Here is a 115,343-nt window from a genome sequence, read left to right on the forward strand (position 1 = left end):
GCGCCTTCGCCACCTACAACACCAAGCAGGAAGGCTCACGCACCCAGGTCGGCGCGCTAATCGTGGCCGTGGTGCTCATCGGGCTCGGCTTCATCGCGCCCGACACCGAGCTGATGGCCACCACGCCGTTCTGGCTGATCGGCTGGGCGCTCGCCGCCGGCCTCTGCGCGGTGGTGCTGCGCCGCAGCGCAGCCGGACACGCTTAGAGCGCCTTCCACTCCAGCCCGCTGCCCACGGCCTGCTCGATCGAGTCCAGGCCGTGGGCTTTGATCTGCGCGGCGATCCCGCGGTGGATGCCGCGGATCCAGCCCAACCCGCCGTAGATGAACGGGGTGTAGCCCTGCAGCAGGCTCGCGCCCGCGGTGATGCGCTCCCACGCCTGCTCGGGCGTGGAGATGCCGCCGACGCTGACGAGCACCAGCTTGTCGCCGACTCGCTCGTGGAGGCGCTTGAGCACCTCAAGCGAGCGGTTCTCCAACGGGGCTCCGCTGATGCCGCCCGCGCCCATCTTCTCCACCTTGGAGGCGGGTGTTTTCAGCCCGGAGCGGGAAATGGTCGTGTTGGTGGCCACAATGCCGGCCAATTCCAGCTCGACGGCGAGGTCAGCCACGGCGTCGATGTCTTCGTCGGAAAGATCCGGCGCGATCTTCACCAGCACCGGGGTGGTGGTGGATTTCTTCACCACTTCCAGGATCGGGCGGAGTTCCTCCACCGCCTGCAGGTCGCGCAGGCCCGGCGTGTTGGGGGAGGAGACATTGACCACCAGGTAGTCCGCAAGCTGACCCAGAAGCGTCGAGGTGGCGCGGTAATCCGCCACGGCGTCCTCGGAGGTCTTGTTCTTACCGATGTTGATGCCCACCACGTCGCGGGAGCGCCGCGCGCGGAGGTTGTCGGCGACCACGAGCGCGCCCTTGTTGTTGAAACCCATCCGGTTCAAAATCGCCTTGTCCTCCGGCAGGCGGAACAGCCGCGGCGTGGGGTTGCCCGGCTGGGACTTCGGGGTCACGGTGCCCATCTCAGCGTAGCCGAAGCCGATCGCGCCCCAGGAGTCGATCGCCTCGGCGTTCTTGTCAAAGCCGGCCGCCAGCCCCAGCGGGGCGGGGAAGTCCACGCCGAAAACGGTTTGGCGCAGCACCGGGTCGTGCACGCGCACGGCCTTTTCCATCACGCGGTTGACCGGGGTGGCCAGGTGCAGCGTCTGCAGCGCGCCGCTGATGATGCCGTGGATGCGCTCCGGCGGCAGCAGGAACATGAGCTTGAGTGCGCGGTCGTAGAGCGTCATGGGTTTTTCTCCTAGTTGCTCTCGGTTTGGTCGGCGGGGGAGACGATCTGGATGCCGTCGCCGGATGCGGAGGCGGCGACCACGGTGCCGTCGTCAAGCGTAATGATGCTCTGGGCATCTGCGACGGTGGCGAAGTGCTTGCGCTTCACCGGAATGCCCTGGGAGATGTCGTAGCCGGTGGCGGTGTTGCTGGCCAGCGAGCTGACCCAGGCGAGGCGCTGCGCGGGGTCCCACGCGGCATCCCAGGGTCCTTCCGGCACCGGCGCGGACTGCTGGAGGCGGATGATGCCGTCGGTGGTGTAGACGTGGAGCTGGTTGCCGGTGGAATCCGCAGCCAGCACCAGGCCGTGCTCGCCGCCGCGCACCTTGCCCACTCCCAGGCCGACGCGCAGGGTGCCGCCTTGGCGCGAGCCGTTCCAGTCGATGTCCTGGATGGTGGTGTCGAAGCGGTTGGTTCGCACCACGGAGTCGCGCTGGCCGTCCACCTGCACCGCTTGGAGCTGATCGGTCTCGCGTGCGACGTCGATGGTGTCTTTGAGCTCGCCGCCGTCGAAGACCCAGATCTTGCGCTCAGTGTCGCTGCCTGCGAGCACCTCGCCTGTCGACGCCACCGTGGCCACCGTGACCGGCTTATCCGTGGCGATAGTCTCCTCCCGGTCTCCGAAGAGCTTGATCTCGCCTGCGCAGGCGAGCGCGAAGGTGCCGGCGTTGGCGGAAGCCTCGCCGCAGGATTGGTCCAGCTCGTGGCGGGCGGCCTTGCCCTGCTGAATCTCCTCGAGGGTGCCGATAGTCAGCGCGCTTGAAGTGCGAACGCCGATGCGGCCGTTCGTTTCGTCCACATCGCTCACCGGCTCGAAGTCGACCAGGTCGCCCGCCGGGTCCGACGACTGCGGGGACTGCACCGGCTCAGCGCTGCCCATGTTCGCAGCTGCCTCTCCGCCGGCTTCCTCGATCTTGGCAGAGGGAGACGCGCCGCAGGCGCTCAACGCCAGGGCAGCCGCGACTGCACCGGAAACTGCGACAAAGCGGAGGCGGGAACTGGGGGCAAACAAACGAGCATTCACAAGGTCAAAGCCTAGCAACGCGCCCGTCGCGCACCGCGATGGCTAAGTAGGCGGGGTAGTGTCTTTCGCCATGACTGATCCCGCCACCACAATGTCCTGGGTCCAGGTGATCGTCCTGTCCATTGTCCAGGGCCTCACCGAGTTTCTGCCCGTGTCTTCCTCGGGCCACCTGCGCATCGTCTCCCAACTATTTTGGGGCGAAGACGCCGGCGCCAGCTTCACCGCTGTGATCCAGCTGGGAACGGAGCTTGCCGTGCTGGTCTTCTTTGCCAAAGACATCTGGCGCATCCTCACCGCCTGGTTCGCCGGCCTCGCGGACAAATCCAAGCGGAACTTCGACTACCGCATGGGCTGGATGGTCATCGCCGGCACCATCCCGGTCGGTCTTGCAGGCGTTTTACTCAAAGACCTCATCCGCGAGAACTTCCGCAACCTCTGGATCACCGCCACAGTGCTGATCCTGTTCTCACTGGTGTTCATCCTGGCCGAGCGCCGCGGCAAAAAGACCCGCGGCTTCGAGGAACTGACTATGAAGGACGCGGTTGTGATGGGCCTGTGGCAGTGCCTGGCGCTCATCCCGGGTGTGTCGCGCTCCGGCGGCACCATCTCCGGCGGCCTGTTCCTCAATCTGGACCGCGAAGTGGCCACCCGTTTCTCCTTCCTGCTGGCCATCCCGGCAGTGCTTGCCTCCGGGCTGTTTTCCCTGCCGGACGCCTTCGACCCCCAGGCAGGCCAGGCGGCAAGCGGGCTGCAGCTGCTCGTCGGCTCCGGCATCGGGTTTGTGGTCGGCTACATCTCCATTGCCTGGCTGCTGAAGTTCGTGTCCAACCACTCGTTCGCGTGGTTCGCCGCCTACCGCATTCCGCTGGGCCTTCTCGTGATGGCGCTGCTCGGCACTGGCGTGATGGCCGCCTAGTTGTAGGGTTGTCCGCATGCATGCATGGCCCGACCCGTCCGTACCCGCAGTCGCTGGCACCCCGGTGCCGCTGAAGCTCTTCGACACCGCCGATCAGCGCGTCAAGGAAGTAGACACCACCCCGGATGCGAACGGGGAGGTGGGGATGTACGTCTGCGGCATCACCCCGTACGACTCCACCCACCTCGGCCACGCCGCGACCTACCTCACCTTCGACCTGGCGCAGCGCCAGCTGCTCGCCAACGGCCACAAGGTCCACTACGTGCAGAACATCACCGACGTGGACGACCCGCTGTTCGAGCGCGCAGAGCGCGACGGCGTGGACTGGCGCGAACTCGGCACCAGCCAGATCAACTTGTTCCGCAGCGACATGGAGATCCTGTCCGTGATCCCGCCGCGCGACTACATCGGCGCGATGGAGTCAGTCGACGAGGTGATCGCAATGGTGCAGCAGCTTCTCGACGCCGGCGCCGCCTACGAGCTCGACCAGGGCGACATCTACGCCTCCATCGACGCCACCGAGCAGTTCGGCTACGAGTCCAACTTGGACCGCGCCACAATGGAGGAGTACTTCGCGGAACGTGGCGGCGACCCGGACCGCGAAGGCAAGCGCGACCCGCTGGACGCGCTGGTGTGGCGCGGCCACCGCGAGGGCGAGCCCGCCTGGGACTCGCCGTTCGGCCCGGGCCGGCCGGGCTGGCACGTCGAGTGCTCCGCGATTGCCACCAACCGCCTGGGCAGCCACTTCGCCATCCAGGGCGGCGGATCTGACCTGGCATTTCCGCACCACGAGTTCTCCGCCGCGCACGCGGAGGCCGCGCTGAAGGTCGAGCGCATGGCCGGGCACTACGTCCACGCCGGCATGATCGCCCTCGACGGTGTGAAGATGTCCAAGTCCCTGGGCAACCTCGTGTTCGTGCACAAGCTCTCGGAGGCAGGCCACGACCCGTCGGCGATCCGCCTGGCTGTCTTTGCGGGCCACTACCGCGAGGACCGGGACTTCTCCGACGCGATCCTGGCCGAGGCCGAGGAGCGCCTTACGCGTTGGCGCGAGCAGCTCGCCGGCGAGGTTTCTGAGGCGGAGGCGACGGAAGTCGTCGATAAGCTTCGCGCGATTCTTGCGGACGATCTGAACACCCCGGAGGCACTTTCGCTTCTCGACGGCGCAGCCGGCGACTGCAACCAGATCATCGCCACCGCCCTCGACGGGCTGCTCGGGGTGCGCATTTAGCGCGCCTCACGCACAATGGGCCCATGAGCGCAGCTGCGGACAACTCGATTCGGGCCCAGTTTCAGCCCGAGGTAGACGAATTCATCGACGACCTGACCACCTTCGCCACCGGTTCCTACCTGCAGGACGAGGACAAGGACCTGTGGGAAGAGCCTTTCGACCCGGCGGTGCTGCCGGATTTGAAGAAGCGGCTTGAGATGTTCCTTGACGCCCTCGATCTGCTTGGCGACGACCCTGAGGGCGACGCGCTGGTGAAGGTCGTGGCGCCGTTCTACGAGAACCTCGAGGAGTTCAACGAAAAGCACGCCAACGCGGTGCTTGAACCGGAGGAGAAGGCCGACATCGAGACCTTGGTGTTCCGTGCGGCGGCCGCCACCGGCGCCACGGACGAGGCTCTCAACGAGCTTCCGGAACTTGAGTAGGCCGAAGGCCGTCCTCTGGGACATGGACGGCACCCTCATCGACACCGAACCGCTGTGGGGTAAGGCCACCTTCGAGCTCGGCGAGCTGCTGGGCCGCCCGCTCACCCCGGAGGTGCGCGCTAAAACTATCGGCGGCAGCTTCCCCAACACCTTGAGCGTGGTGGCCGAGTGGGCGGGCTACGAGCTTAAAGACGGCGACCTGGAGCGCTACCGCACCTGGATGTTCGACGGGTTAAGGGTCAAAAGGGGATGCGGACGGGATCTTGGAGGATTCCACTTATGAACCGTTCGTACACAGATCAGCAGCGTCGCAGAGCGATTGAGGTTTATAAGCGCACTCAGTCGGTGACGAAGACGACCCGGCAGCTGGGGTATCCGGGGAGATGGACGCTGTACAAATGGTTGCGTGAACCCACCACTCCAGGTAGACCGCGTAAGCAGGCGAAAACCTTGACGCGTTACCCGTTTGAGGTCAAGCTTCGTGCTGTCGAACTTTTCAACGCCGGCTGGAGCCCAGCTGACATCGCTCAAGAATGTGGGCTGAGGTCAAAAATGAGCGTCTATTCTTGGACACAACGCCATCGTGAAGAGGGACAATGGGGGCTGATGTCGAAAAAGGAACGAGAAGAACGTGCTCGCATCCCCACCCGAGCAGCCCTTGAAAAATCTTTGCCGGATGATCCATCTGAACTGAAAGAACAGATGGCCAAGCTGCTGGTCGAGAAAGCTGTATTGGAAAAGGAGCTGGAGCTTGTAAAAAAAGACGTCAGCGTCATCCCAGGTCAGCTCAGTAATAGACAAAAGACCGCAGTGGTTGACGCGCTACGCCCTGACTTCCCCTTGCCGATGCTGCTCGCCTCTATCGGCCTTGCACAATCGAGTTTTTACTACCACCTTCAACAACGCAGCCGGCCCGATAAGCACGAGCATATCCGTGACATACTCCATGCCATCGACGCGCAGTCGGACAACACGTACGGCTATCGACGCATGTGGTGGGAGTTGCGTCATCGTGGGATCATCATCAGCGAGAAGGTTGTTCGTCGCCTCATGCGCGAAGAAGGAATCGTGCCCCGCTTTCCGAAACGCAAGTGGAGGTACTCCAGCTATCAGGGAGAAATTTCACCAGCTCCGGACAACTTGGTGAACCGTAATTTTCACGCTGACAGCCCAAACAAGTTGTGGCTAACTGACATCAGTGTTTTTGCAGCTCACGATAGTCGCGTGTACCTCTCTGCCATAATCGACTGTTTTGACGGCAAGGTCGTCGCCGCGAAAACAAGCGTGCACCCCACTATGGAGTTGGCGCAGGAAACCCTGCTTGCTGCCATTGAAGCGGAGCAGCCAGAAGCAGATGGTTCCCTGGTGCTTCATTCTGACCGGGGTGCACATTACCGCGGTAGCACCTGGCGCAGTTTGACCGCTAAATACGGGATTGTCAGCTCAATGTCTAAAAAGGGTTGCAGCCCAGATAACGCAGCGTGTGAAGGATTTTTCGGCCGTATGAAAAATGAGATGTACTACGGCAAGGTTTGGCAAACCACCAAAGAGCTCGAAGAAGCCATCGCGCGATACATCGAGTTCTATAACAACCACCGGATCAAAACCAGTCTAGGCGGTGTGAGTATCACCGCCTACCGAAAACTTCATGTAGCGTGACCCGAAACTGTCCAACAAAATGTCCGCGTCCCCAAATGTGTGTCTGGCTCGGCGTGTCGCGGGGTTAGATGTGGCCTTTTTGGATGCCGATTGAGTGGGTGTAGTCGGTGTCGATAGCGTTGTCGTAGAGGGCTGGGCGTCCTGTTTCGTGGTCGGCTTGGTTCTCGGTTTGGGTCAGGGTGGATACTTTGGCGAGTTGGTCCTGGCCCCAGTTGGACTGCCTGGCGATCTCAACGGGGTCGTCAGGCAGTTCCGTTTGCAGGTACAGCCACCAATCCAGCATCCGGCGTTGGTGTTCACCGGATCTGCCGCGGTGGGTGCGGGCAAGCAGTTTCAACTGGGCGTTGATGCCGCCTTCCAGGCTGTTGGTGGTGGATTTGATCCGGCTGACATCGAGGACACCGTCAGGTGGGTCGAGATAGACAAATAACAGCTGGTTGCGCCATAGGTGGTTGAGGCTGTTGTAGGCCTTGCGGGTGCGTTCATGCGTCCATGACCAGGTGCGTTGCCGTGTCGCTGGGTCGGTTGTGAACGTTTTCTGGTTCATCCAGTCGCGGTAGATAGTGCCGTATTCGTGCAGTTGTGCACCCCACTCGGCTGCCTCGTCAAGAGCGGTGATCTTCGTGAGGTTGAGCGCGAGCTGGTAAATCGCTCGTCCTGCATCGGTGCGGGGGCGTGAGGTGGTGTGCCGACGCACCACGCGTTGGGCGTGAACGAGGCAGCGCTGCACTTTCGTTGCAGGCCAGCATGTCTTGATTGCGCTGGCAGCGCCTTGGCCGCCGTCGATGACAGCGATCAGGGGCGCGGGGATACGTTCGAGGAGCCTTTGGTAGTCGCGGGTGGTCTCACGTGTGCACCAGTGCCAAGCGATGACGTGATCCAAGGTGGCGGCAACAATCAAGCATCCGCCGGCGGTGTAGGTGCCGTCAAGAAAGACCTGGTCGTAGACCCGGCCTTCGTGCCCGATCGTGGGATCGGGGACATCAACTAGCCAGAAGTGTTCAAACCGGCGTTGCAGGGTACGCGGATGACACCCTGCTTCGGCGGCAGCGGTTTCCAAGCTCGCACCGGTTGTGAGGTGGGTGATAAATGCTGCGAAGGCTGCTGAGTTGGTGATATCGGGGCGCTGCTTGGTGGTGGAAGCGCCGCAGATTTTGCACCGCCACCGGGTGCGGTTGGCGGAGGTCTTACCGTTGCGTTTCATCTCGCCGCCGCAGTGGCAGCGTGGTCTGTTCTTTGGCATTGATCAATGCCAACACCAGCTCCTACCACACGCTGCTGTCACACCCGGTATTTCGCTGCCCCGGGGCGGATATATGCTCTAGGAGCATATACTTTCCGGATTACCCCTGATCAACCCAAACAAATCGACGAATCCGGACACACATTTTGTCGTTTAACCCGCGCTCGTGGCAAGAAAACCCGCGCGCGTGCTAAACTCAAAAGCAGAAAACATCCCGCCTCGCCGACCAACGGTAGGGGCGGATTTTTATTGCCAATCCTGACTAAATCTCCCAGGCTCACCCGACAAGGAGCATCACATGAGCGCAGATAATAACCTCAGCGCAGCGGACCTCGCCGCCGCGGCACAGGAGGACATCCACCAGGAAGTCGCAGCCCACAAGGAGTCCGAGGCCGAGCAGGCCGCGGCAGCCCTGGGGGACGCCGCAGAGGACACCGCCGCGGAGTCGGCGGAGGGCGTCGACACCGCACCGGAGGCTTCCGAGGCTGAGCAGCCAGAGAAGACCGCCGAAGAGGCCGCGATGGAAGCCTACAAGACCCGCCTGCGCGAGTTCATGCGCGCCCTGAAGAAGCTGCCGGGCGAGTGGTACATCATCCAGTGCTACTCCGGCTACGAGAACAAGGTGAAGACCAACCTCGAGATGCGCGCCCAGACCCTGGGCGTGGACGAGCAGATCCACGAGGTCGTCGTCCCGATCGAGGAAGTCACTGAGCTCAAGGACGGCAAGCGCAAGCAGGTCAAGCGCAAGCTGCTGCCGGGCTACGTCCTCGTCCGCATCGAGCTTGACGACGCCTCCTGGTCCGTCGTCCGCGACACCCCGGGTGTGACCTCCTTCGTGGGTAACGAAGGCAAGCCGACCCCGGTGAAGATCCGCGAGGTCGCGAAGTTCCTGCTGCCACCGGAGACCGCAACCGCTGCGGCGGAGGACCAGGGCCAGGACGCTGCCGACGTCGACGTCTCCGCGACCGGCGTGGCTGTCCCGCCGAAGCCGGCCTCCGAGACCGTCGAGGTGGACTACGAGGTGGGCGAGTCCGTCACCATCCTCTCCGGCCCGTTCGCATCCGTTGCCGCGACCATCTCCGAGATCGATACCGTCCAGAATCGCCTCAAGGCAATGGTCTCCATCTTCGGCCGTGAGACCCCGGTTGAGCTGGAATTTGATCAGGTCGCGAAGCTCGATTAATGTAACTCTGTCTGCTATTCAGTGGCGCGCCTTCGGCGTGCCCGGGTGGCAGTGGAACTATTCATCTCCGGTGGCTGGCTAAGAACCGGCATCCGGTCGGGGAGCGGTACGCCCGCTTCCTGATAACAGAAAGAGGTATAGCGATGGCCAAGAAGAAGAAGGTCCAGGCGCTCATCAAGCTGCAGATCCAGGCTGGTGCAGCAACCCCAGCTCCGCCGGTTGGTCCGGCACTGGGTGCTCACGGTGTGAACATCGTTGAGTTCACCAAGGCCTACAACGCTGCAACCGAGTCCCAGCGCGGCAACATCGTGCCGGTCGAGATCACGGTCTACGAGGACCGCTCCTTCGACTTCAAGCTGAAGACCCCGCCGGCTTCCAAGCTGCTGCTGAAGGCCGCTGGCCTGCAGAAGGGCTCCGGCGTCCCGCACACCGACAAGGTCGGTAAGGTCACCTGGGATCAGTGCAAGGAAATTGCAAAGACCAAGGAGCCGGACCTGAACGCGAACGACATCGAGGCTGGTGCGGCCATCATCGCCGGTACCGCTCGCTCGATGGGTATCGACGTCGAGGGTCGCCCGTCCGCTTAAGTGCGCCACCCCGGTGGGTTTGCTGCCGGGGTTTCATCGCGTGGCAGGGTCGCTTGCTGACCCACTAGACCACAACTCCAACACCTAAACCCAGATTGGAATTTTCATGAGCAAGGTTTCTAAGGCTTACCGCGAAGCGGCCGCTAAGGTCGATCGCGATAACAAATACACCCCGCTGCAGGCTGCGAAGCTGGCCAAGGCGACGTCCTCCAAGAACTACGACGCAACCATCGACGTTGCGATCCGCCTGGGCGTTGACCCGCGCAAGGCTGACCAGCTGGTCCGCGGCACCGTCGCACTGCCGAACGGCACCGGTAAGGACGTCCGCGTGGTCGTCTTCGCCGAGGGCCCGAACGCTACCGCTGCCGAGGAGGCAGGCGCAGACTTCGTTGGCTCCGCTGAGCTGATCGAGAAGATCCAGGGCGGCTGGACCGACTTCGACGCTGCGATCGCTACCCCGGACCAGATGGCTAAGGTTGGCCGCGTTGCTCGCGTGCTGGGCCCACGTGGTCTGATGCCGAACCCGAAGACCGGCACCGTCACCACCGACGTTGCTAAGGCTGTCTCCGAGATCAAGGGCGGCAAGATCTCCTTCCGTGTGGACAAGGCTTCCAACCTGCACGCCCTGATCGGTAAGGCTTCCTTCGACGAGAAGAAGCTGGCCGAGAACTACGGCGCCCTGATCGACGAGCTGCTGCGCATCAAGCCGTCCTCTTCGAAGGGTAAGTACATCAAGAAGGTCACCCTGTCCTCCACCAACGGCCCGGGTGTCCCGGTCGACGAGACCATCCAGAAGAACTACGCTGACGACGCTGAGGCTTAAGCCCTAGCTTGCTGACGTAGCTGCCCCGACCCCTAGAGGGTCGGGGCTTCTTTGCGTTCTGGGGAATGCTTAAGTTCTAGTGGTCGTTGCAACACTGATCTGAAGGGTTGGTGTTGGTGATGACGGTGTCACGGTGGGATCCACCGGTTGAGGAGATCACTCGGTTTCACCAGTTGGTGGTGGGTGATGGTTTGTCGGTGCGTGCGGCTGGGTTGGATCTGGGATGGTCGTTAGCTACGGCGTATCGGATTGCGCATCGTGATGGGTTACCACTGCGGAATAAGACGTTGTCGTCACAGGTGGTTGACGAGATTGTTGCGTTGTTTGCCCAGAATGTCGCGCCAATGGATATTGTGCGGCGGTTGGGTGTGAATCCTTCGTCGGTATACCGGGTGGGGATATCGATTGGTGCGCGGCCCCGTCCTGCTCCTGAGGGTCGGCGGGCTGTGGCTACGGCGCGGCGAGTGGAGTATTTGGAGCTTCGGGCCTGTGGGTTGGATCGTCGTTCTGCTGCAGCTGCGTGTGGGATGGGGTTACGTGGTGCGCTTGATGTTGATAAGGGGGTGATTAAAACACGTGGTCGGCGTGTGCCGTTTGTGCCCGATGGTCAGGCAGTTTATCGCTATAAACGGCTTATGCAGGTTCTTGCGTATGTTGATGGCCGGGTCAGTGTTCCGGTGGAGGTGCTGCCGCAGGCTGCGGTGGAGAAGGTGATTGACCGGCGGTACTTGTCGTTGGTGGAGCGGGAGCGCATCGCGGATCGGGTGAATCGGAATTTATCGGTTCGGGCGATTGCGCGTGAGCTTGGGCGTGATCCGGGGACGATTTCGCGCGAGATTAGTCGCAATAGTGGTGATGATGGCATTTATCGCCCGTTTGAGGCGCACCGGAAGTCAACGCTTCGGAGGTTTCGGCCGAAGGTGTCGAAGATTGCGGCGAATCCTCGGTTGAAACAGCAGGTGTGGCAGTGGTTGCGGATGGAGTTTTCCCCTGAGCAGGTGGCTGGCCGGTTGCGCAGGGAATTCCCTGGCGATGAGACTATGCATGTGAGTCATGAAACGATCTATCAAGAGCTGTACTGCCAGGCCAGAGGCGAGTTGAAGAAGGTGGTGGCCCATGCCCTTCGTACGGGGCGGACGCGGCGTAAACCGCGTGGTCAGCGTGTTGCGAGGAGTCGGTTTGTTGATCCGATGATCATGATTGCTGATCGTCCTGCTGTTGTTGAGGATCGGGCTGTGCCGGGGCATTGGGAGGGTGATCTGATTATCGGTGCAGGTGGAAGGTCTGCGATTGGGACGTTGGTGGAGCGGACGACGCGGTATGTGATGTTGCTGCATTTGCCGGATGGGCATGGTGCGGTGGCGGTGCGTGATGCGCTGGTGGAGGCGATTATGACGTTGCCGCAGCATCTTCGGGGGTCGTTGACCTGGGATCAGGGTTCAGAGATGGCTGGTCATAGGTCGTTTAGCATTGCGACGGATTGTCCGGTGTATTTCTGTGATCCGGGGTCGCCGTGGCAGCGGGGGACGAATGAGAACACTAATGGGTTGTTGCGTCAGTATTTTCCGAAAGGTGCGGATTTGAGTGTTTATGGGCGGGAGGAGTTGGAGCTTGTTGCTCATCGGTTGAATTGTCGGCCGCGTAAGACGTTGGGTTTTGCTACTCCTGCGGAGCGGATGGCGGAGCTGTTAGATTTAGCTGAAAGCTAGGAAATGTTGCAACGACCCCTAGAATCCGCCATGAGTTAGGCCCCGCTTCCTCATGACGGTTCATGACGGGGCGGGGCCTGACGTGTGGAAGTTATCGCAATGGTTATGGCCAGTTTCTGGCCTAGGCGGCCTTCTTGTTCTGCTTCGAGATGCTCCAGAACATGAAGACCAGCAACGCTATGGTTACCCACATGGCGTAGCGGTTGACCTGCTCCACGATGGAGATCACCTGCTCACCGTAGGTCACGCCCAGGTAGGCGAAGAACGTGTTGGTGACCAGCACACCGAAGGCATTGAGGCCCAGCACCGTCCAGAAACCCATTCGCCGGATGCCGGCCAGCAGGTTGGCGATCACGATCGTGGGGACGAAGGGGATATAGGAGAGCACGATCGCCGCGCCCAGCACGCCGGGGCGGGCGTGTTCCAGCCGCGCTGTCCAGCGCTTCAGCCTGGGGGAGTGGGCCACCGACATGCGCAGGTATTCGAGGCCCCACTTGTTGCCGACCAGCCACCACAGCGGAACGGTCTTCAACGCACCGACCAGGGTCATCAGAACGACAGCGACAGCCGAGAATCCGCCGGTGGTGGACTCTGCCCCGCCAACGATCGAGGAGGTGTAGCCACCCACCATGAGCGCGTAGGGGACGGGATTGTTGAGCAGCCACACACGCAGCGGGATCATCGCGAAGCCGAAGATAGTGGCGGCGACCAGGTAGGCCCAGATCCACTTGTCCAGCCGGTCGGGCTGGGAGATGAAGGCCGGGATCTGTTCCTCTTGGTTCCCGGGCTTCTCTGTCTGCTTGGGGCCCGTTGCGCTATCCGAGCGTGCGTCGTGGTCGTCGGGCTGATTGGGATCTGGGTTCACGTTCATCGTTGGTTATGTTAGGCCACCGGCGGCGCTTGTGGTGCCTTGCATAGCCGATGCGCCCGTCCTCGATGGGGGCCGACCTGGTGAAACCTGACAGGGAATTCGCTGGCCCGCGGCACGTCGGGGATCGGGAGCTCATCAAGCCACCCCCGAAAAGGAAAACCATTGCCAATTAAACTGACTTTCCGCTATTTTTAACCGAGCGTCACGACTTGAAAATGGCTGTCATTATCATTCCTGGTTGCTGAGTGTTCTGTCCAGCGGCCAGACGTGTTCGCAAGAACAAATCCCCGTTATAGCCGTCAGGAGAACTATGTCTCGCTTGGTTGCGCCTGCTCGCTCGCATGCGTCGCTGTCCACCACCTCACGTATCCAGCTCAGCGCACTGGCCTGCCCCTCGTTGCGTACCGTCACTCGTGCGGCCCTCCGGCTCGGCCTGGCGCTGCTTCTCGCCATTGCTGCGCCTCTGGCCGCGGCAGGCTTGAACCCGGACACTCTCGGGAAGGCTGCCGCGCAGGGAGCCATCGATCACGGACACGTCGACGCCTTCAATGTCACCGCAGAGGGAGGCAAGCTTCGCCTCGACCTCAAGGAGGACGTCACCGGCCAGCACGTCCGTCGCTCGCCGGAGTCCGTTGTGCTCAAGGTCAAGCAGCAGGCGTACACCGAGAAGGTGAAGTCGGTGAAGGGAGTCGGCGAGGCCGGCTACTACCTGCCCATTACCCAAGACCCCAACCTGCTCTGGCCGGGCTGGGATACCCAAGCCCTGGCAGGCACCCCGTTCTCGAGCGTGAATATCGTTTTCGAGCAGGTGAGCGGCCCCGGCAATGTGTACCTCTTCAGCACCTCCGGCTTTGGCGAGGTGCAGTCGTTACTGAACAACGGCTCCACCCGACTGACGAGCGGGGCTGCGATCCAACAGGCCCGGCCGGCACACACCCACGCGAACTGGGTGTTCTCCCAGCCGGGCACGTACAAGATGCGGGTCTACGCGCAGGGTAAGGACTCCAACGGCAACGTCAACAAGTCCAACACCGCCACCTACACCTGGTCGGTGGGGGATGGCTCGGCGCCGAAGGCGTCGAATAAGCCGAATGCCTCGGGCAAGGGGACCTCGAAGTCCACCTCCGGGGCGAACTCCGCCTCCACTGAGACCGGCAAGTCCGGCGCGTCCACCTCCGGGACGTCTGGTTCCAACGGTAGCGCTTCGGAATCCGGCACCCCGGGGGAAGCAGGAGAGTCTGGCACGTCTGGGGACTCGAGCTCTGATGAACTGCCAGCCCTGGCCGCAGACGGAGGCTCGGGCGGCGGCGCATCCGGTTCTGGTGAGCTCGCCAACACGGGCGTGGAGCCAAGCACCGCAGCGCTGATTGCACTCGGTGTAGGCCTCACCGTGTTCGGTGCAGGTTGGGTGCTGCTCAACCGAAGCGCACTGCAGGTCGCCAATGGCGGCGCTTCCGGACGGGGACGCGCCTCCCGCGATTCGTAGAAGTAGTCACTAAAGCCGCAAAAAGTAGCGAAGAAGGAATAGACGCTTTCATGGCTCAACCAGCCGATCACCGCACGGCCCACAAGGCGAGGGCGCAACAGGTCACGGGTGCAGTAGTTGTGGCAGGGGTCGTGGCCCTCGGCGCGAGCTCGTGCAGCAGCTCCGAGCAGGTAATGCCACCCACTGCCGCGCATTTCACGCAGGCATCGCATGCCGATGGCGGGCATCTCAAGCACCCGAACACGAACGAGGGCCACGCCAATACTGCTGGGACGCGCTCCGGCATGCAGCAGGATGCCGGCCTCAACGTGGTCACGACGACCCCCATTTTGGGCGACATCGTCAGCAACGTCCTTGGTTACGAAGGTCGGGTGACCTCCCTCATCCCGGCGGGCGCGGATCCGCACACTTTCGAGCCGACCCTGCGGGCGGTGCGCAACGTCGCGAACGCGGATGCCATTTTCACCAACGGCCTGCTGCTGGAACCGCAGGCCATCACGGAGATGGTCAATAACTCCTCCCCAGAAACGACGCCCGTCGTGCCAGTGGGGGAGGAGTTCGTCGCGAACAAGGGGCTCGCGCGCCGACTGGTGGAAAACCAGGCGCTGGACTCGGTATGGCTCGGGCTGCGCACCCGGAACGTGGAAAACGTCAAAGACCCGGTGCGATTCCATGTCACCGATGTCGAGGGGCCAGGCCGGGCCGCTGCGTTCATCACGGGAACCTTCGGCACTCCGGAAATCTTCTTCTCCAGCCACGACGGCCTCGACGATAAGGACGCCGCCGAGTTGCCAGCCGGTGCGCACACTCACATGAGCTGGGCATTCAGCGAGCCGGGGGTGTACAAGATCCACCTGCGCGCCGGTGCGGGTGCACAGCGGGTCGAGGACGTCCTTACCGTCGCCGTTGGTGTCCCAGCGACCAGCCCCGAGTTGGCCGGAAGCACCATCGTGGACCGCGGCCACCAGGATGTCACGCTGGATGGTGCGGCCAACGCGCTGCGCATCACCGGTGATGCGGGCAACCTCCCGCTGGACGAAGCCGTCATCGAGGTTCCCACCCGCGTGCTCAACAACGTGCCCGCCAACCGCGACTACCGATTCCTGGGTAAGCCAGACGAGGAAACCTACCTGCTGCCACAAGCCGTGCTGGGCAAGCACATTCACGGTGAACTCGATCCGCACATCTGGCACGACGCAGGGCTGATGAAGAACGTGGTCGAAGGTATCCGCGACCAGCTCATCCAGATCGACCCTGCCCACCAGCAGGCCTATACCGATAACGCGCGGGCCTACCTCGCGGAGCTGACCGACCTCGACCAGGACGTCCGCGGCGCTATCGCCACCATCCCGGCCAGCCAGCGCAAGCTGGTGACCGCCCACGATAGCTTCGGCTACCTCTCGCAGGCTTATGGACTGGACTCCGCCGGCTTCATCACCCCGAACCCCAACGTGGAGCCGAGCACCCGTCAGCTGGTTCGGCTGTCCCGCACTTTGGAGAACCACAAGGTTCCGGCGGTGTTCGTGGAACCTTCCTTGGCCGGCACCGCGCCCGACCTGATCCGCATCGCCGAAGGCCTGGACATTGACGTCTGCACCCTCAACGGCGACACTCTCGCGCCTGCCGAGAAAAGATACGTCGGCACGATGCGGGCCAACGCCCAGCAACTCACCGATTGCCTCGGTGGCGGTGGCGCTGAGGACAACGGGGATAATCAGGTGGCTTCCCCGCAGATTGAGATGACGGCCAACACCTTCGGCGACGAAGAGTCCGCGTTGAAGCAGACGGTGACCGACGACGAGGACGTCGCCGCGCCCGGGACCGCATCGACCGCTGAACGCGGCCACTACGACCTCGGCATTCAATGGACGCCCGAGGGCGAATTGGGCATGAAGCTGCGCGATGATTCCGCGGCGAAGCCGATCTGGCGCGACACCGAGGACGTCGTTTTTGATGTCTCGGACGCCTCCCAGCTAACACTCCCTGCCGACTCCGGCGATGCGTACTCCTTCACGGGGGCGAAGGCCGGAGACAAGGTATGGGTCCTCCCACAGACCGAGAGCCCTGACGCGCCGTGGCTGGGGTGGAACACCCAATCGCCGCAGCTCAATGAGCAATTCAAGGACGGCATGAACCTGCGACTTCTGGGCCACCAGGGCCCGGGTGACCTCTCGCTCTTCCTCCAAAACGGCACCTTCGAGGAACCACAGGTGCTGTGGTCCACCGCCGGCGAGGACGCTGGGAAGAGAGGTGGGAAGAACGAGATTTACGTCGATATGAATACGCACGTCCACGCGAACTGGGTATTCACCGAACCGGGCGTGCACAAGGTCGCGGTGGCTGCCACTGGCATCGATGTGGACGGTAAGGAACACTCCACTGTCCACGTGCTGAAGTTCGCGGTGGGCACCAACCCGGACGAGGCCCACGCTGCGAGCTGGGACGGGGAACTGCCGTCCGTGGAGGGGATGGGTGAGACCGAGGCGGACCAGGACGGTGATTCATCGACGGCACCGCTGATCATCGCGGCTGCGGTGGCAGTCGTCGTTGTTGTTGCGGGCGGATTCGGGATTGCCCGCAGCCGGAAGTCCAAGAAGGAGGCCGGCTGGTGATTGGCACGGGCACCCCCGCGCTGACCGCGCGGAATCTTTCGGTGGCGCTCGGCGGCCGCGAGATCTTTGCGGGCGTCGACCTCGACCTATACCCCGGCGAGCTGGTGGGACTGCTCGGCCCCAATGGTGCCGGTAAGACCACGTTGATGCGTGCTCTGATGGGGCTGATCCCTTCCCGCGGCACGGTGACCGCTGGTCGCTTCGGGTACGTCCCGCAGAACCACGACTTCGCCTGGAGCTATCCCATCAGCGTGCGCGAATGCGTGCTCTCAGGCCGATTGGGGCAGCGGAAACTCTGGCAACGCTGGTCGGCGGCGGACTATCAGGCCGCCAGCGAGGCCATCGAAGCCGTCAACCTGACTGATCTCGCTCTCCGCCCGATCGGCGAACTATCCGGCGGGCAAAAGCAACGCGTGCTCGTCGCCCGAGCCCTGTCCACACAGCCGGATGTGCTCTTCCTCGACGAGCCATTCACCGGCATGGACCTACCCCGCTCCGAGGAACTGATGGAGGTCATTCGTCGGCTCACGGACTCCGGCATGGCGGTGCTGATGGTGTCCCACAATTTGGCGGAAGCCCGGCAGTTTAGCGACCGATTGGTGCTCCTGCGGGCCGGGATCCGAGCAATGGGGACTCCGGAAGAGCTCAACCGCCCAGAACCGTGGATGGAAACCTTCGACATCGCACGGGATTCCACGCACCTTCGAGCAATTGGAATTGAGGTTCCGAACTGATGGGACACACCTTCCTGTCTCCGGCGGAGTTCATCGCGGATCTTGCGAACCCCGCCCTGAGCTTCCTGCCTAATGCCCTGATGATTGCCGTGCTGGGCGCGGTGATCTGTGGGGTGGTCGGCACTCACGTGACGCTGCGGGGGATGGCCTTCCTCGGCGACGCGGTGGCCCATGCCGTGTTCCCCGGCCTGGCGATCGCGTTTGCGCTGCAGGTCTCTGTCCTGCTCGGGGGTGCTGTGGCCGGCGTGGTGATTGCGCTGCTCATCGCGGTGTTTTCCCAGCGCAGGCGCGTGAAGGAAGACACGGTGATCGGTATCTTCTTCGCCGCCTCCTTCGCGCTGGGGTTGGTGATTATCGCCCAGATTGAGGGCTATACAGCCTCGCTGACGAGCTTCTTGTTTGGCTCCATCACCGGCGTTGCGCGCTCCGATATTTACATCGTGGTGCTGGGTGGCGCGGTGATCATGGCGGTGCTGTGGCTATTCCATTCGCGCCTGGTGGCGGTGTCCCTGGACCGGGAGACTGCCCGCGCAATGGGACTGAACGTTTTGGCTTTGGACATGTTGTTGTACGTGTGCGTGACGATGGCGGTGGTGATGAGCGTTCGGACGGTGGGCAACATCCTCGTCCTCGCGCTGTTGATTACCCCAGCTGCGACGGCGCGTTTGTTGACGGAAAGGGTGGTGACCATGATGTGGGTCTCCGCGTTGATCGGGGCCGTGGGAGCGGTGCTCGGCGTGTATATTTCTTGGGCCGCGGATGTGCCCACGGGGGCGACGATCGTGCTCGTCCTTACCGCAATGTTTATTTTCTCCTTCCTCGTCTCGCCCCGTCACGGTGTTTTCGGGCGCGGTCGCCGCGGTTCCGTGGCACAGCCTCGCACGTCGGCACAGTCCAGTACGACGGAACCGTCTCGTACGGCGGGACGTCGCGTCGTGGGGGCGGCGGCGTCGGTCATCGCGCTGTTCGGGGCGTTTGTGGTGATCCCGGCGTCCTCAGGCTCACTGCCGACGGCGGCAGCGCAGGAATCAGGCACCACCCCGGAGGCCGAAAAACCGCAGGATAGGCCTCAGCACAAGCCCGGCGATGCCAGCAATAATCCGACCGTCCCTAAGGACACGATCGATCCCCGCACGGGCAAAACCCACGTGTGCGCAGGCAAGAAGCTTCTGTACCAGGCCCACGTTGACGCGCTCTACGGCACGTATCGCGATGGCAAGCTGGCGGTGATGGTGGTTGATGGCATGGCCGTCGCTAATCCGGAGGATGTGTGTATCCGACTGGCACCAGACGCCGACAACGAAGGCAAGGAAGTGTCCCGCCTCGTGGTTCCGGAAGGCGAGCAGTTCTCCTTTTTGGGCAAGCCGGGGGATATTCTGTGGCACGCCCCGCAGCAGGTTGATACCTGGAACGGCTGGCGTCCGGTGTGGGCCGGAGCTGGTGCTTTTGATCCCCACCATGAGTACGAAGTCCCCCAGAACTTCGTGAATGACGAGGTGAAGTTCTCCCTGGTCGGTGCCGATAAGCCGGGCAATATGGAGATGTTCTTCTATAGCCACGGGCTCAACGAAACCGAGAACTATATCTCAACCAAGAACGGGCCCACGCACTTCACCTACGAGGTCGGAGCACACGGCCACTTCGGCTGGACTTTCAGCAAGGCCGGCCAGTACACCTTCACCTGGCAAGCCAGCACCGAGACCACCGACGGAAAGAAGCTGGTCTCGGAACCAACCCCAATCACCTGGCTCGTGGGGTCCGATAAGGAAGTCGGCCTGCCGGAAGGCACCACCAAGAACCTGAATCCCATCAAGAAGTCCGCAGAAGACCAGCGGGACGAGCTCTTCCCCGATGGCGCGGGCGGCGATGGGGAGCACGGCACGCCGGGCGACTCCGAGAACCCCGGCGGCACCAATCCTGGCGGTACTAACCCTGGCGCCGACACCCCCGGGGATGCCGGTGGCGACAACGGGGAGCAGAACCCTGGCGAGTCCGCTCCGGGCAACGGTGGAACCGTCGACCCGGATCACAAGCCGATCCCAGAATCCTCCGACCGAGTGAACATTGGCCACGGACACATGGACCTGGCGTTTAGCCATAAACCGGAGGCGGGCGACGTCCAAAAAAAGCTGGGACGCATTGCTGATCGACGGACAGAACCCGGCCAAGCTGGTCAACCGCCCATCGGGGACTTTTGAGTTCGTCATTGACTCCGATCGGGCAAAGATCAGCACCCCGAAGGTGCTGCGTTCCGCACTGGAGAACGGTGGCAAGGAATACGGCGACAAGCTGTGGCAGATCCCGCAGACCCAGCAGGAAGCACCGGATGTACCCTGGCTCGGATTCAATACGGAAGGGGCGAACTACAGGAAACTATCCAAGGACGGCGTGAAGGTCGGCCTGAAGGAGTTTGACGGCCCCGGCCGCATGGTCACCGCACGCGGCGGAATTGGTCAGTTCGATGTGCTGCTGGATTCCGCGAATCTCGGGAAGAAAATCACCTTCCGCAACCCGACTCACGATCACCAGGCATTCATGTTCTCCGCGCCGGGCCGGTACCGTGCGGTCTTCGAGTTCCAGGCGACGACGGCCTCGGGGGAGAAGGTGTCCAAGGAGTTGGAGGCCTACTTCCTGGTCGCCCCGAAGGAGATGTCCTCTGGCGGCAACGAGGGGAGTCCCGGCGACGGGCCTGGCGCGGGTTCCGGCGACGGTAACGGAGCTCCTGGCGCCGATGCGGGCGATATCGGCGGCGGTGGAACCACCGGCGGTGATTCCGGCGAGGGTACGGGCGACAGCAATAACAAGCTCGTCGGCATCCTCAATGAGACCACCGGCATCGTCGACTCTCTCGACACTGGAGTTGGTTATATTGGCGAGATCCTCGAGTCGGTTCGGGGCATTTTCGGCGCGTCTTCGACAGAATCCAGCCAGCCCGAAGCCCAGCCCGAAATCACGCCTGGCGATGCGCATGTCGGAGGCAAGGAAGAAGCAGGGGCTGCCACGGGTGCCACGAGCGCCGGGGCTGCTGGCGCTACTGGCGGCGGTCCGGCCCGCACTGCTGGTGGCGCCGTGACTGGGGGTTCGTCACCCAGTGCAGGTTCACACAGCTCCGGTGCCAGCGCCGGAACTAGCGGAGGCAGCGGGCTGTCCTCTTCTGGTGCAGCCCCGCTCGCGCTGGACGCGATTGACGCTGATGGCGGGGATTCCGTTGACGAGGGCGCCGAGGAAGAGCTCGACGGAGCAGAGTCGGAGGGTGCCACAGAGGACAGCGAGTACGCGGTCAATGCCCGCGAAGGTTCTGCTGACCGCGGTGCTGACAAGGACCAGAATGCTGAACCAGAGAGCAAGGCCATCCAGCTAGCCAATGCGCTGGGCCAGGGCGGCTGGATTGGCGGACTGATGTTCGGCATGGGCGGCATGGCGCTGCTCGGCGGGGCATTCTTCGCGTTCATCGCATGGCGCCTCATGCGCAGTAATGCAGCCATGGCAGCTAACGGCAGCGCTGCGGGCGAGGCCGACGCCGATTAACTCCTGAAGCGCGGAGCGCCTCGGGATGCAGCCTAGGCCGATTTGGTCTTTCGGCTGTTGGACGTTAAGCTGTCAGGCGAAGTTTTGATATGTTTCAAAGTTTCACCGAAGACCGTCGGTCACTTGGGAAAACGCTTTCCAGCATCGCTGAGATATTCAGCAAGCTCGTGTGGGCGCTCCCGGGTTGAAGGATCATCATCATGATGACGGCCCACGCAGGTAACACGAGACGTTTTGTATCGCGCCGCTAGCTTCACGCCAGCGAGCTGCGGTTCCAGAAGCGCCCCGTTGCCCCCTGCGGGTACGGGGCGCTTTGTCGTTGTGAAAGTGTTTCCTTCGTTTCGATCGCCGGTGCACGTACACACGTACACCAGAACATCAGGAAGGAGGCGAGAGTATGGCTAATCCAAAGAACACTGCAGCGCTGCAGGAGCTCAAGGCACGCTTCGAGGAAGCAGACGCCACCGTGCTGACCGAATACCGCGGTCTGTCCGTGGTTGAGACCACCGAGCTGCGTCGCGCGCTGGGTCAGGATGTCACCTACTCCGTCGCCAAGAACACCCTGCTCAAGCTGGCTGCTAAGGAAGCTGGCATTGAGATCGACGAATCCCTGCTGACTGGTCCTACCGCTGTTGCTTTCATCAAGGGCGAGGCTGTTGACGCAGCTAAGGCCATGAAGGCTTTCGGCAAGGATCACGAGGCTTTCGTCGTCAAGGGCGGGAACATGGACGGCGCTGCGCTGTCCGCTGAGCAGGTCATGGCTATCGCCGACCTGGACAACCGCGAGACCACCCTGGCCAAGCTGGCCGGTGCTCTCCAGGGTTCCTTGGCAAAGGCTGCTGGACTGTTCAACGCTCCTGCGTCCCAGGTTGCACGCCTCGCGGCTGCCCTGCAGGAGAAGAAGGACTAGTTCCGCCACGCTGGGCGCGAGGGCACGGTGTGCCACCGCGCTGGACCACAAGCCGGTCCATCACAGTAAAAACTTTTAAAAACACTTCGCCGCAGGGCCAATTGCCCAGGCGGCACAACACGAAAGGATGCCTATTATGGCTAAGTTCACCAACGAAGAGCTGCTGGATGCCTTCAAGGAGATGACCCTGATCGAGCTCTCTGAGTTCGTCAAGCTGTTCGAGGAGACCTTCGACGTCACCGCTGCTGCTCCGGTTGCTGCTGTTGCAGCTGCTGGTGGCGCTGAGGGCGGCGCTGCTGCTGAGGAGAAGGACGAGTTCGACGTCGTTCTCGAGGACGCAGGCGCTAAGAAGATCGGCGTCATTAAGGTCGTCCGCGAGGTCGTCGCTGGCCTGGGCCTGAAGGAGGCTAAGGAGCTCGTTGAGGCTGCTCCGAAGGCTCTGCTCGAGGGCGCTTCCAAGGAGGACGCTGAGGCAGCTAAGGCTAAGCTGGAAGAGGCAGGCGCAAAGGTCTCCCTCAAGTAATCCAGTTGCCGCGCACAGCGGCCACGTGATTCACCGCCCCGCAAGGTTCGCCTTGCCGGGGCGGTTTTTTGTTGCTGCGCAGAGCCACTTTTCAAAGAAAAACAGCGTGTCTGCGGGCTGTTGTAGCATGTTCAGCATGAACTCGAAGTCCCGTATCGTTGCTGTGTTTGTGCTCGGCCTGGCCAGCGCCATGATCGTGGCGGGCGTGCTCCTGCCACGGCTCTTCCCCGAGGAGCGGCCGGTGCCGCTGGGGCTGCAGCACACCACTTTCACCTTGGAAGACAAGGATGCGACCGTGGGGCCGGGTTATCTGGGCGTGGGGGAGGATGAGCCCATCCAGGCGCCGGTGGCCCGCCAGTTCAACATGCAACTGGGCCAGCCGGCGACGGAGGAGGAGGCGACGGTGCGCGTCGGCGTCTCCAACGCTCGCACCAACGTGGACGATGATCTGGAGTCCCTGCTGGATGCGCAGGTTTATAGCTACCGGCTGAACCGGACGAACGGTGAGGCGGTGGGGGAGGCCAAGGTCGCAGATTCCCCGGCGACCCCGCCGAAGTCTGTGGAGCTGGAGGGGTCCTGGGCGAAGTTCCCCGTGGATACCCAGCAGCAGAGCTACGAGTACTTCGACTGGACCGCCCGTCATGCCTACCCGGCGGAGTTCCGGGGCACTGAGCGTCGGGAAACCTCTAGCGGTGAGGAGAAGGAGATCTACCTCTTCCGTCAGGAGATTCCGGCGGAAAAGGTCAGCTCCCACTACAGCGGCATCCGCAACGCCATCGTCAAGGACGGCGACCGTGCGGAGCTGTATCACGGTGGCTGGCGCGAGCTGGCGGTGGAGCCGGAGTCCGGCATGATCGTGGGCATCGAGGAACACATCCAGGACGAATACCGCAACGCCGAGGGTGAGGCGGTGGAACCGCTGCTGACCTTTGAAGGCCGCACGACCGAAGCTAATGAGCGCCAGATGCTGGACCAGGCGGACGAGCTCGGCGGAAAGCGCTCCACGGAAAAGTGGGGCCGTGGGGTGTTCTGGGCCGGTGTGATCCTGCTGCTCGCCGCACTCGTGGTGGCGCTGCGCCGGGAACGGAAGCGCCGGGCTACAAGCGTGTAATTTTGCGCCCGTCGAAGCGGACAGATACTATCGGCCTGTTCGGTGTCCATGGGGGTGGACATTTGGGGGCATCTACTATATGGTAGTTCGTTGCGCTGGTTAAATTCTGAACCCTTGTGGGCAGGCGAGTTGAGAGATGATGATCTCACCAACAATCGGCCTTGGCAATGAGCTTCCCTCCAGCAGTCGCAGACTGCGGAAAAGCGGATTTGACAAGGTCCTTTAGGCATTCCTGCTTATCTGGCGTTCGGAATCACACCACCGATATAGACCACCACGAAAAATCGTACGCTCACGCAACCGTTTCCCAGCCTGGCTCCACCCAGGCGAGGAGAAACGCTTAGTGCTGGAAGGACCCATCTTGGCAGTCTCCCGCCAGACAAGTTCAGTGGCCGGAATCCCCGGAGCTTCGACTCGCTACTCTTTCGCGAAGATCGACGCCCCGATCGAGGTTCCAGGCCTTCTTGACCTCCAACGAGAGTCCTTCGCCTGGCTCGTCGGCGCCCCGGAGTGGCGCGCCCGCATGCAGGCCGAGGCTGGGGAGGGAGTCCGCGTCACGAGCGGACTGGAGGACATTCTCGAAGAGCTGTCCCCCATTGAGGATTATTCGGAAAACATGTCCCTCACGCTCTCGGAGCCACGCTTCGACGACATGAAGACCTCCATCGACGAGGCCAAGGAAAAGGACATCAACTACGCGGCACCGCTGTACGTGACCGCGGAGTTCACCAACGCCCAGTCCGGCGAAATTAAGTCCCAGACCGTCTTCATCGGCGATTTCCCGATGATGACCGACAAGGGCACCTTCATCATCAACGGCACCGAGCGTGTCGTCGTCTCCCAGCTGGTCCGCTCCCCGGGCGTGTACTTCGATGAGTCGATCGACACCTCCACCGAGCGCCCGCTGCACGGCGTGAAGGTCATCCCGTCCCGCGGTGCATGGCTGGAGTTCGACGTCGATAAGCGCGACACCGTCGGCGTCCGCATCGACCGTAAGCGCCGCCAGCCGGTGACCGTCCTGCTGAAGGCCCTCGGCCTGACCACCCAGGAGATCACCGACCGCTTCGGCTTCTCCGAGATCATGATGTCCACCCTCGAGAAGGATGGCGTCGAGAACACGGACGAGGCACTGCTGGAGATCTACCGCAAGCAGCGTCCAGGCGAGTCCCCGACCCGCGACTCCGCGCAGGCCCTGCTGGAGAACTCCTTCTTCCGCCCGAAGCGCTACGACCTGGCGAAGGTCGGCCGCTACAAGGTCAACCGCAAGCTCGGCCTCGGTGGCGACACCGACGGCACCATGACCCTGACCGAGGAAGACATCCTCACCACGATCGAGTACCTCGTCCGCCTGCACGCTGGCGAGCGCACCATGACCTCCCCGGAGGGCGTGGAGATCCCGATCGAGGTCGACGACATCGACCACTTCGGTAACCGCCGCCTGCGTACGGTCGGCGAGCTGATCCAGAACCAGGTCCGGGTTGGTCTGTCCCGCATGGAGCGCGTCGTCCGCGAGCGCATGACCACGCAGGACGCCGAGTCCATCACCCCGACCTCCCTGATCAACGTGCGTCCGGTCTCGGCAGCGATCCGCGAGTTCTTCGGTACCTCGCAGCTGTCCCAGTTCATGGACCAGAACAACTCCCTGTCCGGCCTGACCCACAAGCGCCGTCTGAACGCGCTGGGTCCGGGTGGTCTGTCCCGTGAGCGCGCTGGCCTCGAGGTCCGCGACGTTCACCCGTCTCACTACGGCCGCATGTGCCCGATTGAGACCCCAGAGGGCCCGAACATTGGTCTGATCGGTTCCCTGTCCTCCTACGCCCGCGTGAACCCGTTCGGCTTCATCGAGACGCCGTACCGCCGCGTCGTCGATGGTCAGATCACCGACGAGGTCGAGTACTTCACCGCGGATGAAGAGGACCGTCACGTCATCGCTCAGGCGAATACGCCGTTCGATGCGGACATGAAGTTCACTGAGGACCAGATTGAGGTCCGTCTGCGCGGCGGCGACGTGGAGGTCGTCCCGGCAAGCCAGGTGGATTACATGGACGTCTCCCCGCGCCAGATGGTCTCCGTCGCAACCGCGATGATTCCGTTCCTGGAGCACGACGACGCCAACCGTGCCCTCATGGGTGCGAACATGCAGCGTCAGGCTGTGCCACTGCTGCGCGCCGAGGCCCCGTACGTCGGTACCGGTATCGAGCAGCGCGCTGCGTACGACGCCGGTGACCTGATCATCGCCCCGAAGGCTGGTGTGGTGGAGTACGTCTCCGCTGACTACATCACCATCATGGACGATGAGGGCATCCGCGATACCTTCATGCTGCGCAAGTTCGAGCGCACCAACCAGGGCACCAGCTACAACCAGAAGCCACTGGTCAACCAGGGTGACCGCGTCGAGGCCGGCCAGGTCATCGCCGACGGTCCGGGCACCGATAACGGTGAGATGGCGCTGGGTAAGAACCTGCTCGTCGCCTTCATGCCGTGGGAGGGCCACAACTACGAGGATGCAATCATCCTCTCCCAGCGCATGGTTGAGGAAGACGTGCTGACCTCGATCCACATCGAGGAGTACGAGATCGATGCCCGCGACACCAAGCTGGGCCCGGAGGAGATCACCCGCGACATCCCGAACGTCGGCGAGGACGTCCTTGCTGACCTGGATGAGCGCGGTATCGTCCGCATCGGTGCGGACGTCCGCGACGGTGACATCCTCGTCGGTAAGGTCACCCCGAAGGGTGAGACGGAGCTGACCCCGGAGGAGCGCCTGCTGCGCGCCATCTTCGGTGAGAAGGCCCGCGAGGTTCGCGATACCTCCATGAAGGTTCCGCACGGTGAGACCGGCAAGGTCATCGGCGTGCGCGTCTTCTCCCGCGAGGACGACGACGACCTCGCCGCTGGTGTCAACGAGATGGTCCGCGTCTACGTCGCCCAGAAGCGCAAGATCCAGGACGGCGATAAGCTCGCCGGCCGCCACGGCAACAAGGGTGTCGTCGGCAAGATCCTGCCGCAGGAGGATATGCCGTTCCTGCCGGACGGTACCCCGGTGGACATCATCCTGAACACCCACGGTGTGCCGCGTCGTATGAACATTGGTCAGGTCCTGGAGGTGCACCTGGGCTGGCTGGCGAAGGCCGGTTGGCAGGTCGACACCAACTCCGACGACCCGAAGATCAAGGCCATGCTGGAGACGCTGCCGGAGGATCTCTACGACGTTCCGGCCGACTCCCTGACCTCCACCCCGGTGTTCGACGGTGCGTCCAACGCCGAGCTGTCCGGTCTGCTGCGCTCCTCGCGCCCGGACCGCGACGGTATCCGCCTGGTGGATGACTTCGGTAAGGCGCAGCTGATCGACGGCCGTACTGGTGAGCCATACGAGCACCCGATCTCCGTGGGCTACATGTACATGCTGAAGCTGCACCACCTGGTCGATGAGAAGATTCACGCCCGTTCCACCGGTCCTTACTCCATGATTACCCAGCAGCCGCTGGGTGGTAAGGCCCAGTTCGGTGGCCAGCGCTTCGGCGAGATGGAGGTGTGGGCAATGCAGGCATACGGTGCCGCCTACACCCTGCAGGAGCTTCTGACCATCAAGTCCGATGACGTGGTGGGCCGCGTGAAGGTCTACGAGGCGATCGTGAAGGGCGAGAACATCCCGGATCCGGGTATCCCAGAGTCCTTCAAGGTCCTCCTCAAGGAGCTGCAGTCCCTGTGCCTGAACGTTGAGGTTCTGGCTGCGGACGGCACCCCAATGGAGCTGTCCTCCGATGATGACGACGAGCTTGAGTCCGCAAACGCAGCGCTGGGTATTAACCTGCAGCGCGATGAGCGTCCAGACGCCGACATCGACGTCGGCTAACGCTCAAGGCTTCGCACACTTTCAGATTCTGACCTAGGTTCACCCACAATGGCCCTCCACATTCTTGGAGGGGAAAGGAAGTCCACGTGCTGGACGTCAACTTCTTCGACGAACTACGCATTGGCCTGGCCACGGCCGATGACATCCGTCGCTGGTCGCGCGGCGAGGTAAAGAAGCCCGAGACGATCAACTACCGCACCCTCAAGCCAGAGAAGGACGGTCTGTTCTGCGAGCGCATTTTCGGGCCGACCCGCGACTGGGAGTGCTCCTGCGGTAAGTACAAGCGTGTCCGCTACAAGGGCATCATCTGTGAGCGCTGTGGCGTCGAGGTGACCAAGTCCAAGGTTCGCCGTGAGCGCATGGGCCACATCGAGCTGGCCGCTCCGGTGACCCACATTTGGTACTTCAAGGGCGTTCCGTCCCGCCTCGGCTACCTGCTGGATCTGGCCCCGAAGGATCTCGAGAAGATCATCTACTTCGCAGCCAACATCATCACCTCTGTCGATGAGGATGCTCGTCACAGCGACCAGACGACCCTCGAGGCAGAGATGCTGCTCGAGAAGAAGGAGGTCGAGCAGGACCGCGACGCGGACCTGGCCGACCGTGCCAAGACTCTCGAGGAGGATCTCGCAGAGCTCGAGGCCGCCGGCGCGAAGGCCGACGCCAAGAAGAAGGTGCAGAACGCCGCTGACCGCGAGATGCGCCACATCCGTGAGCGCGCTGAGCGCGAGGTGGAGCGCCTCGACGAGATCTGGAACACCTTCGTCAAGCTCGCCCCGAAGCAGATGATCGCGGACGAGACGCTCTACGAGGAGCTGCTCGACCGCTACGAGGATTACTTCACCGGCGGCATGGGCGCGGAGGCTATCCAGACCCTGATCCGCAACTTCGACCTCGAGGCCGAGGCCGAGTCCCTGCGTGAGGTCATCCGCGACGGCAAGGGCCAGCGCAAGCTGCGCGCCCTGAAGCGCCTGAAGGTTGTCGCTGCGTTCCTGCGCTCCGGCAACGACCCGGCCGGCATGGTCCTGGACTGCATCCCGGTCATCCCGCCGGAGCTGCGTCCGATGGTTCAGCTGGACGGTGGCCGCTTCGCGACCTCCGACCTCAACGACCTGTACCGTCGCGTCATCAACCGCAACAACCGACTGAAGCGCATGCTGGATCTCGGTGCACCTGAGATCATCGTGAACAACGAGAAGCGCATGCTGCAGGAGTCCGTGGACGCGCTGTTCGACAACGGCCGTCGCGGCCGTCCGGTCACCGGCCCGGGCAACCGTCCGCTGAAGTCCCTCTCCGACCTGCTGAAGGGTAAGCAGGGCCGCTTCCGCCAGAACCTGCTGGGTAAGCGTGTGGACTACTCCGGCCGTTCGGTGATTATCGTTGGTCCGCAGCTGAAGCTGCACCAGTGTGGTCTGCCGAAGCTGATGGCCCTGGAACTGTTCAAGCCATTCGTGATGAAGCGCCTGGTGGAGAAGTCCTACGCGCAGAATATCAAGTCGGCGAAGCGCATGGTTGAGCGCCAGCGCCCAGAGGTCTGGGACGTTCTGGAAGAGGCCATCGCCGAGCACCCGGTGATGCTGAACCGTGCACCAACGCTGCACCGCCTGGGTATCCAGGCCTTCGAGCCCGTGCTGATTGAGGGTAAGGCTATTCAGCTGCACCCGCTGGCCTGTGAGGCCTTCAACGCGGACTTCGATGGTGACCAGATGGCAGTCCACCTGCCGCTGTCCGACGAGGCCCAGGCTGAGGCCCGCATCCTGATGCTGGCTTCCAACAACATCCTGTCCCCGGCCTCCGGTAAGCCGCTGGCTATGCCGCGTCTGGACATGGTCACCGGCCTGTACTACCTGACCCTGATCAAGGGCAAGGAGGAGTTCGGCGGCCAGGGTGCCTTCACTGAGGCCACCGAGCAGGGCCCGGCAACTGGCGTGTACACCTCCCTGGCGGAGGCCATCATGGCCTACGACCGTGGTGTGCTCGGCCTGCAGGCCCCGATCCACGTCCGCATCGACCACCTCCGCCCGCCGGCTGAGGTTGAGGCGGAGCAGTTCCCGGATGGTTGGCAGAAGGGCCAGACTTGGACCGCCGAGACCACCCTGGGCCGCGTGCAGTTCAACGAGCTGCTGCCGTGGAACTACCCGTACGTCGAAGGCGTGATGGACAAGAAGAACCAGGCCGTCGTCATTAACGACCTGGCAGCGAAGTACCCGATGATCACCGTCGCGCAGACGGTGGACAAGCTGAAGGACGCTGGCTTCTACTGGGCAACCCGCTCCGGTGTGACCATCACCATGCACGACGTGCTGGTCCTGCCGAATAAGCAGGAGATCCTCGACGAGTACGAGGCCAAGGCTCAGCGCATCGAGAAGAAGCTGGCCCGAGGCAAGATCAACGAGTCCGAGCGCTACCAGTCTCTGGTTGACCTGTGGAAGGAAGCAACGGACTTTGTCGGTGAGTCGGTGGAGAAGCTCTACCCGGATGACAACCCGATCCCGATGATCGTGAAGTCCGGTGCTGCCGGTAACATGCGCCAGATCTGGACCCTGGCCGGCATGAAGGGCATGGTCACGAACTCCCGCGGTGATTACATCACCCGTCCGGTGAAGACCTCCTTCCGTGAGGGCCTGTCCGTGCTCGAGTACTTCAACAACTCCCACGGTTCCCGTAAGGGCCTGGCGGATACGGCACTGCGTACCGCTGACTCCGGTTACCTCACCCGTCGTCTGGTGGACGTCGCGCAGGATGTCATCGTCCGCGAGGACGACTGTGGCACCAAGCAGGGCGTTGTCCTGGACGTCTGCACCCCGGTGCTGGACGCCAACGGCGAGAAGACCGGCGAGTTCGCTCGTGCGGACTTCGTCGAGACCTCCGTGCTGGGCCGCTTCCTGGCCGCCGACGCCATCGGCGCGAACGGCGAGGTTGTCTGCGAGGCCGGTACGGTCATCGGCGAGCTGGAGCTGGCAGAGCTGGTCAAGGCTGGCGTGGAGACCATCAAGGCTCGCTCCGTCATGACCTGTGGCACCGCCACCGGCGTGTGCTCCACCTGCTACGGCAAGTCCATGGCCACGGGTAAGAAGGTCGAGATCGGCGAGGCCGTCGGTATCGTTGCTGCCCAGTCCATTGGTGAGCCGGGTACCCAGCTGACGATGCGTACCTTCCACCTCGGTGGTGTTGGTGGCGATATTACGGGTGGTCTGCCGCGTGTTCAGGAGCTGTTCGAGGCTCGTGTTCCGAAGGCGAAGTCCCCGATCGCTTCCGTGGACGGCAAGATCAAGATCGAGGACGACGACGCGTTCTTCACCCTCACGATCATCCCGGACGATGGTTCCGAGGAGGTTGTGTACGAGAAGCTGTCGAAGCGTCAGGGCCTGGCAACGCTGGGCACCGGTGGCGTGGAGCGTCCGCTCCGCGACGGTGACCACGTGAAGATGGGCCAGCAGCTGCTGAAGGGCGCTGCGGATCCGCACGAGGTGCTCCGCGTGATGGGTCGCCGTGGTGTGCAGCAGCACCTGATCAACGAGGTGCAGAAGGTGTACCGCGATCAGGGTGTGGCTATCCACGACAAGCACATCGAGATCATCGTGCGCCAGATGCTGCGCCGCGTGACGGTCATCGACTCCGGCTCCACGGAGTACCTGCCGGGCTCCCTGGTGGATCACTCCGATGCGGTTGCTGCGTCGAAGGAGGCCGTGAAGACTGGTGGCCGCCCGGTCGAGGTTCGCGCCGAGATCATGGGTATCACCAAGGCTTCCCTGGCAACCGAGTCCTGGCTATCCGCCGCCTCCTTCCAGGAGACCACTCGCGTGCTGACGGACGCTGCGATCAACAAGCGTTCCGATAAGCTCATCGGTCTCAAGGAGAACGTGATCATCGGTAAGCTGATCCCGGCTGGTACGGGTATCGCCCGCTACCGCAACATCCAGGTCCAGCCGACCGAGGAGGCTCGTGCTGCGGCGTTCACGTTGCCGTCGACCTTCGGTGACGGTTTCTACGGTGACGAGGGCTACGGTGAGTTCACCGGCGCGTCCGTCCCGCTGGATGACCTCGGCCTGCACTAAGGCTTAGGGTTTCTAGGCTTGGGCCTAGAGGTTTAAGGCCTCAGGGTTTTTAGAACCCTGAGGCCTTTTGCTGTGCTTTGCGGAAGGGGAGAGCCGGAGGGGCGGGGTAGTGGGCGTCCGGCGGCTAGTTCAGGCGGCGGACGTGCACGGCGACAGAGCCAAAACTGTGGGACCCCGTGATGCGCAGTGTGGGAGCGTTCTCGGGGAGCCGCTCCGGTGGCACAGCCCCACGGGCGACCTTGAAGGTCGTCTCCCCGAAGAACCCTTCCGTGTCGATGCGCACGCGGATGCCCTCTGGAACAAGGATTTTGACATCCCCAAAAACGGCCCCCACGTCGATGGTGGTGTGATGCGAGGCCAAACGTGCCGAAAGCAGGTCGACAGTCACTGTTCCGGCGTGTGCTCGGACCTCCTGGTAGGCAGGGACGGTCCAGTGGTGGAGCCGGCGGTCAGAGAACAGAGCCTGCACCCTGTTGTTGGGTAGGTTCTCCCCGGTGACCAGCTGGTTGGTGAAGTAGGTGACCTCTTCCGGGGATCGTGCGGGTACCGCCGGACGGTTGAAATTAGTGAGCTTTTCCCAGAAGCTTTGCCCATTATTTTTGGGCGCAGGACGCTGCGTGGCAGGGCTCGGGCTCGTCGGGGCAGTAGGGGCCGACGGGTGGCCGTAGAGTGCCGCGCGCGGGTCGAGGAAAAGATCTGTCAGCGGCACGAGCAGCTCGCCTCGGGTCTGGGCGACGATGCACTGCTGCACTCGCTCATCGAACTCCGCGATGCTGATCTGGCCGCGGCCGAGTGCGTCGTGGAGGAGAGCTTGGGCGCGGTTGCGGTCGTTGTCATCGCAACGGAGGGCGTCGTCGTTCATGGCTAAGAGGATAGTGGAGCTTAGCGTCAGCAGTGTTGGGCAGACCAATACGTGGTCGATAACACAACCGGGCGAGGCCACAACCGGCACAACGAGACAGGAAAGAGCTCCCCTCCGCTTCACCCGCTAGACTCTGAGCCCATGGGAATCTTTTTTCGTGAGTCCAAGAAGGTCGGCCGCAACGGCCGCATCAACGTCTCCAGTGGCGGGGTGGGCGGCTCCTACAAGCTGGGGCCGGCCCGCATCACCCAGAAGGCCAATGGGCAGCAGATGATCCGCATCCAGACCGGCATCCCGGGCCTGAATTTCACCAAGACCTTCGGCAAGAAGCCCCGTTAGGCCACGTAGCGCCCGGCGTCATCGACGTTCCGGGCCCACTGCAGGTGTAGCTCGTGCCCGAGCCTTGCGACCTCGCCCTGTAGCTCCTCAAGGTGCTGCTCGATCACCGAGCCCGGCCACAGTGTGGTGCGCATCTGCAGTTCCACGCCGTACTGCTCCGCCGCGGCGGCGGCTACCCGTAGCGAATCCCACATTCGCTCCGCGGCCCGCGGCGCCAGCCCCGTGACCGCAGCGGCATGACGGGGGAGCGCTTTAACGTCCAGCCCGATCCAATCCGGTCGTGTTTCCTCCGTGGCCAGCAAGGCGCGTAGCCGCGCGGGCGCGTACCCGCTCGTGTGCAAGCCCACCGGGAAGCCGGCAACCTTCGTGGCCGCAAGCGCTGCGGCCAGCCCGGCCGCCGCCAGTGGCTCACCACCAGAGATCACCAAACCATCCAGCATCCCTCGGCGCCGCTCCATGAGCTCCAGGGCATCCGAGAAGAGCGGTCGCCCCTCGGCTCCGCGAGTCCCACCCGAGCCTTCGCCAGCCCCGCCCAAATCTGCAGCAGGCTCGCCTCCGCCCACCACCGGGAATTCCTGCAGCTGCGCATTGTGGCAGTACACGCAGCGCAGCGGGCAACCCTGGGTGAACACGGTCGCCGTCAGTTTTCCTGGCCAGTCAGTAGCAGAAAAGGGAATCAGCCCTGCCAAGGCCAAGCGGTTGGCGTCCTGAAAAGCGGCGGAACTACGCATGCGGTCGGGCTCCAACCGCGGACGGCGAGAACTCGCCAACCTGCATCGCCACAGCCTCACGGAAGTACTCCCGCTCGCTGAACTCGCCGCGCTTGCCGGTGTTGAAGCTGCTCGTCGGGCGGAAGTATCCCATCACACGCGTCCACACCTCGGTATCGGTGCCACAGCTGGGGCACTGTGGGTGCTCGCCGGACAGGTATCCGTGCTGCGGGCACACCGAGAACGTCGGGGTGACCGTCAGGTACGGCAGCTCGAAGCTCTCCAACGCCCGGCGTACCAAGGCCGCGCAGGCCTCCCCGGAGCTCATCGCGGCTCCCATGTAGAGGTGCAGCACGGTGCCGCCGGTGTACTTCTTCTGCAGTTCCTCCTGCTCGGCCAGTGCCTCGAAGGGGTCCGGGGTGTGCGCCACGGGCAGCTGCGAGGAATTGGTGTAGTACGGCTGCTCTGCGGTGCCTGCCTGCAGGATATCCGGGTAGCGTGCGCGGTCCTCGCGGGCGAAGCGGTAGGTCGCACCTTCAGCCGGGGTGGCTTCCAGGTTGTAGAGGTTGCCGGTAGCTTCCTGTGCTTCGAGGAGCCGCTCGTTGAGGTGGTCGAGTAGCCGGGCGACGAGCGCGTGGCCCTCGTGGTCGGTGATGTCGCGGGCCCCGCCGGTGAAGTTGCGAACCATCTCGTTGCAGCCGTTCACGCCGATGGTCGAGAAGTGGTTGTTCAGGCTGGGCAGCCAGCGGCTGGTGTAGGGGTAGAGTCCCCGTTCCATGTTCTCGGCGACGAACTGCCGTCGCCGCTCCAGCGTGTCGACCGCGAGGTCCACGAGTTCGTCGACTGCCGCGAAGAGTGCTGCTTCGTCGCCGCGGTGCAGGTAGCCGAGCCGCGCGCAGTTGATCGTGACGACGCCAATCGAGCCGGTCAGCTCGGAGGAGCCGAAAAGGCCATTGCCGCGCTTCATCAGTTCACGAAGGTCCAGCTGCAGGCGGCAGCACATGGAGCGAACCATGCCTGGGTCGAGGTCCGAGTTGAGGAAGTTCTGGAAGTACGGCAGCCCGTACTTGGCGGTCATGTCGAAGAGCAGTGCGGCGTTGGCGCTGTGCCAGTCGAGGTCCGGGGTTATGTTGTAGGTGGGAATGGGGAACGTGAACGGGCGGCCGTCGGCATCGCCGGCTCCCATGACTTCTAGGAAGGCGCGGTTGATCATGTCCATTTCCGTCTGCAGCTCGCCATAGGTGAAGTCCACGGGCTCACCCCCGATCAGTGGGGTCTGGTCGGCGAGGTCGGCGGGGCAAGTCCAGTCGAAGGTGAGGTTGGTGAAGGGGGTTTGGGTGCCCCACCGGGAGGGGACGTTGAGGTTATAGACGAACTCCTGCAGGCACTGCTTGACTTCATCGAAGCTGAGGTTGTCGAGCCGGACGAAGGGGGCCATGTAGGTATCGAAGCTGGAGAAGGCCTGGGCGCCGGCCCACTCGTTTTGTAGGGTGCCGAGGAAGTTCACGGCTTGGCCGCAGGCGCTGGAGAGGTGGCGGGGTGGGTGGGACGAGATCGCACCCGGGACTCCGCCGAAGCCTTCCTCGAGGAGTTGGCGCAGGGACCAGCCGGCGCAGTACCCGGTGAGGCTGTCGAGGTCGTGAATGTGGATGTCACCGCAGCGGTGCGCCGCGCCAGCCTCGGGGGCGAAAACCTCGTCCAGCCAGTAGTTCGCGGCGATCTTTCCGGAGGCGTTGAGGATGAGCCCACCGATTGAGTAGTCCTGGTTCGCGTTGGCGTTGATGCGCCAGTCCTGGCGGTGCAGGTATTCCTCGACCGTTCCGGTGGGGTCGACGGTGACTCGCTGCTGCTGGTTGTGCGTGCGGCATGTGCGGTGGGCTGAGGATCGAATGCTGGGGGCGGTCATGGTGGGTCCTCTCGTCGGGGGGGCGGTGGGGCGGGGCCGTGGCGGGTGGGTTGTCCCGCGCTCGTACCAAATAACATACGTGGAATTCCCGGCCTAGCAAGCAGCGAAAGCGCTAGATATGGAAGGTGACATATCTATAATGTCTACATATTGTGGTCCAGGGTTCGTGCTGTTCATTTGGTGTCCACGTGTAGTGAGGGCGTGATCTTAGCCTCATTGCGGTGTTGCGGTGGCCTTCCTGAGACTTGCGAGACTTCCCACCTGTCCGTGACGGGAAGGCGAGCTGGGGGTTAACTGAACATGGCCCTAAAGCCCCCTCTTCGGCTGCAATGTTGTCCGCCTGTGGTGCTAATCTCACGTGGTGGCAAATTGAGCCGGAGGGAGTAGAAGTGCACGTCCGAATTCGTCAGATCGCGGGTCTCGACGGGCTGCGAGGGGTCGCGGTGGCAGCCGTGGTGCTGTATCACTTTTTCGGCGACCTTCTGCCCGGTGGGTTCATGGGCGTGGACGTCTTCTTCGTGCTTTCCGGCTTCCTGATCACGTCGATTCTGCTGCGCGAAGTCGCCCTCACCCAGGGTGTGAGCTTCCGGGTTTTCTGGAAGAGACGTCTGCGGCGTATCGCCCCGTTGGCCCTGTTCGTCCTCATCATAACGACGGCGGTGGTGGGGACGATCGGCGGCGATCTTGCGGTGAAGCTGCGCACCCAGTTCTTCGGTACCGCGTTCTTCGTCAATAACTGGGTACAGATCGCGAACTCCGAGTCCTATTTCGCGAAGTCGGATATCCAGGTCACCGCACACTATTGGTCGCTGGCGATCGAGGAGCAGTACTACCTGATCTGGCCAATTCTGGTGTGGCTGGTGCTGCTCGCCGTTAAACGTAACGCAACCCGCTTCCGCCCGCGTATGGCGGTGTTGACGGCGGTGATGGCGGTCGCCTCGATGGTGGCGATGGCGTTGATCTTCGACCCGCAGCAGGATCCATCGCGGGTGTACTACGGCACGGATACCCACGCCTTTGGTCTGCTGATGGGCTCACTGGTTGCGCTCCTGCTGACCTCCCCGGTGCGGTCGCGGGTGGCGGATTCTCACCCCCGCCGCCTCAACTGGTTTAAGCATCAGCTGCTCGCGGACTGGATCCCCGCGCTCGCTTTTGTGGGGCTCGTGGCGATGATGATGACCGTGCACGCGGAAAGCGCATTCACCTACCGGGGCGGGTTGGTTATTGCCAGCCTGCTGACCTCCCTGGTGGTCATGGGTCTGGTGCGTGGCGATAATGCCATCGACGAATGGATGAACATTCGGGTGCTCCGTTGGCTGGGGCATCGCTCCTTCTCTATCTACCTGTGGCACTGGCCGATCGTGATGATCCTTCCAGTGCTGGCGCCCAAGGCGCCCGAGTGGTTGGTCGGCATCGTGGCTGTGGTGCTCACCGCCGTGATCTCGGAGTGGAGTTTCAATCACATCGAAACGCCGTTCCGCCGTCACGGTTACCGCGAGACGATCAAGGGCTGGTTTAGTGGTGGCGTGATGCGCAAACTGAGTGCCGGATTCGCCGTCGTCCTCGTGGGGGCGCTGACCGCCTGCGGGCTGGTCACCGCGCCCACCGAATCGAGCCTGGAATCGGATCTGAAGGAAAAGTCCGAGCGACTTCAAAAGGCCAATGAGGAAGCCGCGAAAACCACGCCGCCTGTCCCGAAGGATGGCAGCAAGATCCCGGTCGCAGAGCGCAAGATGCCTAGCGGGAACAAGATCAGCATGGTTGGCGACTCTGTGATGTTGGCGTCCTCCGAAGTCTTGCAGGAAAAGTTCCCAGGAGCGACCGTCGACGCAGCGCAGAGCAGGCACTACATCGCGGCCCTGCCGATCCTGCAGCAGATGGCGGATGCCGGGACGCTGCGCGAGTTCGTGGTGCTCGGCCTTGGCACCAATGGCCCCTCTGACGGTGCGGGGGACCCAGAGATGCTCAAGAAGATCCGGCAGACCGTGGGTAAGGATCGCGTCATCATATACGTGATGCCCTACGGGGACCGCGACTGGATGGCGCACGCCAACGAGGAGCTCATCGAAGAGGCGAACAAGGCTCCCAACGTGTACCTCGCCAACTGGTGCGAGGCTGCGAAGGAGAATGACGACTTCGTCGACGGCATTCACCCGGGGGCGAAGGGGGCGGAGCTCTACGCCGGTGCGGTGAAGGATGCGCTCAAGCAGTGGAAGGCTGGCAAGAAGGACATTCCGCAGAGCTGCAGCATGTAGCGCCCGGCGGGGGAGGGCGGCCTGAAGCTTAGGTGGCCCGTTCCGTCTGCCAACACCTGCAAATACCTGCGCCCGGAAGCACATCCGGGCGCATTTGGTTTTCGGTGGCCACTGCGGTAATCTGACCGGCGTAGATTGTATTGCTCCGATGGCGCGTACCGAAGGGTAAACGGCAGAGGGTGCTCAATACAGGGATCTTCGTGCCGAGTGCGCGGAGTGATACAAAACGGTAGTGGCCCCGGAAAGAGCCCCCATTTTTTGCTGTTCAAGGGTGTTTTTCCTCCCAGGTCAGCAAGTGGGTGTCCCACCAGGGGGTTCACGACATACCGAGGCTTCTGCAAGTTTAAAACCCAAAGAAGAAAGTCTATCTATGCCAACTATTCAGCAGCTGATCCGCAAGGGTCGCCACGATAAGCCGAGCAATGTTGCGACCGCCGGCCTGAAGGGCTCCCCGCAGCGTCGTGGCGTGTGCACCCGCGTGTACACCACCACCCCGAAGAAGCCGAACTCGGCTCTGCGTAAGGTCGCCCGTGTTCGCCTGACCTCCGGCATCGAGGTCTCCGCATACATCCCAGGTGAGGGCCACAACCTCCAGGAGCACTCCATGGTGCTCGTTCGCGGTGGTCGTGTGAGGGACCTCCCGGGTGTTCGCTACAAGATCGTCCGTGGCGCTCTGGATACCCAGGGTGTCAAGGATCGTAAGCAGGCACGTTCCCGCTACGGCGTTAAGAAGGAGAAGTAAGCCATGCCACGTAAAGGTCCAGTAGCACAGCGCCCACTCGTCAAGGACCCGGTGTACGGCGATGTCCTCGTCTCCCAGCTGGTCAACAAGATCCTGATCGACGGCAAGAAGTCCACCGCTGAGCGCATCGTCTACGGTGCCCTCGAGCAGTGCCGCGAGAAGACCGGCACCGACCCGGTCCTGACCCTGAAGAAGGCTCTCGACAACGTCAAGCCGGCCCTCGAGGTTCGCTCCCGCCGCGTCGGTGGCGCGACCTACCAGGTTCCGGTCGACGTCCGTCCGGGCCGTTCCACCACCCTGGCACTGCGTTGGCTCGTCACCTTCAGCCGCCAGCGTCGCGAGAACTCCATGATTGAGCGTCTCGCCAACGAGATCCTCGATGCCTCCAACGGCCTGGGCGCTTCCGTGAAGCGTCGCGAGGATATCCACAAGATGGCTGAGGCCAACCGCGCCTTCGCTCACTACCGCTGGTAGTCGCTTGACCGGCTGGCCGCGGTCGCTGCGGCTAGCCCAGGCGGGAGTAGTGGGGGAGGGAAAATTCCCCCTACTCCAGACGGCCATAAAAATGGCAAAATAGAACCTGAACAGACCAATGCGGCTCGCTAGGCCTTATGCGACCATCAACCTTAAGGTCCGGGCCGCTCGACAACGATTGAGCGGAGTTTTTAACCAGTGGCACTCGAAGCACTGACCGACCTGAAGAAGGTCCGCAACATCGGCATCATGGCCCACATCGATGCCGGTAAGACCACCACCACCGAACGCATCCTCTTCTACACCGGTATCAACCGTAAGGTGGGCGAGACCCACGACGGTGCATCCACCATGGACTGGATGGAGCAGGAGAAGGAGCGCGGCATCACGATTACGTCCGCCGCGACGACCTGCTTCTGGAACGACAACCAGATCAACCTGATCGATACCCCGGGCCACGTCGACTTCACCGTTGAGGTCGAGCGTTCCCTGCGTGTCCTGGACGGCGCTGTCGCTGTCTTCGACGCGAAGGAAGGCGTTGAGCCGCAGTCTGAGCAGGTCTGGCGCCAGGCTGATAAGTACGACGTCCCACGCCTCTGCTTCGTTAACAAGATGGACAAGCTGGGTGCGGACTTCTACCACACCGTGCAGACCATCATCGACCGCCTCGGCGCGAAGCCGCTGGTCATGGAGCTGCCGATCGGCGCTGAGGACGACTTCGAGGGTGTTGTCGACCTGCTGCAGATGAAGGCCCTGATGTGGCCAGGCGTCGTTGCCGCAGGCACCGAGCCGACCATCGAGGAGATCCCGGCCGACCTGCAGGAGAAGGCTGAGGAGTACCGCGAGAAGCTGATCGAGGCTGTCGCCGAGTCCGACGAGGAGCTCATGGAGCGCTACTTCGCCGGCGAGGAGATCACCGTTGACGAGATCAAGAAGCAGATCCGTCACCTCACCATCAACGGCGAGGCATACCCGGTCTTCTGTGGTACCGCCTACAAGAACAAGGGCATCCAGCCGATCCTGGACGCCATCATCGACTACCTGCCGAACCCGATGGACGTCGGCTCGATCAAGGGCTTCGACCCGAAGGATCGCGAGATTGAGCGCAACCGCAAGCCGTCCCGCGACGAGCCGTTCTCCGCTCTGGCGTTCAAGGTCGCTGTTCACCCGTTCTTCGGCAAGCTGACCTACGTCCGCGTCTACTCCGGTTCCGTGGAGACCGGTGACAAGATCATCAACTCCACCAAGAACAAGCCGGAGCGCGTCGGCAAGCTGTTCCAGATGCACTCCAACAAGGAGCAGCCGGTTGACCGCGCATCCGCCGGTCACATCTACGCCTTCATTGGCCTGAAGGACACCTCCACCGGTGACACCCTGTCCGACTCCGCTAACCCGGTCGTCCTCGAGGACATGGACTTCCCGGATCCGGTCATCGAGGTGGCCATCGAGCCGAAGACCAAGTCTGACCAGGAGAAGCTGGGTACCGCTATCCAGAAGCTGGCGGAGGAGGACCCGACCTTCACCGTGAAGCTGGACGAGGAGACCGGCCAGACCGTCATCGGCGGTATGGGCGAGCTGCACCTCGACGTCCTGGTTGACCGCATGAAGCGCGAGTTCAAGGTCGAGGCAAACGTTGGTGCTCCGCAGGTTGCTTACCGCGAGACCATCAAGAAGCCGGTCGAGAAGCTCGAGTACACGCACAAGAAGCAGACCGGTGGTTCTGGTCAGTTCGCTCGCGTCATCATCGCTCTGGAGCCGCTGGTTCCGGAGGAGGGCTCCGAGGAGACCTACGAGTTCATCGACGAGGTCACCGGTGGCCGTATTCCGAAGGAGTACATCCCGTCGGTCGACCAGGGTATCCAGGACGCCATGCAGTACGGCTACCTCGCTGGCTTCCCGCTGGTGAACATCAAGGCCACCCTGCTGGACGGTGCTTACCACGAGGTTGACTCCTCCGAGATGGCCTTCAAGCTGGCTGGTTCCATGGCTCTCAAGGAGGCCGTGGCGAAGGCTAAGCCGGTTCTGCTGGAGCCGATGATGGCCGTTGAGATCATCACCCCTGAGGAGTACATGGGTGAGGTCATCGGTGACGTCAACTCCCGCCGTGGCTCCGTGTCCTCCATGGAGGACCGCTCCGGCGCGAAGGTCGTTAAGGCCCGCGTCCCGCTGTCCCAGATGTTCGGCTACGTTGGCGACCTGCGTTCCAAGACCCAGGGCCGCGCCAACTACTCCATGATCTTCGACTCCTACGCTGAGGTTCCTCAGAACGTGGCTGAGGAGATCATCGCCGAGCGCACCGGCAAGTAGTTCCCGAGGCGGGTGGGCTAGCTGGTACCGCTAGCTAGCCTCCCGGCATCGAGGTTCTACACCTTCAAGCCCGCCTGGGTTGCGATCCACGCCAGTGGAACTGCAAGAAACCTGGGCAAACACCGACCCCGCACCTGCGGGGTGGGGTAGGGGCTTGCACGTCGCACCATCAAAGTTTTTAAAGTACTTCACATTTGAGTATGATGCGGTGTGCTGGCCGTTACCCACTTGGAGAGCCTTAAGGGTTCTTCAGGGTGGCTGAGATCAAGCGCCAGCGCGTCTGGTTGCTGATTTCAGGACAGTATGTAATCGGCATAATAAATTTCGGTTTGTCAGCTACCTGCCTTTAAGAGGTAAAATGGTGAACCGGAGAAGTAAATCAATGTGGCTGCGAGAGTCGTAGCCACCGAGAAGTCCAGGAGGACACTAAGTGGCGAAGGCAAAGTTCGAGCGCACAAAGCCGCACGTAAACATCGGTACCATCGGTCACGTTGACCACGGTAAGACCACCACGACTGCTGCGATCACCAAGGTTCTGCACGACACCTACCCAGAGCAGAACAAGGCCTTCGCCTACGACGCCATCGACAAGGCGCCGGAGGAGAAGGAGCGCGGCATCACGATTAACATTTCTCACGTCGAGTACGAGACTGAGAAGCGTCACTACGCACACGTCGATGCCCCGGGCCACGCTGACTACATCAAGAACATGATCACCGGTGCTGCTCAGATGGACGGCGCCATCCTGGTTGTTGCTGCAACCGATGGCCCGATGCCGCAGACCCGTGAGCACGTTCTGCTGGCTCGCCAGGTTGGCGTTCCGTACATCCTCGTTGCACTGAACAAGTGCGACATGGTTGACGATGAGGAGCTCCTCGAGCTCGTCGAGATGGAGGTCCGCGAGCTTCTGGCTGAGCAGGACTACGACGAGGAGGCTCCGGTCGTCCCGATCTCCGCACTGGGCGCCCTGGACGGCGATCAGAAGTGGGTCGACTCCATCCTCGAGCTCATGAAGGCTTGCGACGAGTCCATCCCGGACCCGGAGCGCGAGACCGACAAGCCGTTCCTGATGCCGGTTGAGGACATCTTCACCATTACCGGTCGCGGCACCGTCGTTACCGGCCGTGTTGAGCGTGGCGTCCTGAACCTGAACGACGAGGTCGAGATCCTGGGCATCCGCGAGAAGTCCACCAAGACCACCGTCACCTCCATCGAGATGTTCAACAAGCTGCTGGACACCGCAGAGGCTGGCGACAACGCTGCACTGCTGCTGCGTGGTCTGAAGCGTGAGGACGTCGAGCGAGGCCAGATCATCGCTAAGCCGGGCGCTTACACCCCGCACACCGAGTTCGAGGGCTCCGTCTACGTCCTGTCCAAGGACGAGGGCGGCCGTCACACCCCGTTCTTCGACAACTACCGTCCGCAGTTCTACTTCCGTACCACCGACGTCACCGGTGTCGTTACCCTGCCAGAGGGCACCGACATGGTCATGCCGGGCGACAACGTTGAGATGAGCGTCAAGCTGATCCAGCCGGTCGCAATGGACGAGGGCCTGCGCTTCGCTATCCGTGAGGGTGGCCGCACCGTTGGTGCTGGTCGTGTGACCAAGATCAACAAGTAATACTGCTTCTCTAAGCGGTCGGCTTGCCGCTAGCCCCTAGGGGCCGGCGGAAAGCTTTAACCCCCGGAGCTTCGCTTCACAGCGAGCTACCGGGGGTTTCTTGCGTCTAGAGGGAGATTGGGGAAAAGACCAGAGGCAAAGGACCAGGGGGCAGGAACCCAGGGGCAAGTGGTGAGGCCGAGGGGCTAAGGGACGGAGGGGCGATGGGTAGGGGATGGGGGACTGGGATGGGAAACGGGGACTGGGGACGGGGAAGCCCAGGGTGCGGCGGGTTACTTGCCGTTCTTGAAGCGCTTTGTGGCGCGGTTGAGGACGTCCTGGGCGGTCTTCTCGACCTTCTGCTTCACCTTGGGTGGGACCTTGGACTCGTAGAGGCCCTGGCCTTTCTCTTTGAGCCACTTGCCGCCCTTCTCGCCGCGCTCGACGAGGTAGTCCGCGGTTGAGACGACGGGGTCCGCGTAGCGCTCTGCGAACTGGATGGCCTGTTCTGTGGCCTTCGGGTCGATGAAGGAGGGGCGGTGCTCCTGGAGCTGTTCCCGCAGGGCTGCGCTGAACGCAGTTTTGCGCTCCCAGCGCTCGTCGAGCTTCTTGAGTTCCGCGATGAGGGCCGCGTTAGACCCGCCGTGGTCCGGGTGGTGTTCGCGGACGATGGCGCGGCGTGCCTTGACGTATTCCGGGTTCTTGCGGAAGCTCTGGTTGCCGCCGGTGTTGCGGGCCTGGTTGGCCATGGAAGCCTCTTCTCGATGGTTGTGTGCCCTTGTTGGGTGCTTTGGAGCCCTGGTGGCGTGCTGGCGCTACCGGGCTGGCTCTGACGCTGCCGTTTCTTCTCGGTCTGTGTACGCAATGCCTTTCAGGTTATCGCAGTTGGGAGCTCGTGTGGGTATAGAAAAGCCCACCCCCTCCGCCGGATGGTCCGGGGGAGGGGGTGGGCCGGGGTGTTAACTACCCGTTGTGCCTAGAGCGTTGCGCTCGGCGGGTGAGGGGCTGTTAAGCGTTGATGCCGTTTTAGGCGAACAGCTTGCGGGAAGCTGCGAATGCGCCAGCTGCAACCATTGCGACGACTGCGAGTGCAGCCAGGCCGCGTGCGGCAGCGTTGGAGCCGGTCTCGGCTGCGATACCACGGTCGGTAGCTGCGGCGTCTGCACCCTGAGCGCCCTCAGCCAGCTGACCGCCCTGTGCGATGACCTCGTCCTTGTTCTCGCCGAGCAGCTTGTCGGAAGCAGCCTTCTCCTCAGCGGTCGGGTCCTCGTTCTTGCGACCCTCGTCCGGGGTGTAGGTCTGGCCGTCCTTCATCAGGTGGTAGACGATGCCACCGATGATCAGGGCTGCCGGCAGAGCCAGCCAAGCGAGCTTCTTCTTGTCGAAGTCGGAGCTGCCCTGGTTATCCGGGGTGTCCGGCTTAGCGTCTGGGAAAGCCTCGTAGTAGGCGTTGCGGAGCTCGTCGGTGACCTCGGCGTTCCAGTCGTTCTTGTCCTTGACGTAGATCTCGCCGTTGTTGTGCAGGTACCAGGTGTTGCCCTCGGAGTCCTGCTTGGTAGCCGGTGCCGGGATGTCGGACTCGTCGACCTCGTTGTCGCCTTCGCCCTCGGCCGGGTTGTTGCCCTCGTCGCCCTCGGCTGGGGCCTCCGGGTCCTCGTTCTCAGCCTGCTGCTGCTCCCAGATCTCCTGAGCCTGCTCCTCGGTCAGGTTCGGGCCGGGCTCGCCAACGAAGCCCTCGACAGGCTTGTACTCGCCGTTAGCCTGCTTCTGGTACTTGACACCTTCAACGGTGAGCTCGGCAGGTGCAGGAATCTGAGCCTGTGCGACGGTTGCGCCACCGACGGCCAGGGCGCCTGCCATGACGGCGGCGGTCAGAGTGCGTGGAAAACGCTTCATGGTCTCTCCTTGAAAGAAATTGGTGTTGCGTAATGCCAAACATCGGGGGCGGCATCAACAGGGTCAACTATAAGCGCTTCCTTAACTCTCGCAACAAATTCTGCACACACAATGAGAAACGCCCTCAAAAAGGGGTGGAATTCTCAGCTTGTCATTACTCCGCTTCTTGGGGTGCTTGCTCCTCCGCGCCCTTGCCCACCGTTGTGGAGGTGCCCTGGAACTGCCAGCCCACCACCGCATTGCGGACCGCCGGGGCGAGCAGGTTCGCCGGCTGAATGCAGCTGATCGTCAGCAGTCGGCCCGGCATGGGGCCCTCGCCCCAAATCTCAGGGCTTTGTGAGAGCCCCTCCTTCTCCGGGTCGTGGAGGTCGGTGGCGGAGTATACGAGCCAGGTGTCGCCAGACGCCTGGGTGCGCAGGTAGAGCTTGTCGCCAATGCTGACCTTGTGCTTATCCTTCGCGCCGTCGTAGAGGTCGTTAAACACGGCTGGAACGCCCGCGCCCGTGTGGCCCGTAATGACCACGATGTCCTTGGCGTTGGTGCCGGGTAGGGAGTAGGGCTTGTCCTCCGAGGTGTAGGTGCAGGCCTTATCCATCGTGTCTGGATTGATCGCACCGTCCTTCACGCGGCACGGACCCTCCTCGAAGGTGGCGTGCATCTTCAATGCGGGTACGTACATCTCGATCACAGGGGAGGGGTCGATGGGAGGCGACTGCTCTGCGACTACTTCGTTATTCTCCAAGTCCTCCGGAGGGGAGAACTTGCCCGAGGGCCAGAGCGCAAACACGAGCACCAGGGCCAATGCGGCGGCGCCGAGTTTCAACCACAGTGGCTTCTTCTTGCCATCGCGCGAAGAGGTCTCCCGCCAGGCAGAGCCAAGCTGCGGTTCCGGCCGCCGGTGCTGAGCTCTCTCTTCATCCCGGCGGGCGCGGCGCTGCTGCACAGCGGTCATCTCCGGGCCAAGGGTGCGACCCTGCCGAGGGCCGCGGTGCTCATGGTCAGGGCTACTGGACGTCGCGGTGCGCCGACGAGGAGCCGAGCCTACGGGCTGGTCATCCCTGCGGTAACGAGGTTGCTCCCCGGCAGGGCGCGGGTGACGCGGGCGGCGAGCGCCCGGTTGCCCGTCAGCGGGAACTTGCGGCCGGCGGCGTTGGAGTTCGCCTTGCGGGCGGAGACGCTGAGGTTCGCCCTGCAGACGGGGACGCTGGGGTTCGCCCTGCGGACGTGGACGGCGCTGGCTCGGCGGAGTGGGGCGGCCCCCTTCTGATGCCTGGGGGCGGGGACGGCGCTGCGGTTGGCCCTGGCGTGAACGGGGAGTGCCGGCCTCTTCTTGGGAAAGCGGGCAGCGGCGCTGGGGCCCACCCTGCGAGCGGGGGCGTTGCTCACCTTCCGGGATGGGTCGACTGCCGCGTGGCTGCTGCGCGCGAGGGCGCGGGCGAGACCCGTGAGCGGTGCCGTGATCTGCGGAGCGAGGGTCGCGGGTTGATCGCTGCCCTGCCTTCCGCTCCGGCGCCGGTGTGTTCGCGCGCCGGTAAGTCGGCGGCTGCGGGCCACCCTCATCGGACGGCGCGGAACGTGGGGCAGGCAGAGGGGATCGCCGCGGGGCCGAGGGGCGCCGACGGGGATCCATAGAATCGCTCACTGTTTTGCCCTCCTTATATATAAGGTGTCAGCAACGATCACGCCTGAAACCTCTACGAGAAAACTATGTGGCGATTCTAATGCGTGTTGCACACGCTGTGTTAAAGCTCCCGTCGTGCGCCGCCCACCGTGAACGAGCCACCGCGGGCTCAGAAAAATAAATTTGGCCTCGCGCGTTCGATGTGGTTGAATACTTGACGTTGCTTTAACACGGCACATGAGGCCATGCGTGCTTGATTAAGCCTAACCGGAACTGATCAGGATAAAACGCCCAGCCAAGAAGGTGCTGATGGTGAAGCGAGCATGAACCAACACAGTGGGGGATAACTCTGCTGTGCGGTACTTCGCGCGGGAACGGCGACACGCCCGACCGCGGGTGCCGGAGTGGGACATGGTAAATGAACAGCGGCAGTAAGCATAAGGAAAGAACCTTTTGCCTCCTCTGCGTCCACAACTGCAGATAACCAGCAGTATTTAGGCGCATGAGCACTAGTCCCCACGCGGGGAGGGTCTCTTCCAACACACAGTGTGTGCTTTGTGAACAACGCAAACGCGATCGTTTACCACCCCAACCGGTGCAACGAAGTGAACAGAGAAGACACTGAGCAAACTGGCGTCTGGACCAGGCCCCACGGCCGGACAGCGTTAAGACAAGAAAAGAAGCGTGTTCGCTCACAAGCTCGACAGCAGGTCGAGAACGTGGGCACGCTGAGGAAGAGGACAAGCGTGGCGGGACAGAAGATCCGCATCAGGCTCAAGGCCTACGATCACGAGGCAATCGACGCTTCTGCCAAGAAGATTGTTGAGACGGTCACTCGTACCGGCGCCCGTGTAGTCGGCCCGGTGCCGTTGCCAACTGAAAAGAACGTTTACTGCGTCATCCGTTCGCCGCACAAGGACAAGGACTCGCGCGAGCACTTCGAGATGCGTACTCACAAGCGCCTGATCGACATTCTCGACCCAACCCCGAAGACCGTTGATGCCCTCATGCGCATCGACCTTCCGGCAAGCGTCGACGTCAACATTCAGTAAGCCTGAGTCGAGTCTGAATACAGCAGCTTAAAGGCAGCGGAGAACAAAACTATGAGTGATATTGAGATCAAGGGCATCCTGGGCAAGAAGCTCGGCATGACCCAGATCTTCGATGACGAGAACCGCGTCGTACCGGTCACCGTCGTCGAGGCTGGGCCTTGTGTCGTAACCCAGGTGCGCACCAAGGACATCGACGGCTACGAGGCCGTCCAGATCGCATTCGGTGAGATCGACCCACGTAAGGTCAACAAGCCTGAGTCTGGCCACTTCAAGAAGGCCGGCGTTACCCCTCGTCGCCACGTCGCCGAGATCCGCGTTGCGGATGCTTCCGGCTACGAGGTTGGCCAGGACGTAACCGTCGAGATCTTCAACGAGGTCGACTTCGTGGACGTCACCGGCACCTCCAAGGGTCACGGCTTCGCCGGCGGCATGAAGCGCCACGGCTTTGCTGGCCAGGGTGCAGCACACGGTAACCAGGCAGCGCACCGTCGCGTCGGTGGTATCGGCGGAGCCGCTACCCCGGGCCGCGTCTTCAAGGGCAAGCGCATGGCAGGTCGCATGGGCAACAACCGCGTGACCATGCAGAACCTGAAGGTTGCCAAGGTCGATACCGATTCCAACCTGCTGCTCATCAAGGGCGCAGTTCCGGGTATCAACGGCGGCATCGTCGTTGTCAAGACCGCAGTGAAGGGCGGTGCTAAAGCATGAGCAATCTGAAGCTTGATGTACATACCGCTGATGGTAAGACCAACGGCAGCGTAGAGCTCCCAGCATCCATCTTCGATGTTGAGGCGTCCGTCGCGCTGATGCACCAGGTCGTTACCGCTCAGCTCGCAGCGAAGCGCCAGGGCACGCACGCAACCAAGGGTCGCGGCGAGGTCCGTGGCGGTGGCCGCAAGCCATTCCGCCAGAAGGGCACCGGCCGCGCACGGCAGGGCTCCATCCGCGCACCACACTTCACCGGTGGTGGCACGGTCCACGGCCCGCAGCCGCGCGACTACTCCCAGCGCACCCCGAAGAAGATGAAGGCTGCCGCACTGCGCGGCGCCCTGTCTGACCGCGCACGCCACTCCCGCATCCACGTGATCGAGGAGCTCGTGCCGGGCCAGATCCCATCCACCAAGTCTGCACGTTCCTTCCTGGAGCGCCTGACCGAGCGCAAGCAGATCCTGGTCGTCCTCACCCGTGAGGACCTGACCGCTCGCAAGTCCGTCGCCAACCTGCCGAACGTGCACGCACTGCCGGCAGACCAGCTGAACACCTACGACGTTCTGCACGCAGACGACGTCGTGTTCTCTGTCGAGGCACTGGACGCCTTCATCAAGGCCGCAAGCGGCGCCAACAAGGCTGAGGACCAGAACACGAAGGAGGAGGCTAAGTGAGCAACAAGGTTGTAGATCCTCGCGACGTCATCATCGCTCCGGTCGTGTCTGAAAAGTCTTACGCCCTGATGGAGCGGAACGTTTACACGTTCCTCGTCGCACCAACGTCCAACAAGACCCAGATCAAGATTGCCGTCGAGCAGATCTTCGGCGTGAAGGTCGCCAGCGTCAACACCGCTAACCGTGAGGGTAAGCTCAAGCGCTCCCGCTACGGCTACGGTCGTCGCAAGGCCACCAAGCGCGCCATGGTGACCCTGGTCGCCGGCAGCGATCCGATCGACATCTTCGGTGGCACCGTCGCGTAAGCGCCGGCAAACCGACAGGTAAAGAGGAAGCAAAAGTATGGCTATTCGTAAGTACAAGCCGACTACGCCGGGTCGCCGCGCGAGCTCCGTCTCCGAGTTCAGCGAGATCACTCGCTCCACTCCAGAGAAGTCTCTGCTGCGCCCGCTGTCGAAGACCGGTGGCCGCAACGTTCACGGCCACATCACCACCCGTCACAAGGGCGGCGGCCACAAGCGTCGCTACCGCGTGATCGACTTCCGTCGTAACGACAAGGACGGCGTGGTCGCTAAGGTCGCACACATCGAGTACGACCCGAACCGCACCGCAAACATCGCACTGCTGCACTACCGCGACGGCGAGAAGCGCTACATCATCGCGCCGCGTGGTCTGAAGCAGGGCGCACTGGTTGAGTCCGGCCCGAACGCAGACATCAAGGTTGGTAACAACCTGCCGCTGCGTAACATCCCGGCTGGTACCACTATCCACTGCGTCGAGCTGAAGCCAGGTGGGGGCGCCAAGATGGCCCGCTCCGCTGGTGCCTCGATCCAGCTGCTGGGTAAGGAAGGCAAGTACGCAGTCCTGCGTATGCCGTCCTCCGAGATCCGCCGCGTCGACATCCGTTGCCGTGCAACCGTCGGCGAGGTCGGTAACCAGGAGCAGATCAACATCCGCTGGGGCAAGGCCGGCCGTATGCGCTGGAAGGGCTGGCGCCCGACCGTCCGCGGTGCTGCTATGAACCCGGTCGACCACCCGCACGGTGGTGGTGAGGGCCGCACGTCCGGTGGCCGCCACCCAGTGTCCCCATGGGGTCAGCTGGAGGGCCGCACCCGCCGCCCGAACCGCCCAAGCGACAAGATGATTGTCCGCCGTCGCCGTCCCAACAAGAAGCGCTAAGAGGAGGTAGCAGAGAATGCCACGCAGCCTTAAGAAGGGCCCATTCGTTGACGAGCACCTCCTCAACAAGGTGGATGCTCAGAACGAGAAGGGCACCAAGCAGGTCATCAAGACCTGGTCCCGCCGCTCGACTATCTTGCCCGACTTCATCGGTCACACCTTCGCCGTCCACGACGGTCGTAAGCACGTGCCGGTGTTCATCGATGACTCGATGGTTGGTCACAAGCTGGGCGAGTTCGCACCGACGAAGACCTTCAAGGGTCACGTCAAGGACGACATGAAGGGTCGTCGATAATCATGACTGAAACTGTGAATTCCGCACGCGCCACCGCGCGCTTCGTGCGCGTCAGCCCGATGAAGGCACGCCGCGTGATCGACCTGGTCCGCGGTAAGTCCGTCGAGGACGCCCTGGCGATCCTGAAGTACGCCCCGCAGGCTGCTTCCGAGGACGTCGCCAAGGTTGTTGCCTCCGCAGCGGCTAACGCAGAGAACAACTTTGGTCTGGATCCGCGCACCCTGGTCATCTCCGAGGCATACGCCGACGAGGGCCCGACCATGCGTCGTTTCCGTCCGCGCGCTCAGGGTCGTGCTTTCCACATCCGTAAGCGCAGCAGCCACATCACCGTGGTAGTCGAGAGCCAGAAGGGAAGTGCTCAGTAGTGGGCCAGAAGATTCAACCCCACGGCCTCCGGCTGGGTATCACCTCCGATTGGCGGTCCCGCTGGTACGCCGACAAGCAGTACGCTGACTACCTTGCCGAAGACATCAAGATCCGCGAGTTCCTCTCCGAGGGCCTCGAGCGCGCGGGCATCGCGAACGTGGTCATCGAGCGCACGCACGACCGTGTGCGCGTCGACATCCACACCGCACGTCCGGGCATCGTGATCGGCCGTCGTGGCTCCGAGGCTGACCGCATCCGCGGCAAGCTCGAGAAGCTCACTGGCAAGCAGGTCCAGCTCAACATCCTCGAAGTCAAGAACGTTGATGCCAACGCTCAGCTGGTGGCTCAGTCCATCGCCGAGCAGCTGGTGAACCGTGTTGCATTCCGCCGCGCTATGCGCAAGGCAATCCAGGGTGCAATGCGTCAGCCACAGGTCAAGGGCATCAAGGTTGTCTGCTCCGGTCGCCTGGGCGGCGCGGAGATGGGTCGCACCGAGCGCTACCACGAGGGTCGCGTTCCGCTGCACACCCTCCGTGCCGAGATCGACTACGGCACCCACGAGGCCCACACCACCTTCGGCCGCATCGGCGTCAAGGTGTGGATCTACAAGGGTGACGTCGTCGGCGGTCGCCGCGAGTCCCTGATGAACGCTCGCGACGAGCGCCCGTCCCGCGGTGGTCGCCGTGAGCGCCCGCGCCGCGGTGGTGCACGCCGCCAGCGCGCCGAGAAGAAGCAGGAGGGCTAAGAACAAATGCTTATCCCCAAGCGCGTTAAGTTCCGCCGCCAGCACCGCCCGAACCGTAGCGGTATGTCCAAGGGCGGCAACCGTGTGACCTTCGGCGACTACGGCCTGCAGGCCCTGGAGCCGACCTACATCACGAACCGTCAGATCGAGGCTGCACGTATTGCCATCAACCGCCACATTAAGCGTGGTGGCAAGGTGTGGATCAACATCTTCCCGGACCGTCCGCTGACCCAGAAGCCGCTCGGCGTGCGTATGGGTTCCGGTAAGGGCCCGGTTGAGAAGTGGGTCGCCAACGTCAAGCCTGGTCGCATCCTGTTCGAGATGTCGTACCCAGATGAGCAGGCTGCCATGGAGGCTTTGCGCCGCGCCGGCGCGAAGCTGCCATGCAAGGTGCGCATCGTGAAGAAGGAGGATCAGTTCTAATGGCTACTGGTATCCCAGCCTCTGAGCTCCGCGAGCTCAGCAACGAGGAGCTGACCACCCGCCTGAAGGAGAGCAAGGAAGAGCTGTTCAACCTTCGCTTCCAGATGGCGACCGGCCAGCTGACCAACAACCGTCGTCTGAGCGTTGTCAAGAAGGACATCGCTCGCATCTACACGGTCCTGCGCGAGCGCGAGCTCGGGCTGTCGACCAACCCTGGTGGTGACGCAGCATGAGTGAGGCTAACGTGAACAAGAAGGAAAAGGGCCAGAAGAAGGTCCGCACCGGCTACGTGGTCTCCGACAAGATGGCTAAGACCATCGTCGTCGAGCTGGAGGACCGCAAGCAGCACGCACTGTACGGCAAGATCATGCGCCGTAACTCTCGCGTGAAGGCTCACGATGAGGAAGGCCTCGCCGGTGTCGGCGACCGCGTCCGCATCGAGGAGACCCGCCCGCTGTCCAAGGACAAGCACTTCCGTCTCCTGGACATCGTAGAGAAGGCTCGCTAGTTTTCTCTAAGACTTTCCGGTCTTTGCCGGTGTGCTGATGTAAGTCAGTCGTGGTAAGGTGGAAATTCGCACTATATACCCGCCGTAGGCAACCGCCTATGGCGGGTCTTTTGCTATCCACGCCCCTTCTCAAAAGCTGCATATTAGGTTATGCTAAGTTAATTCACGCTTGCTGCACTTGTGCCACCACTTTGGCCAACGCAGCCCATAAACCCGTTATTTCCGCATCATGAGACAAGGAGCGCGTGTTGTCTAGCAACCCGTTTGATGACGAACAGGGCAGCTTCTTCGCCCTTATCAACGACGAGGGACAGTACTCGTTGTGGCCTACGTTCGCCGCCGTGCCAGACGGATGGACCGTGGCTCTGGGAGACCCTTCCCGTGGCGTAGACGGCGGGGTATCGCGGGACGAGGCGATGGAGTTCATCGACCGCGAGTGGACCACCTTGCAACCGGCAGGAAAGTCTCACGCTTAAGTGAGTGCCGTACTTCCCACTGCTTCGCCTGGTGAGTCCGCTGCGGAGATTGGCCGCCTGCTCCGTCGCACCGCAACTCCAGCAATTAGTGCGGTGCTGTTCACTTTCGCCGGTGCCTTGCTCTCTCTGGTGCCCATTTATCTGCTGGCCAGCGTCATCGATGCGGTAGCCGCCGGTGACGGCAAGTCTGGCGTGCTGAAGGTGATTGTGTGGGCTGCCGTGGCGTGTGTTGGTACTGCCGTTGTCGCTGGCCTTGCGGAGGCGCTGACGGGTGTGACGATTGCCCAGGTAGTTGCGAAGTTGCGTGAGCGCGCCGTCGCCGCGGTGCTGAATCTGCCTTCCACCACGGTGGAGTCCCTGGGCCGGGGAGAGGTGCTGGGCCGAGTTGGTGCGGATGTCGCCGCGCTGGTGAGCAGTGCCCGCAAGTCGGTTCCATCGACCCTCAGCGCGCTGGTGATGGTCGTGGTGGCCAGCGCTGGAATAGCGGGGTTGGATTGGCGCCTCGCGTTGGCGGGGCTGTGCGGGATTCCGTTCTATGCGCTGGGGTTGCGATGGTATCTTCCTCGTTCTGCCCCTTTGTATCGACGCCAACGCGAATTAGAAGCCGGTGTCATCGGTTCCTTGCAAGGTTCTATGGAGGGCATTCGTTCGGTTCGTTCGCATCGGCTGGTGGATAGCCGCCAAGGTCTCACCAGGCGCTACGCGCAGGCTTCGCGGGACGAATCAATCGCTGCGTTTCGTGTGTTTTCCGGGCTGGTGGCGCGGGAGAACTTCGCGGAGTTCATGGGGTTGTCAGCCCTGTCTGTCGTAGGCTGGTTGCTCTTCCGCGAAGATGCGGTGACGGTGGGCGAGATCTCGGCAGCGTTGATTCTGTTCCACCGTCAGTTCGTGCCGATCGGCACGATTCTGTTCACCTTTGATGAACTGCAGCGCAGCGGGGCGGCCTTGGGGCGCATCGTGGGACTCATTCGCTTCGCGGGTGCGGATACGCCACAGCCGATTGATGACTACTCCTCGCATCGGCAGAGTCCAGCTGTAGAGGTCAAGGGCCTGAATTATCGGTACGAGGATGGCCCAGAGATCTTGCATGACTTGGCGTTCCACATCCCTGCGGGGTGCACGGTATGCGTGGTCGGCGGATCGGGAGCTGGCAAGTCCACGGTTGCGGAAATTGTCTCTGGAACCCTCGAGATGGCAGAGCCGGGTGTGATCACCGTTGGGGGGTGCGACGTGGTGGGAATGAGTGCGCAAGAAAGAAGCTCGATCTTTTGCGTTGCCTCCCAGGAAAACTACGTCTTCGCGATGAGTTTGCGCGATAATCTCCTGCTGGCAGCCGAAGGTGCCAGCGACGCAGAAATATGGGATGCGCTGCGCCGAACCGGTGCGGAAGATTGGTGCACATCCTTGTCCCATGGCGACAAGCAGGGCTTAGACACAATGCTGGGCGAAGGGGGCCTGCACGTAGATGCGGTGGCGGCACAGCGTCTGGCGCTGGCCAGGGTGGCATTGTCTCGGGCTGGCGTCGTCATTCTTGACGAATCAACGGCCGAAGATGACGGTGACCTCGAGGAAACACAGCAATCACACGAGGCCTTTTCGATGTCCTTGGAGGACGCTGCCCGCGCGGCGATCCGCGGACGGACGGCGATGGTGATTGCGCACCGGCTCAGCCAAGCAACCTCCGCCGATAGCGTGGTGGTGATGGAGCGCGGGCGCGTGGTGGAAACAGGTACGCACGAGGAGCTGGCAGCAAGAAACGGAACATATGCCGATATGTGGACCGCCTGGAATGAGCAGGGGAGGCAGGCGCGTGTCTGACAACAAGGTGGTGACGCTGCGCGGGCTGGTCAGAAAAAATTCTCGCGCGATGGCTCTGAGTGGCTTGTTGCTGAGCATCTACCACGTGGCAGAAGCCATGATTGCGGTGTTACTGGGATGGTTGGCGCACAGTCTTATCGCTAGCGAGAATGTGTGGCACCTGGTGGGTGGAATCGCAGCCTTAGGCGCTACGCTGGCGACGGTGTCTGTGAGCTGGCAGACAGGGTTCCGGATACTGCAGGCTACGTCGGCTCGGAACGTATGTGAATTGCGGGCAGGCATCACCTCGCAGGTGGTGAGCCATGGTGGGCATTCCGACGATGCGGACAGTCTGCCTCGCCAGGAATTGCCCACGGTGGTGGGTGAAGACGTGGTGCAGGCGGTAGACATCATCGAAGTGGTCCCGGTGGGGATCAGTGCGCTGGTGGGAGCCATTTTCTGCACGATTGTTCTGGCGCTGATTGATCTGCCACTGGGAGTGGTGGTGTTGGTGCTCAGCGCGGTGGTGTTGATAGTCCTGCACCGGCTGTCTCAGATCATTGAACGCCGCGCGGAGCGGCAACAAACTCTGCTCGCGCGAGTGACCGCGCGCATGACCGACATTCTGCAGGGGCTGCCGGTGATCTCGGGAGTGGCTGGCGCGCATCCGGCCTACCGTGGATATGCGCGTAAATCTGAAGAGGCGTGTGCGGATGCTCGGAAGCTCGCGTGGGTCAGCGGAGGTTATGAAGCCGTGGCGATGGGCAGCAATGTGCTGTTGCTGAGTGCGGTGGGCCTGTACGCGGGCTATCGAACCATTTCCGGCGATGTGACGTTGGGGGAGTTGGTCACCGTGGTGGCGCTGTCACAATTTATCGCGGAGCCGATGCGGCAGTGCAGCAGAATGCCGCGCTTCATTGGATTGGCGAGGGCTTCCGTTCGGAGGCTGCAGCGCGTGGCGGAAGCTCAGCGGCTGCGTGAGGGGCAGGGCGTGCCATCTGCTCAGATTGGCACGCCTGCCATTTCCATGCGCGGTGGAGACGGTGAGGCCGAAGGAGACGGCGAGGTCGAGGGATCAGAGCAGGCTTCCGTGGCGTTCGCAGAGGGGCGACTGACGGTGGTGCACTGTTCAGCCGCATGGGCAGATGCTCTGGTGGATGCGTTGGTCGCGGGGGAGTCGATGGAGCTTGGCTCCCTGACTAGGCCACAAACTCAACAACTGTGGATCCGGGGGCGCGATATTTGCGAGATCTCGGTAGACGATGTGCGTTCCGCTGTGCTTGCCGAGCCTCGGAAGCCGGCATTGTTTGGGGACACAGTGGGGCAGGCGGTGCTGCGGAGCTCTGGAGAGGGCAGGGCGGAGGATGCAGTAGACATTCTTAACGCCTTAGGGCTCGATGAACTGGCGCCGGGGGCGGCTCATTCAGCCGGGGTATTGGATCACGAGCTGACCGAAGGTGCGCGCAATCTTTCCGGTGGTCAGCGGCAGCGGCTGGGATTGGCACGAGCGCTACTGGCTGAGCCGGAGATGTTGGTGATGGTTGATCCGGTCTCGTCAGTGGATTCAATGACGGGCATGAAAGTGGCGCGTGCGGTGAGAGATATTCGCCGCGGGCGTACCACGGTGGTCCTGTGTGTGGGGAGGGCCTTCCAGTCGGTAGCCGAGGACGTAGTTGATGTGAAGCCTCTAGCTGGGAGTTTGCGGACGCGGGGTGAGCAATTCCCGCTAGGGGGTTGTTGAGCAATAGAAGATAGGTTAGCCTACCCTTTGCATTGCCTACCCTAAGAAGTTGGTTGGCGCATCCTACAGAGAGGCCATAGTGACCATCATCGATCGTCAAGCTCAGACATCCGCAGAGCGCAGTACCCACGAAAATTCCGTCCGCGACATCGTCGGGATCGGCATCGGCCCCGGAAACCTCGGGCTCGCGGTAGCTATCGAAGAGCAAGCTCCAGAACTCGATGCACTCTTTGTGGAAGCCCGCCCGGAATTCAACTGGCACCCAGGCATGCTCCTCGAAGGATCCAACATGCAGATCAGCTTCCTTAAAGACCTGGTTACGGTGCGCAATCCGCAGAGCCGCTTCAGCTTCATCAACTACTTGCATCACAGCGACCGCTTGATTGATTTCATTAACCGCCAAACCTTCACCCCGGAACGCGTGGAATTCGCCGATTACCTCCGATGGATCGCGGATCACATCACCGTGGACACGCAGTACAACACCACCGTGACGTCCATCGAGACGCTTCCGGAACCGGCCGCAGACGGAGCTCGTTTTGTGGTGCACGTCCGCAGGAAGTTAGGAAGCGGTGAGTCCGAAGGGCAGCGAGCTCAGCAGTCGGAGTCCATTCGCTGCCGCAACGTGGTGGTTGCCCGCGGTCTGGAAGCCAAGATGCCTGCGTGGGCAGAGGACAGCTCCTTGGACACCTCGCGCATCTTCCACAACATCGATTTGCTCCCGCGCACCAAGAAGCTGCTGAACAGTGGGTGGGATATCCGCCGAGCTTTGGTGATCGGCGCGGGCCAGTCCGCAGCCGAGGCCATCCGGTACTTCCACGATTGCCCGCATATCGATACCGTCACGGGCAGCTTGAACAGCTACGGCTTCATCCCCGCCGATGACAGCCCCTTCGCCAATCGGGTGTTCGACCCGGAGGCCGTTGATGACTTCTTCCATGCGCCCGATGCGATCCGCAACGAGCTGTTGATCCGCCACCGGTACACCAATTACGCCTGCGTGGAATCTGAGCTCCTCGATGAGCTCCACGACCGTCAGTATCGGGAAAGCGTCACCGGGCGTCAGCGGCTCGATATTCGCCGGACCACGGAGGTGCTCGGTGCGCGTAATTGTTCCGACGGCAGCGTCGACGTGGACATTCGCCACCGAGTAACCGGAGACGTGGTGACAGAAAACTTTGACGTGGTGGTGTGCGCCACGGGCTTCCGATCTCGCGGTCTTGCGGGGATTCACGCTGATAGTCACGGCAGTGAAGAATTCACCGTCACTAGGGATTACGGCGCCGTGCTCAATGGCGAGCGCGTGCCAGGACTCTTCGTGCAGGGAGCAACTGAGGCCACGCATGGACTCGGTTCCACGTTGCTCTCCAACATCGCGACCCGCTCCGGGGAACTGGTGGAGGCCATCACGGGACAGCAACGCACGCATCGTGCGCCGGCGGATGAAGATCTCCGCTCCGAGCAACATCGGGATTCTTCGCACCTGATCGCAGGCTGATTTTCCCGAGCCGTGCTCCGCGCGAGGTTGGCTGACACCTAGCCCGACGTCCGCCATCCGCGTCTGATTCCCTGTTTCCCCATCAACCGAAAGGCTCTTTGTGCCCACCCGATCGTCTGCTCACACTCCGTTTTCCTCTGGCGATACGCTTGCTTCTCGAGATGGCGGCGCCGTCATCGGTCATGGCCGCAGTGAACAGGATCGGATCGCCCAGCAGCGCATATGGAATGACACGGATCAGGATCGCGATCGCCCGGACCTGATTAGCCTGCTCCTGCAGCATGCGCAGGAGACCCCGGATGCGCTCGCAGTGGTGGATGACCGGCACAGACTGACCTATGCGCAGCTCGTCGCCCATGCAACTGCTGTAGCGCGAAATTTGCGGGAACACGGTATTGACGCTGGTCAGAGTGTGGGAATCTCCCTGCCGCGCAGCGCGGAGATGGTGGTGGGTATCGTCGCCACGTTGCTCGCCGGTGGCAGTTTTGTCCCGCTAGACCCCTCGTGGCCGCAGGCGCGCCGGGAATCCGTCACCCACGATGCCAGCCTGAGCTTCGTACTCACGCCGGACAACTGCGCGCTCACCGAAGACGCGCTATTCGACCTCGATGCCACCCGCGAGCTGTTCACCCCGCCGTCCACGGACAGCGTTGCGTACGTCATCTTTACCTCTGGCAGCACCGGCCGCCCAAAGGGCGCAATGATCCGCCACGGTGCGATCGTGGAGCGCTTGCTCTGGCAGCGCGATCAGATCCTGTTCTTCGGCCGCGATGATGCCTCCCTGTTCAAGGCACCGCTGGCTTTTGATATCTCCATCAATGAGATCTTCCTGCCGCTGGTTTGCGGGGGCCGCGTAGTGGTGGCCGCGCCGGGCGTGGAGCAAGACCCCCAACGCTTGGCCCGCCTCATCCATCGCGAGGGCGTGACGTTTGCGTATCTGGTTTCGAGTGTTCTCGACGTCATGCTCAAACAGGCCGAAGGCACGAATCTATTAGACAGCTTGCGGCATGTCTGGTGTGGCGGAGAGATGCTCACCCAGGCGCTGTTCCGTCGCTTTCGCCAGCAGCTGGCCATCCCGCTGTACCACGGGTACGGGCCAGCGGAAGCTACCATCGGTGTCTCCCACGTCATCTACCGTGACGACGAGGATCGCCTCAACACGAGCATCGGTGTGGCCAATCCCAACTGTCGGCTCTATGTGCTCGATGAGCACCTGCGGGTGGTTCCAGACCAAGAAATTGGTGAACTCTATGTGGCCGGATTCCTGCTGGCCAAGGGGTATATCAATGCCCCAGGACTCACGGCCAGCCGCTTTGTTGCGGATGTGTTTGCGTCGGACGGAACCCGGATGTACCGCACGGGAGACCTGGTGCGCCGGCACAACGACGGCTCGCTGGAATTCGTGGGGCGGGCCGATAATCAGGTGAAAATCCGTGGCATGCGTCTGGAGTTAGAGGACGTGGAATCTGCGCTGGTGGGACACCCAGATGTGGAGGCGGCGAGCGTGATTGCTCGGGAGGGGCGACTGCTGGGCTACGTGACGGTGACTGCGGGCCTCGTGGGTGCTGCGATCCGTAGTTGGTGTGCCGAGGTACTGCCCGAATACATGGTGCCCGCGATTATCACCGTCATGGATGAGTTGCCGCGGACGGCCAACGGAAAAGTGGATCGGAAGGCACTGCCGGAACCTGATTGGAGCTCGCTCACTGATGCCCCGGCCGATGCTGAACGTGACGGGGAAACCGTTGCTCTGCTCGCGGAGGCAATGGCTGAAGCATTGGGGGTTAGCGCGGTGGGTGCGGAGACGGACTTCTTCGATATCGGTGGCGATAGCCTGCGGGCCATCACCCTGGTCTCGGCTCTGGGACGGCGCGGGGTGGAGGTGAGTGTGGGAGATATTTTCTCTGCGCGCACTCCACAGCAACTGGCTCGGTGCGCCGAAGAGCGCGGAACCTTCGTGCAGGATCCAGACGATGAACCAACCGGTGAGGTGCAGTCGCTGCCGATTCTGCGCTGGTTCGATTCCATTACTGATCACGTGGACGGCTTCATTCAGTCCGTGGAGTTTTCAGTTCCAGAAGATGTGGATGCGCAGCTGGCCGGGCGAATGGTGGCTGACGTGCTGCAGGCGCACCCTGCACTGCGGGCCCGTGTGCAGCGGAATCCCTTGCGGCTGGAACTCCCGGAGGGTCCTGGCGAAGAAGCGGTGGCGATCCACCCCACCACGGACATCGCTGCGCTTTCTGAACTGCTGGATCCGGCAGTCGGAGTGGTGGTAGCGGCTGGGCTGGTGCCCGGAAGATTGCGCCTGGTGGTGCATCACCTGGTGGTCGATGGCGTGTCATGGAACATTATCGGCGAGGACCTCGCCGCGGCGTATCGCGGGGAACAGCTCGCGCCGGAGCGGACGTCCCTGCGCCGATGGACGCAGCTGCTGCAACAGGCCGTTGATACTGGCGAATTCGCGGAGGATGCCAATAGTTCCCTGCCCCCATTGCCGAGTGCGGATGAACCTCTGCGGGACCCGCAGGTGCCAGCGCTTGCTGATAGTCCCGAGAAAGCGCCCACAGTCCGTGAGGAGCGCAGCGTGGTACATGAGGCATCAGTGCAGATCACGGACGAATTACTGGGTGCGGTGCCCCACGCTTTCCGCACGGGGGCGAATTCCGTATTGCTTACGGCATTGAGCGTGGCGTTGGCGCGTTGGCGTCGAAACAAACAAACATGGACCCTGGTGGAGATGGAGGGGCACGGCCGCGAAACCCGATTCGTACCCGGGCCACAGGGCAGGGAAGCGGACCTCTCACGCACCGTGGGCTGGTTCACCTGCCTATATCCCATGCTGATCGACCCCACCCGGGCGGCAGTGCAGGAGGCTTCCGCGGCGACCGAGGGCCACATCGCGCCGCTAGCGCTGGCACTCAATGCAGTGAAAGACCAGCTCGCGGCCATCCCCGGCAACGGCGTTCCTTACCAGGCCCACACCTGGTTGCATCAGTCCGCGAAGACCCCTCCGCAGGCACAGGTGCTGTTCAACTACTTGGGGCGCGTATCCGCAGGAGCACAAGATTTCGCTCCCGCGGGTTCCACCGGCCAACTCGGCGAGCAACGCGACCCGGACCAGCCGTTGGTCCGCGAGCTGGAGTTCAACGCGATCGCCGAAGACACCGGCGAGGGATACGTCCTGCGCACCACGATCTCCTGGGCGCGCGGCAGGATCTCCCCCGAACGGATCGACGAATTGGTCGCGCACTGGGATGTGGCATTGCGCGAGGTGGCAGCGCTTGCCGATCACGGCGTGTTGTCCGTGGGCGACGTTGCCCCCGCAACCGTGAACTCTGCGGACCTGGCACGAATCACTGCACAGAGCTCCGCGGAGCTGCAGGACGTGCTGCCGCTGACCCCGCTGCAGCACGGCATGTACTTCCACTCGCTATTCGAGGAATCGGCCAGTTCGTATGTGGAGCAACAGGTCTTGCGGGTGGAATGCAGCGAACCGTTTGACCGGGAGCGATTCGCTCGCGCTGCGCGTAATTTGATCCGACGCCACCCCGCACTGAGCACCCGCCCTTGGGAAACTGACGGTGGCGATGTGGTTGCCGTGATTGATCCGGGGATTGCCGAGCATCTGCGGGTGGACTTTCGGGAGGTGACGGTGCCTGCTGAGTTGGCTGAGGCTGGATTGGAGGGTTGGCTCGCGCAGCGTGCGGAGGAGATTGCCGCTGACGACATCTCGCGGGGAATCTCCTTGCAGCCGCCCGGTGATGCCGCGCCCGAGCCTCTCATGCGATGGACCGTTGTGCTCCCGACCAGTGTCGATGGTGCGGTGTGTGGCCAGGACATCGCCGTGATCCAGACGGTGCATCACCTGATCGCCGACGGATGGTCCGTGCCCATCATGCTGCGGGATCTCCTGGAGATCTACCGGGATGACGATGCCCGGATCCCGCGCTACGACCCGGACGCCGGAATGGCCGGCAGCGTGCGATGGGTGGCGCGCAGAGACGCGGAAGCCGATATGTCCGTCTGGCGCGAGGAAATGCGCGAGGTACGCCCCACGGTGCTGTGCCCTAATCCTTCGAGTTCGCTCGAGCGCCGGGAGTTGCTGGTAGACGATCCGCGGACTGTTGGCTTGTCTGAGCGTGCTCGGGCAGCGGGTGTGGGCCTGCCGGATGTGGTGCACGCGGCGTGGGGGCTGGTCCTTCGCACCTTGGTGGGCTGCGAACCTGGGGCTGACGTGGTGTTTGCCACTTCCGTTTCCGGCCGCGACATTCCCGTTCCTGGCGTGGCCGATGCCGTGGGCATGCAGCTCAACACCATCCCGGTGGTCGCGCCGGGGCAATCTGATCCCACCCTGCCGGTGACCAGCATGCTGCACGCCATGGTCCATCACAACAATCAGGTCCGCGATGTGCAGCACGTCAGCCTGGCTGATATTGCCCGAGACCTAGGAACCAACGCCAGCGAACTGCTGGATACGTTGATGGTGGTGGAGGTGCCGCTATCTCCACAGGACGTGGGCTGCCCCGGCTCGCCACTACAGGTTGCTGACGTGCGCAACAATGGCGCGCCGCACTTTCCCCTGTCCGTCGTGGTCAACCCTTCCGCTGAGCACCCACTGCGCCTGATCTACGATCCGCAGCGAATCACCGAGGTACGTGCCGAAAGGATCGCGCAGATGCTCGCGGTGAGTGTGGATTCTTTGCTGTCTGAATCCGGTGCGGTGGCGACCGTGGGTGAGGTTGCAGAGGCGTTGGGTGCGGTATCTGGTGTGGACACGCTTCCTTCTTTGTGGCGACGCAGCTTCGAACATTTCCGCGACCGGCCCGCCCTGACCAGCATCGGAGAAGACGGTGCTGCGGAGCATTGGACCTACGAAGAACTAGACGACGCCGCTCAGCGTATACGCGCTGTGCTGGACCGGAAGGTTGCCATCCACACCCCGAGAGTAGCCCTGCTCATGGAGCGCGATGCGTGGCAGGTTGCGGCCATTCTGGCGACCACGATGTCCGCCGGCACCTACGTTCCCGTGGATCCGTTGTCCCCGCAAGCGCGGGTGGAATTGATCCTGGAGGATTGCCAGCCCGATGCCGTGCTGGTGTCTCCCAGCGCGGAAAAAATGGTCTCTGAGCTGGTAGATTATCCCGTCCTCGTGGTCAGTGAACAGACGATGAGCGGGGAAGCGAAGCCGCCTGCGGGCCGGTCGGCAAGCGTGGCCCGTGCCAATGACATCGCCTACGTGATCTACACCTCCGGCTCCACAGGGCGGCCGAAGGGCGTGGCCGTCACACACGCCAACGTGACCGCGATGCTGGGCAATGCTCGCAGCCACGTGGAGTTTTCGCAGGAGGACGTGTGGTCGATCAGCCACAGCTTCGCCTTTGACTTTTCGGTGTGGGAGATGTGGGCAGCGCTGAGCTCCGGCGGGCGTGCCGTGGTGATGCCGTATGCGCTGATGCGCTCGCCCGAGGATGCCGCAGAGGTGTTGCGTGCCGAAGCCATCACGGTGCTGAGCCAGACCCCAACCGCCTTTGCCGCGTTGGAGCCGCACCTCGGGCAGGACTCTGCGGTGCGCACGGTGATCTTCGGCGGCGAGGCCTTGGAGGCCCGCGCAGAGGCTGCCTACTGCAGTGCTCATCCGAATGTTCGGTTTATCAACATGTATGGCATCACGGAGACGACAGTGCACGTCACAGCACACGAATGCTCCGAGAATGCAGGGGAGGCCCGCAGCCCGATCGGCCGCCCGATGGACGGGTTGCGTACCTATGTTCTGGACGCGCAATTACAGCCGGTGCAGCCTGGAGAGACCGGCATGATGTACGTTGCCGGGCCGCAGGTCACCGCGGGTTATTGGGGGCTTGCTTCTACCACGGCCTCCCGCTTCGTGGCCGATCCTTTCGTTGGCGGCGGCGCGCGGATGTACTGCAGCAATGACATGGCAAAGGTGCTGAACAACGGTCATCTGGATTACGTGGGCCGCGCCGATAGGCAGGTGCAGCTGCGCGGTTATCGCGTGGAGCTGGGGGAGATCGAGAGCGCGCTGGAGAAGGTCAGCGGTGTGCGGGAGGCCACCGTGGTGGTCGTCGATCTGCCCGAAGGCCAGGTGCCGGGTGCGTTGTTGATTACGGATTCTCGTGCCGACGCAAAGGCGATCACCTCCCGAGCTGCCGCAGCGGCCCGAGACGCGCTCCCTGCCTACATGGTTCCGCAGCTATTCGCGGTGAGTACGCAGGTGCCGCAGACCATCAATGGCAAGCGGGATGAGCGCGCGATCCTGGACCTTCTGGGTGAGATTCCTGCTGCTCAGGAGGCTTCGGGCACCTCGGATCTGGTGGAGGCGATCTCGCAGGCAATTGCTGATGGACTTCGCTTGGACCGCGCCGAGGTGGAGCCGGACTCGGACTTCTTCCGCTTAGGTGGAGACAGTATTCTTGCCATCCGCGTTACTCACGCGCTGGCGCGCGCTGATCTCAACGTGACTCCGCGGGACTTCTTCTTGGGCCGCACGCCACGCAAGATTGCCGAGCGGGTCACGCCGCAGGCCACCCAGCAGAAAATCCAGGAAACAAGGCAGAGCCAGGAAGAAGCCCTGCCCAAGGACGGGCACCAGGAGATCTCGGGGGCTTTCCCCATCCCGGCGATGCTGCGCAGGCAGATGGAAAGAGGCATGAGCGACCGCTTTGTGCAGGCGCGCCGCTTGGATCTGGGGCCAGTCGCTGTGGAGGACTTGGAACAGGCCCTGCAGCAGGTAGCGCAGGCACATCCGATGCTTCGTACGCGCGTGGACACCAGTTCTGCGTTCGCGCACTTTGTTGGTGCCGAGGGAGACGGCCCTATGGTTGTGCGGGCTTTGGACGTGGATGCATTGATCGATCACATCGATATTGCTGCTGGTCGTAGCGTGGTGCTCGGGTGTGTGGATGGGTACGTCAAGGCCGTTGCTCATCACGCGGTGATCGATAGCGCCAGTTGGATGATTCTGGAAGACGATCTGCGCGATGCGCTCGCAGGGCGCAGGATTCTCTCCGGGCAGGCGAGCTACAAGGATCTTTGCCTGCAAGAACTGCACGATGCTCACACCGCAGCAGCTCAGGATGCCCTGCACTGGAGTGAACTGGCTACGCTGCCACGGCCCGTCGAGGACTCGAACCAGTGGAGTACGGATCATGTGAGCACGCTCGAAGTGAACATTGACGGACAGACCGCGCAGGTCCTGCAGAGCGTTGCACCCGACGTGATGGGTGTGGACGTTCAGGACCTCGTGGCAGGACTGGTGACCGTCGCGGTGGCTCGAACAATGGGCACGGACGCGCGGAGCTGGGCCGTGGACGTAGAAGGCCACGGACGTCCGGCTGATCATTCCTATGGTCGAACCCTCGGATGGTTTACCACCATCGCGCCGGTGGAAATCCCGTTGGCTGATCCAGCGGATGCAGCACGTGCCGCAGCGGAAATGCGCGCGCTCCACGAGGACGGCACAGCCCCGGACCGCCGCACTTATCAGGCACTGCGATACACACACCCGCAAGGGCAGCGAACCCTGGCCCATGGGGCACAGATCCTGGTCAACTACCTCGGACGGGGAGAGACTGGCGCTGTCCTCCACGCGCCGGGCGATGCCGCCTGCCAGTGGACGGATTACCTGGTGGAGGCCGATGTGTGGTCTAGCGAGCGGGCCGTAAGCATGGAGCTGTCCGTGGTGAATGCGGTGATTTCCGCCGAGCGTTTGCGCAGCGCCATCGGCGAGGTTGCTCGCGAGTTGCAGGAGCACGTCAGCCGCGAGCAATCCTCAGGACGCCGCGCTCCGCTGAGCGTGCTGCAGCGCGGAATCTGGTTCCAGTCACAGGTGGCAGCACCGGGTGCCTACGTTGCACAGACTGCGTTGACGTTTGACCGGAGACTGGATGCCGAGGCCGTGGTGGAAGCCTTCCGGGACACAGTGACCGTGCATCCAGCCATGGGCGCGGAGTTCCACACCGATGCTTCCGGCCAACCCGTGCAGAACTTGCCGTGGAGTGGACAGGGCATTGACCTCCCCGTCGAGACCACCGAAGGGGATCTCGAGGCGATCATGCACGCTGATCGCAGCGCGGGCATCGATCTCGCATCCGTGCCGCTGGCGAAGGCAACCATCGTCACCGGCCGAAGTGACGGACAGCCTGGCGACACGCTGCTTCTTACCTACCACCTGGTTCTGGTCGATGGTTGGTCGCGTGCAGTGATGCTGCAAACCTTCCTCGAGAGGCTGACGTTGAGGTCCGGCCAGGCCCGCACGCAGGGTGCGGGAGAGTTGGTTCCTCGCGGTTGTTCTATTGCTGACGCCCTGCTCGAGTCCGTTGACACTCGCAAAGAGCAGGCAGATAGCGACTATTGGGTACATCGCCTAGAGACGTTGTCTCAGCCCACGCTCGTTGCCCCGCAGGCCGCGGATATCTCTTCAGAGCACGCTGGTAGCGAGTTGCCTCGCCAGGTGTTTGCCGAGGTCAGCGAGCAGCTGACCGGCGCACTGCAGGAAAAGATCCGGGCGCAGGCCGTGACGTTTACCTCCGTGGTCAACGCAGCCGTGGCCGTGGCCTTGGGTGCTGTCACAGGGGATTCGGATGTGGTGTTTGGTCAGTCTGTCAGTGGCCGCGATGCCTTGAGCGACCCCGCCATGTCTGATGTGGTGGGAGTGCTGCTCAACACAGTGCCAGTGCGAGTGACAGCTCGGCCCGGCCAGAGCATAGAAGAACTGGTCCAGGATGTTTATCGCCAGCGCATCGAGGATATGGACCACGATTCCGCGGACCTCGGCGCCATCCAGCGGCAGCTGGGGGTAGGCACGCTGTTCGATTCCATGGTGGTGGTGCAGAACTTCCTCGATCCGCAGGCAGCAGCGGAACTTCGGGAACGCCACGGGGTTGTGGAGGAGCGCGCGGAAGATTCCACGCACTTCCCTCTGACCTGGGTATTCACTCCGGGGCCGAAGCTGGGCATCAAGCTGGAATTCCGCCACGACGTGGTGGACGAGTCCCTCGCACATTCCGTGCTCAAGGCCGCGACCGAAGTCCTGACCGCGTTTGTGGACACACCAGAGGTCCCGCTCGCTCAGCTGGCCCAGTTGGCGCCAGCCCGAGCGGAGGATTCTTCCCCGCAAAGCACGACGGAGCAGATGGCTTCCTGGCAGAAGGCCGAAGGCATTGACCGCACCATTGCGGATGAGCTCAAGGACACCGCCCAGCGCTTCCCAGATCGCATCGCGCTAGCGGATGACGCACAGCAGTGGACGTTCGGTGAGCTGATTGCTCGCTGTTCCGACATTGCGGAAAAGATCAAGAATTGCGGCGTGACCAGCGGCGATACTGTCGCCATTGCGGTGGAGCGCTCCGCGCATTCGGTGGTGGCTCTGCTGGGAGCCCTGTGGGCAGGGGTGCGCTACGCGCCGCTTGATCTGACGCACCCCGATGGGCGGCTCCGGGTCCTCGTGGAGGACAGCCAGCCCGCAGCCGCGCTGGTGGACTCGAGTTCTCGGGAGCGCATGGAGCGGATCGGTGCGCTTCCTTGCGTCGACGTCACCACTGCCGATTCCCACGCCACCACCCACACGCCTGCGGCGGTGCCCGGGGACGATGCCTACCTGATGTACACCTCCGGATCGACCGGCAAGCCCAAGGGCGTGGTGATCAAGCATCGCGGGCTGCACAACATGCTGGACAATCACCGGCGCAAGATCTTCGCCCCAGCTGCTGCCGATGGGCGGACGTTGCGGATCGCGCATGCCATCAGCTTCGCCTTCGATATGTCGTGGGAAGAGCTGTTTTGGCTGGTGGAAGGCCACGAGGTGCGGATCTTCTCCGAGGATTTGCGACGCGATGCTGCGGCCATGGTTGAGGCCATTCGCGCGCATCAGGTGGATGTCATCAACGTCACCCCGACCGTTGCCGAGCAGCTGCTCGCGGAGGGGATGCTGGAATCCGGCGCGCATCGCCCGCGGCTGGTGCTCTTGGGCGGCGAGGCTGTCTCGCACGGCGTGTGGGAGACCTTGCGAAAGGCCGATGACGTGCGCGGATACAACCTCTATGGACCCACCGAGTACACCATCAACGCCCTGGGTGCTGGCACGGATGAGAGCGCCACGCCCGTGATCGGAATGCCGGTGGATCGCACGGCGGCGTTCGTTTTGGACCCGTGGTTGCGCCCCGTTCCTACAGGAGCGCCGGGTGAGCTCTACCTCGCGGGCAGCGGCTTAGCGCAGGAATATCATGGGCTCGCGGCGCGCACCGCCAGCTCCATGGTCGCCTGCCCGTGGGGCGCCCCGGGTGAGCGGATGTATCGCACGGGAGACATCGTCCGCGTGCGTGCGGATGGCATGTTCGAGTACCTCGGACGCAGCGACGATCAGGTGAAAATTCGTGGTCACCGCGTGGATCCCGGCGACGTCTCGGCCGCCGTGTCCCGCGGCGTTGATCCCCGCATCCTCCACTGCGTGACCGTTCCTGTTCGTATATCCGACGCCACACTCCTGGCCTGTCACCTCGTGGCCCCACAACTGCGCGATGCGGACCAGGGGGAGCGGCAGAGTTTCCTGACTGGCGTGCGTAATGCATTGCGCGAGGAACTGCCCAGCTACATGATCCCGGATCGATGGTCGATCGTGGATGAGTTGCCGGTGACGTCGAATGGAAAGACCGACCTTGCTGCACTGGGTGAGGGAGAAAGGATCACGGAGAAGGGCCGCGAACCGGCGAACGAAACCGAGGAGATCACGGCGGAGCTGTTTGCCGAATCGCTAGATATTGAGCCCGAGGACGTGCCGGTGGATGCTGATTACTTTGACATGGGTGGGCACTCCATGGCGGTCATCAAGCTCTGCGCACTGCTGCGTGGAGAGCTGGGAGTGGAGGTTGGCGTGCGCGAATTCTACGGTCTGCGGACAGTCGAGCGCGTGGCGGAGTTTGTGGAGGCGCGCTCGTAGATTCAGCCCAGCAATTCGGCGAGTGCCGGGATGATCCCGTGGCGCCACATCGCAGGGTCGTGGCCACCGGGCGTGCGGTGATTGGTGGTGGGAAAGCCGCGGCGTGTCAGGGCATCGGCCACTGCATCCACGTGTCGTTGCATGGGCGGCTCTTCTGCACCGCACGTCAGTACGATGCGTGCCAGACCGGAGCCACTGTGAGCCGCAGGATTTTCGAGTGAGGGGCCAGTGAGCTGTGCGGCAATGTCGCCTCCTGCGGGCCCGTCCGAGAGCGTGTCCGCGAGCTCTGCAGAACGGTCAGCGGACCACCAGACGGCAGGGGACTGGGCGATGGCTCCTTTGATTGCAGGCGTGGTTTCGGTGGAAGCCGTAAGAGCTGCGCGCAGGGCGGAGAGACCGCCGAAGCTTTGCCCCACCAGGACTATGTGGCTGCTGTTGATGATCGGCGGAAGCTCGGTGGCCAGTGCGCTGGCGAATGTTTGGGAGGTGTACTCCTCGCTGCGGTCTTTGGCTGCCGGCAGGAAGACGCGGTTGATCTGGGGGATAAGCCCTGCCGTGACTGCCCGGTCCAGTGCGCCCGTGAGGTCATGCAGATGGATCCAGTCATCGCCATCCAAAAACACCACGGTGGTATCCGCACCGCGGTCATCGAGGCGCGCGGTGCAGCGCCTGCCGAATACCTTCCGGTCGATGGACAGGCGTGCGCCGGGCAAGTCCGCGATGACTTCTGGGGAGCGAGGCGGCCAGAGTGTCTGGTCCACAGAATCGCCGCTCAATAGGCTCGCCTGTGGGCCTGCGCCGTGTGCGTTATGTGGATCGGGATATTTCAGCTCGCCGGATTGAAAGCTATAGGTCACTGCTGAGTGCGCCGGGATGCGCACATCGACGGTGGACATCGATTCGGTGAGCTCGACGTTCGAGCGGTAGGGGTCCGGGAAAACGAGGGCTTCCGCATCCGCGGGCACCGAGATTCGGTGAAGGGTGGTCACGTCCGGGGAGTCTGGCATGAAAATTGCGCCACTTTCATCATTGACTACATAGGTAAACCTAAGCTAACATCCCCTGCATGCGAGTTGCTGTTTTCGGCTATCAGTCGTGGGGACACCGGACGTTGTCTGCGGTCATCAATGCTGGTCATGAAGTAGTTTTGGTAGTTACGCACCCTGCCAGCGATCACCCTTATGAGCAAATGTGGGCAGACTCCGTTGAGGAGCTCGCCAGCGAACATGAGCTCCAGGTGTGTGTCACTGAGCGCGTGGGTCAAGACGTCATTGAGGCGTTGCGCGATGCTGCACCAGACATCATCGTGGCCAACAATTGGCGAACCTGGCTTCCTCCCGAGGTTTTCAGCCTGGCCAAGCACGGCGCATTGAATGTCCACGATGGTCTCCTGCCCGAGTACGCCGGATTTTCGCCCATCCTGTGGGCGCTGTTGAACCGGGAAACTCACGTGGGCGTCACTGTGCACGAGATGGATGAAGTGCTGGACGGCGGACCCATCGTTGCCCAGCGCGCGATCCCCGTGGGTCCGCAGGACACCACCACGGATCTCGTGGCCAAGACCATCGACCTCATCGAGCCCCTCGTGGAACGCGCATTGAGTGACGTCGCCCAAGGCACCGCCACTGCGCAACCTCAAGATCCCACCCGCGCTACGTACTTCCACAAGCGCGGCGAGCAGGAATCTCGCATAGATTTCACCCAACCTGCGGAAGATATCGCCTTGCTGGTCAGGGCGCAGTCCGACCCGTACCCCAATGCTTACTTTGAATTCCGAGGCCAGCGCGTCCGCGTGCTTTCCGCGCACGTCTCGCTGGGCCGCTTCGGCGGAACCCCCGGCCGAGTCACCATCCCTCACGAGGGAGGAATCGCGGTGGTCTGTGGATCGCCCCGTGCCAACGTGCCGGCGCCGGCGATTGTTCTGGATCGTGTTCGTCTCGACGACAACTCGGAACTGACCGCCACCGAATTCTTTGGACATAGGGCTGGATATATCCAACCAAAGGTTTGACCTTTCCCTTTTGTGTACGGGCCACACCTCGCGCGGAAATCCGTCACCAGTAACAACGGAGAAAAATGACACTCAAGAAGATTCTCGTTAGCACCGCTGCTGTGCTGACCTTGGGCGCGGCACTGACCGCTTGCTCGACTGATGACCAGTCCGGAAATTCCGGGGACTCCCAGGCAGTCAACGCCGAGCAGGGCGCATTCCCCACCACCATCGAGCACCGCTACGGCTCCACCGAAATCAAGGAAGCCCCGCAGCGCGTGGTCTCCTTGGGCTACACGGATCAGGACGCACTGCTGGCGCTGGGAGTTACTCCTGTCTCCGTGAAGTACTGGGACGGAATGACCCCGGATGGTCAGGCTGCGGGCAACTGGTCCAATGACAAGATCGAGGGCGACACTCCTCGGATCGACAAGGACACAGAAGTCAACGCGGAAGCCATCGCCAAGGACAATCCAGACCTCATCGTGGCCGTGTACTCGGACATCGATGAAGACACGTACAAGAAGCTGTCTGAGATCGCCCCTGTCGTCGTACAAAAGGGCGAATACGAAGAACTACAGCAACCATGGGACGTGACCACGGAAGAGATCGGGCAGGCCGTGGGCAAGCCTGAAGAGGCAAAGCGCCAGGTGGAGCAGGTCAAGGAGAAGTTCGCAGAGCTCAAGGGCCGCCACCCAGAATGGGCCGAAAAGGAACTCGGCGTGGCCACTGTCTCCGACGAGAGCCTGGCTGTCTTTGCCGAGGGCGATCCGCGTAGCCGCTTCTTCACCGAGCTGGGATTCAAGATCAACCCGGCCTACGCGGGCATCACCAAGGACAAGTTCTACGGTGAGGTCTCCAAGGAAAACGCAGACCAGATCAACTCTGACGTGCTGGTGTGGGATCAACTGTCTTACTCTCCGAAGCAGAGCAAGGCTTCTGTGACCGAGGATCCGATCGTGGGCAAGCTGCCCGCCGTGAAGGACGGACACAGTGTCTACCTGGAAGGCGACCTGGAAAAGGCCTTCGGATGGCAGACCGTGCTGAGCCTGAACTACCTGCTGGACAAGATCGAGCAGCCGTTGGCAGACGCCACGAAGTAGTCTGAATCAACCGCCGAACCGCCCCGCATGAACGTGCTAGGGCGGTTTTGCTGTTGCTGGCTAGGGGACGGGCACTCACGGGGATAACGGATGCACGCTAGGGGCGAGCCTTGCCGACGAACCAATAAGGGCACCACAGGATGTTGTCCTTGTTGAGCTGCCAAGTCTTGATGGCGTGGGAGCGCACCACCTTGCAGAAATCCCCCTCCCCGGCGACCCACACATAGTCCACGTCTGGGTGGGGCTTGTGCTGTCGATTGCGCGAGGACTCAACGTCAATGTTGGCGAGATGCTCGGCGATGGCCTGCGCATAACCGTCAGAAGGTGCGGAGATCCGGGTGAGGCTGCTTAGACGGTTGCGCCAATCTTCCAGGTGGGGCTCTGAATCGGAATCGGTACTGGTGACCGCGATGACGTGCGTGGAAGCGAGCTGTTCGGGATAGAGCGTGGCGAGGTACTCTAGGATCGCGCGCATGGAAGGCAGGGAGGTGGGATCTGCCACCAGTAGTTGTGTGCGGTGCTCGCGATGCCACAGGCCTTGGCAAGTCCACAAGCCAGCAGGGTCGCCCGGCTGTGCGGACAAACACCACGAGAGCCCTGGGCCGGAGGTGGAGTGGACATCTTCCGCAGACACCCCGTGCGGTAAGAATAGACCAGTTGTTTTCTACAAGGGATTCCCTGTGCACTTAAGCGACCTCATGGACGCCACCACCCTGCTCCAGAACTTTGGCGGCTGGGCGCTCGGCGGCATTGCGCTGATTATCTTTATTGAATCCGGCGTGCTCTTCCCGTTCCTCCCCGGCGATTCCATGCTGGTCACCGCGGCAATCTTGCGCGATCAGCTGGGCTTGAACGTTCCGATTCTGGTGGGCGTGGCCATCGTCGCGGCGTTCTTGGGCGACCAGGTAGGTTTCTGGCTCGGCCACCGCTTTGGCCGCAAGTTGTTTAAGCCCGACGCCAAGATCCTCATAACCGAGCACCTCGAACAAGCCGAGGCTTTCTTCCTGAAGTACGGGCCGTTGGCTCTGGTACTGGGGCGCTTCATCCCGATCGTGCGTACCTACATTCCCGTGGCCGCTGGTACCGCGGAGATGCCGTACAAGAAGTTCGTGGGATGGAACGTCACGGGTGCAGTGCTGTGGATTGTCAGCATGGTCGGCATTGGCGTGCTGCTGGGGGATATCCCGGGCATTGCGGATCGCATCGACATGATCGCCATCGTCATCGTGCTGGTGTCTGTGACTCCGGTGGTGATTTCCGCGATGATCAACTGGCGGAAGTCCAAGAAGACTCCCGCCCAGGAGCTGATGGAGGACTAAGCCCTGATCGTCACTTGGGGACGATCAGCGGACCGCCGGTGACAGGATCCTCGATGACTAGCGCGTTGAGGGCAAACGCCTCGAGCAGTAGCTCTGGGGTAATGACCTCGCTGGGACGCCCGGTGGCGAGGACCTGTCCATCCTTCATCACCACGAGATTATCGCTGTAGCGTACAGCCAAGTTGAGATCGTGCAGCACCATCACCACAGTCCGATCCAGCTCTCGGCGTAGACGCTGCACCAGCTCCAAAATCTCTACCGACGTGGCCAGATCCAGGTAGGTGGTGGGCTCGTCCAGGAACAGGATGTCCGTGTTCTGCGCAAGAACCATGGAGATCCACACACGCTGCCGCTGCCCTCCGGACAGAGAATCCAGGGTGCGCTCCGCCAGCCCCATCGAGCCAGTCATTTCCAGCGCCTTGTGCACCTCGGCTTCGTCCGTGGACGACCACTGACGGATCCACGATTGGTGTGGGTGCCGACCGCGCGAGACGAGATCAGCCACGTTGAGTCCCTCCGGGGCGGTAGGGGTTTGTTGCAGCACGCTGATGGTCCGTGCGAGGTCCTTGCGCCTGATGGATGAGATATCGGCGCCGTCTAACAGCACTTCGCCCTCATTCGCCGGAAGGAGACGAGACATGGCTCGCAACAACGTGGATTTGCCGCAGCCATTGGGGCCGATGATTGTGGTGATCTGCCCGCGAGGAAAGTCCACGTCCAAGCCTTCGATGACCGTCCGGTCGCCGTAGCCCACGGCGAGGCCGCGTGCGCTCATGCTGTGCTTCTGAGTCATGTGTCCTTCTTTGTTCGCGGCACTGCTAACTTCCAGGGTGGGATCTTTTCTCATGCCGTGGTTGACCTATTCCGTTGGACCAGCAAATAAATAAGGAACGCACCGCCGATTGCCGAGGTGAGAATGCCCACCGGCAGCTCTACGGGCAGAAGAGTTTGGGTGCTGATATCTGCCAGCAGGAGTAGCGCAGCGCCGGTCAGCGCAGAGGCCAGAAGCGGTGGTGCAGAGCAGTTGCACAAGCGCAGCGCCACCTGTGGGGCCACGAAGGCGACGAACCCGATGGGGCCAGCGGCCGAGACCGCCACTGCTGCCAAAGCCACGGCAGCGGCGAGCAGAAGCACCTGCACACCCTGGACGTTTTGTCCCAAAGCCCGTGCAGTATCCGAGCCCAGCAAGGTGGCTAAAAGTTGGTGACCAATCCAGGCCAGCAGCGGTGTAAACACCAACACAACAATGGCGATGGGCCACATCTTGGACCAGTCCGCAGTGCTCAGGGAGCCAGTCAGCCAGAACTGCGCGGCCGCGGCATCGCGCAACTCCGTGCGGATCATCAGGAAGTTGATATACGAGGTCAACAGAGCAGAGATGATGATGCCGAACAGCACTAGCCGGAAGGAATCAGTCGATCTCCTCCACGCCAGAGCCCACATCACCGTTGCGGTGACAGCCGCACCAAGCACCGCGGCCAAGGGAATGCCGATGCTGCTGAGCCAGCCGAGGAAACCACCAGCGCCACCACCCAGAGTGATGACGGTGACCGCGGCCGCGGACGCGCCCGTAGTGAAGCCCAAGATATCCGGGCTGGCCAGCGCATTGCGAGTCACGGACTGAGTGAGGGCTCCGGATAATCCCAGCGCACAGCCCACCAGAATGGCCGTCAGCGCACGAGGCATGCGCCAATCCAAAACCACCAGACGCTCAATGCGGGTGCCCTGGCCGGTGAACAGCACCTCCAGCACACGAGCCGGGGACACAGGATAGTCACCCAGGCCGATGGAGACCGCCGCTAGCAAGACGATCGCCACGAGCAGCAATAGAGACACCGTCAACGCGCGAGGGCGCCAGACCACAGAAAATGAGCCCACGCGGAATGGCGGGCGCCCAGGGATAGTGGAAGAGGTAGGGCGGGCAAGGAGGGAACTCATTAAATGGCCACCACCCGGCGTCGATAAATAAGGGCGATGAAGAACGGCGCGCCCACGAACGCGAGGATGATGCCTACTTGCAACTCGCCCGGACGAGCGATCAGACGGCCCACCACGTCTGCGAACAGCATCATCACCGCACCCGTCAGGGCAGAGTAAGGGAGAATCCAGCGGTAATCAGGGCCCGTGATGGCGCGCACGAGGTGCGGGACCACCAGGCCGATGAAGGTGATGGGGCCGGCGGCAGCTGTCGCGGCACCGGCCAGCAGTGCGATCAGAGCCATGCCAATCAGGCGGGCGCGCTGGGTGTTGATGCCCAGTCCGGAGGCGATGTCATCGCCCAGATTCAGGAGGTTTAGCTGCGGTGCCGTGATGAACGCCAGCAGGAGGCCCACCAGGATAAACGGCAGCACGCCGTAGAACACGGTGAGATCCCGGCCCGCGATGGAGCCGACGGTCCAGAAGCGCATGCGATCCAGATTGGCATCGTCAGTGAGGATAAAACCGCTGATGATGGCGCTGAGGACCGCGGACAAAGCCGCGCCGCCGAGGACCAGCGTCATTGGATTGGCCTGTCCTCCTCCTATGGACGCCAAACTAAACACCAACGCAGTAGCAGCGATGGCCCCACCGAACGCCCACATGCTGGTAGCCCACACGGACGTCACCCCCAGCAAGGAGAAGCTGGCAACCACGGCCAGGGACGCACCGTAGTTGATGCCGAGAATGCCCGTGTCCGCGAGAGGGTTGCGCGTGTGCCCTTGGATCAATGCACCGGAGGCGCCAAGGGCAGCACCGGCGACTAGGCCCAACAGGGTGCGGGGAATGCGGAGCTCGACGATCACGCGCTGATCCACATTCAGCCCCTCCGCGTGGCCGAACGCCGTGCCGAGATCGCGGAACACGGCGGACACTTCTCCAAAAGGGATCTGCCGTGATCCAAACACGATGCTGGCAACGATGCTGGCGAGCAATAGGAGGAAAAGGACGCCGAGGCCGACGAGGCGACGCGGGATTTTACCTGATGGAGCGCTGGCAGAAGCGTCCGCAGTAGCGTCCGCGCGAGACCCCAGGTGTGATTGAGAAGGGGATTGCGCATGCGGGGTAGAGATAGCCATGCATCCCTCCTTGACGCGTGAAAGTACATGATCTTAACGGGAGCAAGCTTATATGAGCAAGGTAAGCCTAATCAAAGTACTACAAGGAGGGATTGTGGAGCTGTGCAGGTGAGTGTGTGAGCCAGCAGGTGCGGCTAGTGAGGTCGGTCGGCCCTGAATGGCGCCGACCCTACACCTCAGCTCTATGCTTCTGAGCAGGGATTTGGACATGTTTTAGCTGGTTGCTAGGCTAGTCAGGTCTTGCCGTAGGTGAGGGTGTCAGGAAGTTTGTGTGTGAGGCTCTGATCGAGAAGGAGTGTCACCGATAATGACTACGGTGTCACCGAAGAAAGGCCATGACCCGGCGAGGGTCAACGAGATCAGCGAGAAGCTGATGGAAAATCCTGAGCTGGCTAGCCTGATCAGCGAGCTGTCGACCTCCGCTGATGATGCCAGCGAGCTGGTCAAAGGCCTGCTGCAGGCATCAATCAACGCTGGTCTGCAGGCGGAGATGGATGCGCATTTGGGCTATAGCCACTCCGACCGCAAGTCCAAAGCCCAGGTTGAACCCGTGCACGGCGGCAATCACCGCAACGGGTCGTACACCAAGACCGTCAATTCTGGCTACGGCGCGGTGGAAGTGACCGTGCCCAGGGATCGTGCCGGCACGTTTACTCCGAAGATGGTGCCCAAGGGCGCACGTCGGCTCACAGAGCTCGACGACATGATCGTCTCGCTATACGCCGGTGGGATGACAGTGCGCGATATTCAGCATCACCTCGCGACCACGCTCGGGGTGGATATGAGCCCGGATACGATCAGCACGATCACCGATGCGGTGTTAGACGAGGTCATGATCTGGCAAAACCGCCAGCTCGACGAGTTTTACCCGGTGATCTTCCTCGACGCGCTACGCGTGAAAATCCGTGACGGTCACCGCGTGGTCAATAAGGCCTGCTACATGGCGGTTGGTGTCGACATGGACGGCATCAAGCACATCCTGGGATTGTGGATTGCCGATAATGAAGGCGCTGCCTTCTGGGCATCGGTGTGCGCGGATCTGGCCAACCGTGGCGTCCAGGACGTGTTCATCGTGTGCTGCGACGGGCTGAAAGGCTTGCCGGAAGCTGTCGAGGCAACCTGGCCGAATTCCATGGTGCAAACCTGCATTGTGCACCTGATTCGGGCTTCGAACCGGTGGGTGTCGCATCAGGACCGCAAATCTGTCTCCCGTGCGCTACGTGAGGTCTACACGGCCGCCAACGAGGACACCGCCCGCGACGCCCTGGACGCGTTCGAAGCCAGTGAACTGGGCCGTAAATACCCGCAATCGGTCAAAGTCTGGCGCGACGCCTGGGACCGGTTCGTGCCGTTTTTACAGTTCCCGCCAGCGGCCCGCCGGGTGCTCTACACCACGAATTCGATCGAATCGCTCAACGCTGAACTGCGTAAAGCTACCCGTAACCGCGGGCAATTCCCGAACGACACCGCGGCGCTGAAAACGCTGTGGTTGATGATCTGCAACATCGAGGACAAGCGCGCTGCCCAGCGAGCGAAAAAAGCGAAGCGCGACATCGAATGCAATGGCTATATTGAAGGAGCGAAAGCCACCGGGTGGAAACAAGCCATCAACCAACTAGCCGTGGCTTACCCCGACCGATTCGCGGACTACTTGTAAACCAAGCCTCCGCACACAAACAATCGGACACTCTCGTTATGGTGGCATGCGGACACACTTTTCTTTACTTAACCCCGTAGCGTGGACAACCGTCTTTTTTTAGTGATGCGTCACAGCACCAGAATCTTTGAAGGAGGCCTATCCGAATTGACTGAGCAGACCACCGCCACACCCCAGCCTCCAGCAGAGGACAAGCTGGTCACACCCGCCTTCGCCCTCGCGTGGGTCATTAACTTCACGCAGTACCTGGCTTTCTACATTCTGGTCACGACGATGGCCCTCTACGCGGTGAAGCAGTTCGCGGCCTCGGATGCGGCGGCTGGTTTCGCCTCCAGCTCCTTCGTGGTCGGTGCCACGGTGGCGCGCTTGTTCTCCGGATACCTCGTGGACGCCTTCGGCAGGCGGCGGGTGCTGTGGATCTCCCTGGCAGTGGTGGCGGTCAGCAGCGTCGGCTACCTGCTGGAGGGCTCCTTCTGGGTACTGATCCTGGTGCGCATGCTGCACGGCCTGAGCTACGCGATCGCCTCCACGGCGGTGATGACCACCGCCCAGCGGGTTATCCCGCCGGCTCGCCGCGCGGAGGGCACCGGCTTCTTCGCGCTGGGTAATACGCTCTCCACGGCGCTGGGCCCGGCCTTCGGGCTGTTCCTGGTCGGCCAGTTCAGCTACCGCGCATTGTTCACGACGACGATCGCGGTTGCGGTGGTCAGCCTGGTTCTCGGCGTCCTCCTGGGAATGACGGCGGGGGAGCGCGCCGCGGCGGAAGAATCCCGCGGTGGGGAACGTCCGAGCTTCCACGCCTCCGATATCGCGGACGGCCGGGTGGTGCCGATCGGTGTGTTCATGCTGATTGTGGGTGTGAGCTACTCGGGCGTCATCACCTTCCTGATGAGTTATTCGGAGCAGCGCGGCACGCAGACGGGTGCCTCGGTGTTCTTCCTGGCTTATGCCGCCGCGATGTTCATCTCCCGCTTCTTCCTGGGCCGTATCCAGGATGAGCGGGGCGATAATGCCGTGGTGTACTTCGGCGTGGCCATGTTCATCCTGGCGCTGGTGGTGCTGGCGCTGGCGGGTAACGACGCGCTGGTCATCGTTGCTGGTGTGTTGAGTGGTCTGGGTTATGGGACGCTGATGCCCGCCTCGCAGGCTATCGCGGTGCGGTTGGTGGACGCCTCCCGGCTGGGCACCGGCGTCTCAACCTTGATGCTGCTGGTTGATGTGGGCGTGGCCCTGGGGCCGATCTTCCTGGGCTCCCTGATCAGCGCGACGGGGTATTCGGCGATGTACCTGCTGCTCGCGGGCCTGGTCGCGGTGGCTGGGGTGTTCTACTTCTTCGTCCACGGGCGGCGGCCGCAGGCCAGGCAGGGGTACGCGGAGGCTTAAGCCGACGCCTGGCTGCACAACGCGGTGGGCTAGCGTTAGTTGATATGGCACATGATGGTGGAGAGTTAACGCGGGGGCCAGGAGCACGAAGGGAGTCCGGCGGGGAGGCCGGCGGCGCGCAAGCGCTGGCGGCTGGCGGGGAGTCGAGCTCGGTGGCTGGGCAGAAGCCCGATGCGGGAGCTGACGAGAGGCCGGGCTCGGCGGTAGCCGAGAAACCAGCTGTACCGCAATCGATCTGGGTACTCGTGGCTGCGGCCTTCATCATCGCGCTGGGCTATGGGCTGATTGCGCCGATCCTGCCGCAGTTCGCGCAGTCCTTCAACGTGGGCGTGGCCGCCGCTGGTGCGGTCATTAGTATCTTTGCCTTCTCCCGCCTAGCGTTTGCTCCGGTTTCTGGCCGGCTGGTGGACCGCCTGGGCTCGCGGCGGATTTACCTATCGGGTTTGCTGATTGTGGCGGGAACCACCGGCCTGGTGGCTTTCGTGGGGGAGTACTGGCACATCCTGCTGCTGCGCCTGATCGCGGGTATTGGTTCCACGATGTTCACGGTCTCCGCGATGGGGCTGATCGTGCGCCTGTCCCCACCCGAGATCCGCGGGCGATGCTCCAGCCTGTATGCCACCGCCTTCCTGCTGGGTAATGTGCTGGGGCCGGTGCTGGGCGCGATGCTGACGGTGTTGGGCATGCGAGCGCCCTTCGCGATCTATGGCGCAGCGGTCTTCATCGCGGCTGTGGTGGTGTGGTGGCGCATGCCCGCCTCTGTCGGGCTGCAGCCCACCGAGGGTGGGCGACCGACCACCCCGATGCGTTTCCGGGAGGCCTTCGCGGACTCCGCCTACCGCAGCGCCTTGGTTGGTGGCTTCGCCAATGGCTGGCTGAACTTCGGCGTGCGCGTGGCGACCCTGCCGCTGCTCGCGGCGGCGATCTTCGAATCCGGGGCCGCCTATGCCGGGCTGGCGATGGCCACCTTTGCTGCGGGCAATGCGGTGGTGCAGCAGTTCAGCGGGCGGGCGGCCGATCAGGTTGGCCGCAAGCCGCTGATCTTGGTGGGGCTGCTGGCCAATGGTACGTTCACCGCGGCGCTGGGGTTCTCCGACCGGGTCTGGTCCCTGCTGCTGCTCAGCGTGCTGGCGGGTGCCGGTGCCGGGCTGTTCAACCCGGCGCAGCAGGCGGTGCTCGCGGATGTGATCGGGGCGGAACGTTCAGGTGGCCGGGTGTTGGCGAACTTCCAGATGGCGCAGGATACCGGCGCGATCTTGGGGCCGATCATCGTGGGGCTGTTGATCCAACAGGCCGGCTTCCGCGCGGGATTCCTGGCCTGCGGCGTGGTCGCGGGGATAGCGGTGGTGGCCTGGTGCTTTGGTAGGGAGACACTGCGCAAGCAGAGCTCGGTCTCCGCGCTCTAGGGGCCGGCAGATTGCTCTTCAGGATCACTGTGCGGGGGATGGGAGCCCGGGGTGCAGCGCGGGCTACGGCGACGGCCCGCCATCGTGAAAGATGTATCGCTCACCGCGCCGCGGTCGGGGATCTAGCAACGCGCTGCCCGCGACATGGGGCTCAAAGTGTGCGGCGGTCGCGCGCTCCGGTCGCCGCCGAGCAGCGGCGGCCCCTAAGGGCGGGCTTTGCCGAGGAACCAATATGGGCACCACTGCACCTCGGCGGGGCTGAGCTGCCACGTGTTCACGCAGTGCCGGCGCACCTGCTTGCAGAGACTGCCCTCGCCGGCAACCCAGACGTAGCGGGCGAGGCGGGCGGGGTGCTCGAGGTAATCTATGCGCTCGAGTAGGCGCGCGGTGTGCGTGGCGAATTCGGTGGCGGGGGAAAATAGGAGCTCAAGGCTGCCGAGCCTGCCCTGCCATTCCGAGAGTAACTTCGGCTCAATATCCTCGGAGTTTTCCGCGACCGCAATCACGTGCATTTCCTGAAGCTGTTGTGGTGCGAAGGCTGCTGTGTACTCCAGGATCGCGCGCAGGGACGGCAGCGCGGAGGGGTCCGCGATGAGGGTCTGTGCCGAGCTAGCGCGGTGCCATAGGCCCTGGGCGGTCCAGATGCCCACTTCCGAACCCGCCTGGGCGGAGAGACACCATCGCAGGCCCGGGCCCACTTGCTCATCGGTGTCGAGGTTCTGTTGAGTGATGCCGTGGGTCACGATGTCGAAGGTGAGCTCGCCTTCGTGGGGGTCGAAACGGCGCACGGTGTACCAGCGCAGGTTCGGCCGGATGTGTTCGGGCATCGCGGCGACGGCGGCGCGCAGATTTTCGCTGCCCGGGTGCTGTGGGAGGTGTAGTGGCGCGCCGGGTTGTGGCATGAGCAGCCCGAAGAACTCATCCGGGCCGGAGAGTTGGTGCGTCGCAAAGGCGGGAGAGTGTAGCGTGATGCGACGCAGCCGGGGCGACGGTGCAGAAACTGGGCGGACTGTGGCGCGGAAAAGCCCATGCTCTCCGACCTGCGGCGGGGTGAGCAAGCTGTGATCGGAGAACGCGGCCTGCTGGCGGGAGCTGGACGTGAGCTTCGTGAGCGATGCGGCAGCAGTATTCATGATGGAGATTAGCTTACCCTTACCTCCCTTCCGCTGGAAAGGGGGGGCGGGCAGGTCTGATCCCCGCGATAGCTGGGCGGGGTATGCGGGATGGCTGAAACGCAGGCAAGAAAAAAGCGGGGCCCGAGGGTGATCCTCGGGCCCCGCTGGGGCTCAGGCCGGCTGGCTAGCCGGGCAGAGAGGCAGTATTACTTGCCGACCTTAGTGAACTGCTTGACGATCTTCTCGATGTTCGCGATCAGAGCAGAGATGGAGCCCAGCAGAGCGACGACAGCGGCGACAGCAGAGCCAATCTTGATCAGCTTCTCGAGGCCGGAGGCGTCGTCCTTCCAGCCGAAGAAATCCTGGGCGGAGGAGCCCTTAGGTTCCTTCTCGTCCTCGTTCTCTGGCTCGGTGACGTCCCCGCCCTCGGTCTCCTGGCCCTTGTCCTCTTCCTTGCCCTTCTCGGAGGAGCCAGCCAGCTTGTCCTTCAGCTCGGAGGAGCCGTTAGTGTTCTGCTCAGCGGCGGTAACCTTGTCGTCCTTGATTGGCTCCTCAGCGACAGCGACGCCGTGGGACAGAGCGACGGAGGAAGCAGCTGCGAGTGCGATGATGGTCTTCTTCACGAAGAATCCTTCCCGGCCCCTGATGTTGAGGACCGATTGTGTCAATGAAGTTTGAGGGCGATCCGGCGCTGAATCCTCATGCTTTCCCGGTTCCCCGGTGCCGTCACGAACCCGGGCGAAAAATTTCCGACCACGTCCAGCGCGTACGCAGCAAAGTATAAGCGAAAGATGATAAAAAAGCATCTCTATTTTTAGGACTTTTCGGCGCTCCGTGCAGTTTGCCGGTAAAGCTCCAGCATGCGCTTGAAAATCTCCCCGAAAATGGCACCTTAAAGTGCTGTAAATCACAGCTCGTAGCCACCGCAATCAGGCGGGTCCATAGCATCTCGGCTCCCAAGATTTGGGAGGCCAGCCAGCCTGTGCCATAATGTGCAGGTTGCCTCGCGCGGGCACGCTTTGTCGTGCGCGCACAACCGAGGCAAGGACCGCGTGCGTGAGGGTCGGAAATCCCGCGCACACCAACTACTAGGTTCTAGGAGACTCTAAAGTGCTTCAGCAAGAATCGCGCGTGCGAGTAGCTGACAACTCGGGTGCCCGGGAAATCCTGGTCATCCGCGTGCTCGGCGGCTCCGTCAAGCGCAGCGCTGGCATTGGCGATGTCGTGGTTGCAACCGTCAAGGAAGCAGCCCCAGGCGGCACCGTCAAGGAAAACGAAATCGTGCGTGCAGTCATCGTCCGCACCAAGAAGCCAACCCGCCGCCCAGACGGTTCCTACATCGCTTTCGATGAGAACGCAGCCGTCATCATCAAGGCCAACGATAACGACCCACGTGGTACCCGTATCTTCGGCCCAGTCGCTCGTGAGCTTCGCGAGAAGAAGTTCATGAAGATCGTTTCTCTTGCTCCGGAGGTGCTGTAAATGAAGATCCGCAAGGGCGATACCGTCATTGTTATCTCCGGCCCGGACAAGGGTGCTAAGGGCAAGGTCATCGAGGCCTACCCGAAGCGCGACAAGGTTCTTGTCGAGGGCGTCAACCGCATCAAGAAGCACGTAGCCAACTCCGCCCCTGAGCGTGGCGCAGAGTCCGGCGGCATCGTGACCCAGGAGGCGCCGATCCACGTCTCCAACGTGATGGTCATCGACTCCGACGGCAACCCGACCCGCATTGGTTACCGCTTCGAAGACGGCAAGAAGATCCGCGTATCCAAGCGCAACGGGAAGGACATCTAAGGATGAGCGACAACTACACTCCTCGTCTGAAGGCTCAGTACCGTGAGGAAATCCGGGAAAAGCTGCAGGCTGAGTTCAACTTCGACAACGTCATGCAGATCCCAGGCGTGACCAAGGTTGTCGTCAACATGGGCGTCGGCGACGCTGCACGTGACTCCAAGATGATCAACGGCGCAATCGCTGACCTGACCGCAATCACCGGCCAGAAGCCGCAGGTCCGCACCGCGAAGAAGGCAATCGCTAACTTCAAGCTGCGTGAGGGTATGCCGATCGGCGCCCGCGTCACCCTGCGTGGCGACCGCATGTGGGAGTTCCTGGACCGCCTGCTCACGATCGCCCTGCCGCGTATTCGTGACTTCCGCGGCCTCTCCGACCGTCAGTTCGACGGCCACGGCAACTACACCTTCGGCCTCTCCGAGCAGACCATGTTCTACGAGATCGACGTGGACAAGATGGACCGTCCACGCGGTATGAACATCACCGTCGTCACCACTGCCACGAACGACGAAGAGGGCCGCGCGCTGCTGCGCCGCCTCGGCTTCCCGTTCAAGGACAAGGACGGCAAGATGCAGCAGGCTGACTAGTTTCTAGTCTTCTGTAGCTTTCTGGCAGCGCCCCACCGTAACCGGTGGGGCGCTGTTGCTATCTGGGGGAGCGGTATTCGCGGAACAAGGTGATATGTCATCGACAGGGGTGGGGTTTCGTCGCTAGGCTGGGAATCATTCTGCATTTATCAGCATCCCGGTGTTTCCGTGCCGGAGGTGCGAAGAAAAGCAAAGGAGCAAAAATGTCCTTCCTGCCTAGCGCTATCCTGCGTTCCGTCCCTGGCGCCTATATCGTTAACTCTGCCATCGAGAAGTTCGGTGCCGAGCCAGCCAAGTCCGCTGGCCTCCAGCAGTTCGCCGCCACTGGCGTCCCGGCTCTGAAGAAGCTGCCCAGCGATCAGTTCGCCAATATCCTCGGCGGCGCAGAGCTCGCCGTCGGCGGTGCACTGCTCGCTCCCTTCGTCTCCAATAAGCTCGCGGGCGCTGCCCTGACCACCTTCGGCGCCGGACTGCTCACGATGTACTTCCGCAACCCGAACATGACCCAGGAGGACGGCATCCGCCCGACCGAGGAGGGCCTGCAGCTCTCCCCGAACGTCTTCCTCGTGGCCATCGGCGCCGGGCTCGTCGCCATGGACGCTGCCGACGGCGCCAATAAGTTCGCCACGAAGCGCAAGATCAAGAAGGCCGAGAAGCGCGCAGCAAAGCGCGCACTCAAGGAAGAAAACTAAAGCCGACCAGGTTCCGGCGTGGAGCACTCCGGGGTAAGTCCGGGGGTCAAGCCAGTAGGGGAGGCGGAGACAATTCACGCCGGGTTCACCCTGGCCTCCCTTGACGGTCACCTCCATTGCCTATCTTGTTGCTCGCAAGACCAACAAGTAGAAGGACAATTACGTGGCAATCAAGGGCATGAACCTGCTGTTCCAATCTCGTCGCTCGTCCCGCACCTGTACCTACAAGTGCGGCAACGCCTGCTTCGGCGAGTGCGGAAACACCTCCTCGAACCCATACTTCGGGGACATTTCCCGCCGCAGCGTGCTGCGCGGTGCTGGCCTGGCAGCGCTGACGATCGGCGGCGGCAGCGCACTGGCGGCCTGCGCCGACGGCAGCACCACCCAGTCCTCCGGCTCCTCCGAGGGCGGCAAGGCCTCTGGGCCGCTGAAGGGCATGCAGTTCGAGCCGGTGGAGCCCAATGAGAAGGACGAGCTCGTGGTCCCGGCGGGCTACGCCTCCGGCGTCCTGATCGCCTGGGGCGACCCGATCTTCCCGGATGCCCCGAAGTTCGACCCCTACAAGCAGACTGCCAAGGCTGCGGAGCGCCAGTTCGGCTTCAACAACGACTTCGCGGGCCTGCTGGAGCACCCGAAGGACCCGAACCGCCTGCTGTACGTGTGCTCCCACGAGTACACCACCGAGCCACACATGTTCCCGCGCTACGACGCGGACAACCCCACCGATGAGCAGATCAACATCGGCCTGGCCAACCACGGCCACACCATCCTCGAGGTCTCCAAGGTTGGCAAGACCGGCGAGCTCAAGCGCGAATTCGGTCCGCTGAACCGCCGCATCACCGGCGAAACCATCTTCGAGATGCGCGGCGTGGCCGCCGGCCACGAGCTGGTGAAGACCAAGGCCGACCCGACCGGCAAGAAGGTTCGTGGCACCCTGAACAACTGTTCCGGCGGCATCACCCCGTGGGGCACCTTCCTCTCCGGCGAGGAAAACTTCGAGCAGTACTGGGCCAATGCCGATAAGGCGCAGGTCGAGGGCAAGGCCAAGGAAGACATCAAGCGCTTCGACGCCCCGGAGGGTGCTTCCGAGCGCAAGTGGGAGCGCCTCCACGACCGCTTCGACCTCTCCAAGGAACCCAACGAGTTCCACCGCTTCGGCTGGATGGTGGAGGTCGACCCCACCGACCCGTACTCCACCCCGGTCAAGCACACCTCCATGGGCCGCTTCAAGCACGAGGCCGGCAACATCTACGTCACCGATGATGGCACCGTCGTCTGCTACTCCGGCGACGACGCCCGCTTCGAGTACATCTACAAGTTCGTCTCCTCCAAGAAGATCAAGGAGGGGGACATGAAGCACAACATGACCATCCTCGACGAGGGCACTCTCTACGTCGCCACCCTGAAGGGTAACTCCCCAGACAAGGAGATCACCGGCGACGGCGAGCTGCCAGAGGACGGCAAGTTCGACGGCACTGGCCAGTGGAAGAAGCTGCTGACCGTCACCGCGGACGGCGCGAAGTCCCACGTCGAGGGCTTCACCCCAGAGGAGGTCGCCGTCTACACCCGCATGGCTGCGGACAAGGTCGGTGCGACCAAGATGGACCGCCCGGAGGACTTTGAGGCGAACCCGCACACCGGCCTGGTCTACGTTGCACTGACCAATAACAAGTACCGCGGTGCGACCGGCGAGAACGCCGAGAAGAACCAGGAGGACCCGAAGGAATACGCCCCGATCCGGGAGAACAAGAACGGCCTGGTCATGGAGCTCGACGACGAGCACGCGGGGGAGAAGTTCACCTGGAACCTGCTGCTGGTCTGTGGTGACCCGGAGGAGGCCGAGACCTACTTCGGCGGGTTCGATAAGTCCAAGGTTTCCCCGATCTCCTGCCCGGATAACCTGGCCTTCGATTCCCACGGCAACCTGTGGATCTCCACCGACGGCAATGCCCTGGACAGCAACGACGGCCTCTATGCGGTCGGCCTGAAGGGCGAGAACCGCGGTGAGACCCGCTGCTTCCTCACCGTTCCGGTGGCTGCGGAGACCTGTGGTCCGATTGTCACCGATGAGCGAGTCATGGTGAACGTCCAGCACCCAGGCGAGGACGACGACGCCACCTTCGAAAAGCCCGCTTCCCACTGGCCGGATGGCGGCAACTCGGTGCCGCGCCCGGCAGTGGCTGTGGTCTGGCGCCGTGACGGTAAGAAGATCGGCATCGAGGCCTAGCAGAAAGGGCCCAGCGGAAAAGGCCCGGCGAAAGAGGCTCAGCAGAAAGAGCCCAGCGGAAAGCCCTATGGGGGATGGCCGCGGCGACCGTTATATCGGCGCCGCGGCTTTGGCGTCAGTTCTCCAGTCGTGGAACACGACGGTCGGAGTGGATGCTAGCGGGGGGTCAACAGACGCCGGCTTGGCAATAAATACGCAGGTTGCTAAGCTTGTTGAGTCTTGTTGCGGGAAAAGTGTGCCCACAGCACACTTGACGTGCGCAGATCTGCTCACACAGTCAACAAGAGCTAGTAAGAAAACATCCACTTTGTTGTAGGCCCCCTGCCCATAGCGGCCGCGGACACATCTTGGTAGCGAGCGCCCCAAGCTATTGGGCTTGGAAGTGCGTTAGTCGCCAGCGAGTCGCGGTGCACGCGAAAAGGGTGGGAACGGGAACCGCAACGAGAAAGGTAAAGGTCACCTAAACCATGACCATGACTGACCCGATCGCGGACATGTTGTCCCGCGTGCGGAACGCTTCCAACGCGTTCCACGACAGCGTCACGATGCCTTCCTCCAAGCTCAAGGCTCACATTGCTGAGATCCTGAAGCAGGAAGGCTACATCGAAGACTTTGCCGTCAACGACCGCAAGGATGGCAAGGCAGGCAAGGAGCTTGAGATCACCCTCAAGTACGGCCCGACCCGCGAGCGCGCACTCGCCGGTGTCCGCCGCGTCTCCAAGCCAGGCCTGCGTGTGTACACCAAGTCCACTAATCTGCCAAAGGTTCTCGGTGGCCTGGGCGTGGCAATCATCTCCACGTCCCACGGCCTGCTGACTGACCGTGAGGCCTCGAACAAGGGCGTCGGCGGCGAAGTGCTCGCCTACGTCTGGTAATAGAAGGAGGAACCAAGCATGTCTCGTATCGGCTTCGCTCCGGTGTCCGTCCCTTCTGGCGTCACCGTCACCATCAACGGTCAGAACGTTGAGGTCAAGGGTCCAAAGGGCACCCTCAACACTGACATCCCAGCGCCGATCGCAGTGGCACAGGAAGGCGACGAGATCGTCGTCTCCCGCCCGGACGATCACCGCAAGAACCGCTCCCTGCACGGCCTTTCCCGCTCCCTCGTCAACAACATGGTTGTTGGCGTGACCGAGGGGTACACCACGAAGATGGAGATCTTCGGCGTTGGTTACCGTGTGCAGCTCAAGGGCAAGGACCTCGAGTTCTCCCTGGGCTACTCCCACCCAATCCTGATCAAGGCTGACGAAGGTATCACCTTCGCCGTGGACGGAAACACCAAGTTCTCCATCTCTGGCATCGACAAGCAGAAGGTCGGACAGATCGCCGCCAACATTCGTGGCCTGCGCAAGGATGACCCATACAAGGGTAAGGGCATCCGCTACGAGGGCGAGCAGGTCCGTCGCAAGGTCGGAAAGACGGGTAAGTAATGAGCAACAACGATTCCAACAAGGCTGGCAAGCGCCTCCCGCTGGGCAAGGACATCTCCACTCGCCGTCGCGTTGCGCGCTCCCGCCGTCACAACCGCATCCGCAAGACCATCCAGGGCACCCCAGAGACCCCGCGTCTCGTCGTGCACCGTTCTTCTCGCCACATGCACGCACAGATCATCGACGACACCGTCGGTCACACCCTGTGCGCTGCGTCCACCCTCGAAGCAGAGGTCCGTGGAGTCGAGGGCGACAAGAAGGCACGTGGCGCCAAGGTTGGCGAACTGATCGCACAGCGTGCGAAGGAAGCTGGCATCGAGGCAGTCGTCTTCGACCGCGCTGGCTACCAGTACCACGGCCGCGTCGCCGCTCTGGCAGACGCCGCCCGCGAAGGTGGTCTGAAGTTCTAATGATCACCAACACCATGAACTCCAACGGAAGGAACGCGTGATGTCGGAACGTGACCGTAACGGCGGACGCTCCGCCGATAACAACCGCAACGATCGCAACGAGCGCGGCGGCCGCAACGACCGCGGTGGCCGTAACGATCGTCGCAACAACCAGCAGGACGAGCGCAACCAGTACATCGAGCGCGTCGTCACCATCAACCGTGTGTCCAAGGTCGTCAAGGGTGGTCGTCGCTTCAGCTTCACCGCTCTGGTGATCGTGGGTGACGGCCAGGGCATGGTCGGTGTCGGCTACGGCAAGGCCAAGGAAGTCCCGGCTGCTATCCAGAAGGGTGCCGAGGAAGCTCGCAAGAACTTCTTCCGCGTCCCGATGATCAACGGCACCATCACCCACCCGGTGCAGGGCGAGGCCGCTGCAGGCGTCGTCATGCTGCGTCCGGCTGCTCCAGGTACCGGTGTTATCGCCGGTGGCGCAGCCCGCCCGGTGCTGGAGTGCGCTGGCGTCCAGGACATTCTCTGCAAGTCGCTCGGCTCGCCGAACGCCATCAACGTTGTTCACGCAACGGTGGCCGGCCTGAAGGAGCTCGTGCGCCCAGAAGAGGTCGCCGCACGTCGTGGCAAGAGCCTCGAAGAGGTTGCTCCGGCAGCCATGCTGCGCGCCCGTGCTGCAGGACAGGGGGCATAACCCATGGCACTGAAGATCCGTCAGATCAAGGGCACTGTTGGTAGGAAGCAGAACCAGCGTGACACGCTGCGTTCCCTCGGCCTGAAGCGCATCGGTCAGGAGGTCATCCGCGAGGACAACTCTGTCACCCGCGGCATGGTCCACACCGTTCGCCACCTGGTCGAGGTCGAAGAAGTGGCAGGGGAGTAAAAATGAGCGATCCAATCAAGCTCCACGACCTCCGTCCGGCCAAGGGTGCAAACAAGGCCAAGACCCGCGTCGGTCGCGGTGAAGCATCCAAGGGTAAGACCGCTGGTCGTGGTACGAAGGGCACCAAGGCCCGCAACAAGGTTCCTGCATACTTTGAGGGTGGCCAGATGCCACTGCAGATGCGTCTGCCGAAGCTCAAGGGATTCAAGAACAACAACAAGGTCATCTTCCAGGTCGTGAACGTCTCCGACCTCGAGAAGGCCTTCCCGAACGGCGGCGACGTCGCAGTTGCAGACCTCGTCGCAGCTGGCCTGGTCCGCGCTAAGCAGCCGGTCAAGGTTCTGGGCAACGGCGAGATCAGCGTCAAGCTGAACGTCACCGCACAGAAGTTCTCGGGCTCCGCTAAGGAGAAGATCGAGAAGGCAGGCGGCTCCGTCACGGAGGCTTAAGCCTGAAAAACGCAGCCCGGTGAGGGACTTTCCTCGCCCGGTAGCGATATAGCAAGACCCCGCTCGGTGCATCTCGCACCGGCGGGGTCTTGTGCTTTCTGCGAACCATTCCCTTAGCAGGCCGAAGACTTTCTAAACCAGTAGCCAAACTGTTACTCTGGTTTGGTTATCTGCCTAGGCGCCTCTCACTCAGTGGCCGCCTAGGGGTGGCATAATAAGCAACCGGCAGCGTGGCAAAGAAAACCGTGTCCGCACCGGCTGCTACTTTGCTACTAGAGACTTCAATTCCATGGCGCACGCTCTGCGGCATCGGCCCTGCGATAACTCGCGCGGCCACCACAGCGCGGGCCCACCAACACAGGAGGCCAGTTTGTCCGCCATCACCGGGGCGTTCAAAAACGTTGATCTCCGCAAGAAGATCCTTTTCACTCTTGCGATGATCATCCTGTACCGCATCGGCTCGCAGATCCCAACGCCGGGCGTCGACTACGCAAACATCACCAAGCAGATCTCGGAGCTCACCGAATCCTCCGCGGTCTACTCGCTGATCAACCTCTTCTCCGGCGGCGCGCTGCTGCAGCTGTCGATCTTCGCGATCGGCATCATGCCGTACATTACGGCGTCGATCATCGTGCAGCTGCTCACCGTGGTGATCCCGAAGTTCGAGCAGCTGAAGAAGGAGGGCCAGACCGGCCAGGCGAAGATGACGGAATACACCCGTTATCTCACCGTCGCGCTGGCCCTGCTGCAGTCCGCGGGCATCGTCGCCCTGGCGGACCGCGAGCAGCTGCTCGGCCAGGGCATCCCGGTCCTCAAGGACGAGGTCGGCATCTTCGGCCTGATCGTCATGGTCCTCATCATGACCTCCGGCGCTGTTCTCGTGATGTGGCTCGGCGAGCTCATCACCGACCGCGGCGTGGGCAACGGCATGTCCCTGCTCATCATGGCGGGTATTGCAACCACCCTGCCGGGGGAGGGTGTGTCCATCCTCTCCAACTCCGGTGGCTTCATCTTCGGTGCGGTGGTCTTCGGCATGCTGCTGCTCATCGTCGGCGTGGTCTTCGTCGAGCAGGGCCAGCGCCGCATCCCGGTGCAGTACGCCAAGCGCATGATCGGCCGCCGACAGTACGGCGAGACCTCCACCTACCTGCCGCTCAAGGTCAACCAGGCCGGCGTGATCCCGGTGATCTTCGCGTCCTCCCTGCTGACCGTCCCTATCCTGATCACCCAGATCATCCAGTCCGGCGCTGCAGCCGGCGAGGACGTGGCCAACAACTGGTGGAACCGCAACGTCATGACCGTCCTGCAGAACCCGGCGGCGTGGCAGTACATCCTGGTCTACCTCGCGCTGATCATCTTCTTCTCCTTCTTCTACGTTTCCGTCCAGTACGACCCGTACGATCAGGCGGACAACATGAAGAAGTACGGTGGCTTCATCCCGGGTATCCGCCCGGGTCGCCCGACCGCCGAGTACCTCGGCTACGTCATGAACCGCCTTCTGGTCGTGGGCTCCCTGTACTTGGGTATCATTGCGGTGTTGCCCAATATCCTCATTAACTTGGGAGTGGACACGTCCCAGGCCTCCGGCGGCGGCATGCCGTTCGGTGGTACCGCGGTTCTGATTCTCGTGTCCGTGGCCCTGACCACGGTCAAGCAGATCGAATCGCAAATGATGCAAGCTAACTACGAAGGATTCCTCAAATGAGACTAGTTCTCCTCGGACCTCCCGGTGCCGGCAAGGGCACCCAGGCCCAGCTGCTCTCCGACGCGCTGAACATCCCGCACATCTCCACGGGCGACCTGTTCCGCGCGAACATTTCCCAGGGCACCGAGCTTGGCAAGCAGGCTCAGGAGTACATGGACGCCGGCAAGCTGGTCCCGACCGAGGTCACCGCGAACATGGTCCGTGCCCGCCTCGAGGAGGCCGACGCCGCCAATGGCTTCCTGCTGGACGGATTCCCGCGCACCATCGAGCAGGCCGACCTGCTCGAGGAGATGCTCAAGGAAAAGGACCTGAAGCTGGACGCGGTCATCAACTACCAGGTCTCCGAGGACGTCGTGGTCGAGCGCATGCTCTCCCGTGGTCGTAACGACGACAACGAATCCACGATCCGCACCCGCCTGCAGGTCTACCGCGAGGAGACCGCACCGCTGATCGACTACTACCAGGGCCGCATCCTCAACATTGACGCCGAGGGCTCCGTGGAGGATATCTCCGAGGCCACCCTCTGCGCCCTGGACAAGTAAGCACAGGGACGCATCACTGCCAGCACCGGCAGCGGCGTCCCCGCTAGGGCCCAACGGCCCACCAGTTTCCCGCCCATTTTCCGGACGTCACCGGTGGGCGGGTTTAACTTTTGGCCCACCAAACTGGGCTACAAGAAAAACACAAGAACAAGGAGGCTTTCGGTGGCTTTCCGAAAGAAGAGCAAGAAGATCGCCGCGAAGACACCCGCGGAACTGGACGCCATGCAGGCCGCAGGCGAGGTCGTGGGCCGCGCCCTGCAGGCCGTGAAGGCCGCCGCGGAGCCCGGCGTCACCACCCTCGACCTCGACGAGATCGCCGAGGCCACCATCCGCGAGGCCGGCGCAACCCCAGCCTTTCTCGGCTACCAGGGCTTCCCGGGCTCCATCTGCAGCTCCGTCAACGACATGGTCGTCCACGGCATCCCGGCGGCGGACGTCGTCCTGAAGGAAGGCGACCTCGTCTCCATCGACTGCGGTGCGATCCTCGACGGCTGGGTAGGGGACTCCGCCTGGACCTTCGGTATCGGCGAGCTCGCCCGCGAACATGAGCTGCTCAACCAGGCCACCGAATGGGTCCTCATGGAGGGCCTTAAGGCAATGCGCCCGGGTAACCACCTCACCGATGTTTCCCACGCCCTCGAGCTCGCCACCCGCAAGGCCGAGGACAAGTTCGGTGTACCGCTGCACATCATCGACGGCTACGGCGGGCACGGTATTGGCCGCAGCATGCACGAGGACCCGTTCCTCGCGAACGAAGGTCGCCCGGGCCGCGGGCCGGTGATCCAGGAGGGCTCCGTGCTCGCGATCGAGCCGATGCTCTCGCTGGGCACCATCGACACCGCCGTCCTCGATGATGATTGGGGAGTGGTCACCGTTGACGGCAGCTACTCCTCCCACTGGGAGCACACCGTTGCCGCCACCGCCGGCGGCCCGCGCATCCTCACCCCGCGCCGCTAAACCCTCGGCCCATTTTGGGGGCGGGGGAGCTTCGCGGCCTCGCCCGGTCCCGCGGGGGCGCTTCGCAACCTTGCTCCACGCCGCTCGTCCCCGCACCGGCCTGCAGTTGTTAAAGCCCCAGGTCACGTGTACCATAGACCGATGGTGCAGGTGACGCACCCCAAAAACGGGGAGCAAATTAGACCGCACCATCGTAGCGATACACGCACAAATAGCCGATGACCAGCATGTTCATCGGGGAAATGTGGAGGATATGGCCAAAGAAGGTGCCATTGAGGTTGAGGGCCGCATTATCGAGCCCCTGCCGAATGCAATGTTCCGAGTCGAGCTGGATAACGGGCACAAGGTGCTCGCACACATCTCTGGCAAGATGCGCCAGCACTACATCCGCATCCTTCCTGAGGACCGCGTTGTAGTCGAGCTTTCTCCATACGACCTCTCTCGCGGTCGTATCGTTTACCGCTACAAGTAATAACTCTGTCAGCCTTCGTACATCCAAATCTCACCCGCCCATGGTCACATGCGGCATGGCCGCGTCACACGTGGCCATGTGGGTGAGGTTGCCTACCTCTGGCCGCGGCGGCCGGAGCCCGCTGCTGAACCTCTTGACAACGACCCGCCCCGTAGCGGGTGACGTCGTCAAAAGAAGGAAGCAGACCACCGGGATGAGTACGGAGAAAACCGCCGTAAAACCGGAAGGATAATGCCATATGGCACGCCTTGCTGGTGTAGACCTGCCACGCGAAAAGCGCATGGAGGTCGCACTGACCTACATCTTCGGAATCGGCCCAGCCCGATCCAAGGAGCTGCTGGAAAAGACCGGCATCTCCCCGGACCTGCGTTCCAAGGACCTGAGCGACGAGCAGCTCGCAGCTCTGCGTGACGTGATCGAGAACAACTGGAAGGTTGAGGGTGACCTCCGCCGCGAAATCCAGGCCGACATCCGTCGCAAGATCGAGATTGGTTCCTACCAGGGACTGCGCCACCGCCGTGGCCTGCCAGTCCGTGGCCAGCGCACCAAGACCAACGCTCGTACCCGTAAGGGCCCGAAGAAGACGATCGCAGGAAAGAAGAAGTAATGGCTGCACCGAAGAGCACCGCTACGCGCGCCCGCCGCGGCCGTCGCGTAGTCAAGAAGAACGTGACCCAGGGTCACGCATACATCAAGTCCACCTTCAACAACACCATCGTGTCCATCACGGACCCGAAGGGCCACGTCATCTCGTGGGCATCCTCCGGCCAGGTTGGCTTCAAGGGTTCCCGCAAGTCCACGCCTTTCGCCGCACAGCTGGCTGCCGAGTCCGCTGCCCGCAAGGCAATGGAGCACGGCATGAAGAAGGTCGACGTTTTCGTCAAGGGACCGGGCTCTGGTCGCGAGACCGCAATCCGCTCCCTGTCCACCGCTGGGCTTGAGGTCGGCACCATCGCCGACGTCACCCCACAGCCGCACAACGGCTGCCGCCCACCGAAGCGTCGTCGCGTCTAAGAAAAGAAAGGTTAAGGGATAAACAATGGCTCGTTATACCGGCCCAGTTACCCGTAAGTCCCGTCGCCTCCGCGTCGACCTCGTCGGTGGCGACCGTTCCTTCGAGCGCCGCCCGTACCCACCGGGTCAGGCTGGCCGCGCTCGCATCAAGGAGTCGGAGTACCTGATCCAGCTGCAGGAGAAGCAGAAGGCTCGCTTCACCTACGGCGTCATGGAGAAGCAGTTCCGCCGTTACTACGCAGAGGCCAACGCAATGCCGGGCAAGACCGGTGACAACCTGGTCATCCTGCTGGAGGCTCGCCTCGACAACGTGATCTACCGCGCTGGTCTGGCACGCACCCGCCGCCAGGCACGTCAGCTGGTCTCCCACGGTCACTTCACCGTGAACGGCAAGAAGATCAACGTTCCGTCCTTCCGCGTCTCCCAGTACGACATCATCGATGTCCGCGATCGTTCCCGCTCCATGCTGTGGTTCGACGAGGCACAGGACAACCTGGTCGACGCCAACGTTCCGGCGTGGCTGCAGGTCGTTCCGTCCACCCTGCGCATCCTCGTGCACCAGCTGCCCGAGCGCGCTCAGATCGACATCCCGCTGCAGGAGCAGCTCATCGTCGAGTACTACTCCAAGTAGTCCACGACAACGATCTGAAAAACAGACATTTACTCCCCGCCGTCTACCACCACGGTGCACGGCAATCCTGCTACCGGCGTCAAATAGCGGTCGCCGACAAGGAGAAGTAACACATGCTGATTTCCCAGCGTCCAGAGCTGTCCGAGGAGTTCATCGACGACTCCCGCTCCCGGTTCGTCATCGAGCCGCTTGAGCCGGGCTTCGGCTACACCCTCGGCAACTCCCTGCGCCGCACCCTGCTGTCCTCCATCCCAGGTGCAGCCGTGACCTCCCTGCGGATCGATGGTGTGCTCCACGAGTTCACCACCGTCCCGGGCGTGAAGGAGGATGTCTCCGACATCATCCTGAACATCAAGTCCCTCGTTCTGTCGAGCGACTTCGATGAGCCGGTCACCATGTACCTGCGCAAGGAAGGCGCAGGAGCGGTCACCGGCGCAGACATCGAGACCCCAGCTGGCGTGGAGGTCCACAACAAGGACCTGCACATCGCCACCCTCAACGAGCAGGGCAAGCTGGATATCGAGCTGGTCGTTGAGCGCGGCCGTGGCTACGTCCCGGCTGCTACCTCCACCGACGAGATCGGTCGCATCCCTGTCGACCAGATCTACTCCCCGGTCCTGAAGGTCAGCTACAAGGTCGAGGCAACCCGTGTCGAGCAGCGCACGGACTTCGACAAGCTGATCCTCGACGTGGAGACCAAGAGCTCCATGTCCGCGCGCGACGCCATGGCGTCCGCCGGCAAGACCCTGGTCGAGCTCTTTGGCCTGGCACAGGAGCTCAACATCGAGGCGGAGGGCATCGAAATCGGCCCGTCCCCCCAGGAATCCGAGCACATCGCCGCATACAACATGCCGATCGAGGACCTGGACTTCTCCGTGCGCAGCTACAACTGCCTGAAGCGGGAAGAGATCCACACCGTTGGTGAGCTGGCTGCTCGCACCGAGTCCGACCTGCTGGACATCCGGAACTTCGGCCAGAAGTCCATCAACGAGGTCAAGGTCAAGCTGGCTGGCTTGGGCCTGGCACTCAAGGACTCCCCAGAAGGTTTCGACCTCTCCGACATCGAAGGCTACGACGCCGAGACCGGTGAGTGGGTCGAGACCGAGGGCGAAGACATCGCGGAGTAAATCGCACTTAAGCGCTCAAAGCTTTTAACCCACTCGAGGAGAAGACATGCCAACCCCTAAGAAGGGCGCCCGTCTGGGCGGATCTGCTTCCCACCAGAAGAAGATCCTGTCCAATCTCGCAGCCCAGCTGTTCGAGAACGGCGCAATCAAGACCACGGACGCCAAGGCGAAGCTCCTGCGTCCCTACGCTGAGAAGATCATCACCAAGGCCAAGAACGGCACCCTGGCTGATCGTCGCAACGTTCTGAAGCTCATCCCGAACAAGGACGTCGTGTCCCACCTGTTCACCGAGCTGGCCCCGAAGTTCGAAGGCCGTGAGGGCGGTTACACCCGCATCATCAAGCTGGAGAACCGTAAGGGCGACAACGCTCCGATGTCCCAGATCTCCCTGGTGACCGAGGAGCTGGCTTCCAAGGAGGCAGAGCGTGCAACCCGCGCCGCTGCATCCAAGAAGGCTGCCGAGGAGAAGGCTGCCGAGGCAGCTGAGGAGAAGGACGAGGCCGCAGAGGAGAAGTAATTCTCCGCTGAGGTGATCCTTCGATCTCTTCAACCGGCGGGCACTGTAGGGTCTGCCGGGAGCCGGGTACTACGCACGAGCGTGGTGCCCGGCTTTTGCTATTGCTAGGGCACGCGGCTGGGCTGGCCGGGGTTTCGGTGGCCGTGGCCTGGCTGGGGTGATGCGGGCCTGGCTGGGCTGGAGGGGGCTGGGTGGCAGGGGCCTGGCTGGGCATGAAGGGGTTTCGGGGGCACGGGTGGTGCCGGGTAGATTTGGGGACATGAGTTCAACGGAATCTGGGGCAGCGGGGGGCGCGACAACCGGGATCGGGACGGCGCTGACGGGGGCGGACAGCGACGTCGCCGTTAAGGGCGCGGTGGGCGACGTCGTCGGGGACGCCGCTGGTGGGGACGGTGCCGGGGAGACCGTGCGCGTGCGGATGGACGTCTCCTACGACGGGACGGACTTCCACGGCTGGGCCGCGCAGAAGGGCGGCTTGCGGACCGTGCAGGGCGTGCTGGAGGAGAAGCTAACCCTGGTGTGCCGCACGCCCGTGGAGCTGACTGTGGCGGGGCGGACGGACGCGGGCGTGCACGCCGATGGGCAGGTCTGCCACGCGGATATCCCGGCGGAGGCGTTCACGCATCGGAGCCTGGCGCGGCCCGAGGACCTGGTGCGCCGGCTTTCCCGGATGCTGCCGGAGGATATTCGCCTGAACGCGGCAGTGGCTGCCCCGGAGGGCTTCGACGCCCGATTCTCCGCTTTGCGGCGCCACTACGTGTACCGGGTGTGCACGGCCCCGGGTGGGCCGCTGCCACGGCGGGTGCGGGATACCGCGCGGTGGCGCCGGCCGGTTGATCTGGAGAAGGTGCAGATCGCGGCGGATGCGCTGGTGGGGCTGAATAACTTCGCTGCTTACTGCAAGGCGCGCGAGGGGGCGACGACGATCCGTGAGCTGCAGGAGTTCACCTGGAAGGATGTGTCCACGCCCGCCGAGCCGCAGACCTATGAGGCGCACGTGGTGGCGGATGCGTTTTGCTGGTCGATGGTGCGTTCCATCGTGGGGGCGTGCCTGACGGTGGGGGAGGGCAAGCGCCCGGAGGGTTTCACGGCCGAGCTGCTGGAGCTGGATGAGCGCAGCTCGCAGGTGCCTGTCGCACCGGCGGAGGGGCTGAATCTCGTGGGTGTTGACTACCCGGACGCCTCTGAGTTGGCGGCGCGTGCTGCGGAGACCCGGGCGGTGCGGGAGCTGTAGGGGGCTGGGTATGGCCTGTAGGCCCCGGGCTGTGGGCCCGGGCTGTGGATGAGCTAGGCATGCCTAGCCCCGTGGGCTGGGAGTGCCCTCCGGACAATGAATCCAAGATTGTTCGTGGTTAGCGGATTGTATTGCTGTGGGCGACACAGGAGGCTCGTTTTCTAGGGAGCTTCCGCGTGCTCGAGCGCACTGGTGTTTGGTAGATGCATCGGATCGAAGCGGACCTCATGCCCGCGGTGGCTCACAGTACCGCGGGAATCAATCACCAGATCCGCGATGATGCCGTGGCGGGTTGCTTCTTCGGTGGAGGAGACCAGCACCACGCGGCAGACGGTCGGTGACCACGCCTCGCGCCAGCGGGAGCCGAGGTCGGTGGAGTCCTTGACCGATTGCGCAGTGCCGGTGGGCAGCTGCGTGTTTGTGCTCTTTACTTCGGCGCTCGGGGTACTGGGAAGCTCTGCGCGCAGCACCTGAACCCAGGGAAGATCGGCGGGCAGGCGCTCCAGCAGACGCTCGGCGGAACCAGCCCCATGCAGCAGCACGGTCGATCCCGGCACGAGCTGCACCTGCACCGGATTACCCGCGGAGCTCAGCCCCAGCAACCAACCGGGAGCAGGCAGCGCCCGAAACGTCGGGCCCGGGTCAGTGAACTCCTGCTGTGCATCGGAGTCGCTGGAACCGCTGCCTTTGTTGAAGGGTGGCACACCGGCCCCGGATCCTGCAGCGATGGGCGGGGCGGCATCATCGACCGGCCAGGCCACCACCCCGGAGCCGGCAGCCGCGAACGGCACCCGTCCGCTGAACGCCACCGGGATCGAGGCGAAGGTCGCGCCCACGTTCCCCGTGAGCAGGGCGGGCAGCTCCCCGCCGAGATCCTGCTGGTGTACCAGCAGCGGCGAGATAGTCACGGCGCTGGCGCTCGTGCTGACGTCCCCAATGGAAGAAGACGGAGCGTGAGAAACGGTGTTGGGGTGGGTGGCGTCGGCGTCGTCCCCCGACCCCTCGGAGCCCGGCGCACCCATGCCCGCGACCAGGCGCGAAACACCCACGGTGACCGGCTCCGGGGCGTGGAAAAAGTCGTGCGGAGCAGGAGCGATCCGCCACACCTGCCGCGTCTGATCCTCCGGCCGAACCCGGGCGCTCCAGAGCCACCAACCACCCGCGGCAGCCAACGCGGCAACGATCCCGATGAGCAAAACATGCACTACAAGCATGCGAATTCCCCCTGCGTATCCCCCGGGATGCCCCACATCCCTTGTTGATTCTCCCGAATTCTGTCACAGCGCACCCACGCGCGCATTAGATTGAAGAAATCGCCCTCGGGGGAGGGTAGCAGTGCGGCCATTGCGGAAGGAACGCAGGCCACGCACGTGAGAAACAACGCACAGAATTCAGGGGGACATCGTGCGCACCACAAGTCTGCAAGTATCGGGCTACCGTTTTCTTCTCCGGCGGCTGGAGCTCGCGCTGGTCATCGGCGATCCGCGCATGGCCCACGACCCGCTACGCGCCCAACGCCGCAGTATCGGGGTCGGGTTTCTCGTGAGCGCGCTGATCGCGGGTGGTGCGGTGATGCTTTCGCTGTTGCGGCCGGCCCCGTCCATTGACGACGTCGCCCTCGTCGCCGACGAGCAGGGCAGCCTGCATGTCCGCCTGGAGGACGGTTTCCACCCGGTGAGCAACGTGGCGAGCGCCCGGTTGATGCTGCGCCAGCCGGTGGAGGTGAAGAACTCCACCGCCGCGCTGATCCAGGAAGGCAATGGGGGAGCGCCGATGGGGCCAGCGGTGGGCATTGGGCACGTGCCGGGGCTGAACCCCGCGCCGGTGCAGCAGTGGCTGGTGTGCGATACCTCGGAGGCCGCGGGAAAACCGGATACGCTGCAGGTGAGGGCCGTTGGGGAGGTGGAGAGCTACCAGCGGGGCGTGGTGCGCTCCGGCAAGGCGGTGTGGCTGATCGACGGGACCAAGCGCAGCCTCGCTGAAGGTGGGGCCGCGCGTGCCCTCGGGGCGGTGGAGATTTCGATGGCCCCGGAGCTGCTCAATCGCTTTGACGAGCAGGGCGATAGCTTGATCCCGCGGGGGCTCTCCGGGTTGAAGAAGCCCTTCCACCGGGCGGGGACGGTAGCGCACGCCGGTGACCGGGCATTCCTGGTTGGCCGTGGCGGGGTGTCGGAAGTGACCGGCCCGCGCCGGGAGTACGTGGAGGCCTTGGCCCCGGGCGGGAGCTTTGATGCGGACCTGGGGGCGGTCATGGCTCAGCCGACGGTTGATCTGCTGCCGAATGTGCCGGACCGGGAGGTTTCCTGGGCGCACCCGGAGCACAGCTGCCTGGGGGAGAAGGGCCTTGCGGAGCCGGCTGGTGACGGCGAGGGTGAGGGTGCCGGGGACTCCGGCGGTTCTGGTGACGGGTCCGGAGCCAGGGCTGGGGCTGGTGACAAGGAGGAGGGCCCGGCGCCGGATCCCCGGGCGGCTTACGCAGGACCTGCGGGCACGAGTGCGCTGCTCACCGAGCGCGGCTTCTTCCTCATCGATGCCACCGGCACCCGCTTCACGGTCGGCAAAGCCGAGGACCTCACGGCCCTCGGCTTCACCGAGCACACTCAGGTGCCCTGGCGGGTGATCTCCGGGCTGCCGGAAGGCGGGGTGCTCTCCGAAGCGAATGCCCGGGCGACGAGCACGAGCACTAGGGCCACCGCCAACACTGCGGAGAGCACCAACGGCACCCGGTAGTCCGTCACCTGGTCGGCGACGGGCGCGGCGGTGACCGCCACCGGGACCTCAGCCACAGCGTTGTCCGCGAGGTCGACGGGTGCATCGAAGGCACCGGATGTGGCCGCGTCGTGGGCCCCGGCTTCGCTGCCGGGGCCGTTGGCATGAGGGTTGCCGGGACGGCCTGCATGGGCGTGCTCCACTGCAGCGTCTCCAGATTGATCCTGGTCCGCCGCGCGTTCCCGTTGCTGCTCGCGAGCCAGGCTTAGGGCAGCCGAAGGATCCACGACCCGAGCGGTCTGCAGTCCCTCTACACCGTCGACAGCACCACCTGGTTGCGCGGTCTCCCGTAGCAGGCCTGTCACCTCTGCGGCAGTGAGTTCCGGGCGGAGCTGCCAGACCATCGCAGCCACCCCGCTGACCACGGGTGCGGCGAAACTCGTGCCGATGAAGGGCTCCGGCGATCCCACCACTGGCGGGCCATCGCCCACCTGCGCGACCACCGGGCCTCCCGGCGCGTAGATATCCGCGGGTACCCCAGCTAGCCCATAGGCGGCGGGGACTCGGCCGCTGTTTAGGACGGCTGGTGCGGGTTGCTCGCCGGGCGAACCACCACCTCCTGCGGTGCTTGCCGCCGTGGAGCCTCCGGTAGACCCGGCCCCACCAGCGCCTATCGTGGTGTCGCCCTCCACAGCCCCGACGGACAGCACCCCTGGCAGGGAGGCTGGGAACGTCGCAGTGCCGGCGTCGCACTGCCCCATGTTTCCGATGGGGGCGACGACCAGTGCGTTGTCGGCGACGAGCTCGCGCACCGCCTTCTCCAATGCGGGGGCGGGTTCGCAGGTAACCATCGAGACGTTGACGATCTTGTGTTTGGCCTTGACCTTCCGTGCCTGTTCGAGGGCCGTGACCAGCTCCGCGACAGTGCCCTCCACCGCGTCGGGCCTAGCGGCGTGCCGGAGGCTATGGATATGCGCTCCTGGCGCGGCCTGCGCGGCGGTCGTGGCCACTGCGGTGCCGTGCAGAATGCACGAGTCCCGTTCCCCGGTCGCCCCCGGCAGAGCCACGCCCGTGTCCACCACGATGATGGTGCTGCCGTGGCCGGTGGCGAGGTCGTGTGGATATGCCGGTGCTGGCAGGTGAAGGTCCGGGTCGCGTGCCTGTTCCTGGCAGTTGAGGTTGATGTTCCCACGTGCGGGAGCTGCTGGTGGGGGAGTCATCCGAGCCCCCTGATCAGCTCAAACACGCCCGCACCATGCAGCGCCAGCGGTACGGCGGCGCAGAAGGCCACGGACTCCAGGGCGTCGATGATTCGGCCCACCCGGGGCGAGGAGATCTGCGCCAATGGCAGGGCGACCAACACCAGCGCGAGCACACCCCACGGCACCTGATGGCCCAGCCACACGATCGAACAACCCGCCATCACGGCCAGCGCATTGGCGTGGAAGGGGCGCGTGCCGCGGGCAGAGAGTGCGGCCACGACCAGCGTCACCACCAGCAGCACCGTCCACAGCGACGGGGTGGGCCCACCCCACGGCAGCAGCTGCACGACGGCGGCGAACAACCACGCGCACGCTGCCGCCACCAGGGCAGAATGCACCTGCACCACCGGGCCGGCCTCGTTGGCCACCGGATCGCGGAACACGCCAGCGGCCGGCACGCGCGGGATCACGACCTTCGCGATGGCCAGCGCCAACTGGCCGGAATAGATCAGCAGCACCACCGCTGCCAGCGCAGTGATCGGCGGCCAGAAGTTGATGGCTGCCAGCACCGCAGTCGCGATCGTGCCCACCCGTACCGGCCCCGGCCGCCACACCAACAGCGCAGCGACCACGCAGCCAACCAGCACGTTCACGTTCAACCCCGCGGCGAAACCCAAGGCCGCTGCCACGGGGACAAACCGTCGATCAAGCAGGCTCAGTGCGGCCACCGCCACCGCAGCGAAGGCTCCAAACACCAACGGCAACAACACCGCCAGGTCGACCCCACCGCCTGTGGCGGCGTCCTGAAAACCAAAATGAGCGGCACCGTGGAAATCCAACGGATGCCACAACGGGCTCGCGCGGAAGGCGAGCAACACCACGGCAGCAGCCACGATCCACGCCGCGTAATTGGTGCCGACGTCCCCGGATAACTCATCCGCCGCCTCCAACGGCGGGGCGGGCGGCTCGGCGGGCTTGCGGCAGTGTAAAGCCAAGGCCTCGCCCGCGTGGATCCCGGCTTCTGCGAGCGACTGCTCCGGCGCGACCACCCCGACCGCGCGGCGCAGCTCCCACAACTGGCCCGGCTCCGGGTCCACGAGATGCGGAATGAGCTCAGCGACCGGCACGTGATCCGCCACCGCGGCGTTAATCACCTTGCCCGTGCTGGGCACAGAAATGCTGATGGCAATCAAAAAATCCCCCTCGAATTGTCCCCCAATAATTCGCCCCGACCCGTGTACTCCAGCCGGGACTGAACAGAACAATAGCGGGTGGGGCGGACACGGGGGTGGCAAATTGGGGGATTTCGCCACGCGATGTCTCCACCGGGGTCTATGTTTAGGCGCACACGGCCATTGAGCTACCTCGTGCGGCGCATTCGCGCTGGGCACACGGGGTAGGGGGAGTGCCAGCAACCTGCGGGGGCAGGGGCGCGAGTGGCCGGTTGAGGGGTTCAACACGAGGGGGAAACCGCGGTGAAAGCGCAATCACCACCAACTTTGCCGAAGGAAAAACAGCCCTTCGTCCGCATTCTCATGCCCGCGATCATGCTGGTCGCGGTACTGGGGATGGTCGCGGCGATGGTGATGTCCGGGGCGGGGCGTTCGCCCATGACGTTCATCTTTCCGCTGATGATGTTGGGTTCGATGGCGATGATGTTCCAGTCCGGTACGGACGTCAACGAGGTCCGTAGGGGGTTCCACCGGCACCTGGACGCGCTGTCCGATTCGGTCAAGAAAGCCCGGCGCGAGCAGCTGGTTCGTATGAACCGGGAGCATCCGCACCCGGGCACGCTGTGGAATCACATCCATGCCGGCGAGTTGCCGAGCGCGGCACCTGGGGTGGTGCGCATCGGTGTTGCGATGCAGGCGCCGGATGATCCGCTGGAGATCCCGGTCAACGCCCCGCCGGAGGACCTGGAGCCGGTGAGCGCGATGAGCCTGCGTGACCTGGCGCTGCGCACCGCGACGATCGAGGCGCCGGTGGCGGTGGACGTGCGCGCATTCCCGTATATCGCGATCGTTGGCGACGGTGCGGCGGGGTTGGCGCGTGCGATGCAGGCGCAGCTGGTCGCCCAGCCCCCGGAGGACGTCGGCGTGCGCGGGCCGCATGATCAGTGGCTGCCCCATGATGGGTCGGTGCGGGTGAACTTCTGCACGGGCGCGGACCCGGTGACGTTGAACTCGGTGGTGGTGGAGCCCAGCAGCGAGTGGGTGGATGCCGCGCAGAGCCAGGGGTTGTACTTGCACGTCGCGGGGGCTGAGGAAGGCTTCGCGATGAGCGCGTGGACCGTTGATGGTTGGGCGCCCTTCGGCTTGGCGGACCAGCTCAGCGACGTGGAGCTGGCGATGGTGTGCCGGGCGCGCTCCCAGGTGACTTCGGGGACGAGCTTGCTAGAGCTGCCGGGCGGGGACCTGCGCGCCCCGATTGGGTTCTCTGGCGCGCCGGTGTACCTGGACATCAAGGAATCCGCGCTGGGCGGGATTGGTCCACACGGCCTGTGCATCGGGGCGACGGGCTCGGGTAAATCGGAACTGCTGAAATCCGTGGTGGTCAGCTTCGCGCACAACCACAGCCCGGAGGAGCTGAACTTCATCCTCGTGGACTTCAAGGGTGGCGCCGCCTTCCTGGGCTTGGACAAGCTGCCACACACCTCCGCGGTGATCACCAACCTGGTGGATGAAGCCGGGCTGGTGGATCGCATGCAGGACTCGCTGCTCGGTGAGATGCACCGGCGGCAGGAGCGGCTGCGGGCGGCTGGCATGTCCACGGCCCTGGAGTTCAACGAGGCCTTTCCGGGTCAGATGCCGGCGCTGTTCATCGTCGTGGATGAGTTTTCTGAGCTGCTGCAGAACCGGCCGGAATTCGCGGAGGTTTTCGCCGCGATCGGGCGGCTGGGGCGCAGCCTGCGGATGCACCTTCTGCTGGCCAGCCAGCGTTTCGAGGAGGGGAGGCTGCGCGGCCTGGAATCCCACCTGAGCTACCGGATCGCGCTGCGGACCTTCTCAGCCGCGGAGTCGCGGGCGCTGATCGGCTCCACCGCGGCCTTCGAGCTGCCAGCCAACCCGGGTGCGGCGATCCTTTCGGCCCACGATACGGTGCGTTTCCACAGTGCCTATGTGTCTGGCCCGGAGCTGCCACGTGACCAGCGGTTGATCCAGGAGCTCGGCAGCGAGGTGGAGTCCACGACCACCACCCTGCAGCTGGTGGTCGACCGGCTGCAGGGGCCGAATAAGAACCCGATCTGGCTGCCACCACTACCCACGATGCTTCCAGCCCACGAGGTGCTGGCGGACGCGGGTGCTGGCACGCCGGAAGGGAGCGCCGGGAACTCCGGGACGGCGGCCGCAGCGGGTACGGCAGCGGCGTCGTCGGTAAAGATGGAACCGCTGACGGCGGCGATCGGGCTGGAAGACCTGCCGTTCGAAGGGGTGCAGCGGACCTACCGGATGGACCTGAACCGGCGGCACTGGGCGATCGTCGGCCAACCACGGACGGGCAAGACGATGGCGGTGCGTGCGCTCGTGCTCGCACTCGGGCTGAGCAGCCCGGGCGTGCCGATCTATATTTTCGACCCCGGTGGTTCGCTGCGCGATCTGGCGCGATTGCCGCAGGTCGCGGCGGTGGTCGGCCCGGAGCACGCGGGGCGCCTGCTGGACGAGGTGGACCTGGTGGAAGGGCCACGCGTGCTGATCGTGGACGGGCTGGACCAGCTCACCGCGATTGGGGAGGAGGAGCAGCGGCTCATCCAGCTCGCCACCAGTGGGCTGGAACGCGGCCTGCACGTGGTGGTCACCGCGCTGCGCTGGAACTTCCGGCCCTCGCTGCGTGACGTGCTGACCGGACACGTGGAGATGAAGATGACCGCGCTGGATGCCGAGTTCCGGGAGGCGCAGAAGTCCCTGCCGGACGTGCCGGGGCGGGGCGTGTCGCACAACGGCAAGCACATCCAGGTGGCGTTCTGCGCTGCCCAAGATGTGGAGCACGTGCGCAAAGTCAGCGTGGCCCGGGGCGAGAAGGATGTTGCGATGCGGGTCCTGCCGGACCGGATCGGGCTGGCGGAGCTGTTGGACGGCGTGCCGGGGTGTGGATCCGCGCCGGGCGCGGATGCCGGTGCCAGCGGTTTTGGCGCGGGCACAGCTCCGGCCGGCAGGCACGCTGCGGTGGACTCAACGGGGGTGGACTCAGCTGGAGTAGACTCAGCCGGGGAGGCAGCAGCAGGTACAGCCGAGATCGGTACACAAGCCCCGGTGGTGCCCTTCGCTCTCGGTGGACCCCGCCTGGATGCGGTGGCTTGGGACAGCGGAGAGTTCCCGCACCTGGTCGTCATCGGCCAAGCCGGGGCAGGCGCGACTAGTGCGCTGCGCACGGTGGCCGCCAGCATCAACCAGCTGCCCGAAGGTCGCGCGGAAGTGTTGGCCACGGACACCCGGCGCGGCCTGCTCGGCAGCCCCGGTTACCTGGGCGCGGAGCAGTTCCGCCAGCGCCTTGCCGAATGGGTCGAGGTGCTGCAGTCCCGCGTGCCGAAGGACGTCTCCGTCGAGCAACTCCGGGACCGTTCCTGGTGGTCCGGGCCGGAGCTGTTCCTCATCGTGGACGATTCGGATAACGACCCAGGCCTCGACGCGCTGGTGCCGTTGCTGCCCTACGCGGCGGACATTGGCCTGCACCTGGTGCTTGCCCGGCGTTCGGGGCAGTTCGCCCGCTCGGCCTTCCAGCCACTCATGCAGGCGATGCGCGACCACAGCGCGTGGTTGCTGCTCTCCGCGCCGCGTGAGGACGGTCCGATCGCGGGCCAGAAACTGTGCCGACGCCAACCCGGCCGCGGCGTGTACGTCCACGCGGAATCCTGGCTGGTCCAGGTCGCAGAAGCGGAGGTCGGTGCATCGTCAAAACCAGTTGAAGCTTGTGAACAAACCGGAACCGGCGCCACGGGTGCGTCCGGGAAGGAGGAAGAGTGATGAATCCGAGTGCAACCAAACCCCCGATCCCAGCGATGGGGCTGCTCGCGGAGGCCGTTGCCCGCTATGAGTCGGGGTTGCTGGTCCACGGTGACCAGGTCACGGACCTGCTCACCGGGTTCAGTCTCACGATGCCTCCTATCACCGGGCCCGATACAGCCAGCACACTCGCGTTCCGCGGCAGCGGGATTGACCTGCAGGAGCTGGACGACCTCACCGAACTGGTCACCCAAGTAATGCAGCAGCGGATGAATAGTCCGCACGCAGCGGGGCTGGACTCCGGTATCCCGCGGGACCACTTCCCCTATGGAGTGGGTGAGTCCGAGCCGGACGTGCTGGTCACGGGTGGGCAGGCTGCCCCAATCGCCACCTACCTGCGCGCGGCGGGATTCCGGGCGCGGGTGGTGGACACCCAGTACGCGATGAACCTGGCCAGCAGCCTCGCGGTCGCACAACAGGAGCTATTGGCGCTGAGCCCGGAAGAGCCGATGAGGGCGGGCGCCGGGGCCACGGGTGTCGCCGGAAGTGGCGCGGATGCCGGGAAGCTTACGCACGCGGAAGCACTCGGGCAGGGAGCGCCCGCGCCGGGCGTGCCTTCCGAAGAAGAGCCGCGGGCGACACCCAACCGGGTTCTGTCCTGGGACCTTTCGGGCTCGCGGGACAAGGCTGGGCCAACTCGGCCCGCAGTAAACCGTGGGGGAGCGGGTGCGGCGGCACCGCGGAAACTCCCGCTGGGAGCCAGCCCGGTGGCTGCGGCCTTCGTCGCGATCATCATCGTGGCTGGAGCAATGGCCGCCGGGCTCGCGCTGGACGCTGCCGGTGGTGCCGGGGAGGACACTCAGGCGGTCGCGAACGCCGAAGGCGGTGACGCTTCCGCCGGGCAGGCCGGGCAGGTCGAGCCAGGTGCCGGGGAGAGCGCCGGCGGGGAAGATGCCGGGGAGGGGGATTCGGACCGAAACCGCCAGCCAGAGACCCCGCCACCATTCACCCCGCCACCGAACCGGCCGGGCATGCAGGACCCGAAGATCAACGGCAAAGATGCCGACCACCGCGCCGCCGACCGTGCCGACGTCCCCGTGACAGCGGACTGGCCGAAGGGATGGAACCTCGCCGCAGCCACCCCGCAGCGGGAGACCTACCAGTCTGAGAAGGACGCCGGAATGCGCGTACTGCTCGCCGCTAAACCCGCACCACTGAAGAGCCAGGCCGAACTGGACAAAGCCGTGCTTAAAGCGCTGCGGGACGCGCCGGGCACGAAGGTCGCCAGTGAATCCCCGGTTAGCTACCGGGAGAAGTACCCGGACTCCGAAACGCTCTGGTACGTCCGGCTCGTGGATGGCCACCAGGTGTCCATCGGCTGCCAATACCGGGAACCCAACCCGGTGCGTTCGCGGGTCTGTGAGCAGGTGGTGGACTCGGCCCGGCCGGAGAAGTAAGCGCTGCGGCGCCGGCGCCCTTTCCACCGCACCCGGCGGGGAGAGGTGTCCGCCGGGGTGAGGCGAGCGCGGCACGCCGGGATGAGGCGCCCGCGCCAGGCGGGTGAGGCGCCCGCGCCAGGCGGGTGAGGTGTGTGCGTCCGTTCCGCCTCGACCATCTCGCCACGCCGGAACGATGCCATTGCCGAGTCAGTGCCGGGCCGAGGCCACGCCAGGGCCGCTTCGGGGTGCGCAGCCGCTTCGGTAGGGTGCAGGCAGAAGCGGTGCTTAGTGACAGCACCACAGGAACGGCTGGGAAGAGCGGAGGTGAACGCGGTGGCGTCCCCGGAAAACATCCTGCTGCACCTCGCGGAAGAACAAGAAGCGCAGGTCCGGGAGATCTTCGCCGCACTCGAGCAGCGGGGCTTTCCCACCCAACACCAGACCCCGCACATCACCATCACCTTCGCCCCGCGCATGGAACAGCCCGTCGTGGACCTGGCCGAAGAACTCCTCGCACCACTGATGCCCGCGACCCTGCAGCGGATGGGCACGGTCGTGTTCGGAACCCGGCGCAAGCAGACCGTCGCATGGCTGCTGGAAACCAGCGACGAGCTCGAAGCCGCGGCGCGCGCGATCAGCACCGCAAACCCGGAGGGGCGCGGCCCGCGTTGGATCCCGCACCTGACGATGGGGCTGCGCCTGCCGCGGGCCATCGTCCCGGACTACATCCGCGCCCTCGACGAACTCAGCCCGCCAGAACTGCGCCAGCTCACCGCGGCGGAAGCCGGCCTCCGCGTGCCGAGCACAGACCAGTTCTTCCCCTTTTAACTCCGCTGTTTCCCCGGGGGAGGGCGATCCCCCTCCCGGATCGGTTTTCGCGCAAAAACAATATAAGATTAGCGAATTATGACGAAGAAGCTTCTGTCCGCGCTCGCTGCGTTTTTCCTGGTCCTCGTCCTTCTGGGCGGTGGCTTCCTGTGGGGGAAGTCAAGCAACCTCGGAACGCCTGTGGAAACCGTCACCGAGCAGAGTAACTCAGAGGTTATTCACGCGGTCGAGCGTCGTGAGGAGATCGTGCTGCTCTCCACTGCCACCCAAGGGCTGCACACCACGCAGAACAGCGCGAAGCTCTTTAAGTGGGGCGTTCCGGGAAGCCAGAAGCTCAACATCCTGCAGTACAAGTTCACGGCCAAGCTAGGAATTGACGGCAAAGCTGTGAAAATCGAGGAGACCGAACCTGGTCACTTCAAGCTCACCATTCCGCCTTTTAAGTTCATTGGCTTTTCTGACCCAGAGTTCAAAACCGTGCACCAGCACGGGCAGGTTTTGAGCTTCGCGACGGCCAACATCGATAACGCCGAGGCTATCAACGAGGTGCTGAACAAGGAGAAGCGCCAGGAGCACATCCGGCTCAACCTGGGCCTGCTGAAGGACCAGACCAAGAACTTCTACGGCGGCATCGTTCACGCCATCGATCCCGAGGCGAAGCTGGAGTACGAGTTCAAGTAGCTAGGGCGCGCCCACCAGCGTGCGGCCCGGCTATGAAGCTCAACCCCGCAGTCCAGCCCGCCCGGTGACCTCAGCTCCACCACACCAGGCAGCTCCGCCTCCTCCAGCCAGCCCCGGCAGCCACCTACGCCTTGCGCCGGAAGACGAGCAGCGCGTCGCGGATGATGTCGTGCGGATACTCATCCCATTCGATCTCCACTACGGCCACCTGCTCTAGGTGCTCTGCCAGCAACTCGGCGCAGTCCGCGATCAGTGGGGTCAGCGCCCCCGCGTGGCGAATATCGCCCACGTTCCACACCACGTGCCCACCGGGAACCACCAGCCGCGCGCACTCGGCCGCCACTCCGCCCAGCTCCGCGAGGTAACGCCGATAGTCTCCGCCGCCGCACTCGTAAGCCTCCAGCGGATCGGCCTCGCCCTCCGTCGCGGCCATGTACGGCGGGGAAGTGAGCACCAGGTCCACTACTGGTCGCGGCTCGTTTTCTTGCCGATGTTCTGACGACGACGCCAACATCGGCAGGATCCGGCGCGCGTCTCCTGCGACCACGCTCGCCCCCGGTGCGGCGGCGCGAATTTGAGCCACTCGTTCCGGCAGCAGTTCGATGCCTCCGGCCCGCCGGTCGAGCCGCACGGCACGGATGAGTGTGGTTCCGAAGCCCGCGAAGGGATCAAAAACCAGGTCGCCCGGCGCAGAATATGCACGGATCACGTGGTCCACGATCGCGGTGCACATGTGGACGTCCTCGTCCGCGCCGGCAGGGCGATCCACGAGGAACTCGGCGATGCTCGTCCGCAGGGGTGTGGCGGGGGCTGCCGTTGGCGCATCCAGGGGCGGGGAAGGCGTCATGACCTGCAGTTTAGCCCGACGTCCTAAAAAGACCAGTGACCGGCCCGTGGCGTTTTGGGGCATCCCGGCCCCGTTCCCGCGTTGTGTATTGGACTCTGCCTCCGTGGGCGTTGCACTCCGACCCCTGCGTTTCGCCCGACCCCGTGTTCGTTGCACTCCGACCCCTGCGTTTCGCCCGACCCCGTGTTCGTTGCACTCCGACCCCGTGTGTTTGTGCTCTATCCCGTGTGTTTTGCGCTCCACCCCGTGTGTTTTGCAGAGTTTGATGCCGGAAATCGGGCCAAAAGCGGCATCAAACTCTGCAAAACGTGCTGGGGGTGCGGGGTGGGGAACGCGAGGGGAGCGCGGGGCACAGGAACGCAAGGGCAGGGAGTAGAGGGATAGGCCGGAACGCGGGGGGTGGGGAGGAGAGGGATGGGCCGGAACGCAGGAAGAGTGGGGTGGGGAACGCTGGGGAGCGGGTAGGCAGGGCGAGGAATTTGAAGGATTTTTTGGGAAACCGGGAACCTTTCGGGCCCATTAGTTGTCTAATACTTCTGACGGACCGATAACCGGTTCGCGAAAACATGGGGAGGGAACATGAGTTTTAGGACAGATGTCGCAACGATGACCGGGGCGGCCAGCAACGTTGACCAGGTCAACGCCAGCATCCAGGGGGAGCTGTCCCGGCTGCAGGGCATCGTCGCGGAAACCTCGGGCGTGTGGCGCGGCCAGGCGCAGGGGGCATTCCAGAACCTGATGGAGCGGTGGAACACCAGCGCCCGGGAGCTCAGCGAGGCGCTGAACAGCATCTCTGAGAACATCCGGGCCAACGCGCGTTCCTTCGACGACACCGAGCTCGAGAACATGCAGGCATTCCGCTAAACCAGCGATTGATGCGGCCGCTTCCGCAACAGAGGCCGCACCGCACAGAGAAAATCCAGGGGGGATTTGAGAACAATGATCAAGTACAACTTCGGCATGATCGCGCAGACAGCCGACGATATTAACCAGACCCGGGGGCGGATCAACGGCAATCTGGAGGACCTCAAGCAGCAGCTGCAGCCACTGGTTGCGGACTGGGAGGGCGAATCCTCGGAGGCTTACCAGCAGGCGCAGCTGCGCTGGGACCGCGCGGCCGCTGAGCTCAACGAGGTGCTCGGCCAGATCAGCGTGACGGTCCGCCAGGCCAACGATCGCATGAGCCAGATCAACACCTCGGCGGCCCGCAGCTGGGCGTAGCGGGCGGCGTAACTGACCACACCAGCCCGATCAGCTGAACCGGCCGAAGCGCTTGGAAGCCTGAACCGGCTGCGCACGCACCCCGTGGGGAACTGTCCCTGCGGGGTGTTGCCGTGTGTGGGGGTGCAGTGAAGAGCGCGTGGGCAAGGGACAGGACGCCACCGTTTTCCCGGGCAAGGGTCGTTCAAGAGGAGGACGTCGCCGTGCCCAGCCTTCCTCCGCATCGCACCGCGCGCGGTCGTGAAGCGCTCCGCCGGCGAGCCAGGAGGCGGGCGTAGCGACGTCCTAAAATTTGGCGTATGAGCTGCGGATAGCTAGGGTGTTAAAGGTTGCATAACGTGTCCTCGGGTCTCCACCGGCCGCCGAGGATCCTTGAGCAGCGGAAGAAACTGCCCCCGAGCAGTACATTCACCGCGCTCGAGCGCAGCTCTGGCTGGCAGTTCCGATTCGACCTACAGGAGTCCAACGTGACTACTTTCCACCCGAAGAGCGGTGACATTACCCGTAAGTGGTACGTCATCGACGCCACTGACGTGGTGCTGGGTCGCCTGGCCGTCACCGCAGCTGACCTGCTGCGCGGCAAGGGCAAGCCGACCTTCGCGCCGAACGTTGACTGCGGCGACAACGTCATCATTATCAACGCCGACAAGGTTCACATCTCCTCCAACAAGCGTGACCGCGAGATGCGCTACCGCCACTCTGGCTACCCAGGTGGCCTGAAGTCCATGACCCTGGGCCGTTCCCTGGAGCTGAACCCAGAGCGCGTCATCGAAGAGGCTGTCCGTGGCATGATGCCGCAGAACAAGCTGTCCAACGCTTCCGTTAAGAAGCTTCGCGTCTTCGCCGGCTCCGAGCACCCGTACGCTGCTCAGAAGCCAGAGACCTACGAGATCAAGCAGGTGGCACAGTAATGGCTGAGAACTTCGACAACACCGAGGCCTTCGAGAACGAGGCCGCACAGTACACCTCCACCGACGCTGCCAACGAGGAGTTCGTGGCATCCATCGGTGACTCCCTCAGCGTTGAGGGCCAGGAGGCCGAAGAGGCCGCACCGGCTGCTCCGCTGTACGAGGGCCCGATCCAGACCGTTGGTCGCCGTAAGCGCGCCATCGTCCGCGTCCGCATGGTTGAGGGCTCCGGCCAGATCACCTGCAACGGCCGCGCACTGGAGGACTACTTCCCGAACAAGCTCCACGAGCAGCTCATCAAGGACCCGCTGGTCCTGCTGGAGCGCGAGAACCAGTTCGACATCCAGGCAACCCTGACCGGCGGCGGCCCGTCCGGCCAGGCTGGTGCGATGCGTCTGGCTATCGCCCGCGCCCTGAACAAGTACAACCCGGAGGAGCGCACCCAGCTGAAGAAGGCTGGCTTCCTGACCCGCGACGCTCGTGCTGTCGAGCGTAAGAAGGCAGGTCTGCACGGTGCACGTCGTGCGCCGCAGTACTCCAAGCGCTAAACCTTCACCGGTTTTACCGCCCCAAACCCCCGCATCGGCTGTTTCGGCCGGGCGGGGGTTTCGGCGTTCCTGGGGCGGGAGTACGGGTGCATGCGCGGGATCCGGCCCAGGTGCAGGCGAGTCAAGGTGCGCGAGCCGCCCTGGGTGCTGAAACGGGCCGACCCCAGCTGCGGGGCTGGCCTCACGCCAACCCCAGCACTGCAGTTGCTAGGCTGTGGAGCCACAGGTCAAAAATAACGCAAGGGGTGCGGCCCCGACCGCGCGCAATCCGCGCGAATGCGCAGGTGGCAGATAATTGCCACCAGCCGTCGAGGCCGCTGAGAACACACCCTAAGAACCTGATCTAGTTCGTACTAGCGAAGGGATGCTCGCACTATGCACCACTCCACACTGTCCAACCAGCCCGGTACCAGCGGCGACGCGACCGCGAACACTGCCAACGCCAACCCAACCCCCGCGATCCCGCGCGTGCTGTCCATCGCGGGCACCGACCCCTCAGGCGGCGCGGGCCAGACCGCGGACCTGAAGTCCATCGCCGCGGCCGGTGGCTACGGCATGTCCGTCATCACCGCCCTGGTGTCCCAGAACACCCACGGCGTGCAGGCCATCGAGGAGATCGACCACGACTTCGTCCGTAAGCAGTTCGACTCGGTCTTCGGGGACGTCACCGTCGACGCCATCAAGATCGGCATGCTCGGCGACGCCGCGACCGTCGCCCTCGTCCGCGAGGCGCTGCGCGACAACCCCGCGCCCGTCGTCGTCCTCGACCCGGTCATGGTCTCCAGCTCTGGTCACCGCCTGCTGGAGGAGGACGCGGAGGACGCGGTGCGCGGCCTGGTTGCGGACGTGGACGTCATCACCCCGAACGTCCCCGAGCTCGCTGTCCTGACGGGGAAGGACGCCGCCACCGACTACGACGCCGCCGTCGCCCAGGCCCAGCCGCTCGCCAGGGAGAACGACACCATCGTCATCGTCAAGGGCGGCCACCTCAGCGGGGAGCGCGCGGACAACGCCGTCGTATACCCGGACGGGCGGGTGGACCGGGTGCCGACCTACCGCATCGATACGCGCAATACCCACGGCACCGGCTGCAGCCTCTCCTCGGCGCTGGCCACCCGCATGGGGCTCGGCGAGGACGCCGGGACCGCGCTGCGCTGGTCGACCCGCTGGCTGCACGAGGCGATCGAGAACGGTGAGAAGCTGCAGGTCGGCGACGGCACCGGCTTCGGCCCCGTCGACCATAGCCACCGTTCCCGCCGGCTGGAGCAGGTCGCGAGCAGCGAGATCTGGCCGCACCTGCGTGGCGAGCTGCCGGAAGGTCAGGGCTACGCCGCCGCCCCGACCCCGCACCTGGAACCGGCGGGGCCGCACACCCGCCGTCTGTGGGAGCTGACGG

100 protein-coding genes, 2 pseudogenes and 1 riboswitch (2 of these 103 cut by a window edge) are annotated in these 115,343 nt (G+C 63.3%); of the genes and pseudogenes, 80 read left to right on the forward strand and 22 right to left on the reverse strand.

What is annotated here, in order from left to right:
* On the forward strand, positions 1 to 206 hold the 3' portion of the coding sequence (locus tag CU_RS01405) for a hypothetical protein (RefSeq protein WP_005390939.1). It extends 151 nt beyond the left edge of the window; 206 of the gene's 357 nt are visible here — the last part of the coding sequence; its start codon lies beyond the left edge, outside the window; it ends in the stop codon at positions 204 to 206.
* Here CU_RS01405 and CU_RS01410 read toward each other — a convergent pair.
* Complete coding sequence (locus CU_RS01410) at positions 203 to 1,282, reverse strand: quinone-dependent dihydroorotate dehydrogenase (protein WP_005390938.1); 1,080 nt, start codon at positions 1,280 to 1,282, stop codon at positions 203 to 205. The two genes, CU_RS01405 and CU_RS01410, sit on opposite strands and share 4 nt — an antisense overlap.
* Positions 1,283 to 1,293: 11 nt before the next feature.
* Positions 1,294 to 2,346, reverse strand: a complete 1,053-nt coding sequence (locus CU_RS01415) for a YncE family protein (RefSeq protein ID WP_041628447.1) — start codon at positions 2,344 to 2,346, stop codon at positions 1,294 to 1,296.
* Positions 2,347 to 2,416: 70 nt separating this feature from the next.
* On the opposite strand from CU_RS01415, the gene CU_RS01420 reads away from it, so the two are divergent.
* From CU_RS01420 to CU_RS01440, 5 genes are read left to right on the forward strand one after another with little or no spacing between them, the layout of a single operon-like run.
* Positions 2,417 to 3,262: an undecaprenyl-diphosphate phosphatase gene (locus tag CU_RS01420; RefSeq protein WP_005396288.1), complete on the forward strand. Its 846-nt coding sequence runs from the start codon at positions 2,417 to 2,419 to the stop codon at positions 3,260 to 3,262.
* A 16-nt stretch (positions 3,263 to 3,278) separates the two neighbouring features.
* Entirely contained in the window at positions 3,279 to 4,493 is a 1,215-nt protein-coding gene (mshC, locus tag CU_RS01425) for a cysteine--1-D-myo-inosityl 2-amino-2-deoxy-alpha-D-glucopyranoside ligase (protein WP_012359542.1), read from the forward strand.
* Between the two features lie 23 nt (positions 4,494 to 4,516).
* Positions 4,517 to 4,915 (forward strand): hypothetical protein, encoded by a 399-nt coding sequence (locus CU_RS01430; protein ID WP_012359543.1) that lies wholly within the window; start codon positions 4,517 to 4,519, stop codon positions 4,913 to 4,915.
* Positions 4,908 to 5,198: an HAD family hydrolase gene (locus CU_RS01435; protein ID WP_231837711.1), complete on the forward strand. Its 291-nt coding sequence runs from the start codon at positions 4,908 to 4,910 to the stop codon at positions 5,196 to 5,198. Before CU_RS01430 ends, CU_RS01435 begins: the two co-directional genes overlap by 8 nt.
* The gene (locus tag CU_RS01440) at positions 5,195 to 6,574 is read left to right on the forward strand and encodes an IS3 family transposase (RefSeq protein ID WP_012360835.1); all 1,380 of its coding nucleotides are present in this window, start codon (positions 5,195 to 5,197) and stop codon (positions 6,572 to 6,574) included. The genes CU_RS01435 and CU_RS01440 overlap by 4 nt, the downstream gene beginning before the upstream one ends.
* Positions 6,575 to 6,638: 64 nt before the next feature.
* Here the strand turns inward: CU_RS01440 and CU_RS01445 are convergent, their stop codons facing one another.
* A complete protein-coding gene (locus tag CU_RS01445) occupies positions 6,639 to 7,817 on the reverse strand; it encodes an IS256-like element ISCur2 family transposase (RefSeq protein ID WP_012359546.1) in 1,179 nt (392 codons plus the stop codon).
* A gap of 298 nt (positions 7,818 to 8,115) precedes the next feature.
* Here CU_RS01445 and nusG point away from each other — a divergent pair, with 298 nt between their 5' ends.
* The 4 genes from nusG (at position 8,116) to CU_RS10770 (ending at position 12,119) form a co-directional block, all read left to right on the forward strand.
* Positions 8,116 to 9,000 carry a transcription termination/antitermination protein NusG gene (nusG, locus tag CU_RS01450; protein WP_012359547.1) on the forward strand — a complete coding sequence of 295 codons (885 nt, stop codon included), beginning with the start codon at positions 8,116 to 8,118 and terminating at the stop codon, positions 8,998 to 9,000.
* A gap of 143 nt (positions 9,001 to 9,143) precedes the next feature.
* Complete coding sequence (rplK, locus tag CU_RS01455; protein WP_012359548.1) at positions 9,144 to 9,587, forward strand: 50S ribosomal protein L11; 444 nt, start codon at positions 9,144 to 9,146, stop codon at positions 9,585 to 9,587.
* A 106-nt stretch (positions 9,588 to 9,693) separates the two neighbouring features.
* Positions 9,694 to 10,410 carry a 50S ribosomal protein L1 gene (rplA, locus tag CU_RS01460; protein ID WP_012359549.1) on the forward strand — a complete coding sequence of 239 codons (717 nt, stop codon included), beginning with the start codon at positions 9,694 to 9,696 and terminating at the stop codon, positions 10,408 to 10,410.
* Positions 10,411 to 10,904: 494 nt separating this feature from the next.
* Entirely contained in the window at positions 10,905 to 12,119 is a 1,215-nt protein-coding gene (locus tag CU_RS10770; RefSeq protein WP_231837769.1) for an IS30 family transposase, read from the forward strand.
* Positions 12,120 to 12,240: 121 nt separating this feature from the next.
* On the opposite strand, the gene CU_RS01470 is transcribed toward CU_RS10770, so the two are convergent.
* Complete coding sequence (locus tag CU_RS01470; protein ID WP_012359551.1) at positions 12,241 to 12,990, reverse strand: DedA family protein; 750 nt, start codon at positions 12,988 to 12,990, stop codon at positions 12,241 to 12,243.
* 310 nt (positions 12,991 to 13,300) lie between these two features.
* Here CU_RS01470 and CU_RS01475 point away from each other — a divergent pair, with 310 nt between their 5' ends.
* The 11 genes and pseudogenes from CU_RS01475 (at position 13,301) to CU_RS01520 (ending at position 31,808) form a co-directional block, all read left to right on the forward strand.
* Positions 13,301 to 14,476 carry a choice-of-anchor M domain-containing protein gene (locus tag CU_RS01475; protein WP_012359552.1) on the forward strand — a complete coding sequence of 392 codons (1,176 nt, stop codon included), beginning with the start codon at positions 13,301 to 13,303 and terminating at the stop codon, positions 14,474 to 14,476.
* A 50-nt stretch (positions 14,477 to 14,526) separates the two neighbouring features.
* On the forward strand, positions 14,527 to 17,088 hold the full coding sequence (locus tag CU_RS01480; RefSeq protein WP_012359553.1) for an anchored repeat ABC transporter, substrate-binding protein: 2,562 nt from the start codon (positions 14,527 to 14,529) through the stop codon (positions 17,086 to 17,088).
* Positions 17,085 to 17,822: an anchored repeat-type ABC transporter ATP-binding subunit gene (locus tag CU_RS01485; protein ID WP_012359554.1), complete on the forward strand. Its 738-nt coding sequence runs from the start codon at positions 17,085 to 17,087 to the stop codon at positions 17,820 to 17,822. Before CU_RS01480 ends, CU_RS01485 begins: the two co-directional genes overlap by 4 nt.
* Positions 17,822 to 18,649: pseudogene (locus CU_RS10865) on the forward strand (anchored repeat-type ABC transporter permease subunit); the annotation flags it as partial. The gene CU_RS01485 and the pseudogene CU_RS10865, both read left to right, overlap by 1 nt.
* On the forward strand, positions 18,623 to 20,020 hold the full coding sequence (locus CU_RS10870) for a choice-of-anchor M domain-containing protein (protein ID WP_269446320.1): 1,398 nt from the start codon (positions 18,623 to 18,625) through the stop codon (positions 20,018 to 20,020). The pseudogene CU_RS10865 and the gene CU_RS10870, both read left to right, overlap by 27 nt.
* Positions 19,962 to 21,350 carry a choice-of-anchor M domain-containing protein gene (locus CU_RS01495; RefSeq protein WP_012359556.1) on the forward strand — a complete coding sequence of 463 codons (1,389 nt, stop codon included), beginning with the start codon at positions 19,962 to 19,964 and terminating at the stop codon, positions 21,348 to 21,350. The genes CU_RS10870 and CU_RS01495 overlap by 59 nt, the downstream gene beginning before the upstream one ends.
* 397 nt (positions 21,351 to 21,747) lie before the next feature.
* A complete protein-coding gene (gene rplJ / locus CU_RS01500; protein WP_012359558.1) occupies positions 21,748 to 22,260 on the forward strand; it encodes a 50S ribosomal protein L10 in 513 nt (170 codons plus the stop codon).
* Between the two features lie 136 nt (positions 22,261 to 22,396).
* Positions 22,397 to 22,783, forward strand: a complete 387-nt coding sequence (gene rplL / locus CU_RS01505; RefSeq protein WP_041628448.1) for a 50S ribosomal protein L7/L12 — start codon at positions 22,397 to 22,399, stop codon at positions 22,781 to 22,783.
* Between the two features lie 136 nt (positions 22,784 to 22,919).
* The gene (locus tag CU_RS01510) at positions 22,920 to 23,894 is read left to right on the forward strand and encodes a PorA family protein (protein WP_231837712.1); all 975 of its coding nucleotides are present in this window, start codon (positions 22,920 to 22,922) and stop codon (positions 23,892 to 23,894) included.
* Between the two features lie 343 nt (positions 23,895 to 24,237).
* The gene (gene rpoB / locus CU_RS01515; protein WP_012359561.1) at positions 24,238 to 27,750 is read left to right on the forward strand and encodes a DNA-directed RNA polymerase subunit beta; all 3,513 of its coding nucleotides are present in this window, start codon (positions 24,238 to 24,240) and stop codon (positions 27,748 to 27,750) included.
* 86 nt (positions 27,751 to 27,836) lie between these two features.
* Entirely contained in the window at positions 27,837 to 31,808 is a 3,972-nt protein-coding gene (locus CU_RS01520; RefSeq protein ID WP_012359562.1) for a DNA-directed RNA polymerase subunit beta', read from the forward strand.
* A 124-nt stretch (positions 31,809 to 31,932) separates the two neighbouring features.
* Here CU_RS01520 and CU_RS01525 read toward each other — a convergent pair whose 3' ends face one another.
* On the reverse strand, positions 31,933 to 32,670 hold the full coding sequence (locus tag CU_RS01525) for a DUF1707 SHOCT-like domain-containing protein (protein ID WP_012359563.1): 738 nt from the start codon (positions 32,668 to 32,670) through the stop codon (positions 31,933 to 31,935).
* 141 nt (positions 32,671 to 32,811) lie between these two features.
* Between CU_RS01525 and CU_RS01530 the strand changes: the two genes are divergently transcribed.
* The gene (locus tag CU_RS01530; protein ID WP_012359564.1) at positions 32,812 to 33,009 is read left to right on the forward strand and encodes a DUF4236 domain-containing protein; all 198 of its coding nucleotides are present in this window, start codon (positions 32,812 to 32,814) and stop codon (positions 33,007 to 33,009) included.
* Here CU_RS01530 and CU_RS01535 read toward each other — a convergent pair.
* Together CU_RS01535 and CU_RS01540 are read right to left on the reverse strand one after the other, a co-directional pair.
* On the reverse strand, positions 33,006 to 33,740 hold the full coding sequence (locus CU_RS01535; protein ID WP_012359565.1) for a radical SAM protein: 735 nt from the start codon (positions 33,738 to 33,740) through the stop codon (positions 33,006 to 33,008). The genes CU_RS01530 and CU_RS01535 overlap by 4 nt on opposite strands.
* Positions 33,733 to 35,625, reverse strand: a complete 1,893-nt coding sequence (locus CU_RS01540; RefSeq protein ID WP_012359566.1) for a ribonucleoside triphosphate reductase — start codon at positions 35,623 to 35,625, stop codon at positions 33,733 to 33,735. The genes CU_RS01535 and CU_RS01540 overlap by 8 nt, the downstream gene beginning before the upstream one ends.
* Before the next feature lie 389 nt (positions 35,626 to 36,014).
* Here CU_RS01540 and CU_RS01545 point away from each other — a divergent pair, with 389 nt between their 5' ends.
* The 5 genes from CU_RS01545 to tuf all read left to right on the forward strand — a co-directional run bounded on the left by CU_RS01545 (position 36,015) and on the right by tuf (position 43,024).
* Positions 36,015 to 37,880 (forward strand): acyltransferase family protein, encoded by a 1,866-nt coding sequence (locus CU_RS01545; RefSeq protein ID WP_231837713.1) that lies wholly within the window; start codon positions 36,015 to 36,017, stop codon positions 37,878 to 37,880.
* Positions 37,881 to 38,250: 370 nt separating this feature from the next.
* Positions 38,251 to 38,622 (forward strand): 30S ribosomal protein S12, encoded by a 372-nt coding sequence (gene rpsL, locus CU_RS01550; protein ID WP_041628449.1) that lies wholly within the window; start codon positions 38,251 to 38,253, stop codon positions 38,620 to 38,622.
* Positions 38,623 to 38,625: 3 nt separating this feature from the next.
* Complete coding sequence (gene rpsG, locus CU_RS01555) at positions 38,626 to 39,096, forward strand: 30S ribosomal protein S7 (protein ID WP_012359569.1); 471 nt, start codon at positions 38,626 to 38,628, stop codon at positions 39,094 to 39,096.
* A 198-nt stretch (positions 39,097 to 39,294) separates the two neighbouring features.
* Positions 39,295 to 41,403, forward strand: coding sequence for an elongation factor G (gene fusA, locus CU_RS01560; protein ID WP_012359570.1), 2,109 nt, complete (start codon positions 39,295 to 39,297; stop codon positions 41,401 to 41,403).
* A 430-nt stretch (positions 41,404 to 41,833) separates the two neighbouring features.
* Positions 41,834 to 43,024 carry an elongation factor Tu gene (tuf, locus tag CU_RS01565; protein WP_012359571.1) on the forward strand — a complete coding sequence of 397 codons (1,191 nt, stop codon included), beginning with the start codon at positions 41,834 to 41,836 and terminating at the stop codon, positions 43,022 to 43,024.
* A 272-nt stretch (positions 43,025 to 43,296) separates the two neighbouring features.
* Here tuf and CU_RS01570 read toward each other — a convergent pair whose 3' ends face one another.
* The 4 genes from CU_RS01570 to CU_RS10880 form a co-directional block, all read right to left on the reverse strand.
* Positions 43,297 to 43,752 (reverse strand): hypothetical protein, encoded by a 456-nt coding sequence (locus CU_RS01570; protein ID WP_012359572.1) that lies wholly within the window; start codon positions 43,750 to 43,752, stop codon positions 43,297 to 43,299.
* Between the two features lie 277 nt (positions 43,753 to 44,029).
* A complete protein-coding gene (locus CU_RS01575) occupies positions 44,030 to 44,899 on the reverse strand; it encodes a hypothetical protein (protein ID WP_012359573.1) in 870 nt (289 codons plus the stop codon).
* A gap of 154 nt (positions 44,900 to 45,053) precedes the next feature.
* Positions 45,054 to 45,851, reverse strand: a complete 798-nt coding sequence (locus tag CU_RS10875; protein WP_231837714.1) for a sortase family protein — start codon at positions 45,849 to 45,851, stop codon at positions 45,054 to 45,056.
* Positions 45,852 to 45,940: 89 nt separating this feature from the next.
* Positions 45,941 to 46,285, reverse strand: a complete 345-nt coding sequence (locus CU_RS10880; RefSeq protein ID WP_231837715.1) for a hypothetical protein — start codon at positions 46,283 to 46,285, stop codon at positions 45,941 to 45,943.
* Positions 46,286 to 47,266: 981 nt separating this feature from the next.
* Between CU_RS10880 and rpsJ the strand changes: the two genes are divergently transcribed.
* The 16 genes from rpsJ (at position 47,267) to CU_RS01660 (ending at position 68,939) form a co-directional block, all read left to right on the forward strand.
* On the forward strand, positions 47,267 to 47,572 hold the full coding sequence (rpsJ, locus tag CU_RS01585; protein ID WP_005291986.1) for a 30S ribosomal protein S10: 306 nt from the start codon (positions 47,267 to 47,269) through the stop codon (positions 47,570 to 47,572).
* Between the two features lie 51 nt (positions 47,573 to 47,623).
* Entirely contained in the window at positions 47,624 to 48,280 is a 657-nt protein-coding gene (gene rplC / locus CU_RS01590; RefSeq protein ID WP_012359575.1) for a 50S ribosomal protein L3, read from the forward strand.
* A complete protein-coding gene (gene rplD / locus CU_RS01595; protein ID WP_012359576.1) occupies positions 48,277 to 48,954 on the forward strand; it encodes a 50S ribosomal protein L4 in 678 nt (225 codons plus the stop codon). Before rplC ends, rplD begins: the two co-directional genes overlap by 4 nt.
* A complete protein-coding gene (gene rplW / locus CU_RS01600) occupies positions 48,951 to 49,259 on the forward strand; it encodes a 50S ribosomal protein L23 (protein ID WP_012359577.1) in 309 nt (102 codons plus the stop codon). The genes rplD and rplW overlap by 4 nt, the downstream gene beginning before the upstream one ends.
* Positions 49,260 to 49,296: 37 nt before the next feature.
* Entirely contained in the window at positions 49,297 to 50,133 is an 837-nt protein-coding gene (gene rplB / locus CU_RS01605) for a 50S ribosomal protein L2 (protein WP_012359578.1), read from the forward strand.
* A gap of 16 nt (positions 50,134 to 50,149) precedes the next feature.
* Complete coding sequence (rpsS, locus tag CU_RS01610; protein ID WP_012359579.1) at positions 50,150 to 50,428, forward strand: 30S ribosomal protein S19; 279 nt, start codon at positions 50,150 to 50,152, stop codon at positions 50,426 to 50,428.
* 2 nt (positions 50,429 to 50,430) lie between these two features.
* Entirely contained in the window at positions 50,431 to 50,793 is a 363-nt protein-coding gene (gene rplV / locus CU_RS01615) for a 50S ribosomal protein L22 (protein ID WP_012359580.1), read from the forward strand.
* The gene (rpsC, locus tag CU_RS01620) at positions 50,793 to 51,539 is read left to right on the forward strand and encodes a 30S ribosomal protein S3 (protein ID WP_012359581.1); all 747 of its coding nucleotides are present in this window, start codon (positions 50,793 to 50,795) and stop codon (positions 51,537 to 51,539) included. Before rplV ends, rpsC begins: the two co-directional genes overlap by 1 nt.
* A gap of 6 nt (positions 51,540 to 51,545) precedes the next feature.
* Positions 51,546 to 51,962 carry a 50S ribosomal protein L16 gene (gene rplP, locus CU_RS01625; protein WP_012359582.1) on the forward strand — a complete coding sequence of 139 codons (417 nt, stop codon included), beginning with the start codon at positions 51,546 to 51,548 and terminating at the stop codon, positions 51,960 to 51,962.
* On the forward strand, positions 51,962 to 52,195 hold the full coding sequence (rpmC, locus tag CU_RS01630) for a 50S ribosomal protein L29 (RefSeq protein WP_012359583.1): 234 nt from the start codon (positions 51,962 to 51,964) through the stop codon (positions 52,193 to 52,195). The genes rplP and rpmC overlap by 1 nt, the downstream gene beginning before the upstream one ends.
* On the forward strand, positions 52,192 to 52,470 hold the full coding sequence (rpsQ, locus tag CU_RS01635) for a 30S ribosomal protein S17 (RefSeq protein ID WP_012359584.1): 279 nt from the start codon (positions 52,192 to 52,194) through the stop codon (positions 52,468 to 52,470). Before rpmC ends, rpsQ begins: the two co-directional genes overlap by 4 nt.
* Positions 52,471 to 52,718: 248 nt before the next feature.
* Entirely contained in the window at positions 52,719 to 52,946 is a 228-nt protein-coding gene (locus CU_RS01640) for an MbtH family protein (RefSeq protein ID WP_011274127.1), read from the forward strand.
* A 93-nt stretch (positions 52,947 to 53,039) separates the two neighbouring features.
* A complete protein-coding gene (locus CU_RS01645; protein ID WP_041628450.1) occupies positions 53,040 to 54,764 on the forward strand; it encodes an ABC transporter ATP-binding protein in 1,725 nt (574 codons plus the stop codon).
* Positions 54,757 to 56,484, forward strand: a complete 1,728-nt coding sequence (locus tag CU_RS01650) for an ABC transporter transmembrane domain-containing protein (protein ID WP_011274125.1) — start codon at positions 54,757 to 54,759, stop codon at positions 56,482 to 56,484. The genes CU_RS01645 and CU_RS01650 overlap by 8 nt, the downstream gene beginning before the upstream one ends.
* Before the next feature lie 79 nt (positions 56,485 to 56,563).
* Positions 56,564 to 57,982: a lysine N(6)-hydroxylase/L-ornithine N(5)-oxygenase family protein gene (locus CU_RS01655; protein WP_012359586.1), complete on the forward strand. Its 1,419-nt coding sequence runs from the start codon at positions 56,564 to 56,566 to the stop codon at positions 57,980 to 57,982.
* Between the two features lie 100 nt (positions 57,983 to 58,082).
* Positions 58,083 to 68,939 carry a non-ribosomal peptide synthetase gene (locus tag CU_RS01660; RefSeq protein WP_012359587.1) on the forward strand — a complete coding sequence of 3,619 codons (10,857 nt, stop codon included), beginning with the start codon at positions 58,083 to 58,085 and terminating at the stop codon, positions 68,937 to 68,939.
* A gap of 2 nt (positions 68,940 to 68,941) precedes the next feature.
* Here CU_RS01660 and CU_RS01665 read toward each other — a convergent pair whose 3' ends face one another.
* Entirely contained in the window at positions 68,942 to 69,946 is a 1,005-nt protein-coding gene (locus tag CU_RS01665; RefSeq protein WP_005325324.1) for an alpha/beta hydrolase, read from the reverse strand.
* A 59-nt stretch (positions 69,947 to 70,005) separates the two neighbouring features.
* Here CU_RS01665 and CU_RS01670 point away from each other — a divergent pair, with 59 nt between their 5' ends.
* Positions 70,006 to 70,950 (forward strand): methionyl-tRNA formyltransferase, encoded by a 945-nt coding sequence (locus CU_RS01670; protein WP_041628451.1) that lies wholly within the window; start codon positions 70,006 to 70,008, stop codon positions 70,948 to 70,950.
* Between the two features lie 65 nt (positions 70,951 to 71,015).
* Positions 71,016 to 72,032, forward strand: coding sequence for an iron-siderophore ABC transporter substrate-binding protein (locus CU_RS01675; RefSeq protein WP_005291893.1), 1,017 nt, complete (start codon positions 71,016 to 71,018; stop codon positions 72,030 to 72,032).
* A gap of 97 nt (positions 72,033 to 72,129) precedes the next feature.
* On the opposite strand, the gene CU_RS01680 is transcribed toward CU_RS01675, so the two are convergent.
* Entirely contained in the window at positions 72,130 to 72,666 is a 537-nt protein-coding gene (locus CU_RS01680) for a siderophore-interacting protein (RefSeq protein ID WP_012359589.1), read from the reverse strand.
* A gap of 46 nt (positions 72,667 to 72,712) precedes the next feature.
* Here CU_RS01680 and CU_RS01685 point away from each other — a divergent pair, with 46 nt between their 5' ends.
* The gene (locus CU_RS01685) at positions 72,713 to 73,351 is read left to right on the forward strand and encodes a DedA family protein (protein WP_005325329.1); all 639 of its coding nucleotides are present in this window, start codon (positions 72,713 to 72,715) and stop codon (positions 73,349 to 73,351) included.
* 10 nt (positions 73,352 to 73,361) lie between these two features.
* Here the strand turns inward: CU_RS01685 and CU_RS01690 are convergent, their stop codons facing one another.
* The 3 genes from CU_RS01690 to CU_RS01700 are packed head-to-tail and all read right to left on the reverse strand — an operon-like array spanning position 73,362 to position 76,407.
* Positions 73,362 to 74,144, reverse strand: a complete 783-nt coding sequence (locus CU_RS01690) for an ABC transporter ATP-binding protein (RefSeq protein ID WP_231837716.1) — start codon at positions 74,142 to 74,144, stop codon at positions 73,362 to 73,364.
* 50 nt (positions 74,145 to 74,194) lie between these two features.
* Positions 74,195 to 75,289: a FecCD family ABC transporter permease gene (locus tag CU_RS01695; protein WP_005325330.1), complete on the reverse strand. Its 1,095-nt coding sequence runs from the start codon at positions 75,287 to 75,289 to the stop codon at positions 74,195 to 74,197.
* Entirely contained in the window at positions 75,289 to 76,407 is a 1,119-nt protein-coding gene (locus tag CU_RS01700) for a FecCD family ABC transporter permease (RefSeq protein ID WP_005325331.1), read from the reverse strand. Before CU_RS01700 ends, CU_RS01695 begins: the two co-directional genes overlap by 1 nt.
* 307 nt (positions 76,408 to 76,714) lie before the next feature.
* Here CU_RS01700 and CU_RS01705 point away from each other — a divergent pair, with 307 nt between their 5' ends.
* The 3 genes from CU_RS01705 (at position 76,715) to CU_RS01715 (ending at position 80,853) form a co-directional block, all read left to right on the forward strand.
* Positions 76,715 to 78,064 carry an IS256 family transposase gene (locus CU_RS01705; RefSeq protein WP_012359591.1) on the forward strand — a complete coding sequence of 450 codons (1,350 nt, stop codon included), beginning with the start codon at positions 76,715 to 76,717 and terminating at the stop codon, positions 78,062 to 78,064.
* Positions 78,065 to 78,211: 147 nt separating this feature from the next.
* Entirely contained in the window at positions 78,212 to 79,447 is a 1,236-nt protein-coding gene (locus CU_RS01710; RefSeq protein WP_041628452.1) for an MFS transporter, read from the forward strand.
* A gap of 152 nt (positions 79,448 to 79,599) precedes the next feature.
* Complete coding sequence (locus CU_RS01715; RefSeq protein ID WP_012359593.1) at positions 79,600 to 80,853, forward strand: MFS transporter; 1,254 nt, start codon at positions 79,600 to 79,602, stop codon at positions 80,851 to 80,853.
* Between the two features lie 203 nt (positions 80,854 to 81,056).
* Here CU_RS01715 and CU_RS01720 read toward each other — a convergent pair whose 3' ends face one another.
* Entirely contained in the window at positions 81,057 to 81,986 is a 930-nt protein-coding gene (locus CU_RS01720) for a siderophore-interacting protein (protein ID WP_012359594.1), read from the reverse strand.
* Between the two features lie 188 nt (positions 81,987 to 82,174).
* Positions 82,175 to 82,591: a hypothetical protein gene (locus CU_RS01725; RefSeq protein WP_041628453.1), complete on the reverse strand. Its 417-nt coding sequence runs from the start codon at positions 82,589 to 82,591 to the stop codon at positions 82,175 to 82,177.
* 487 nt (positions 82,592 to 83,078) lie between these two features.
* Between CU_RS01725 and rplN the strand changes: the two genes are divergently transcribed.
* The 21 genes from rplN to truA all read left to right on the forward strand — a co-directional run bounded on the left by rplN (position 83,079) and on the right by truA (position 98,624).
* Complete coding sequence (gene rplN / locus CU_RS01730) at positions 83,079 to 83,450, forward strand: 50S ribosomal protein L14 (RefSeq protein ID WP_012359596.1); 372 nt, start codon at positions 83,079 to 83,081, stop codon at positions 83,448 to 83,450.
* The gene (rplX, locus tag CU_RS01735; protein WP_012359597.1) at positions 83,451 to 83,762 is read left to right on the forward strand and encodes a 50S ribosomal protein L24; all 312 of its coding nucleotides are present in this window, start codon (positions 83,451 to 83,453) and stop codon (positions 83,760 to 83,762) included.
* A 2-nt stretch (positions 83,763 to 83,764) separates the two neighbouring features.
* Positions 83,765 to 84,346 (forward strand): 50S ribosomal protein L5, encoded by a 582-nt coding sequence (rplE, locus tag CU_RS01740; protein WP_012359598.1) that lies wholly within the window; start codon positions 83,765 to 83,767, stop codon positions 84,344 to 84,346.
* A 203-nt stretch (positions 84,347 to 84,549) separates the two neighbouring features.
* Positions 84,550 to 85,038: a hypothetical protein gene (locus CU_RS01745; RefSeq protein ID WP_012359599.1), complete on the forward strand. Its 489-nt coding sequence runs from the start codon at positions 84,550 to 84,552 to the stop codon at positions 85,036 to 85,038.
* Between the two features lie 163 nt (positions 85,039 to 85,201).
* The gene (locus CU_RS01750) at positions 85,202 to 87,265 is read left to right on the forward strand and encodes a PhoX family protein (protein WP_012359600.1); all 2,064 of its coding nucleotides are present in this window, start codon (positions 85,202 to 85,204) and stop codon (positions 87,263 to 87,265) included.
* 467 nt (positions 87,266 to 87,732) lie between these two features.
* Positions 87,733 to 88,140 carry a 30S ribosomal protein S8 gene (rpsH, locus tag CU_RS01755; protein ID WP_012359601.1) on the forward strand — a complete coding sequence of 136 codons (408 nt, stop codon included), beginning with the start codon at positions 87,733 to 87,735 and terminating at the stop codon, positions 88,138 to 88,140.
* A gap of 18 nt (positions 88,141 to 88,158) precedes the next feature.
* A complete protein-coding gene (gene rplF, locus CU_RS01760) occupies positions 88,159 to 88,695 on the forward strand; it encodes a 50S ribosomal protein L6 (RefSeq protein WP_012359602.1) in 537 nt (178 codons plus the stop codon).
* Positions 88,695 to 89,105, forward strand: a complete 411-nt coding sequence (gene rplR / locus CU_RS01765) for a 50S ribosomal protein L18 (protein ID WP_012359603.1) — start codon at positions 88,695 to 88,697, stop codon at positions 89,103 to 89,105. The genes rplF and rplR overlap by 1 nt, the downstream gene beginning before the upstream one ends.
* 40 nt (positions 89,106 to 89,145) lie before the next feature.
* Positions 89,146 to 89,787: a 30S ribosomal protein S5 gene (gene rpsE / locus CU_RS01770; RefSeq protein ID WP_012359604.1), complete on the forward strand. Its 642-nt coding sequence runs from the start codon at positions 89,146 to 89,148 to the stop codon at positions 89,785 to 89,787.
* Between the two features lie 3 nt (positions 89,788 to 89,790).
* Entirely contained in the window at positions 89,791 to 89,976 is a 186-nt protein-coding gene (rpmD, locus tag CU_RS01775; protein WP_012359605.1) for a 50S ribosomal protein L30, read from the forward strand.
* 2 nt (positions 89,977 to 89,978) lie between these two features.
* Complete coding sequence (gene rplO, locus CU_RS01780) at positions 89,979 to 90,425, forward strand: 50S ribosomal protein L15 (protein ID WP_012359606.1); 447 nt, start codon at positions 89,979 to 89,981, stop codon at positions 90,423 to 90,425.
* Between the two features lie 370 nt (positions 90,426 to 90,795).
* A complete protein-coding gene (gene secY / locus CU_RS01785; protein ID WP_041628454.1) occupies positions 90,796 to 92,130 on the forward strand; it encodes a preprotein translocase subunit SecY in 1,335 nt (444 codons plus the stop codon).
* A complete protein-coding gene (locus CU_RS01790; RefSeq protein ID WP_012359608.1) occupies positions 92,127 to 92,672 on the forward strand; it encodes an adenylate kinase in 546 nt (181 codons plus the stop codon). The genes secY and CU_RS01790 overlap by 4 nt, the downstream gene beginning before the upstream one ends.
* A 162-nt stretch (positions 92,673 to 92,834) precedes the next feature.
* Positions 92,835 to 93,629 carry a type I methionyl aminopeptidase gene (map, locus tag CU_RS01795; RefSeq protein WP_012359609.1) on the forward strand — a complete coding sequence of 265 codons (795 nt, stop codon included), beginning with the start codon at positions 92,835 to 92,837 and terminating at the stop codon, positions 93,627 to 93,629.
* 253 nt (positions 93,630 to 93,882) lie between these two features.
* The gene (infA, locus tag CU_RS01800) at positions 93,883 to 94,101 is read left to right on the forward strand and encodes a translation initiation factor IF-1 (RefSeq protein ID WP_012359610.1); all 219 of its coding nucleotides are present in this window, start codon (positions 93,883 to 93,885) and stop codon (positions 94,099 to 94,101) included.
* A 238-nt stretch (positions 94,102 to 94,339) separates the two neighbouring features.
* Positions 94,340 to 94,708 (forward strand): 30S ribosomal protein S13, encoded by a 369-nt coding sequence (gene rpsM / locus CU_RS01805; RefSeq protein ID WP_012359611.1) that lies wholly within the window; start codon positions 94,340 to 94,342, stop codon positions 94,706 to 94,708.
* Positions 94,708 to 95,115: a 30S ribosomal protein S11 gene (rpsK, locus tag CU_RS01810; RefSeq protein WP_012359612.1), complete on the forward strand. Its 408-nt coding sequence runs from the start codon at positions 94,708 to 94,710 to the stop codon at positions 95,113 to 95,115. Before rpsM ends, rpsK begins: the two co-directional genes overlap by 1 nt.
* A 25-nt stretch (positions 95,116 to 95,140) precedes the next feature.
* Positions 95,141 to 95,746, forward strand: coding sequence for a 30S ribosomal protein S4 (rpsD, locus tag CU_RS01815; protein WP_012359613.1), 606 nt, complete (start codon positions 95,141 to 95,143; stop codon positions 95,744 to 95,746).
* A 113-nt stretch (positions 95,747 to 95,859) separates the two neighbouring features.
* Positions 95,860 to 96,873: a DNA-directed RNA polymerase subunit alpha gene (locus CU_RS01820; protein WP_012359614.1), complete on the forward strand. Its 1,014-nt coding sequence runs from the start codon at positions 95,860 to 95,862 to the stop codon at positions 96,871 to 96,873.
* Positions 96,874 to 96,919: 46 nt separating this feature from the next.
* Positions 96,920 to 97,390: a 50S ribosomal protein L17 gene (gene rplQ, locus CU_RS01825; RefSeq protein WP_012359615.1), complete on the forward strand. Its 471-nt coding sequence runs from the start codon at positions 96,920 to 96,922 to the stop codon at positions 97,388 to 97,390.
* A gap of 259 nt (positions 97,391 to 97,649) precedes the next feature.
* Entirely contained in the window at positions 97,650 to 98,624 is a 975-nt protein-coding gene (gene truA, locus CU_RS01830; RefSeq protein WP_012359616.1) for a tRNA pseudouridine(38-40) synthase TruA, read from the forward strand.
* 161 nt (positions 98,625 to 98,785) lie between these two features.
* Here truA and CU_RS01835 read toward each other — a convergent pair whose 3' ends face one another.
* Entirely contained in the window at positions 98,786 to 99,838 is a 1,053-nt protein-coding gene (locus tag CU_RS01835) for a hypothetical protein (protein WP_012359617.1), read from the reverse strand.
* Between the two features lie 190 nt (positions 99,839 to 100,028).
* On the opposite strand from CU_RS01835, the gene eccB reads away from it, so the two are divergent.
* Positions 100,029 to 101,354 (forward strand): type VII secretion protein EccB, encoded by a 1,326-nt coding sequence (gene eccB, locus CU_RS01840; RefSeq protein WP_012359618.1) that lies wholly within the window; start codon positions 100,029 to 100,031, stop codon positions 101,352 to 101,354.
* Between the two features lie 320 nt (positions 101,355 to 101,674).
* Here the strand turns inward: eccB and CU_RS10885 are convergent.
* Both CU_RS10885 and CU_RS01845 read right to left on the reverse strand, forming a co-directional pair.
* A pseudogene (locus tag CU_RS10885) lies at positions 101,675 to 102,553 on the reverse strand (S8/S53 family peptidase); the annotation flags it as partial.
* Positions 102,550 to 103,728 (reverse strand): EsaB/YukD family protein, encoded by a 1,179-nt coding sequence (locus CU_RS01845; RefSeq protein ID WP_041628455.1) that lies wholly within the window; start codon positions 103,726 to 103,728, stop codon positions 102,550 to 102,552. The pseudogene CU_RS10885 and the gene CU_RS01845, both read right to left, overlap by 4 nt.
* A 282-nt stretch (positions 103,729 to 104,010) precedes the next feature.
* Here CU_RS01845 and CU_RS01850 point away from each other — a divergent pair, with 282 nt between their 5' ends.
* The 4 genes from CU_RS01850 to CU_RS01865 all read left to right on the forward strand — a co-directional run bounded on the left by CU_RS01850 (position 104,011) and on the right by CU_RS01865 (position 110,423).
* Positions 104,011 to 107,496: an FtsK/SpoIIIE domain-containing protein gene (locus tag CU_RS01850; protein ID WP_012359621.1), complete on the forward strand. Its 3,486-nt coding sequence runs from the start codon at positions 104,011 to 104,013 to the stop codon at positions 107,494 to 107,496.
* Entirely contained in the window at positions 107,496 to 108,932 is a 1,437-nt protein-coding gene (locus CU_RS01855) for a type VII secretion-associated protein (RefSeq protein ID WP_012359622.1), read from the forward strand. Before CU_RS01850 ends, CU_RS01855 begins: the two co-directional genes overlap by 1 nt.
* Positions 108,933 to 109,247: 315 nt before the next feature.
* Complete coding sequence (locus CU_RS01860; protein ID WP_050816659.1) at positions 109,248 to 109,742, forward strand: 2'-5' RNA ligase family protein; 495 nt, start codon at positions 109,248 to 109,250, stop codon at positions 109,740 to 109,742.
* 78 nt (positions 109,743 to 109,820) lie between these two features.
* Positions 109,821 to 110,423 carry a hypothetical protein gene (locus CU_RS01865; protein ID WP_012359624.1) on the forward strand — a complete coding sequence of 201 codons (603 nt, stop codon included), beginning with the start codon at positions 109,821 to 109,823 and terminating at the stop codon, positions 110,421 to 110,423.
* Positions 110,424 to 110,547: 124 nt separating this feature from the next.
* Here the strand turns inward: CU_RS01865 and CU_RS01870 are convergent, their stop codons facing one another.
* Entirely contained in the window at positions 110,548 to 111,270 is a 723-nt protein-coding gene (locus tag CU_RS01870) for a DNA methyltransferase (protein ID WP_231837717.1), read from the reverse strand.
* A gap of 579 nt (positions 111,271 to 111,849) precedes the next feature.
* On the opposite strand from CU_RS01870, the gene CU_RS01875 reads away from it, so the two are divergent.
* From CU_RS01875 to CU_RS01895, 5 genes are all read left to right on the forward strand, one after another.
* Positions 111,850 to 112,134, forward strand: a complete 285-nt coding sequence (locus CU_RS01875; RefSeq protein WP_012359626.1) for a WXG100 family type VII secretion target — start codon at positions 111,850 to 111,852, stop codon at positions 112,132 to 112,134.
* Between the two features lie 75 nt (positions 112,135 to 112,209).
* Complete coding sequence (locus CU_RS01880) at positions 112,210 to 112,491, forward strand: WXG100 family type VII secretion target (RefSeq protein WP_012359627.1); 282 nt, start codon at positions 112,210 to 112,212, stop codon at positions 112,489 to 112,491.
* Between the two features lie 467 nt (positions 112,492 to 112,958).
* A complete protein-coding gene (gene rplM / locus CU_RS01885) occupies positions 112,959 to 113,402 on the forward strand; it encodes a 50S ribosomal protein L13 (RefSeq protein WP_015381272.1) in 444 nt (147 codons plus the stop codon).
* Positions 113,402 to 113,947: a 30S ribosomal protein S9 gene (gene rpsI / locus CU_RS01890; protein ID WP_012359629.1), complete on the forward strand. Its 546-nt coding sequence runs from the start codon at positions 113,402 to 113,404 to the stop codon at positions 113,945 to 113,947. The genes rplM and rpsI overlap by 1 nt, the downstream gene beginning before the upstream one ends.
* Before the next feature lie 231 nt (positions 113,948 to 114,178).
* Positions 114,179 to 114,329, forward strand: a riboswitch (TPP riboswitch).
* Positions 114,323 to 115,343 carry the 5' portion of a bifunctional hydroxymethylpyrimidine kinase/phosphomethylpyrimidine kinase gene (locus CU_RS01895; protein ID WP_012359630.1) on the forward strand. It continues 617 nt past the right edge of the window, so only the first 1,021 of its 1,638 coding nucleotides appear in the window; the start codon lies at positions 114,323 to 114,325; its stop codon lies beyond the right edge, outside the window. Its footprint overlaps the riboswitch before it by 7 nt.

The organism is Corynebacterium urealyticum DSM 7109 (assembly GCF_000069945.1).
Classification (GTDB): Bacteria; Actinomycetota; Actinomycetes; order Mycobacteriales; family Mycobacteriaceae; genus Corynebacterium; species Corynebacterium urealyticum.

Excerpts from the sequence above, each read along its gene's own strand:
- CU_RS01410 (WP_005390938.1), bottom strand. The coding sequence starts at position 1,282 with ATGACGCTCTACGACCGCGCACTCAAGCTCATGTTCCTGCTGCCGCCG.
- CU_RS01420 (WP_005396288.1), top strand. The coding sequence starts at position 2,417 with ATGACTGATCCCGCCACCACAATGTCCTGGGTCCAGGTGATCGTCCTG.
- mshC (WP_012359542.1), top strand. The coding sequence starts at position 3,279 with ATGCATGCATGGCCCGACCCGTCCGTACCCGCAGTCGCTGGCACCCCG.
- CU_RS01430 (WP_012359543.1), top strand. The coding sequence starts at position 4,517 with ATGAGCGCAGCTGCGGACAACTCGATTCGGGCCCAGTTTCAGCCCGAG.
- CU_RS01440 (WP_012360835.1), top strand. The coding sequence starts at position 5,195 with ATGAACCGTTCGTACACAGATCAGCAGCGTCGCAGAGCGATTGAGGTT.
- CU_RS01445 (WP_012359546.1), bottom strand. The coding sequence starts at position 7,817 with ATGCCAAAGAACAGACCACGCTGCCACTGCGGCGGCGAGATGAAACGC.
- nusG (WP_012359547.1), top strand. The coding sequence starts at position 8,116 with ATGAGCGCAGATAATAACCTCAGCGCAGCGGACCTCGCCGCCGCGGCA.
- rplK (WP_012359548.1), top strand. The coding sequence starts at position 9,144 with ATGGCCAAGAAGAAGAAGGTCCAGGCGCTCATCAAGCTGCAGATCCAG.
- rplA (WP_012359549.1), top strand. The coding sequence starts at position 9,694 with ATGAGCAAGGTTTCTAAGGCTTACCGCGAAGCGGCCGCTAAGGTCGAT.
- CU_RS01470 (WP_012359551.1), bottom strand. The coding sequence starts at position 12,990 with ATGAACGTGAACCCAGATCCCAATCAGCCCGACGACCACGACGCACGC.
- CU_RS01475 (WP_012359552.1), top strand. The coding sequence starts at position 13,301 with ATGTCTCGCTTGGTTGCGCCTGCTCGCTCGCATGCGTCGCTGTCCACC.
- CU_RS01480 (WP_012359553.1), top strand. The coding sequence starts at position 14,527 with ATGGCTCAACCAGCCGATCACCGCACGGCCCACAAGGCGAGGGCGCAA.
- CU_RS10870 (WP_269446320.1), top strand. The coding sequence starts at position 18,623 with ATGTTTATTTTCTCCTTCCTCGTCTCGCCCCGTCACGGTGTTTTCGGG.
- rplJ (WP_012359558.1), top strand. The coding sequence starts at position 21,748 with ATGGCTAATCCAAAGAACACTGCAGCGCTGCAGGAGCTCAAGGCACGC.
- rplL (WP_041628448.1), top strand. The coding sequence starts at position 22,397 with ATGGCTAAGTTCACCAACGAAGAGCTGCTGGATGCCTTCAAGGAGATG.
- CU_RS01510 (WP_231837712.1), top strand. The coding sequence starts at position 22,920 with ATGAACTCGAAGTCCCGTATCGTTGCTGTGTTTGTGCTCGGCCTGGCC.
- CU_RS01525 (WP_012359563.1), bottom strand. The coding sequence starts at position 32,670 with ATGAACGACGACGCCCTCCGTTGCGATGACAACGACCGCAACCGCGCC.
- CU_RS01530 (WP_012359564.1), top strand. The coding sequence starts at position 32,812 with ATGGGAATCTTTTTTCGTGAGTCCAAGAAGGTCGGCCGCAACGGCCGC.
- CU_RS01535 (WP_012359565.1), bottom strand. The coding sequence starts at position 33,740 with ATGCGTAGTTCCGCCGCTTTTCAGGACGCCAACCGCTTGGCCTTGGCA.
- CU_RS01540 (WP_012359566.1), bottom strand. The coding sequence starts at position 35,625 with ATGACCGCCCCCAGCATTCGATCCTCAGCCCACCGCACATGCCGCACG.
- rpsL (WP_041628449.1), top strand. The coding sequence starts at position 38,251 with ATGCCAACTATTCAGCAGCTGATCCGCAAGGGTCGCCACGATAAGCCG.
- rpsG (WP_012359569.1), top strand. The coding sequence starts at position 38,626 with ATGCCACGTAAAGGTCCAGTAGCACAGCGCCCACTCGTCAAGGACCCG.
- CU_RS01570 (WP_012359572.1), bottom strand. The coding sequence starts at position 43,752 with ATGGCCAACCAGGCCCGCAACACCGGCGGCAACCAGAGCTTCCGCAAG.
- CU_RS01575 (WP_012359573.1), bottom strand. The coding sequence starts at position 44,899 with ATGAAGCGTTTTCCACGCACTCTGACCGCCGCCGTCATGGCAGGCGCC.
- CU_RS10875 (WP_231837714.1), bottom strand. The coding sequence starts at position 45,851 with ATGACCGCTGTGCAGCAGCGCCGCGCCCGCCGGGATGAAGAGAGAGCT.
- rplC (WP_012359575.1), top strand. The coding sequence starts at position 47,624 with ATGAGTGATATTGAGATCAAGGGCATCCTGGGCAAGAAGCTCGGCATG.
- rplD (WP_012359576.1), top strand. The coding sequence starts at position 48,277 with ATGAGCAATCTGAAGCTTGATGTACATACCGCTGATGGTAAGACCAAC.
- rplB (WP_012359578.1), top strand. The coding sequence starts at position 49,297 with ATGGCTATTCGTAAGTACAAGCCGACTACGCCGGGTCGCCGCGCGAGC.
- rpsS (WP_012359579.1), top strand. The coding sequence starts at position 50,150 with ATGCCACGCAGCCTTAAGAAGGGCCCATTCGTTGACGAGCACCTCCTC.
- rplV (WP_012359580.1), top strand. The coding sequence starts at position 50,431 with ATGACTGAAACTGTGAATTCCGCACGCGCCACCGCGCGCTTCGTGCGC.
- rplP (WP_012359582.1), top strand. The coding sequence starts at position 51,546 with ATGCTTATCCCCAAGCGCGTTAAGTTCCGCCGCCAGCACCGCCCGAAC.
- rpmC (WP_012359583.1), top strand. The coding sequence starts at position 51,962 with ATGGCTACTGGTATCCCAGCCTCTGAGCTCCGCGAGCTCAGCAACGAG.
- rpsQ (WP_012359584.1), top strand. The coding sequence starts at position 52,192 with ATGAGTGAGGCTAACGTGAACAAGAAGGAAAAGGGCCAGAAGAAGGTC.
- CU_RS01665 (WP_005325324.1), bottom strand. The coding sequence starts at position 69,946 with ATGCCAGACTCCCCGGACGTGACCACCCTTCACCGAATCTCGGTGCCC.
- CU_RS01670 (WP_041628451.1), top strand. The coding sequence starts at position 70,006 with ATGCGAGTTGCTGTTTTCGGCTATCAGTCGTGGGGACACCGGACGTTG.
- CU_RS01675 (WP_005291893.1), top strand. The coding sequence starts at position 71,016 with ATGACACTCAAGAAGATTCTCGTTAGCACCGCTGCTGTGCTGACCTTG.
- CU_RS01690 (WP_231837716.1), bottom strand. The coding sequence starts at position 74,144 with ATGACTCAGAAGCACAGCATGAGCGCACGCGGCCTCGCCGTGGGCTAC.
- CU_RS01695 (WP_005325330.1), bottom strand. The coding sequence starts at position 75,289 with ATGAGTTCCCTCCTTGCCCGCCCTACCTCTTCCACTATCCCTGGGCGC.
- CU_RS01700 (WP_005325331.1), bottom strand. The coding sequence starts at position 76,407 with ATGGCTATCTCTACCCCGCATGCGCAATCCCCTTCTCAATCACACCTG.
- CU_RS01705 (WP_012359591.1), top strand. The coding sequence starts at position 76,715 with ATGACTACGGTGTCACCGAAGAAAGGCCATGACCCGGCGAGGGTCAAC.
- CU_RS01720 (WP_012359594.1), bottom strand. The coding sequence starts at position 81,986 with ATGAATACTGCTGCCGCATCGCTCACGAAGCTCACGTCCAGCTCCCGC.
- rplX (WP_012359597.1), top strand. The coding sequence starts at position 83,451 with ATGAAGATCCGCAAGGGCGATACCGTCATTGTTATCTCCGGCCCGGAC.
- rplE (WP_012359598.1), top strand. The coding sequence starts at position 83,765 with ATGAGCGACAACTACACTCCTCGTCTGAAGGCTCAGTACCGTGAGGAA.
- CU_RS01745 (WP_012359599.1), top strand. The coding sequence starts at position 84,550 with ATGTCCTTCCTGCCTAGCGCTATCCTGCGTTCCGTCCCTGGCGCCTAT.
- rpsH (WP_012359601.1), top strand. The coding sequence starts at position 87,733 with ATGACCATGACTGACCCGATCGCGGACATGTTGTCCCGCGTGCGGAAC.
- rplF (WP_012359602.1), top strand. The coding sequence starts at position 88,159 with ATGTCTCGTATCGGCTTCGCTCCGGTGTCCGTCCCTTCTGGCGTCACC.
- rplR (WP_012359603.1), top strand. The coding sequence starts at position 88,695 with ATGAGCAACAACGATTCCAACAAGGCTGGCAAGCGCCTCCCGCTGGGC.
- rpsE (WP_012359604.1), top strand. The coding sequence starts at position 89,146 with ATGTCGGAACGTGACCGTAACGGCGGACGCTCCGCCGATAACAACCGC.
- rpmD (WP_012359605.1), top strand. The coding sequence starts at position 89,791 with ATGGCACTGAAGATCCGTCAGATCAAGGGCACTGTTGGTAGGAAGCAG.
- rplO (WP_012359606.1), top strand. The coding sequence starts at position 89,979 with ATGAGCGATCCAATCAAGCTCCACGACCTCCGTCCGGCCAAGGGTGCA.
- CU_RS01790 (WP_012359608.1), top strand. The coding sequence starts at position 92,127 with ATGAGACTAGTTCTCCTCGGACCTCCCGGTGCCGGCAAGGGCACCCAG.
- infA (WP_012359610.1), top strand. The coding sequence starts at position 93,883 with ATGGCCAAAGAAGGTGCCATTGAGGTTGAGGGCCGCATTATCGAGCCC.
- rpsM (WP_012359611.1), top strand. The coding sequence starts at position 94,340 with ATGGCACGCCTTGCTGGTGTAGACCTGCCACGCGAAAAGCGCATGGAG.
- rpsK (WP_012359612.1), top strand. The coding sequence starts at position 94,708 with ATGGCTGCACCGAAGAGCACCGCTACGCGCGCCCGCCGCGGCCGTCGC.
- rpsD (WP_012359613.1), top strand. The coding sequence starts at position 95,141 with ATGGCTCGTTATACCGGCCCAGTTACCCGTAAGTCCCGTCGCCTCCGC.
- CU_RS01820 (WP_012359614.1), top strand. The coding sequence starts at position 95,860 with ATGCTGATTTCCCAGCGTCCAGAGCTGTCCGAGGAGTTCATCGACGAC.
- rplQ (WP_012359615.1), top strand. The coding sequence starts at position 96,920 with ATGCCAACCCCTAAGAAGGGCGCCCGTCTGGGCGGATCTGCTTCCCAC.
- truA (WP_012359616.1), top strand. The coding sequence starts at position 97,650 with ATGAGTTCAACGGAATCTGGGGCAGCGGGGGGCGCGACAACCGGGATC.
- CU_RS01835 (WP_012359617.1), bottom strand. The coding sequence starts at position 99,838 with ATGCTTGTAGTGCATGTTTTGCTCATCGGGATCGTTGCCGCGTTGGCT.
- CU_RS01855 (WP_012359622.1), top strand. The coding sequence starts at position 107,496 with ATGAATCCGAGTGCAACCAAACCCCCGATCCCAGCGATGGGGCTGCTC.
- CU_RS01865 (WP_012359624.1), top strand. The coding sequence starts at position 109,821 with ATGACGAAGAAGCTTCTGTCCGCGCTCGCTGCGTTTTTCCTGGTCCTC.
- CU_RS01870 (WP_231837717.1), bottom strand. The coding sequence starts at position 111,270 with ATGACGCCTTCCCCGCCCCTGGATGCGCCAACGGCAGCCCCCGCCACA.
- CU_RS01875 (WP_012359626.1), top strand. The coding sequence starts at position 111,850 with ATGAGTTTTAGGACAGATGTCGCAACGATGACCGGGGCGGCCAGCAAC.
- CU_RS01880 (WP_012359627.1), top strand. The coding sequence starts at position 112,210 with ATGATCAAGTACAACTTCGGCATGATCGCGCAGACAGCCGACGATATT.
- rpsI (WP_012359629.1), top strand. The coding sequence starts at position 113,402 with ATGGCTGAGAACTTCGACAACACCGAGGCCTTCGAGAACGAGGCCGCA.